The organism is Vibrio aerogenes (assembly GCF_024346755.1).
Classification (GTDB): Bacteria; Pseudomonadota; Gammaproteobacteria; order Enterobacterales; family Vibrionaceae; genus Vibrio; species Vibrio aerogenes.
In genome coordinates this window covers 1,153,430-1,268,772 of the sequence record NZ_AP024862.1, presented here as the reverse complement: position 1 = coordinate 1,268,772, position 115,343 = coordinate 1,153,430, and the positions used below count along the sequence as shown (strand labels likewise).

77 protein-coding genes (2 of these 77 running past the window's edge) are annotated in these 115,343 nt (G+C 46.6%); 45 read left to right on the top strand and 32 right to left on the bottom strand.

All coding sequences use genetic code 11. The features are described from left to right. Positions 1 to 26, bottom strand: partial view of a hypothetical protein gene (locus OCV29_RS22905; RefSeq protein WP_073602300.1) — the start only. The gene continues 361 nt to the left of window position 1, outside the view; 26 of the gene's 387 nt are visible here — the first part of the coding sequence; it begins with the start codon at positions 24 to 26; its stop codon lies off the left edge, out of view. 1,278 nt (positions 27 to 1,304) lie between these two features. On the opposite strand from OCV29_RS22905, the gene OCV29_RS22900 reads away from it, so the two are divergent. Next, the gene (locus tag OCV29_RS22900) at positions 1,305 to 1,991 is read left to right on the top strand and encodes a DUF1963 domain-containing protein (protein WP_073602297.1); all 687 of its coding nucleotides are present in this window, start codon (positions 1,305 to 1,307) and stop codon (positions 1,989 to 1,991) included. A 123-nt stretch (positions 1,992 to 2,114) separates the two neighbouring features. Here OCV29_RS22900 and OCV29_RS22895 read toward each other — a convergent pair whose 3' ends face one another. Both OCV29_RS22895 and OCV29_RS22890 read right to left on the bottom strand, forming a co-directional pair. After that, the gene (locus tag OCV29_RS22895; protein WP_073602296.1) at positions 2,115 to 3,503 is read right to left on the bottom strand and encodes a pectate lyase family protein; all 1,389 of its coding nucleotides are present in this window, start codon (positions 3,501 to 3,503) and stop codon (positions 2,115 to 2,117) included. 178 nt (positions 3,504 to 3,681) lie between these two features. Next, on the bottom strand, positions 3,682 to 5,052 hold the full coding sequence (locus tag OCV29_RS22890) for an MATE family efflux transporter (RefSeq protein WP_073602295.1): 1,371 nt from the start codon (positions 5,050 to 5,052) through the stop codon (positions 3,682 to 3,684). Between the two features lie 440 nt (positions 5,053 to 5,492). Here OCV29_RS22890 and OCV29_RS22885 point away from each other — a divergent pair, with 440 nt between their 5' ends. The 7 genes from OCV29_RS22885 to OCV29_RS22855 all read left to right on the top strand — a co-directional run bounded on the left by OCV29_RS22885 (position 5,493) and on the right by OCV29_RS22855 (position 14,956). Then, complete coding sequence (locus OCV29_RS22885; protein WP_073602294.1) at positions 5,493 to 6,395, top strand: isochorismatase family protein; 903 nt, start codon at positions 5,493 to 5,495, stop codon at positions 6,393 to 6,395. Positions 6,396 to 6,444: 49 nt separating this feature from the next. Then, positions 6,445 to 7,260, top strand: coding sequence for a siderophore-interacting protein (locus OCV29_RS22880; RefSeq protein ID WP_073602293.1), 816 nt, complete (start codon positions 6,445 to 6,447; stop codon positions 7,258 to 7,260). A 148-nt stretch (positions 7,261 to 7,408) separates the two neighbouring features. Continuing rightward, positions 7,409 to 11,983: an amino acid adenylation domain-containing protein gene (locus tag OCV29_RS22875; protein WP_084193208.1), complete on the top strand. Its 4,575-nt coding sequence runs from the start codon at positions 7,409 to 7,411 to the stop codon at positions 11,981 to 11,983. A 119-nt stretch (positions 11,984 to 12,102) separates the two neighbouring features. Beyond that, on the top strand, positions 12,103 to 12,825 hold the full coding sequence (locus OCV29_RS22870) for a hypothetical protein (protein ID WP_073602292.1): 723 nt from the start codon (positions 12,103 to 12,105) through the stop codon (positions 12,823 to 12,825). A 149-nt stretch (positions 12,826 to 12,974) separates the two neighbouring features. Continuing rightward, complete coding sequence (locus OCV29_RS22865) at positions 12,975 to 13,532, top strand: zf-TFIIB domain-containing protein (RefSeq protein WP_073602291.1); 558 nt, start codon at positions 12,975 to 12,977, stop codon at positions 13,530 to 13,532. 465 nt (positions 13,533 to 13,997) lie between these two features. Further along, entirely contained in the window at positions 13,998 to 14,426 is a 429-nt protein-coding gene (locus OCV29_RS22860; RefSeq protein ID WP_073602289.1) for a VOC family protein, read from the top strand. A 50-nt stretch (positions 14,427 to 14,476) separates the two neighbouring features. Next, positions 14,477 to 14,956, top strand: a complete 480-nt coding sequence (locus tag OCV29_RS22855; RefSeq protein ID WP_073602288.1) for a GNAT family N-acetyltransferase — start codon at positions 14,477 to 14,479, stop codon at positions 14,954 to 14,956. A gap of 197 nt (positions 14,957 to 15,153) precedes the next feature. Here the strand turns inward: OCV29_RS22855 and OCV29_RS22850 are convergent, their stop codons facing one another. After that, the gene (locus OCV29_RS22850) at positions 15,154 to 17,319 is read right to left on the bottom strand and encodes a methyl-accepting chemotaxis protein (RefSeq protein WP_073602287.1); all 2,166 of its coding nucleotides are present in this window, start codon (positions 17,317 to 17,319) and stop codon (positions 15,154 to 15,156) included. 681 nt (positions 17,320 to 18,000) lie between these two features. Here OCV29_RS22850 and OCV29_RS22845 point away from each other — a divergent pair. Beyond that, on the top strand, positions 18,001 to 18,279 hold the full coding sequence (locus OCV29_RS22845; protein WP_073602357.1) for an EF-hand domain-containing protein: 279 nt from the start codon (positions 18,001 to 18,003) through the stop codon (positions 18,277 to 18,279). 61 nt (positions 18,280 to 18,340) lie between these two features. On the opposite strand, the gene OCV29_RS22840 is transcribed toward OCV29_RS22845, so the two are convergent. Then, the gene (locus tag OCV29_RS22840) at positions 18,341 to 19,945 is read right to left on the bottom strand and encodes a HAMP domain-containing methyl-accepting chemotaxis protein (protein WP_073602286.1); all 1,605 of its coding nucleotides are present in this window, start codon (positions 19,943 to 19,945) and stop codon (positions 18,341 to 18,343) included. A gap of 628 nt (positions 19,946 to 20,573) precedes the next feature. Here OCV29_RS22840 and OCV29_RS22835 point away from each other — a divergent pair. The 10 genes from OCV29_RS22835 to OCV29_RS22790 are packed head-to-tail and all read left to right on the top strand — an operon-like array spanning position 20,574 to position 32,250. Continuing rightward, the gene (locus OCV29_RS22835) at positions 20,574 to 21,980 is read left to right on the top strand and encodes an undecaprenyl-phosphate glucose phosphotransferase (RefSeq protein WP_073602285.1); all 1,407 of its coding nucleotides are present in this window, start codon (positions 20,574 to 20,576) and stop codon (positions 21,978 to 21,980) included. Next, entirely contained in the window at positions 21,964 to 23,253 is a 1,290-nt protein-coding gene (locus tag OCV29_RS22830) for an outer membrane beta-barrel protein (protein ID WP_084193206.1), read from the top strand. The genes OCV29_RS22835 and OCV29_RS22830 overlap by 17 nt, the downstream gene beginning before the upstream one ends. Then, positions 23,254 to 23,817: a polysaccharide biosynthesis/export family protein gene (locus tag OCV29_RS22825; protein WP_073602283.1), complete on the top strand. Its 564-nt coding sequence runs from the start codon at positions 23,254 to 23,256 to the stop codon at positions 23,815 to 23,817. Position 23,818: 1 nt separating this feature from the next. Then, on the top strand, positions 23,819 to 25,945 hold the full coding sequence (locus OCV29_RS22820) for a GumC family protein (protein WP_073602282.1): 2,127 nt from the start codon (positions 23,819 to 23,821) through the stop codon (positions 25,943 to 25,945). Beyond that, positions 25,942 to 27,159 (top strand): lipopolysaccharide biosynthesis protein, encoded by a 1,218-nt coding sequence (locus OCV29_RS22815; protein ID WP_073602281.1) that lies wholly within the window; start codon positions 25,942 to 25,944, stop codon positions 27,157 to 27,159. The genes OCV29_RS22820 and OCV29_RS22815 overlap by 4 nt, the downstream gene beginning before the upstream one ends. Then, a complete protein-coding gene (locus tag OCV29_RS22810) occupies positions 27,159 to 28,568 on the top strand; it encodes a capsular biosynthesis protein (protein ID WP_073602280.1) in 1,410 nt (469 codons plus the stop codon). Before OCV29_RS22815 ends, OCV29_RS22810 begins: the two co-directional genes overlap by 1 nt. Next, a complete protein-coding gene (locus tag OCV29_RS22805; RefSeq protein WP_073602279.1) occupies positions 28,534 to 29,535 on the top strand; it encodes a glycosyltransferase in 1,002 nt (333 codons plus the stop codon). The genes OCV29_RS22810 and OCV29_RS22805 overlap by 35 nt, the downstream gene beginning before the upstream one ends. Beyond that, complete coding sequence (locus tag OCV29_RS22800; RefSeq protein ID WP_073602278.1) at positions 29,532 to 30,746, top strand: glycosyltransferase family 4 protein; 1,215 nt, start codon at positions 29,532 to 29,534, stop codon at positions 30,744 to 30,746. The genes OCV29_RS22805 and OCV29_RS22800 overlap by 4 nt, the downstream gene beginning before the upstream one ends. After that, the gene (locus OCV29_RS22795) at positions 30,740 to 31,843 is read left to right on the top strand and encodes a glycosyltransferase family 4 protein (RefSeq protein ID WP_073602277.1); all 1,104 of its coding nucleotides are present in this window, start codon (positions 30,740 to 30,742) and stop codon (positions 31,841 to 31,843) included. Before OCV29_RS22800 ends, OCV29_RS22795 begins: the two co-directional genes overlap by 7 nt. A 5-nt stretch (positions 31,844 to 31,848) precedes the next feature. Continuing rightward, positions 31,849 to 32,250 carry a hypothetical protein gene (locus tag OCV29_RS22790; protein ID WP_073602276.1) on the top strand — a complete coding sequence of 134 codons (402 nt, stop codon included), beginning with the start codon at positions 31,849 to 31,851 and terminating at the stop codon, positions 32,248 to 32,250. 321 nt (positions 32,251 to 32,571) lie between these two features. On the opposite strand, the gene OCV29_RS22785 is transcribed toward OCV29_RS22790, so the two are convergent. Then, positions 32,572 to 33,267 (bottom strand): helix-turn-helix domain-containing protein, encoded by a 696-nt coding sequence (locus OCV29_RS22785; protein ID WP_073602275.1) that lies wholly within the window; start codon positions 33,265 to 33,267, stop codon positions 32,572 to 32,574. 299 nt (positions 33,268 to 33,566) lie between these two features. Here OCV29_RS22785 and galE point away from each other — a divergent pair, with 299 nt between their 5' ends. Further along, a complete protein-coding gene (galE, locus tag OCV29_RS22780) occupies positions 33,567 to 34,583 on the top strand; it encodes a UDP-glucose 4-epimerase GalE (RefSeq protein WP_073602274.1) in 1,017 nt (338 codons plus the stop codon). Positions 34,584 to 34,691: 108 nt separating this feature from the next. Here the strand turns inward: galE and OCV29_RS22775 are convergent, their stop codons facing one another. From OCV29_RS22775 to OCV29_RS22755, 5 genes are all read right to left on the bottom strand, one after another. Then, the gene (locus OCV29_RS22775; RefSeq protein WP_073602273.1) at positions 34,692 to 35,321 is read right to left on the bottom strand and encodes a helix-turn-helix domain-containing protein; all 630 of its coding nucleotides are present in this window, start codon (positions 35,319 to 35,321) and stop codon (positions 34,692 to 34,694) included. Between the two features lie 303 nt (positions 35,322 to 35,624). Next, a complete protein-coding gene (locus tag OCV29_RS22770; protein ID WP_073602272.1) occupies positions 35,625 to 35,942 on the bottom strand; it encodes a PTS lactose/cellobiose transporter subunit IIA in 318 nt (105 codons plus the stop codon). A gap of 15 nt (positions 35,943 to 35,957) precedes the next feature. Then, complete coding sequence (locus OCV29_RS22765; RefSeq protein WP_281250447.1) at positions 35,958 to 37,352, bottom strand: glycoside hydrolase family 1 protein; 1,395 nt, start codon at positions 37,350 to 37,352, stop codon at positions 35,958 to 35,960. 30 nt (positions 37,353 to 37,382) lie between these two features. Further along, positions 37,383 to 38,708 (bottom strand): PTS sugar transporter subunit IIC, encoded by a 1,326-nt coding sequence (locus OCV29_RS22760; protein ID WP_217653284.1) that lies wholly within the window; start codon positions 38,706 to 38,708, stop codon positions 37,383 to 37,385. Positions 38,709 to 38,736: 28 nt separating this feature from the next. Further along, the gene (locus OCV29_RS22755; RefSeq protein WP_073583701.1) at positions 38,737 to 39,036 is read right to left on the bottom strand and encodes a PTS sugar transporter subunit IIB; all 300 of its coding nucleotides are present in this window, start codon (positions 39,034 to 39,036) and stop codon (positions 38,737 to 38,739) included. Between the two features lie 244 nt (positions 39,037 to 39,280). Here OCV29_RS22755 and OCV29_RS22750 point away from each other — a divergent pair, with 244 nt between their 5' ends. Further along, positions 39,281 to 40,588, top strand: a complete 1,308-nt coding sequence (locus OCV29_RS22750; protein WP_073602269.1) for a PTS sugar transporter subunit IIC — start codon at positions 39,281 to 39,283, stop codon at positions 40,586 to 40,588. A gap of 82 nt (positions 40,589 to 40,670) precedes the next feature. Continuing rightward, entirely contained in the window at positions 40,671 to 41,657 is a 987-nt protein-coding gene (locus OCV29_RS22745) for a LacI family DNA-binding transcriptional regulator (RefSeq protein ID WP_073602268.1), read from the top strand. 114 nt (positions 41,658 to 41,771) lie between these two features. Here the strand turns inward: OCV29_RS22745 and OCV29_RS22740 are convergent, their stop codons facing one another. Then, on the bottom strand, positions 41,772 to 42,452 hold the full coding sequence (locus tag OCV29_RS22740) for a helix-turn-helix domain-containing protein (RefSeq protein ID WP_073602267.1): 681 nt from the start codon (positions 42,450 to 42,452) through the stop codon (positions 41,772 to 41,774). A gap of 324 nt (positions 42,453 to 42,776) precedes the next feature. Here OCV29_RS22740 and OCV29_RS22735 point away from each other — a divergent pair, with 324 nt between their 5' ends. Further along, positions 42,777 to 43,553: a hypothetical protein gene (locus OCV29_RS22735; RefSeq protein WP_073602266.1), complete on the top strand. Its 777-nt coding sequence runs from the start codon at positions 42,777 to 42,779 to the stop codon at positions 43,551 to 43,553. A 135-nt stretch (positions 43,554 to 43,688) separates the two neighbouring features. On the opposite strand, the gene OCV29_RS22730 is transcribed toward OCV29_RS22735, so the two are convergent. The 3 genes from OCV29_RS22730 to OCV29_RS22720 form a co-directional block, all read right to left on the bottom strand. Beyond that, positions 43,689 to 44,219, bottom strand: a complete 531-nt coding sequence (locus OCV29_RS22730) for an MltR family transcriptional regulator (protein WP_073602356.1) — start codon at positions 44,217 to 44,219, stop codon at positions 43,689 to 43,691. Positions 44,220 to 44,366: 147 nt separating this feature from the next. Next, positions 44,367 to 45,518 (bottom strand): mannitol-1-phosphate 5-dehydrogenase, encoded by a 1,152-nt coding sequence (locus OCV29_RS22725; protein WP_073602265.1) that lies wholly within the window; start codon positions 45,516 to 45,518, stop codon positions 44,367 to 44,369. Between the two features lie 105 nt (positions 45,519 to 45,623). Continuing rightward, positions 45,624 to 47,573, bottom strand: a complete 1,950-nt coding sequence (locus OCV29_RS22720) for a PTS mannitol transporter subunit IICBA (RefSeq protein WP_073602264.1) — start codon at positions 47,571 to 47,573, stop codon at positions 45,624 to 45,626. Between the two features lie 657 nt (positions 47,574 to 48,230). Here OCV29_RS22720 and OCV29_RS22715 point away from each other — a divergent pair. Together OCV29_RS22715 and OCV29_RS22710 are read left to right on the top strand one after the other, a co-directional pair. Further along, positions 48,231 to 49,178 (top strand): M23 family metallopeptidase, encoded by a 948-nt coding sequence (locus tag OCV29_RS22715; protein ID WP_073602354.1) that lies wholly within the window; start codon positions 48,231 to 48,233, stop codon positions 49,176 to 49,178. Next, positions 49,082 to 49,528, top strand: coding sequence for a bactofilin family protein (locus tag OCV29_RS22710; protein ID WP_084193202.1), 447 nt, complete (start codon positions 49,082 to 49,084; stop codon positions 49,526 to 49,528). The genes OCV29_RS22715 and OCV29_RS22710 overlap by 97 nt, the downstream gene beginning before the upstream one ends. Positions 49,529 to 50,098: 570 nt before the next feature. On the opposite strand, the gene OCV29_RS22705 is transcribed toward OCV29_RS22710, so the two are convergent. Further along, on the bottom strand, positions 50,099 to 51,127 hold the full coding sequence (locus OCV29_RS22705; RefSeq protein WP_073606176.1) for an IS110 family RNA-guided transposase: 1,029 nt from the start codon (positions 51,125 to 51,127) through the stop codon (positions 50,099 to 50,101). Between the two features lie 507 nt (positions 51,128 to 51,634). Between OCV29_RS22705 and OCV29_RS22700 the strand changes: the two genes are divergently transcribed. Beyond that, positions 51,635 to 53,305 (top strand): Hsp70 family protein, encoded by a 1,671-nt coding sequence (locus tag OCV29_RS22700; RefSeq protein ID WP_073604944.1) that lies wholly within the window; start codon positions 51,635 to 51,637, stop codon positions 53,303 to 53,305. 47 nt (positions 53,306 to 53,352) lie between these two features. Here the strand turns inward: OCV29_RS22700 and OCV29_RS22695 are convergent, their stop codons facing one another. After that, the gene (locus OCV29_RS22695) at positions 53,353 to 56,136 is read right to left on the bottom strand and encodes a J domain-containing protein (RefSeq protein ID WP_261887415.1); all 2,784 of its coding nucleotides are present in this window, start codon (positions 56,134 to 56,136) and stop codon (positions 53,353 to 53,355) included. After that, the gene (locus OCV29_RS22690) at positions 56,133 to 56,909 is read right to left on the bottom strand and encodes a DUF1266 domain-containing protein (RefSeq protein ID WP_073604946.1); all 777 of its coding nucleotides are present in this window, start codon (positions 56,907 to 56,909) and stop codon (positions 56,133 to 56,135) included. The genes OCV29_RS22695 and OCV29_RS22690 overlap by 4 nt, the downstream gene beginning before the upstream one ends. Before the next feature lie 633 nt (positions 56,910 to 57,542). Here OCV29_RS22690 and OCV29_RS22685 point away from each other — a divergent pair. The 5 genes from OCV29_RS22685 to arfB all read left to right on the top strand — a co-directional run bounded on the left by OCV29_RS22685 (position 57,543) and on the right by arfB (position 61,688). Continuing rightward, positions 57,543 to 58,061 carry a GNAT family N-acetyltransferase gene (locus tag OCV29_RS22685; protein WP_073604947.1) on the top strand — a complete coding sequence of 173 codons (519 nt, stop codon included), beginning with the start codon at positions 57,543 to 57,545 and terminating at the stop codon, positions 58,059 to 58,061. 367 nt (positions 58,062 to 58,428) lie between these two features. Beyond that, positions 58,429 to 59,187 carry a phosphatase gene (locus tag OCV29_RS22680; protein ID WP_073604948.1) on the top strand — a complete coding sequence of 253 codons (759 nt, stop codon included), beginning with the start codon at positions 58,429 to 58,431 and terminating at the stop codon, positions 59,185 to 59,187. A 76-nt stretch (positions 59,188 to 59,263) separates the two neighbouring features. Next, entirely contained in the window at positions 59,264 to 59,797 is a 534-nt protein-coding gene (locus OCV29_RS22675) for a phosphatase PAP2 family protein (protein ID WP_370737216.1), read from the top strand. A 150-nt stretch (positions 59,798 to 59,947) separates the two neighbouring features. Beyond that, entirely contained in the window at positions 59,948 to 61,159 is a 1,212-nt protein-coding gene (locus OCV29_RS22670) for a glycosyltransferase (protein WP_073604949.1), read from the top strand. Between the two features lie 115 nt (positions 61,160 to 61,274). After that, complete coding sequence (arfB, locus tag OCV29_RS22665; protein WP_073604974.1) at positions 61,275 to 61,688, top strand: alternative ribosome rescue aminoacyl-tRNA hydrolase ArfB; 414 nt, start codon at positions 61,275 to 61,277, stop codon at positions 61,686 to 61,688. Positions 61,689 to 61,782: 94 nt separating this feature from the next. Here the strand turns inward: arfB and OCV29_RS22660 are convergent, their stop codons facing one another. Continuing rightward, the gene (locus OCV29_RS22660) at positions 61,783 to 62,436 is read right to left on the bottom strand and encodes an XRE family transcriptional regulator (RefSeq protein WP_073604950.1); all 654 of its coding nucleotides are present in this window, start codon (positions 62,434 to 62,436) and stop codon (positions 61,783 to 61,785) included. 381 nt (positions 62,437 to 62,817) lie between these two features. Between OCV29_RS22660 and rsgA the strand changes: the two genes are divergently transcribed. Next, positions 62,818 to 63,861 carry a ribosome small subunit-dependent GTPase A gene (rsgA, locus tag OCV29_RS22655; RefSeq protein WP_073604952.1) on the top strand — a complete coding sequence of 348 codons (1,044 nt, stop codon included), beginning with the start codon at positions 62,818 to 62,820 and terminating at the stop codon, positions 63,859 to 63,861. Between the two features lie 61 nt (positions 63,862 to 63,922). Here the strand turns inward: rsgA and ppsA are convergent, their stop codons facing one another. Then, positions 63,923 to 66,295, bottom strand: a complete 2,373-nt coding sequence (gene ppsA, locus OCV29_RS22650; RefSeq protein ID WP_073604953.1) for a phosphoenolpyruvate synthase — start codon at positions 66,293 to 66,295, stop codon at positions 63,923 to 63,925. Between the two features lie 209 nt (positions 66,296 to 66,504). Here ppsA and ppsR point away from each other — a divergent pair, with 209 nt between their 5' ends. Continuing rightward, positions 66,505 to 67,338: a posphoenolpyruvate synthetase regulatory kinase/phosphorylase PpsR gene (ppsR, locus tag OCV29_RS22645; RefSeq protein WP_073604954.1), complete on the top strand. Its 834-nt coding sequence runs from the start codon at positions 66,505 to 66,507 to the stop codon at positions 67,336 to 67,338. Positions 67,339 to 67,412: 74 nt separating this feature from the next. Then, entirely contained in the window at positions 67,413 to 68,249 is an 837-nt protein-coding gene (locus tag OCV29_RS22640; RefSeq protein WP_073604955.1) for a DUF2971 domain-containing protein, read from the top strand. A 78-nt stretch (positions 68,250 to 68,327) separates the two neighbouring features. Here the strand turns inward: OCV29_RS22640 and OCV29_RS22635 are convergent, their stop codons facing one another. The 3 genes from OCV29_RS22635 to OCV29_RS22625 form a co-directional block, all read right to left on the bottom strand. Further along, positions 68,328 to 69,998: a methyl-accepting chemotaxis protein gene (locus OCV29_RS22635; RefSeq protein WP_073604956.1), complete on the bottom strand. Its 1,671-nt coding sequence runs from the start codon at positions 69,996 to 69,998 to the stop codon at positions 68,328 to 68,330. Between the two features lie 428 nt (positions 69,999 to 70,426). Then, a complete protein-coding gene (locus OCV29_RS22630) occupies positions 70,427 to 70,720 on the bottom strand; it encodes a PQ-loop repeat-containing protein (RefSeq protein ID WP_084193433.1) in 294 nt (97 codons plus the stop codon). 359 nt (positions 70,721 to 71,079) lie between these two features. Next, positions 71,080 to 71,274: a TA system antitoxin ParD family protein gene (locus OCV29_RS22625; protein ID WP_073604957.1), complete on the bottom strand. Its 195-nt coding sequence runs from the start codon at positions 71,272 to 71,274 to the stop codon at positions 71,080 to 71,082. Positions 71,275 to 72,209: 935 nt separating this feature from the next. Here OCV29_RS22625 and OCV29_RS22620 point away from each other — a divergent pair. Further along, on the top strand, positions 72,210 to 72,767 hold the full coding sequence (locus OCV29_RS22620) for a histidine phosphatase family protein (RefSeq protein ID WP_073604958.1): 558 nt from the start codon (positions 72,210 to 72,212) through the stop codon (positions 72,765 to 72,767). Positions 72,768 to 72,796: 29 nt separating this feature from the next. Here the strand turns inward: OCV29_RS22620 and OCV29_RS22615 are convergent, their stop codons facing one another. The 3 genes from OCV29_RS22615 to OCV29_RS22605 all read right to left on the bottom strand — a co-directional run bounded on the left by OCV29_RS22615 (position 72,797) and on the right by OCV29_RS22605 (position 75,659). Continuing rightward, a complete protein-coding gene (locus OCV29_RS22615; RefSeq protein WP_073604959.1) occupies positions 72,797 to 73,384 on the bottom strand; it encodes a putative adenosine monophosphate-protein transferase Fic in 588 nt (195 codons plus the stop codon). Further along, positions 73,374 to 73,880, bottom strand: a complete 507-nt coding sequence (locus tag OCV29_RS22610; RefSeq protein WP_073604960.1) for a YhfG family protein — start codon at positions 73,878 to 73,880, stop codon at positions 73,374 to 73,376. Before OCV29_RS22610 ends, OCV29_RS22615 begins: the two co-directional genes overlap by 11 nt. A gap of 150 nt (positions 73,881 to 74,030) precedes the next feature. Beyond that, on the bottom strand, positions 74,031 to 75,659 hold the full coding sequence (locus tag OCV29_RS22605) for a methyl-accepting chemotaxis protein (protein WP_084193434.1): 1,629 nt from the start codon (positions 75,657 to 75,659) through the stop codon (positions 74,031 to 74,033). A 354-nt stretch (positions 75,660 to 76,013) separates the two neighbouring features. Between OCV29_RS22605 and OCV29_RS22600 the strand changes: the two genes are divergently transcribed. The 4 genes from OCV29_RS22600 to OCV29_RS22585 all read left to right on the top strand — a co-directional run bounded on the left by OCV29_RS22600 (position 76,014) and on the right by OCV29_RS22585 (position 79,412). Then, a complete protein-coding gene (locus OCV29_RS22600) occupies positions 76,014 to 76,691 on the top strand; it encodes a hypothetical protein (RefSeq protein WP_073604962.1) in 678 nt (225 codons plus the stop codon). 95 nt (positions 76,692 to 76,786) lie between these two features. Beyond that, a complete protein-coding gene (locus OCV29_RS22595) occupies positions 76,787 to 77,500 on the top strand; it encodes an AzlC family ABC transporter permease (RefSeq protein WP_073604963.1) in 714 nt (237 codons plus the stop codon). Next, positions 77,500 to 77,841, top strand: a complete 342-nt coding sequence (locus tag OCV29_RS22590; protein WP_073604964.1) for an AzlD domain-containing protein — start codon at positions 77,500 to 77,502, stop codon at positions 77,839 to 77,841. Before OCV29_RS22595 ends, OCV29_RS22590 begins: the two co-directional genes overlap by 1 nt. 269 nt (positions 77,842 to 78,110) lie before the next feature. Further along, positions 78,111 to 79,412, top strand: a complete 1,302-nt coding sequence (locus tag OCV29_RS22585; RefSeq protein WP_084193435.1) for a YbhB/YbcL family Raf kinase inhibitor-like protein — start codon at positions 78,111 to 78,113, stop codon at positions 79,410 to 79,412. Between the two features lie 80 nt (positions 79,413 to 79,492). Here OCV29_RS22585 and OCV29_RS22580 read toward each other — a convergent pair whose 3' ends face one another. The 3 genes from OCV29_RS22580 to OCV29_RS22570 form a co-directional block, all read right to left on the bottom strand. Then, positions 79,493 to 80,137, bottom strand: a complete 645-nt coding sequence (locus OCV29_RS22580; protein WP_073604966.1) for a fumarylacetoacetate hydrolase family protein — start codon at positions 80,135 to 80,137, stop codon at positions 79,493 to 79,495. Positions 80,138 to 80,281: 144 nt separating this feature from the next. After that, positions 80,282 to 81,715, bottom strand: a complete 1,434-nt coding sequence (gene nhaD, locus OCV29_RS22575) for a sodium:proton antiporter NhaD (RefSeq protein ID WP_073604976.1) — start codon at positions 81,713 to 81,715, stop codon at positions 80,282 to 80,284. 212 nt (positions 81,716 to 81,927) lie between these two features. Further along, complete coding sequence (locus OCV29_RS22570; protein ID WP_073604967.1) at positions 81,928 to 82,875, bottom strand: LysR family transcriptional regulator; 948 nt, start codon at positions 82,873 to 82,875, stop codon at positions 81,928 to 81,930. A gap of 115 nt (positions 82,876 to 82,990) precedes the next feature. On the opposite strand from OCV29_RS22570, the gene OCV29_RS22565 reads away from it, so the two are divergent. Continuing rightward, positions 82,991 to 83,974, top strand: a complete 984-nt coding sequence (locus tag OCV29_RS22565) for a DMT family transporter (RefSeq protein ID WP_073604968.1) — start codon at positions 82,991 to 82,993, stop codon at positions 83,972 to 83,974. A gap of 111 nt (positions 83,975 to 84,085) precedes the next feature. Here the strand turns inward: OCV29_RS22565 and OCV29_RS22560 are convergent, their stop codons facing one another. Together OCV29_RS22560 and OCV29_RS22555 are read right to left on the bottom strand one after the other, a co-directional pair. Beyond that, positions 84,086 to 84,382, bottom strand: coding sequence for a putative quinol monooxygenase (locus OCV29_RS22560; protein ID WP_073604969.1), 297 nt, complete (start codon positions 84,380 to 84,382; stop codon positions 84,086 to 84,088). Positions 84,383 to 84,568: 186 nt separating this feature from the next. Beyond that, entirely contained in the window at positions 84,569 to 86,050 is a 1,482-nt protein-coding gene (locus tag OCV29_RS22555) for an alkaline phosphatase (RefSeq protein WP_245796939.1), read from the bottom strand. Positions 86,051 to 86,263: 213 nt separating this feature from the next. On the opposite strand from OCV29_RS22555, the gene OCV29_RS22550 reads away from it, so the two are divergent. The 3 genes from OCV29_RS22550 to OCV29_RS22540 all read left to right on the top strand — a co-directional run bounded on the left by OCV29_RS22550 (position 86,264) and on the right by OCV29_RS22540 (position 88,327). Further along, complete coding sequence (locus tag OCV29_RS22550; RefSeq protein ID WP_073604970.1) at positions 86,264 to 86,794, top strand: DUF3299 domain-containing protein; 531 nt, start codon at positions 86,264 to 86,266, stop codon at positions 86,792 to 86,794. Positions 86,795 to 86,987: 193 nt separating this feature from the next. Then, positions 86,988 to 87,569, top strand: coding sequence for a class I SAM-dependent DNA methyltransferase (locus OCV29_RS22545; RefSeq protein WP_073604978.1), 582 nt, complete (start codon positions 86,988 to 86,990; stop codon positions 87,567 to 87,569). 257 nt (positions 87,570 to 87,826) lie between these two features. Next, a complete protein-coding gene (locus OCV29_RS22540) occupies positions 87,827 to 88,327 on the top strand; it encodes an RDD family protein (RefSeq protein WP_073604971.1) in 501 nt (166 codons plus the stop codon). 168 nt (positions 88,328 to 88,495) lie between these two features. Here OCV29_RS22540 and OCV29_RS22535 read toward each other — a convergent pair whose 3' ends face one another. Next, positions 88,496 to 90,361: a methyl-accepting chemotaxis protein gene (locus tag OCV29_RS22535; protein WP_073604972.1), complete on the bottom strand. Its 1,866-nt coding sequence runs from the start codon at positions 90,359 to 90,361 to the stop codon at positions 88,496 to 88,498. Positions 90,362 to 91,829: 1,468 nt separating this feature from the next. Between OCV29_RS22535 and OCV29_RS22530 the strand changes: the two genes are divergently transcribed. Both OCV29_RS22530 and OCV29_RS22525 read left to right on the top strand, forming a co-directional pair. Then, positions 91,830 to 104,720: a non-ribosomal peptide synthetase gene (locus OCV29_RS22530; RefSeq protein WP_261887414.1), complete on the top strand. Its 12,891-nt coding sequence runs from the start codon at positions 91,830 to 91,832 to the stop codon at positions 104,718 to 104,720. A 20-nt stretch (positions 104,721 to 104,740) separates the two neighbouring features. Further along, on the top strand, positions 104,741 to 115,343 hold the 5' portion of the coding sequence (locus tag OCV29_RS22525) for a non-ribosomal peptide synthetase (RefSeq protein ID WP_261887413.1). 2,366 nt of this gene lie beyond the right edge of the window; only the first 10,603 of its 12,969 coding nucleotides appear in the window; it begins with the start codon at positions 104,741 to 104,743; its stop codon lies beyond the right edge, outside the window.

Sequence of the window (115,343 nt, the reverse complement as noted above, 5' to 3'; positions counted from 1 at the left end):
GCAAGGACTATCGTTTTTAGTTTCATTTTTCACTCTGGTTGATGTGATGAGCTTTATTCTTGGAGCGCGAGATTAACATATCTATAGACATGCTGCCTTAAGAGAACGAATTATTCTGAACGGGATACAAACATATCATTAAGAACACTATTCGGTTAAATGTGTGATATTGGTCACAAGGATAGTTCTTTTTTGAATAACCATATATGAAAATCGTTTCATTGTTATATATCATAAAAACAAACCTGATTTTTTCTGTTTTCTGACATAAATCTGAACAATGAGATTGAAAAGTATACTATACGCAATAACAGTGATTGCGATGGCTTCTGTAAGTACGGAAGCGGGTCTGAATACAAGGCAAGATCATGCCATAAATTCAGTTGAGCCCATGTCAGTACTATGGACTGAGAATGACTTTTCCGGACGAACGGTTATATTAAAGAATTTTCTGGATATCAACTCGTTGAACCAATCTTACGAGTTAGATTCCAAAGCCTCTCTGATAAGGCTGGAAAATGGCGCAGAGATCATTTTTTACGATGACGAATATGGCTTAAATTAAAAATGATGCAAGTGCCAGAATGATCCCAAATGAATGACAACATCAGAAAGTCATTCATTTCTCTTCCTCTTATTTATACCGCCAGAGATGATACCCACAGAGATGAATTATGTTGTCTGACTGAATGGTTGTCGCTACATAAACAGTGCATCTTTGAGTCAGACCTAATTATTCATTCATGAATTATTTTGTTGTTTTATGAAACTAGTATTATTTATTTGGTAATTCCGGAATTATTTCATATCAATATTAATAATATATATATGCATCTTTGTTATTATTAGGTTCACTTATTCTGTGATATGACTCAATTTGCGACATCTGATTCTATTTTTTAGCGGTTAAATGTCATACGATGGGATTGCGGTTGGAAACCGCTTTCCTGTTATTGACATGATTAAGCAAATGATTATTGATCCTGGCATCGTTTGTACCGAAATACCAGGCAGTGCTGAATGATGTCATTTTTCCGGAATCTTTATCCAAACCTGATGGCTTAACAGGGGCAGATATCCCGGAAAATAATTCATATAAATCTCAGGGCAGCAGTCTCCGGACAGATCACAGGCTTACTTGTCCTTATATCAACCGCGAAACGTTTATCTGATTTTCTTTGTTGTACTGAAGAAGAAACCAAAAGACAAAAGAAGTGCTGATCGCATAATTAATCAATCATGATCAGTGGGCAGAGAAACGTCATAAAACAATGAATTAAGACGCTCAGTTGGGAGTATATAGAATGATAATTGAAGACATAAAACAGCATTTGGGAAAACCCATTACAAAATTATCACTCGGGGGCGTTCGCCCCACACACGAATTAACCGAAAGCTGGATTGGTAAGGTTTTTCTTTTTGGTCAGGGAGAAACGCTTCCCCGTGATGATCTGGGAAACGAGATGATTCCTCTGGCCCAGATTTGCCTGAAGAACCTGCCTTATGTTCCTGAAGCAGTGGCCGGAGTAGAACTCATCACTTTATTTGTGTCGACAGAATTTCCTCAGCCGTTTGACGAAATGGGCAGTAGTTGGCTGATTCGCGAATATAGTTCTGTGCAGGGACTTGAAAGAAAAGAGGTTGTTTGTCCGGATTTAGAACCTTTCCCACTTCATCCGGAAATGATAGAAAGAGATTGTCCACTCTGGGAAGACCAGATTCTCAGCAGTATGAAAAGTGATATGCCGGTGATGGAAAATAGTGGTGAGATCGAATGTTACTATGACACGATTGATCATTATTACGCTCATAAATTTGGTGGTTACCCTTCATATTGTCAGCCGGGGATTGATTTTGGTGAAGGATATGAATTTGTATTTCAAATTGCTTCTGATCCGAATGTCCGGCTAACCATTGGTGATGACGGCAGTTTTATGTTTGCCAGAAACAGATCGGATGGACGTTGGGTGATGTATTACGATGAGTACTAATTTTTTCTGTTTGCGAGAAGATTAATGATGATTGCCCGGTTATCTGAACCGGGCAATTTTTTATCCGGAAAATTTCCGGACAGATGAGACCTATCTGGTTAGAGCGTGTTTATCTTTCACGGCCTAACCTGCCAGACTATTCAGATATACTTCAAGATGAGTATACTGACTGCCGGAGCCATATTGGCTGCTGTCGGATGGATCTGAAGCATTGAGTCCGTGTGCTTGTTCCCATGCATCAGGCATTCCGTCTTGATCACTATCTTGTTTCGCATATCCTGAATTCAGATCAGGCAAACCACCCACTTCTGTCTGGCTGTCAATAATACTGCCGGAATTATTTTTTACCTGCTCAATAATACGCTGATCAATACTGTCGCGAACCAAAGATGCGCCAACTTGTTGGAGGACGATTTTGTAAGCCTGATCAGCAGAGACTGTCGGTACTTCAGGAAATGACCAGCGTTTCGTCAGTTTCTGATTTTTCTTGAATTTAGGGAAAAGATCCCAGCCGTTGTTTTTACCATCCAGCTTGCCATTCATATTATTATCCAGCTTATTATCATGCTGATACGTCAGAATGCCTTTGGTTTTTTTCTCATCCCACAGAGAAGCAGCATTTCGTGAATCCTGATTGGCTATTGCATAGTTACCGACATAGTTCAGGTGAACGTAACCCCCTTTTGTGCCATCAATGGCTTCACCGGAACGGTTCCCCCAGCCATAAATCACGTTATTGACAAAATCGAGTGAAAGCGTCTCGTATTTTTTGGAGGTCTGATTCGCACCGGCACCGGGATTCCGGCCATAGTTATGTGCATACAGATTGCGATAAAATGTATAACCGTCGCCGCTGGTCGCTGCCCTGATCAAAGAGCCATAACCGTGTTTTCCTTTTTTATGATGAGAGTTGTTCAATGCTTCTGAAATCATGGAATTCTGAACGGTCACATTATTCGAATTCGTGACAGATAAAACTTCATCCATACTCCAGGATGTGGACACATGATCGATCATGACATATTGACTATAACCCACATCCAGCGCACCGGCGGAACTGCCTTTCAGGTTACCTTTGCCTTTTGCGGGTTTACCATTCGCTGCGACTGCATTGTAATCACCACAACGGAATCGCATATACCGGATAATGACATGCTGTGCTTTACTAATCTCCACCGGATATTCTGCCACAGTAATACCGTCACCGGGTGCTGTCTGGCCAGCCAGTGTCAGGTATTTACTCTGAATTTTCAGGGGAGACTTCAGGTGAATCGTGCCACCGATGTCAAAAACAATTGTCCGGTGATCGGCGCTGACGGCATCGCGCAGAGAACCTTTTCCAGAGTCTTTCAGATTGGTCACATGGTAGACATCACCACCCCGGCCACCAATCGTCTCTGCACCAAAACCTGCCGCGCCCGGAAAGGCGGTGACTGCCATTGCCGCTTGGGCAAACAGGGGGGAAGTTATGGCAGAAACAAGTAATGATTTTTTTAATAATGATTTTTTCATAATATAACCTGTTGTTATAATTTACTTTTATGGTTAGCTGGTCATCTGTGTTATCCGGTGTGATATCAGATAAGACAGAGATTTTTACACCGGAATGACCAGTACAATTGAAAATTTTACGGTATTGTATTCAATCAATTGCTTAATAAATATTAACCAAATCAGTGCAGAAAAGAAATCATTCTGTTTTGAGCAACTCTTCGCTTTGCGGACTACTTGTCCGGGGATCTCTGAGTTTTTGACGAACCTGAACAACCAGAATAATGGCAGCTCCTGTCAGTCCGGCAATCAGCAGGGACCAGATGACCTGAATGCCCGGCGCATGCCACCACCATCCCTGCACACCCACAACGTAACTTAGTGGCAGTATGAATATCCAGTAAGCGGCAAAAGTCGCGATTAAAGGTTTGATGAACTCCTGCATGCCTCTGAGGATCCCGGAAGCGACGATCATAATCGCATCGGCAAACTGAAATAAAGCAATATAACCCAATAACGTTTTTAACAGACGCTGAACTTCCGGGTCATGGCTGAAGCCGGTAACGATTGGTGAAATAAACCAGTTGATCATCACTGCCATCAGAATGCCGTAGGCCATGGTGAGAAAGAATACAGCTGAACTGGTTTTGGCCGTATTATCCTGCTGCTGATGGCCTGAAAAGTGGGCAACACGGATGGTTGCTGCACTACTTAAGGCCAGTGGGATCATAAATACGACCAGTGCAATATTGATAGCAATCTGGTGTGCAGCGATGACTGCTGTTCCCATAGAGGACGCAAAAAATGCCAGCAGAGTTAAAGCCAGTACTTCGACCACGATAGAAATTCCGACGGGCAGCCCTTCAAAGAAGAGCGCTTTCGTTTCATGTGTATTGGTGGTGACAGGCGTGACAGGAAAAGCAAAAGGAATATGTCGTCTGGCGAGAACATGAATCATGACGGCACCGGTTGTAACAGAGATTGCCGTGGCCAGTCCGCAGCCGGCTCCACCCAGCCGGGGCAGAATCCCCCAGCCATTAACCAGACCGTAATTAAGCAGTAAATTAATCCCGGAGAGCACAACCGTTGTCAGGAATACAGGCTTCAGGCAGCTGTTCCCTTCACAGAAAAAGCGGTTCAGCACCATATAGATCAGTCCGGGCATACCAAAAGCGATGTAATGAAGATATTGCCGGGTGACGGTGGCGACCTGTTGATCATCAATCAGTAGCGGGCAAAGAAAAGCCAGTAACTGAATCAGAATAAACCCGACAGTACTGAGGATGACGGTTATCTTTTTACCGTGCTGAAATAACTGTTGCATTTGGGTATATCGCCCGGTACTGGCTGAAGCCGATATTTTCGGAACCAGTGCATAAAGAACACCTGTAATCAGTGTCAGTACCGGTGTCCACAGGCTGCTGCCAAGACCAATTCCAGCCAGATCGATAACATTGTAACGGCCCGCAACAAATGTATCTGCTAATCCTAAAGACGCCTGACATACCTGAATAAACATAATGGGAATGGCGAGTTTTAAAACCGGCGTAACAATTTTGTCTGTAGCCATGAACTGTCCTTATTTAAGCAAATTTGTGAATATACCCAAACAACCTGAAGATGCATGATTCAGCGTCAGCCGAAAGGTGCAGTTCAAGGAAGGTGAATGCAGGCATGTAAACACCTGTCAAATTCACCTGACGCAGAAATGTGCGTTTCGGCTGACGCCCTGCGGGTGAGATTTGTCCGGGCTTGACCCAGCGTTACTGATTCTCAACGTAGAATGACTATGTTCTCAAATCAGTGCCTTGTTTCAAACCCGGACAAATCTCACTGAACACCGCATCTTCAGGTCGCTTGGGTATATATTATAGAGAATATGAATGATAATTATTATTATTTACATGTAAAGGGTTTATTGCTAGTATCGAAAACCAATTGAAAATCAGACCCTCATTCGTCAGTTAAATGTCGGTGAATTATTGGCCAGAGATACGAAGGATAAACACCATGTCGATTCCCAAGATTGCTTCCTACGAGTTGCCTGACTCAGAGCATTTTCCACAAAATAAAGTGAACTGGCAGGTTGAGCCCCAAAATGCGGTACTGCTGATTCATGATATGCAATGCTATTTTATGAACTTCTTTGATACGGATGCTGCGCCTGTACCGAAACTCAAGCAAAATATACAGTCTCTTGCAAAAGCGGCCCGTGAAGCGGGAATTCCGGTCATTTATACCGCTCAGCCGGTGAATCAGGATCCGGAAGAACGGGCATTACTTACAGATTTCTGGGGGCAGGGTTTGACATGTGATGCTGAAATTATCTCTGAATTAACCCCGGAACAGAATGACATCTGCCTGACGAAGTGGCGCTACAGTGCTTTCCGGAAAAATGAGTTACATGAATATATGCGCAGTCATGGCCGCAATCAGATCATCATCTGCGGGGTTTATGGGCACATCGGCATTCTGTCTACGACACTGGAAGCATTTATGCTCGACATCAAGCCCTTTGTGGTTGGCGATGCGATTGCTGATTTTTCAGCTGAAGAGCATGAATGGACCATGAAATATGTCACAGGACGTGCCGGCGCAGTAAAATCATTACAAACTGTATTGGATGAAATCTCAGTCCGGCCAGACGCTATTGTACCTGCTGGTTTGACGCTTGACAGAATGAAGCACGATATTGCCCAGGTTCTGGAAATCAGTATTGATGAATTGGACGAAACGGAGAATCTGCTTTTTTATGGTCTTGATTCTGTCCGTGCAATGACGTTGCTGGAAAAATGGCAGCAGCAGGGCACAACCATTACTTTTGCTCAGCTGATGGAAAAAGTGACGTTGCAAGAGTGGTGGCAGCTGATTGAAGATCAGGCCGCGATGACACCGGCGGGTTGTGCTGCCTGAGATCAAACAGAATCAGAGATAAAGACATAAAGAGAAGGAAGAAAACCGGATGAGTCAAAACAGGCAGGCTGGCGGCCGTCAGCCGCGTTTCATAGAGTGTGTCAGAAAAACATATCTGACTCCTCATTTTGTGCGGGTGACATTCACCGGAGACGATCTGAAAGGATTTCCGTCCGATGAAAACGGTGCAGCAATCAAAGTCTTTTTTCCTAATCAACAGTCTGGCACGCTGGAGCTCCCCCACTGGGAAGGTGACCAGATTGTCTGGCCGGAAAATAAGCCTGCATCCCGCGCTTATACCATCCGGTATTACCGGCCAGAAACGAACGAACTGGATATAGATTTCGTTGTGCATGGTACAGAATCTCCCGGTTCCGGCTGGGCCATGCGTTGTCAGCCGGGCGACCAACTCGGGCTTGCCGGGCCGGGACAAAAACCAGCGTTACCAGTCGCTGACCGTTATATTCTGGCCGGAGATTTAACCGCTTTACCTGCGATGAGCGCTGTACTCGAAAGTCTACCTGAAGACGCAGTGGGGCATGCTTTGATTGAAATTGATCATCCGGAAGACCAGCATGCACTGACTCATCCTGCGGGGATCGATGTGCGTTGGCTGGTCAGGCATCCTGAGCATATGCCGTATCCGCTGATTGATGCGGTGCAGTCTGCCGGCGTTCCACAGGGAATGACGGTTTCTGCTTTTATCGCCGGTGAAAACCGTACAGTGATTGCCTGCCGTAAGTTTATGATCGAGACCTTTCAACTGACGAAAAAGAATATGTACGCGATTCCCTACTGGCGCCGGGGGAAAAGTGAAGAAAAATACCATGATGAGCGGCATGAAATCATGGATGAAACCTATTAAAGATTCATCGACGACAGGCTGTTCCCGAATTTCACTGAGCACAATGCTTTTGGTGGTTTAGGAAGCACTGAACAGCACCAAAAAGCCGGTTTCATATGGAATCGGTTTTTTTTCTGCGGAAAAGACAGACAGGTACAGGCAAATCAGCATGGATAAACATATGCAGCAGGAATTAACACCGATGCAGGCGGCATACTGGAGCGGCCGGCAGTTGGAACAGGACGGAGAAGGGGTTGCTTCTCATTTATATACTGAATTTGATGGACATCATATTGATGTCAGCAGGTTGCAACAGGCTGTCAGGCAGCTGTTTGAGCTTCACCCGATGCTTCGGGTCTGTATTTCCGGACAGGGCTATCAGATGATCATGCCATTGGGGACGCAACATATGCTGCGGGTGGTTGACTGGCGCGATCTCGGGCAGGAAGAACTGGCAAAAAGGCTGGTGGCTGTTCGTCTTGAAATGTCACATCAAATGCTTAATCTTAGTCAGGGACAGGCCGTTGACTTCAGATTAACACGCTTACCGGATGAGCGGTTCAGGTTTCATTTTGATATGGATATGATCGCGGCAGATGCGCTCAGCTTCCGGATTATTCTTGAGGACTTAGTGAAATTATACCACGGCTCTGACAGTCTGAACCCGGATCAGGAGGTTCGTTTTTTTCGCTATCTGGAGCATGCTCATCAGAGCAGGCAGCGAAAGTCATCACGGGATCAGAGTCGCCAGTGGTGGCAGAATAAACTGGCCTCAATCCCACCGGCACCACCATTTCCTTATCTTTCTCCTGAAAACCGGAATCAGGACCAGAAAAATCAAGGGACACATTGTCGTCTGTCTGCACAGCTCACTGCCGCAGAGCGTCAATCTTTGGAGACGCTGGCAAAACAGCATCATCTGACGATGACGAACCTCTGTCTGGCCGTATTTGCCCAATCTGTTGCCATGGCTTCCGGTGCCCGGCAGTTTCGTCTCAATGTTCCGGGATTTTACCGGGCCGGTTCAGGTATCGATGTCAGTCAGGTTGTCGGGGATTTTTCGAGACTGATGATTCTCGGCGTTGAGATTGATCACCAGGAAAATCTCCTTTCTCTGGCCCGGAAAATTTCACAGCAAATGCAGGAATTACTGACCTATGCCGATTATCCCGGAGTCAGCGTCATGCGTGATTTGTCACGTTATCATGGTGCTATGGAGGTCTCCCCGGTGGTGTTTACTTCCGGTTTCGGTTTGTCCGGAGGTTGCTTGTTGTCTTCGCAAGTTCATCAAACTCTGGGTCAAATGGTCTGGACAATCTCTCAGGGACCACAGGTGACGCTGGACGCACAGATTGCAGAATTTGCCGATGGGTTGCTGATCAACTGGGATGTCCGTCATGATGTTTTTCCCGATGGATATACAGAAACATTGTTTGAACATTTTACGGGACAGTTACAGGGGTTAGCCGCTTCTGCCGGTTTAATACATGCGGTATTTGTTGTAGATCAGGAGGCTGATGAGAAGACCGCTTCAGTAAAACATCCGCTGCAGCCCGGTGATATTCAGGTACTCAAACCGCTGACAGTGTTGCAACGTGCTTATCTCGCCGGAAGAAACGAGTTTCTGCCGTTAGGTGGTGTTGCGATGTATGATTTCCGGGAATTTCAAGGACAAGCGGATCCATCTGTTCTGGCAAAGCGGCTGGAACAGCTGGTCCGGGAATATCCGCTGCTGCGCACCGGTATTGATGAAGCGACACTGAACTGTTATGTCTCCGGCGACATCATCATGAATTTTGATGTATGTGACTTATCTTCCCTGAATTACGAAGAGTCGCTGGCAGAAGCCGATCTTATCCGGCAACGTTACCGGCAGCAGATTTTTGATCTGTCCGGGCCGTTGTGGGCGATGTGTCTGGTGATAATGCCTGATGATACCGGGCCATCAGATAAAGGTGATCATCATGAAGGGGAAGGCCGGAAACCATCTGCAAAACATCTGCTGTTTACCGGTTTTGATGCACTCATCGCGGATGGCAGAGCCATCTCAAAGATTTTATATGCACTGCTGGCGGATCAGTCTGACCTGTGTTTTTCTGCAGAGGTCAAACATCCGGGAGCATTCACATCTTCCCCCGAATTATCTGTTGAGCCGACAGATAAAGCCTTTTGGCAGGAAAAACTCAGCACAGTCGCGGGCATCCCTTCACTTCCGTGGAAGCAGCCTCTGGAGATAATTCGCCGTGCAACCTATCAGCGGCAAACTCTGATACTGAGTCAATCAATGCTGAAACAACTCACCCGGCAGGCAGCACATGCCCGGCTGTTACAGAATTCACTGCTCAGTGCCATATTACTCGAGGTATTGTCACACTGGTGTGATGAACCTGAGCTATGTATCGGTATTCCTGTCATGCGGCCCGGCGGGGAAGAGGTGTCGGGGAATCATTCATCATTTATTGCTGTTGTTTACCGGTACCGGCAGGGAACATTTGCAGAGAGAGTCCGGCAGTTGCAGCAGGATATTATGGCCGGGATGGAGCACTTAACCTATTCCGGGGTTGATTTGAACCGTTACCTGCTCAGCAAGAATGGTGGTTCTCTGGCACTCCCGGTCGTGTTAACCAATGCGCTGAGCTGGCCGGTTTTACCGGCAGACAATCTGATGCAGCCGGTTGGCGGCCAGACGCAGACCCCCCAGGTCGCCATTGATTTGCGCTTGACATATGATCCGCACAAGAACCTTCAGATTAGTGTCGATTATGCTACTCAAGCGATAGATCATGGCTTAATCAAAGCTTTCTTATCCGGTGTTCGGCTCACAGCAGAAGCGATTTGCCGGGAAGTTGCGCTGGATGATGTTCAGGGGAGTGTCATTGATGGGGCTCACTATCGCTGTAATGACCCCGATGAGATGTTTGTCCGCAGTGATTTTTTACAGAAAATTCATCACCATTTATATGGTTCTCAAAACCATACGACAGCCCTTATTTATCAGGATAAGCCCGTTAGTTATCATGAGCTGGGCAGTCTGGTCACACAAATCAGGCAGCATTTGTCTGCTGCCGGACTGAAACCCGGTGACGTTGTTGCGGTGTGTCTGCCGAGAAGCCCCGCACATATTGCCGTGTCGCTGGCATGTGCTCTGTCCGGAATTGTTCGTGTGCCGGTTGATGCCTCTTCTCCGGCGGACAGGCTGGCGTATCTGTTGCGTCATTGCCATCCTGATTTAGTGATTTATCAGGAAATGCCAGAGTTTGATGAGCCTGTACCTGTCTTATCCGTAAATGAGTTGATGCAGCCAGTGAGCCTTGATGATATCTCTGTGCCTGATATTGATTTGTGCGCACTGAGTCAGAGTGAGTCTCCTGCTTATTATTTATATACATCCGGTAGTACAGGTAAACCTAAATGTGTGGTGGTGAATAATAAAGCCACTTCAAATGTGATTGAGCAAACGCTCAAACGATGGCAGATCACCCGTGAAGATGTGAATATTTCGGTGACTCCGTTGCATCACGATATGTCAGTCTTTGATGTGTTCGGCACATTAACGGCTGGTGCAACGCTGGTTATTCCGCATCAGGAGGAAGAGAAAGATGCGATTCGCTGGAATCAACTGGTGAAGCAACACGGCGTCACTCTTTGGTGCTCAGTGCCTGCGATTCTGGAAATGTTACTTGCCTGCGGGATGACGGATTCACTCCTTTCGCTCCGGTTGGTGGCGCAGGGAGGTGATTATATTAAGCCGGATACAATTGCTTTATTGCGTCATCACTATCCGTCTCTGTGCTTATTTTCTCTGGGCGGGCCAACAGAAACAACAATATGGAGTATCTGGCATTTACTGACGGCAGAAGACACAAATGTCATTCCATATGGGCAACCACTACCGGCAACACAGTATTATATTGTGGATGAAAATCAAAGCACCGGCACAACCACCTGCCATTGCCCACCTTATAAAACCGGGCGGATTTTTACCTCGGGTGTGTGTCTTGCACTTGGATATTTGCAGGATGGACAATTGAACCAAAATGACTTTGTCACAATCACTGACCCCGGTGGTAAGTCTTGCCGTGCATACCGGACCGGCGATTTAGGATATTACCGGGAAGACGGTACCATCATTTTTGCCGGACGGGTCAATGGCTATATCAAAGTTCGCGGTGTCCGGGTATCGCTGCCGGATATTGAAACAGAGCTGAGGAAACATCCGCAGGTTTCTGAAGCGGTGATTGTGGATTATGCTGAGCAGGGACATGGCGATGTGGGTTTAGGTGCCGTCTTTTCATGCCCTGAAGGGATATCTTTATCTTCATCTGAGTTACGGGACTTTCTCCGCGACCGGCTGCCGGTTTCTCATCTGCCCGGTGTTTTTCATCAAATATCGCAATTTCCTTTATCCGCCAACGGTAAAATCGATCGCCGGCAGATCCGGCAGCAATTGATACAATTACTTGCTGCACCTGCTGAAACGTCGGTATCAGCCCGGACATCTTTATACCGGGAGTTGCCGGATTGTTCGCAAATCATACGGGTTTACAGTGTAAAACTGTCAGTTTCTCCAGAGACATTTACGCCTGAAACAGCCTTTATCCGTTATGGATTACGACCGGATCATCTGGCTGAGCTGGCAAAATCCCTGAACCAGCTTTTTGGCAGCCAGATTCAGCCACAGAGACTTGCCGGGTGTAAAAATGCAAAACAGGTCAGAGAGTTATTAAGTTCATGCTGCTGGTGATATTCAGCACAGATTCCGGCAGAGTGACCTGAAGTTTATAACATCATGGTCTTGAATTGGTCATATTCAAAGGTATAGTACGCGCTATCAATATTTTTATAAAAAGAGATGCATTCAATATGTTTGCTAAAACGATTGTTGGCGCGTTTGCTTATGCGAATTTTTACAAAGTTTCTTTATTTAAAGTGACTCTCATCCCAGTCCTGATGATGCTTGGACTTGAAGTATTGAGTGACTATGTGACTTCTTCTTCATCACTTTCTTTATTCAATCTGCTTGCAACCGGTATTTTGCAAACAGTGATGGCTTTAAATATATGTCGTGTTGTTCTTCTTGGCCCGGATGCTGTACCAACATGGGGACGATATTCCCTGGGCCGAAGTGAATTTAAAGTTATCAAAATGATGTTTCTGCTCGGGGCTTGTGCAGGATTAGGTGCCTTAATCTATAGTGTTTTGCTGCTGATACTTGAAACAACGACGGCGATCAGCCATCTCGTTATAGTCGTTATCAGTGCTCTTTTCTGGGCTCCAGCCGTTATTTTTGGTAGTCGCCTGCTATTGGTGATTCCGGCGATTTCGGTAGACCATATGATGACATTGACTGAAGCCTGGGAAAAAACGAAATCAAAAACGGCTTATATGTTTGGGATCATGATTATTTTTATGCTGATCACAATCCCTGTCGCTGTCATTTTGCCTCAAATCGGTTTTCCCTCACCGGCTATCTCTTTGATTTGTTATTATGTCGGTATTGTTTCAACGATTGCATTATGTCTGGCTTATCAGTTGATTATGAGGCATGAACAGTCAGAGGCTGAAGTACCGGCTTCTCAGGAATAATCGCCGATCAGTTACACGAATGACTATATCCCAATAATCTCAATCATGCATCTTGAGGTCACTTGGGTGTAGTAAAAACGTTATGGTTTGATACTTTGACAACCTGAAGCAATACTCTGGCAGGTTGTCCGGATACGAAAGGAAAGAAGATGAATTGTACGCACTGTAATAATGGAACGCTCCGTCCCAGTTTTATTGATGGCTTGTTCAGAGCGCATACATGCTCCGGCTGCGGGGGAAACTGGATACTGATTGAAGATTTCGTGACCTGGAAAGAAAAAAATGAAGCATATCATTTTCCGGCTGACTATCGTCTTTCTGAAGAAGTTGGTGAAGATACCAAGCGCGCATTAATTTGTCCTGTCTCGGGAGTGATTATGCGGAAATTTAAGATTTCCGCGAAAAATGATCACCGGATCGATTACAGTGTGCCTGTCGGTGGTATCTGGCTGGATAAAGGTGAATGGGAATTACTGAAAGCCGAAGGTCTGGCCGGAGCTCTGAATCAGGTTGTGACGGCACAATGGCAGAAAAAAATTCGTGAAGAAAATGCTGCAGATAACTTCTCTGCACTCTATGAAGCAAAATTTGGTCAGGCCGATTATGCTAAAATTCGTGATATTCGCGAGTGGCTGAATGCGCACCCTCAAAAAGCCGATCTGCGTTCTTATCTTCTTGCGGAAGATCCATATTCAGCAGAAAAATAATCCGGCTGTTTCAACTTTTCTTCGGCCTTGGTTCCCCTGAACTGAGGCCATCCATCCGGCTGTTCTGGCCACTTTTTCAGCGACTGCCTGCTCAATATCTGCCTGAGTAACCTGCAATCGGGAACCGGTATTCAGAGATATCACTGTAGTGAATTGATAGATATAAATACATTCTCACAACGCAATAAATTATGATTAAGTTGTTTTAAATCATGATCTTATATTATTCTTTATCTGTTATTTCTCAACCGTAAAAATAGCATGACTGATGCAAATATAAGCAGATGAATCCGAACTGATTTTTTATTTTCCGGATAGTGATTCTGCGTATTGATAAAGCTGAAAATTCATGAGATTGTTGAAAGCGGTTATCTGATACACCCGCCTGAAAGGAAAGCTCTGAGCTGTGATGTTGCCGTGTATCGATGATCAACTTTTTAACCATCAGGAAACGGAGAATCCGCATTGGAACCCAGAATCAGTATCATCACCTTAGGTGTTGCCAGCCTTGAACAGTCATATCATTTTTATAGTCACCTTGGCTTTCCCACATCCGGTAAACCGACAGATGGCATCATTTTTTTTAAAACCGGTGGTGTATGTCTGGGATTATATCCTTTGGAAGAGCTGGCAGCTGATGTATCCCCGGACTTGAGTGCGAAACGTGACGGTTTCTCCGGAATAACGCTGGCACACAATACAAGGACCAAAGAGGAAGTTGATCAAGTCCTGAGGCTGGCAGAAGAAGCGGGAGCCCGTATTGAGAAACCTGCTCATGAGACTTTCTGGGGTGGCTACAGTGGTTACTTTTCAGACCCGGATGGTTATTTGTGGGAAGTCGCATACGGGGATTGCTGGGACTTCAGTGAAGATGGTAGTCTGATCATCGAGTAACCGGAATATCCGCGGGTTCAGAGAGTAGCAAGCGTCGTAAAAGGAAAGATATGGAAATCAGGATTGATGATTTGCAGGGGGGAGAAGTGATTGCCCTGCTTGAAGAACATTTGGCAGATATGTATGCCACTTCACCGCCGGAAAGCGTCCATGCTCTGGATGTCGAAGCGCTCAAATCACCGGAAATTACTTTTTTCAGTTGCTGGAAAGATCAAACGTTGCTTGGTTGTGTGGCGATTAAAGAGCTGGATGCAAAACATGCCGAGCTGAAATCCATGCGGACTTCCGGTCATGCCAGACAATCTGGTGTCGCTTCAAAACTGTTGACGCATGTTCTGGCAATAGCTGAACAGCGCCAGTATGAGCGGATTAGCCTTGAAACGGGGGCGGAAAACTATTTCAGGCCTGCCAGAAATTTATATGAAAAATTTGGGTTTGAATACTGTACGCCATTTGCTGATTATTCCCCGGATCCCAACAGTAAGTTCATGACCCGCACGGTATCTGTATCACACCTGCCGGCCTCATGAAGCGATGAGTCATACCTGTGAGCGGATTCATTTTTCTTTCACCGGTTCCCGGATGATGCAAAAGCTGAGTCAGCCGGTACTGAATAAAAATTGAGACGTATTACCGGCTTTGAACATGACTGTGCCAGATTATTCCCTGTCCTGACTACTCAGGACAGGGACGATGTCGCCAATGGCTTATCGATTGTGTTGTTGTTCTATTTGAGTTGAAATTGTTGAATTAACTGGTTCAGGTGCCCTGATTGGCTGGTTAATTCTGAGGCTGCGTTCGCGCAGCTTTCTGAGTTATGACTGTTTTGATGTGTGACTTCATCAATCTGATTAATACCTTCCGATACCTGCTCAGCTCCCAGTGCCTGTTCGGCTGAAGCCTGAGCAATTTCTTTCATCAGAGCAGATACTTCACTAACATTCTCCACAATTGTGGCCAGCGAAGCGGTGGTCTGCTGAGACAAAGTCATCCCCCGCTGCGTCTTTTGTGCAGAGTCTTCAACCAGTGCTGCTGTCTGTTGTACGGCTTTCGCACTTTGAGCGGCCAGTTGGCGAACCTCATCGGCGACGACGGCAAACCCCCGGCCCTGTTCTCCGGCTCTTGCTGCTTCGATCGCAGCATTGAGTGCTAACAGGTTGGTTTGCTCGGCAATCCCTTCAATTGTGCTGATAATATTATTGATGTCATGACCGGAAGACTCGATTTCCTGCATCGCTTCCTGAAGTTCAGACATCAGGGAGTAACCCTGCTCCGCAGATTCATGGGTCTGCCGGGACAGTGTATTGGCTTTGCCCGCATTCTCTGAACTTTGCTTTATCTGAGCCGCAATTTGTGTGATGGTTGCACTGATTTCTGTGATTGATGAAGCTGACTGAGTGGCACCACTTGCCAGATCATGACTCAGGTCTGCGACTGAAGCCGCGTTATCTTCAATAATCTCAGAGCGCTGTTTGATTTGACTGACCAAACTGTTCAGATCGGTGACCATTTGCTGCAATGCACAGCCCAGTTGATCCTGGTCAGATGCGAGAATGACATCAAGATTCAGGTCTCCCCGGGATATTTTCTCAGCAATATTGACCTGTTTTTGCAGAGATGCCGCCATAGCATCCAGTGCATCAGCCAGTTGTCCGACTTCATCTTCTGCATGATAGTTCAGACGATCATCAAAGCGGCCACGGGCGATTGTTTTTGCCATGTTGACTGCGGATAAGATGGGCTGGGCCAGTTTTGTCGCCATCATAACCAGAATGCCGATTGCGGTGATTGTTATGAGTAAGCCGATCAGCAGTTGCCAGTTAATATCGCTTCTGCTGTTTGCCTCCAGCGTTTTACTGAGTGCCTCAACATTAGCCAGGACCAGCTGTTTGTCGACTTCAATCGTAATACCCCAGTGAATATCCGTATTACCAATTGTAATTGGAACCAATACCTTGACCTTCTGGGTTTGCTCATCATCTTTTGTATAGTTCTCTTTCTTCTTAATCAGGTTCAGCACCTTATCCGATAAGTTACCGTAAATATGATCAATGGACTGACCAATAAACTCAGGTTGCTTACTGTCTGCAATGACCAGACCGCCCTGAGTAATAATGGAGACTCTGCTCTGCCCTTGGTAGAGCTCCTGAGACACCTCTTCACTGAGTTTCTGGACGAAATCCAGATTATAGTCAGCACCCACGACGCCGGAAAATTTGCCATTCACAATGACAGGCACAGAAAATGTGGCCAGCCAGATGTCTTTTCCCTGTACAACATACGGCAGTGGGGCGGTGACCGTCTCATGCATGGTTTTTTGTGGCACCTGATACCAGGCGCCTTTGTGCACACCGTTTGGATGTGTTTGGGCGGAGTCATACTCAACCAAAGGCTGGACATTGATTGAACCTGAGATGTCTCTGGTCCAGTAGGGGGTAAACCTGCCTGTTTGCGGATTATTGCCATCCTGATGATTTCGGTTATCTGCATCCAGATGATCAAAAGCATCGGGCTCCCAGCAGCTATAAGTACCATTCAGATCAGGATTATTATTGAGTACTGCTTTGAGCATATTATTGAGGGTTGACCGGTTCAGTGTCTGAATATGGTTGTTATCATCCTCAGCTTTGATTGCGGAAACTGAGTTTGCAATAGCACGGGCTGAAGTCAGGCCATCTTCGATCCGCCGGCTGATCGATTGTGCATATCCGGAGGCTGTTGTTTCCAGTTTTTTGAGGGTGGTTTTTTTGACCAGTTTTGAAACTTGATTTGTTACCAGCTTTTGATTGGATGATGCAGAATAAATACTGAATCCAACCAGAACACCGGCGGTTGTAAATAAACAAATTCCGGCAGCGAGTGCGATTTTTGTTTTGATTGATTTTAATTTCATTGAATATTTTTCCTTCGCGAAATACCACATGTAAGGCTGAGCACCATGAGCCACTCAAGTGAAAACAATATGATGCGGTATGGTTGACTGAACGCAATTACGACCAACTTTGCTGCAGAACTCATTTTTCATCGATGTATTCAGAGGAACAGATTTATTATATGAATCTGAATAAACAGAGATTCTGTAAAGAAAAACTGCTGCGATATATTTATATAGTTATTTTAAGCCTATATTTTATCAGGATTAATAATTGGTTTGATTGATAAAGATAATGATATAAGAACATTAATATCAATAAATAAAAGTTGATTCAGATCAGTTAAATACTTGTTCTCTGACTAGAATTTATTAATTTTAGGGAACGATTCCAAAATGTGAGTTTTTTCTTGAATTAATACATATTGATTCTTTGTTTCTGCTTAACAAATAAATAACGAATCATGTTATTTTGTCTGATTTTAAAAAATGCCTGCTTTCTGAAATTTCCCCGGTATGTATACCCATATATGGGTATACATTCTGAAGTCCGTGGTGGATATGGCCTGAGTGTAAACTTGAGTAAATCAATGAATTTATCCGCGTTGATTCGTTCATACTGATATGCCTAAGTGACCTCAAGATGCATGTTCAGCGAGAGTTGACAGGCTTTATAGATGAATGAAACCAAACGAGGAAAAAATGAAAAGTAATATCCGTTTTACATTAACCATTTTTATGGCTTTGCTGATATTTCCGGCGCTTTCTTTTGCATCCGATTCATCCCGCAGAGAACCTCCCGGACCGCCGCCATCCTTTGCTGATTCAGATCTGAATCATGATGGTGTGCTGACTGAGGATGAGGTGAGGGGACCGCTGGCTGAGGATTTTGATCAGATAGATACGGATGGTGATTCACAACTGACGGAAGAAGAAATAGACGCATTCATGCAGTCACACAAGCCGCCAGAGCCACGTTAAGCTGTGCTACTGGATGGCATCGAATTATTCAAAACCGGGGCTGGCTGCCCCGGTTTGATATTCAAATTTTATATTCATTGACTACCTGATTCATTTCCTGAGCGAGTCCCTCAAGATTTGAAGCCGTAGTTGCGCTGCCTTTTACAAATTCGTGATTTTCTAAAGCCATTTTCGCAACCTGCTCAATATAAGAAGCAATACTTTGACTGGCTGTGTTTTGTTCTTTAATGGCTGTGGCAATTTCGTCTGCCATTTGCATGGATTGTGTGCTGGCCTCTGTAATCCGTACAATCGTACTGTTTGCCTGCTCTGCACATTCAACGCCATTGATAATGAGTTGCTCAGCTTCTGACATTTGGCGGACAGTATCAGCAGAGACTGATTGAATCGCCGAGATCATCGATGAAATTTCCTGTGTTGACTGAGCGGTGCGTTCTGCAAGACTTCTCACTTCATCAGCAACGACAGCAAAGCCCCGTCCTTTTTCCCCGGCCCTTGCTGCTTCAATTGCAGCATTCAGTGCCAGCAAATTCGTCTGCTCAGCAACATCATTAATGACGGTAACAATTGAGGAAATATTTCCGCCATGTGTTTCCAGTGCTTTTACGCCAGCAGACACCGCATTGACCGATTTTTCAATGGTATGAATATGTTCCGTTGTCTCCTGAATGACATGGATGCCTTGCCTGGCAAGTTCGCGGGTTTGGTCAGATAAATGGCGTGACTCATCTGCCCGTTCTGCCACACCTGAAATACTGACCGTCATTTCTTCAATGCTGGCTGCGATATCCGCCGATGCATCAGTTTGACGCGAAGAGGCTTCTGTCGCCTGAGATGCTGAATGATGCATTTCAGTTGATGATTGTTTGAGTTGTGCCGACTGTTTTAAAACCATTTTAAAACTGGTATTGAGGCGATCTAAGACCCGGTTAAATGAATTGGCAATGTATGCCATTTCATTATGACCGGAGACATGCGCCCGGACCGTCAAATCCAGATTCGTTTCAAATGTGTTCATGGCTTTCTGTATTTCCGTCATAGAACTGCGGATATTGTGTACAATCAAAAAGCTGAGCAGCAGAACAACCCCGATTGAAATCAGTGTGGCAATCACAGACGACCAGGTCCCGGAATTTGCTCTCTCTATCGCGTGTTGGGCTGACTGCCGTGCTTTGCCAATCGTATAGGTGAGATGTTGATCGAATACAGCGGCAAGTTCTGCCCGTTTTGCTCCCATCGGGCCAGCCATAGCGAGGGCATTTTCATGACGGCGTGATTTTTCAAAATACTGATTTAACATCGTCAGATATTCAGTGATCAGCTGTTGCTCAGTTTGATAGATCTGCTTTTCTTTTTCACCGGTCACAAATAATGCATATTGATGGGCACCAGATTTTAGCTGGCTGGCAAGCTGGTTCACTGAATTTTCAATCTTATGCTGGCCTGCCGGTGTTTTAGCCAATGTATGACGAAAAAGGTCGATGGCAATTTTTTGTTGATCTGAGCGCAGGGAGTGAAGTAAATTCAGCCCGGGAATCGCTTTCTCGTTAATTAATTCGAGTGAGTCAGTACTATTCTGGGAAACCCAAAAACCGACACCGGAAACAATGATTAATATTAAAGTGAACGTGCAGGATAATAGCAGTAGTTTTTTTGTGATAGTCATATTCAATCCATTGTGTTTAGGCTTATTTTTTTGTATGTATGCCTGAGGATCTGTTGATTTATACTGTGTTTAAGTGTTCAGCAAATCTCTGGTTGATGGGAATAGATTTTGTTATCCCGGATGCATATTATAACAATTAACCCTTCAATTGATATGACTTAATTCTGTGTTTCAGTCATCAAAGAAATATTGTGCTGAAAGAGTGACTTATATTCAGGATTTATTCAGAAAGCGCTTATCAAAGTATTGTCAATTTTGATCACCGCCCACATTATGAAGCATATTTTATATGTTAATGTCATTTCCAGGGCACAATGTTTCATCAGAATGATAGGTTGAACTCAATTCATATCTAAATAAATTGAATTCAGCAAAAAATCTATGGCACAGATCAAAATTATTGCATGATATCTTATTTGCAATAAATTTAATATGTGATGTTTGTCAGTTTATGGATGTTTTTCTGTGAAATTATTCAAAATATTGGCATTGTCACAGAAAAAGAAATATTCACTAACTTTCCAAAATGCCATCAGTACAATAAGCGCCCGTTTTGTGACAGATTGCATACCTGTATTCCGGTTATGCGTCTGGTTGTGTTTATACGTCAGTCTTGTGTGAGGGACTTATGATATTCAGACAAACACTTCGATTAGTCGATGATGATTATTCATCAGTGACTAAAGTTTTTGATGTGCTGGTCATTAACTTATTATTATCAGGCTTAATCCACAGTACAGGTGCCAGTGAAACCATCGCTGATATATCTGCCGGAATCTTCTTGAGTGCGTTATTTATTCTGATTGGGGAGATGACCCGGCTATATTCGCAACGTTTCACCAAACAACTAAAAAAATCTTGCTGGTGTTTTTTGCTGACGGCTTCGATCTCTTATGCCGTCATTGCCTTGGTGGTCAATATTTCAGATGATTTTGGTAAGTTGTCTGAGAGCCATTTGCACCATTTGAATTTTCTGACGTTTCATCTGTGGTTTTTCTTTGCCATTGTGTTGATGCTTGGCGCCCGTCTGGGGAGCCTGTTTCTCGGGCGTGTTTTTAAAGTGAAAAAGCGGGTTGCAATTATTGGTTTAACGAAAGCCGGGATTGCAACGAAGAACGCGCTGTTAGAAGAATTTGGTTCGCGGGGTATTGATCTCAAATTTTATGATGAGCGGGATTCTCTGATGGGCTTACGCAGCAGTCTTTATGGTGGCTCGCTGGATGAGTTGGTGGCAAAAGCGAAAAAAGAACAGATTGACCACGTTTATATTGCGTTGCCGATGGTGGCCCGTGACAGAATTAAGCATTGTCTTGATCAGCTGTCAGATACCATGGTAGACACATTTATGGTGCCGGATCTGGATAGTTATCATCTGGCCGTGTCCCGTGTGAATACAGTCCGTAATGTGCAAATTTTCAGTGTCTTCTCTTCACCTTTTAATGGCTTCAGAGCTTTTGTTAAACGTTTGGAAGACATCTTTATTGCCAGTTTTATTATGCTGATGATTTTACCGGTACTGATTGTCATTGCGATCGGTGTCAAACTGAGCTCTCCCGGACCGGTTTTATTTAAGCAGGATCGTTATGGTCTTGGTGGTAAGAAAATTAAAGTATGGAAATTTCGTTCAATGCGGGTGATGGAGAATGAAAGCCATGTCCGGCAGGCAACCAAGCATGATCCACGGGTTACAAAATTTGGCGCTTTTATCCGGCGGACGTCTTTGGATGAATTGCCTCAGTTTATTAATGTGCTTCAGGGATCCATGTCGATTGTTGGTCCAAGACCTCACGCAGTTGCACATAATGAGCAATACCGGGCCATTATTTCCAACTACATGATTCGTCATAAAGTGAAACCCGGCATCACAGGATGGGCGCAGATCAATGGTTACCGTGGTGAAACTGAAACGATCGATAAAATGGAAAAACGTGTTCAGTACGACATTCAGTACATGCAAAACTGGTCGTTGTGGTTTGACTTAAAAATCATATTTAAAACAGTTTTTGTAGGGTTTGTCAGTGAAGCGGCTTACTGACCTGATTGGGCTGGCCTTGATGATTTCCTGCTCTGCCTCTGCTGCTTTGACGCCAAAATCACATCAGCTGATTGCCGGAATAAAGTTCAGGAGTCAGGTCGAAACACAATTTGGTGACAATTCGAATGTGACTTATCAGAACGGGCGCTCTGCTGCCAGAGCCGCTGTCCGTTCTGATTTTATGTTTATTCGTCCTGAAATCGAAGTTTCCGGTCAACCTGGTCAGGGAATTTTCCGTTTGATGTATACCGGCCAGTACCGACAGTTCCGGCAGAGCCCGGCAGATGATTACTCGGACCATATGTATGCTTTCTCGGGCCAATGGTTGCCGGAAAAACGACACACTTTCAGGTGGGATATCCGCCGGATATCTGGTCATGAATCCCGCGGACAAGGTGTGACGGAAGGACTGAGTGATATTCAGCTAAGGCGGTATGGGGTTAACCGACCGATACAAACGTCAATGCTTGATGCTGAACTGGCGTATGATTTTGGTTTACCCGAGGGAAGCCCGAAGCTGACGACTTCTCTGCGCGGGAAAACATTTTCATTTTCTGATACCGGAAATATTGATGATAATTTCCGATCTTATATTCGCGATCAGGCATGGGATGAACGCTCATATACTGTCGCATTGAGCCAATGGCTTTCGTCAGACAGCCAGCTCCGGTATAGCCTGATGGCGACACAGCGGGCGTTTCAAACCAATAAAATCAAGGATTCAGAAAAATACTTCCTCCGGTTAGGTTTTCAGACCCGGTATTCAGGGATGACCCGCTTGGCCGGGAATGTTTCCTGGTTACATCAGGAGTTTCCGCACAACGAGCGGGCCCTGAATTTTGAGGGCCTGAACTGGAATCTGAGTGCGCAATGGCAACCAGTGAAGCATTCTTTATGGTCCCTGAATGGCTGGCAGCAAGTGGAAGATCCGACGGAGAACGGTGGATATATTCTTAACTCCGGTGCCGCCATTTCCTGGTTACATCACTGGGGAAATGATAGGCTTTCAACCCGGCTCGGGTGGTCATATCAAAGCGGAAACTATCATATGTCCGATAGTCAGAGGCAAGATGTCATACGAACATCTGAGGTCGTCATTGGCTATGATTTCCGCCCCTCAGTCCGTTTTGAGCTGAGTTATCAGCAACATAAAAAAACTTCAAATCAGCCCGGTGATATTTTCTTTATTGGTCCTGACAGGGATGAAGCAGTGATGCGCATGCCCGGTTATGACCAACATCAGTTCCGGCTGTCAATAAAGGTACAAATTTAAATGAGAGTGTTCGTGTTTTCTATCCTGAGTGTTTGTCTGCTTGTGTCCTCTTTGGGTGCTGGCTGTGCTGAGCGTGCAGAGAACAGTGGTCAGACTGGCAGAACAGATATTTTACCTTACCGGCTGGCGGCCGGTGATCAGATCCGGATTATGGTCTACAACGAGCCCGGTATGTCAATGACGTTGATGGTGAGTCAGGGTGGTTCAGTCAGTTTTCCGTTTATCGGAAAAGTCAGGCTGGCTGGCAGAACCCTGACTCAAATTGAGGAGAATATCGAACAACGTCTCAAAGGGGACTACCTGCGTGATCCGATGGTGAGTGTCACAATAGAGCATTATCGTCAGTTTTATATTACGGGAGAAGTTGAATCACCCAATGGCTATGAGTACCAGCCTGATTTAACCATAGAACAAGCTATTGCGCTGGCAGGCGGTTTGACGGATCGGGCTGATGAGGATGATATTCAGATTCGTCATCCGGGCCGTCAATTGCTGAAAGATATTCCTGCTACCTATCCGGTTTATCCGGGAGACACGATTATTATCGGGAAGAGTTTTTTCTGAGATGACCATTTCTTTGATTGCACAGAGTGCGAATGTTGAAAGCCGTACTGATTTTGCACCATTTTTCAGGGCATTCAGAAAGCATGTGCTGAAAATTGCTTTGATTACAATGGTATTGACAGTCGTTCCGGTGCCGTTTATTGCCAAAATGACGGCCAAATATCTTGCCACAGCCACTGTACTGATTAAGGCTCAGGCCGATAATGCCACGCCTATCGATCCCGTGGATCATTATGATTCGACCCGTCCGCCGTATTATGAAACACAATATAATTTGATGCAGTCCCGTGTGGTACTTGAGCGGGCAGTGAGAGATATGCATCTCGATAAAAACCCCCGGTTTAACGGCGTTGATCCGGATAAAGCTGAAATACAAAAACCATCTGACCAGGAACGGATCAATCATGCGCTACAGGTTTTAAGCCGGGGTCTGACATTTACGATAGTGCGTCAGACACAATTGATTTATATCTCGTATAAATCAGAATCCGCAGTTGAATCCGCGCAGATTGCGAATGGGGTTGCCCGGGCGTTTATTCAATATTCTGTTGATCAGAAAGTGAAAAAGACCGCACAGGCGCAGGCATGGAATACACAGCAGGTTCAGAAGCTGAAAAAACAACTCACAGATAAAAAACAGCAGCTGAAGCAGTTTCTCGATGATAAAGGTCTTTTGATGTTCCATGGGATCGATGGTCTTGAAAATGAAAAAATGGGACTGATAACGAACAAATTATCTGATGCGAAAGAGCGCAGGCTGGCAGCTCAGGCTGCTTATGAAACCATGCTGAATACGGACAGTTCATCTGTGAGTACCTTCGCTTCACTGCCGGAGATCGCTGATCATGCCCAGTTGCAGGATTTAAGGGCGGCGCTGACTCAGGCAAAACGCAAGCTTTATGAGTTGCAGCGGCTTTATGGCCCGAAACATCAAAAGGTACTTGCTGCCAGTGCTGAAATTCAGGCGATTGAATCTCAGTCCCGGGCACTTTTTGCTGAATTGAAAGAAAGGATTACTAAAAAGTATCAGGAAGCAAAGATTAAAGAGCAACGTTATCAGGCTTTATTGCGTGAACAGACTCAGCAATTCAGAGCGCTTGTAGAGAAACGGAATCAGTACAATGATCTGATGACAGAAATTGACAAGACAGAGGAACTGTACAAAACCTTATTAAAACGCAGTAAGGAACAGGGATTAGCGGCGCAGTACCGCGAACCTGACGCGATTCTTTATGATCCTGCTGCAGTACCGGTAAAACCCCAGAAACAGAATAAAAAGCTGTTAATTGTGATGGCATTTGTGTTGTCGCTGGTGCTGAGTGTGCTGGTGATTGTCGTGATGACTGCGATGGATCGCCGCATTGCCGGGATGAATCAGTTAAGAACCCGTCTGGGGCTTATACCTGTTGGCGATGTTCCACTGTTTGATAAGCATAGTGACTGGGTCAATGTCGTCAGTCGCCATCCACATGCTGCCGAAATTATTCATGGTATCCAGACGGCGATAGATTTTTGTAAGCGTGATATCAAAGTCTTGGGTATTGCCTCCTGTTTCCCGCATGAAGGGGCTTCCTCGATTGCCCGTTTGATTGCCCGTTCTGTCGCCAGAAAGAAAAGCACTTTGATTTTAGATCTGGATTACCGGCATAGCACGCCACTTAATGAACCGGGAACAAAGGCTGAGAATCCCGGAGGATTTGCTGCGTTTGTTTCTGGTGCTTCTTTAAGTACAGTGGTTTCTCCTGTGGAAAAAAACCTTGACTTACTAACCCGTGGAGAATTGACAGATTCTCCACTGATATTTTTTGATACCCAGGCTTTTACCAGCGCTCTGGACTCTCTGGCGCAAAGTTATGAGCAATTGATCATTAATATGCCTGTGATTGAACAGAGTAAGGATAGTCAGCTACTGATGCGGGTATTGGACTCACTGGTTGTTGTCGTGAAAGCGAATCAGTATTCCGCTCCGAATTTGCAAAAAGTGATAGCGAAATTACCGATCAGAGAGAATCAGGCGGTTGTCGGTGTGGTAAATCAGGTCAAAGACGATGATTTACTGAGTGAAGAAAGTCGTCAGTTTATGGCCAAAAGCAATATTGCTGATTTAGAGAGGATGGCGCAAAGATGAGCCTGATTAAAAGTATTCTGACTATTGCCAGTTCATCACTGATGTCTCAGATTATCGGTGCGCTGTCTATCTGGCTTATTTCTCACCGGTATGGGATGGCAGATGTTGGTATTTATGCGCTGACATACAGTATTGTTATCATTGGTGCGCAGCTGTGTACGTTTGCTTCTCATTTATTGATACCCGGGCAAAAAACATCTCAGCTTGGGCAGAATATTGTGTTCTGTCTGCTACAGACGGGCCTGTTATCCCTGATCTATGCCATTGTGACTTCGGTTATTTTTGAGCGATCATTCTGGCTGATTTATCTGCTCAATATCGCACACGCCTGGATACTTATCTCGGAAAACCTGTTAATCAGGGCAGAGAAAATGCGTCATCTTGCCTTTCAGCGATTGTCTGTCTCGGTGCTGGTTTTTGCCTCTGTTTTAATCACTGGCTCTGCAAACAATATTTATCCTGTCTGGGCCGGCGGATTAATGATTCTGATAATGATTTGGCTGAGTTTTTCTGTGGCACGGTCCGATCTGAAACGGGCTGAGTGGGGATGGAAAGCAAACTGGCGTTTTGCCTGTGAAAATAAGGCACACCTCAGCCATGTGGGGGTGGCCGAAGTTCTGGCGATTGCGAATACGAATTTACCGACTATTTTGATTAACTTTTGGTTTTCTGCGGTTACTGCGGGTTATTTTGCAGTTGTCAGTCGCTTTTGTCTGTCACCGGTGGTGATTGCCGGAAATGCAGTCCGCAACTCTGTCTTTTCACGCTGGTCTGCTGATTCCCGTCGTCAGTTTTTTAATTTTGATGAATTTGTAAAAGTTCGCCGGTTGCTGCTGGCTATGGCCATCATTGCAACAGCAGGAATCTTTATTTTCTATCCGTTACTGGTTCAGCTGGAATGGTTTCATCAATGGGCTGACTCCGTGCCGACTTCCCGTTATATATTGCCTTATATATTCCCTTCGCTGGCGGTGTGTCCCTTAACCATTCTGGAACTTGTATTTGGTTCAAAGCGGTATTTCATGAGAATTCAGGTGGAACAGATGCTGGTTGTCCTGATGGCATTTCTTGTTTTGCCGGCCTTTTATCAGAGTTATGCCGTGTCCGTTTTTATGTACGCGTTACTTTCGGCACTTAGGTATACCTTTATTTATGTTCGGGTGAGTCAGCGTGCTGTCAGTCTCAGGCAAAAAATCAGTGGGGCGGTTGCGTGATGGCGCTTAATCATGGGCTGTTTTTTCAGCTATATAGCCTGGCAACATTGGCCTTTTGCGGGATAATTCAGTATTTTACCGGCATCGGTGCTGTGTTGTGGTTGCCTTTTATGCTGGCATTTGTCATGGCCGGACTGCTACTGATGCAGACCCGCTATGCTGATTTCTCCCTCGATACGGAAGAAGTGATTGTCCTGATTCTGTTTGTCGGTTTTTTTTCAGTGGCTGTGCTGTCTACGTTTTTGCAAAATGGTGTCACGATTACTATTGTCGGGCTGAAGAATGAACTTGCGCTGAGTCTGGTGATGGCTTGTCTTCTGCTTGGTTTTTGTGGCAGTTCACAGCTTTACCGGATCGTCCGTTTGTTGCACTGGATTTTTTACGTGCAGTTTCCGGTGGTTTTATTCCAGGTCCTTGTTATTGTTCCCAAGCGTGTCGCGGTGAAAGGTGAATTTGAAAAGTGGGATTCCGTTGTTGGTACATTTGGTGGTGATCCCATGGGCGGGGGAAATACCGCGGCGATGGGGTTATTCTGCCTGCTGATAATGCTAATCAAGTTCTCTGAGTATAAACATGGTGTTGCTTCCAGACTGCAAACCGGGCTACACATCGGTGGTGCCTTTATTTTATGTGTTTTGGGCGAAATTAAGTTTGTTATTCTGTTGTCTCCGCTGCTGATGACATTTATCTGGTTTTCTCCGAGTTACATGACCGGGATGAAACGTTATGACTGGAAAATCATTCTGATTATTCTGGGAGGCATGATCGGTTTATTGACGCTGGCCGTGTTTGTGCTCGGTGCGTCTTATGCTTCAGCATTTGGTGCTGACCCTGGTAAGAGTGCATTTGACCTGTTTGTCAGCTCTCTCGATTATGTGTTTGACCCGGATTACATTATGCCTTCCGGGGAGCTTGGACGTATGACCACAGTTTTTTTCTGGGCCGGACACAGCGATTTATACGGCTGGCCCAGCCAGTGGTTTGGATATGGTTTAAATGCCACTAATCATGGCAGTGCTGTTGCGCCGGGTTTTTTAAATATCATTTTTAATGTCCTGCTGGATTCAACATCCCTGAGCATGATGTTGTGGGAACTCGGGCTGGCAGGCACATTGTTTTTCATCCTTCTGGTGTTCTACACCATCAGGGTTGCCACACCCCGGCCGGTTTTTGAACCCGGACAGCTTTCGTTGCAGGACCGGCGTTTACTTTCGTGGCAACCGGCATTGATTGCGTTTGCATTGGCCGGGCTGCTGAGTCTGCCATACAGCCAGATCCTGATGTTGACGCCAATGCTGCAGTTTCTTTTCTATTTTGCCCTTGGGGCAACTTTTATCATTCGTAAGTCTGTTTTAACCGTGAGTGCATCTTGCTATGAATCAAAAGCCTTTTATCAGTGTCATCATTAAAACATATAACGAACAGTCAGGCATTGCCGGCACGATAAACAGTATCCGGGAGCAACTGGATTTTCTGCATATGCAATATGAAGTGATTGTTGCCGATAGTTTGTCCGATGACAAAACCAGAGAGATAGCAATGCGTCATCAGGCAAAAGTGGTGACCTTAAAAGAGGGGAAGGACCGATGTTGTGGTGTTGGGCATCAACTTGGTTATTTATATGCACGGGGCGAATTTTTATTGCTGATGGATGGCGATATGGCACTCCAACCGGGATTTATTGAACGGGGTGTCCGCTTTTTACTCCGGAATCCCGATTATGCGGGGGTTGCAGGGACAGTCACGATGGATGAAGCTGTGAGCTACGAATTTCAGTCCCGGCAGCAGCGGTTACATAAAATCTATCCACTTGGCGATTGTAGTCATCTGGGGGGCGGGGGACTCTATCGCCGCTCTGCGATTGAACAGATTGGTTATCTGACTCACTCAGGGCTTCATGCTTATGAAGAAGCTGAACTTGGGATGCGTTTAAAACATGCGGGTTATCGTTTACGCCGGCTCAATACACCTTATTTTTTTCACCAGTCTTATGATATGCCGACATTTGCTCTGTTACGTCATCGCTGGCGTGGCGGATATGCATTTGCATCTGGTGAGTTGCTCAAAAGTGCGTGGAAAAAACCATATTTTACGGATGCTGTACTGGCTGTAAAAAATGAAGCGGTTTTCAGTTTATATTTGTCCGGATTGTGCTTATTACTTTTGAGCGGAAACCTGCGATTCATCGGATATGGATTGTTACCCGTGATTGCATTTTTTCTGTTGAAGGCAATGAAAAACCGTTCTGCGAAAGCCGCTGCCCTGAGTGTGATTAATCTGACGGTTTTCTCTGCAGGTTTAATCCGCGGGTTGCTTTCACCATTAAAAGCACCTGATGTCACCCCTGTGCATGAAGTATTGGAGGTTTCAGAATGAAAATCCTGATGGTGAATAAATTTTTCTTTTTGAAAGGTGGGGCTGAAACTGTATTTTTTCAGGAAAGAGAGATGGCTGCTGAAGCAGGATTTCAGGTGATCGATTTTTCGATGCAGCATGAACGAAACCTTGAATCTCCATTCAATGATTTCTTTGTCCGGAATATTGATTATTACGATCATCATGGACTGATATCGAAAGTAAAAACCGCGATTCGCTTTATCCATAATCAGGAAGCCTGTCAAAAACTTGCAGCACTGATCAGGCAGGAGCGACCGGATATTGTGCACTTTCACAATATTTATCATCAGCTGACACCTTCGGTAATTAAAGTCGCGAAAGCAAATGGCTGCAAAACCGTGTTAACAGTTCATGATACAAAAATAGCCTGTCCTGCGTATACCATGTACCGTGATGGCCATACCTGTGAAGAGTGCCTGCAGAAAAGTGTCTGGCATGCGACCAAAAACAGGTGTCAGAATGGTTCATTATTCAAGAGTTTGCTGCTGTCACTTGAAGCCCGGTTTCAGGAAATTTCAGGTAACTACCGGGCGCTGGATATGATGATTGCTCCAAGTGAGTTTTTGGCCGGGATTATCCGCTGGAAACTGCCGGATAACCGGATTGAAGTGATCGTTAATGGTATTGATGAATCGATTGGTGTTAGTCAATCTCAAAATGGTGGCTATTTTCTGTATTTAGGACGTCTTAGCCGGGAAAAAGGGGTTGAAACACTGGCAAAAGCTTATCAGTTATCCCGGCGTCAGTTGCCATTAAAAATTGTTGGAGACGGTCCGTTAACCGCAGGACTGTCCCGACAGTATTCCGATATTGAATTGTTAGGGTTCAAAAAAGGAGATGAACTCGAATCTTTGATCCGCAATGCGACTGCTGTGATTGTACCATCCGAATGTTATGAAAATTGTTCTATGTCTGTTCTTGAAGCGATGGCTTATGGAAAACCTGTGATTGGGGCCCGGATTGGGGGAATTCCTGAGCAGGTCAGGGATGGTGTGGAAGGTCGTCTGTTTCCTGCCGGAGATGGTGTTGCGCTGGCGCAACTGATGGATGAGTTTGCGACAGCGCCGGAATTAGTTGATGAATACGGGCGAAACGCCCGTCTCAGACTGGAAGAAAAGTATTCATTAACCCGCCATAAGCAGGCATTGCTTGATTTATATCAGTCTTTGACGGGAGAATTGAAATGTTAAAAGTGACTGTGCTTGGAACCCGGGGGATACCCGGCGTGCTGGGAGGTGTCGAAACCCACTGTCAGAACCTGTACCCTGAAATTGTCCGGCAATCCGGTTCGGAAGTCACCGTGATTGCACGCTCTCCTTATGTGGGCTACAAAACCGCTGAGTATCAGGGGGTACAGTTGCGTACAGTGACTGCGCCAAAGAAAAAATCGCTGGAGGCAATCATACACTCTGTATTTGCCGCGATGACAACGTTGACCGATGGCTCTGACATTGTACATGTGCATGCAATTGGTCCGGGACTGGTTGTTCCTTTGTTGCGTCTGGCCGGAAAGAAAGTGGTTTTTACCCATCATGGTCCGGATTATGACCGGCAGAAGTGGGGCCGGATGGCAAAAATGGTCCTGAAACTGGGTGAGAAGCTGGCTGTGAAATTCGCCAGTGAAGTCATCGTGATTTCTGAGGTGATTAATCAGCTCATTAAGGGAAAATATGGCAGAGAGAATGCGCACCTGATCCATAATGGGGTGAATTTGCCAAAAGCATTAGACCAGGCGACCAGTGATGCGGTACTTGCGCAGTATGACCTGACACCCAAAGGTTATCTTGTTGCCGTAGGCCGGTTTGTTGAGGAAAAAGGGTTTCATGATTTGATTCAGGCGTATCAGCAGTCTGGCATATCAAAGCCTCTGGTTCTGGTTGGTGATGCTGACCACCCGACGCCTTACAGTGAATCCCTGAAGCAGAAAGCCAGGGAAACAGAAGGGGTGATACTGACCGGATTTTTGAAAGGCGATGCGTTACAGGCTGTTTTTTCACAGGCCGGGTTATATGTGATGCCGTCTTATCATGAGGGACTGCCAATTGCTTTGCTGGAGGCGATGTCATTTTCATTACCCGCTATCGTCAGTGATATTCCGGCAAATCTTGAAGTTGCGCTGGAAAGAGAGGTTTATTTTCCGGTCTCAGATGTGGCGGCTCTGACTGATAAACTCATTCTGAAGCAGCATGAAACGTATTGTGACTACCGTTCACATCTGAAAAAGTATGACTGGGCGATGATTGCCGGCCAAACGCAGGCCGTTTATAACAAAATCACAGGGAATTGAAGAGATTGACAGAGAATAAAAGTAAGGTAGCTGACAGGTTTTGGCACATTGTGAATCCTGAAGTTGCTGCCAGTTTTGATGAAGAGCAGCGTGCAGAGATTGAACGTACCGTGAATATCATATGTTTACTGAGCCGGCATGCGATTGATGTCCGTAAAACCATTCCATGGATTGGTAAACGTTATTATTTTGTTTGCCTTGTGGGAAGGGACCGCCGACAACATGCACGCGGAGATAAATTAAAGTGCATCGATATTTTGCTGGCGATCTTGATTGCTATCGTCATTTTGGCAACGGTCGTATTGGCTTTGCTGGCTTTATACCTGATCAAATCGGCTTTGGGTATCGATGTATTCAAAAACTTTTCTTTTGGCATTTGGGACTGGTTTCAGAGTTTGTACCATTAATTGCAAAATGAAAATTTATTTTTATTTTGCAATTTTATTATGAACAACTACGCAATGAGATAATAGACGCTTAAAATAAAAATATAAATATCAATATCTTATATTTTTTACAAAAGTTGGCACATTAAATGCTTAATATATAATGACCCTTTTAAGCCGAGGGTCACCTAGCCAACTGACGTTGTTAGTGAATTTATTTATTCACATTTTTCAGCCAGTCACTGTTTTGTGACTGGCTTTTTTTTTGCCTGAGATTTGATTACAGCATAGTAGAAATTAATTGGTGTGATATCAGTTATACCAATATAGAAAATAAACGACTCATGATGATGACTTTCTTATGATAGCGACGACATAGCCCAGAATCTTAATTGTATTTGATAAATGGATATTCAAACTCTGTTGAGCATATGTTGAATATGGTCTTCCGGACATGCTGCGGAGGTTTTGAATATGAATTTTTCCATTGATATCAAGCAGGAAATGTCCGGAATCTACATGATGGATTTCACTATTGATAAGATAAACGCTGTCTTTTGTCTCGATTTCAGCAGCATGCTCAATCAATGAAGCGTGATGTTCTTCACTACCTTGCTTCCGGATGGATTGTCTGATGTGATCTGACGATCTGATCGGATAGGCCATAGGGTAGCAGTAGATAACCGTTGTTCGTTGTGTGTGCTGTTGATCTGAGAGTGCAATTTCATAATTATTTTCTGTGTCCCGAACCGCGGGGAGCATGGGGCGTTTATACTGTAGTGAGGTGTGGACCTCTGTGGCCTGGATATGTTGGGGTAGTGCAAGATCTTTAACCGGAATATCCATTGCAAGATGAACTCTGGCAATCACTTCATAAGGTGTTCTTTGATTCCGGTTCCAGGAACTGAGGGTTGCTCCCGGGATATCAAGCAGGGAAGAAAGCTCCCTGAAATTTTTACTTCGGGTCAGTTTTTTCAAGTTTTCTGTAAAATCAGTACCTTTGAGATAGTCGTAGGTTTTAATTTTTTCATGTTGCATACAAAATAGTCCTTGCTGGTATGAGATGGTAAAAATCCTGTCCGGGAGAAAAGAGTTCATCTCATGGCAACTTATCATGATGCAGGTATGAGAATTGTTGGGTTTTATGTCAGATTCGTCGCAAAATATTCCAAAATATGGATTGAGCTGATGTACAATACCTTGTTTTATCAATGATTTTTATGACAGTTGGCTTTGTTCATTCTGAATTTATTTTGACAGGATAGACTGGATATCAGCCATTGTTTCAGAAATGCTTTCAGCGAAAAGCCGTATCGTTACGTGAGGTGAGAACCAAGATGGAAATACTTGTTACGGGTGGATTAGGGTATATCGGAAGTCATACATGTGTGCAGCTTATTGAAGCCGGCATGACGCCAGTGGTTGTCGATAATCTGTGCAATTCTGATCCTGAGGTATTAAATCGTATTGAACATTTAACCGGCGCTAAAGTGGCATTCTGTCAGGGTGATATTCGCGATGAAGCGTTCCTTGACTCTGTGTTCAGCAATCATAACATTCAGTCGGTCATTCATTTTGCCGGGTTAAAGGCTGTTGGAGAATCCGTTGAACAACCATTGGCGTATTATGATAACAATGTGAATGGCTCACTGGTTTTAGCCCGAAGTATGCATAAGGCTGGTGTCAAAAGTTTAATTTTCAGCTCATCAGCAACGGTTTATGGTGACCCTGAAACTGTTCCTTTAACAGAGGATGCTCCAACGGGTGCGACAACCAATCCTTACGGTCGAAGTAAGTATATGGTTGAACAGTGTTTGACTGATTTATTCAAGGCTGCTCCGGACTGGAGTATCACTTTGCTTCGCTATTTCAATCCTGTCGGCGCACATCCCTCCGGGACCATGGGAGAAGATCCGCAGGGGATACCCAATAATCTCATGCCATTTATTGCTCAGGTTGCTGTGGGCCGCCGTGATAAATTATCGGTATTTGGTGATGATTACCCCACACCAGACGGAACCGGGGTGCGGGATTATATTCACGTGATGGATCTTGCTGACGGGCATATTGCCGCTTTGAAAACCGTTGGGGAGCAAGCCGGATTGCATATTTATAACCTCGGCACCGGGCAAGGGTCGAGCGTTCTGGATATGGTGAAGGCGTTTAGTCTGGCGTGTGGCCATTCTGTCGCTTATGAAATTTGTCCTCGTCGTTCAGGGGATATTGCAGCGTGTTGGGCCAGTACAGAGAAAGCTGAGAAAGAATTGGGCTGGAAAGCCAGCCGGTCAGTTGAAGAGATGACGTCCGATACCTGGCGCTGGCAGTCCGGGAATCCAAACGGTTATCAGTCTTAATTGGTTTCAGGTCACCTGTATAAACCAGAATAAAGACAAACTTGCTTTTCTGGCGGGTTTGTCTTTGGGTTAATCTGGTTTATCGTGGACAGGTTAAATGAGACGGCCTTAATCACCTTTCGCAATGGTTAACATCACTTTCCCGTTAATTTGAACATCATCTTCATTGACGGTCAGCAGGGATTCGTTAAATGCTATTGCGAGCTGTTTACCCGGAAGTCGCTGAATCTGACAAAATGACTGCAGTCCATCAAGCTCAATCAGATACGTACCATTGGTTGCATTTGTCGCTTCCTGATCGATAATGAAAGTTTTTTCACCTTCACGTACAGCAATGACGTTTGAAATATTCAGCTCATCCAGAAATAGCTGATCAAGTGTCAGTGTATGATAAGGATGGACCTTGCCATTTTTCAGCAGAAATAAATCGATATTTGCCAGTGGCTTCACCTTGGGCTGCTCTGGCTGATGCTGGTATGGTGTCATATTTGGATAAGGATCACCCTCATCAAGCAGTAACCATTTGATGGACACACCTTTACTCAAATGAGTCCGGATAACGATTTCGTAAGGGCATACCTTTCTTTGATGCCAGGTGGCAATTGTTGATGCAGGTACGTTGAGCAATTCAGCTAATGCTTTCGTATTTTTCAGATTAAACAGGGTTCGTAGTTTTTCTGTAACTTGTTTACCAGCCAGATACTCAAAATTTGGTAATGAAACTTGTTTTTTATTCATATGCGATCAATAATATTCGTGATTGGGATGTAATCAGGGGCGGCAACTCATCATTACATCTAAATAAACAATAACTTAGTAGAATACCATTATGCGCATGATTTAAGTAGGATTAAATAATAATTTTACCTGAAACTGATATTGAAAGCAGTGTGTGAAAATCTGGTGAACTGACAGATGCAGAGATTTTCTCGTGACACCTTGTTGATTGCTGAAGCTGTTTACTTTGCAAAGAAAAACAACAAAGGGGTGATATTACCCCTTTGTTGTTGTCTGTATTGATGAATCGTTGTATCCGGTGAATTAAGCTTCTGCCGGAAGGCGTTTATAGACGCTGATGAGCTCAGTAATGAGTTCTTTCGCTAAAATCGAAGTCATCAGGTGATCCTGAGCATGTACCATGACCAGTGTCATTTGTGTTTTACCCGTTCCTTCATCTTCTTCGATGAGTTTGGTTTGCACAAGGTGAGCCTCTTTCGCGAATTCATTTGCCTGTTCAAGCAATGTTTCTGCCTGAGCAAAGTTTCCTGCCTTCGCGCAACTCAGTGCTTCAAAACACAAGCTACGGGATTGTCCAGCGTTTACAATGATTCCCATTACGGCTTCTTCTAGATCTAACATACCCTTTACCTCTGTTTAAAATCCGTTATTTTTCGAAACTTCTGCATACCATTCACCACTTTTCTTAATCGTTCGGGTTTGCGTTTCTATATCAAGTTGCACAAAACCATAACGGTTTTTGTATGCATTACTCCAGGACCAGTTATCAATGAATGTCCACATGTGATAACCAAGGCAATTTGCACCTTCACTAATTCCTTTATGTAACCAGCGAAGATGTTCCTGAACGAATTCTATGCGGTATTGGTCATTGATCTGTCCGTCTTCCAGGAAGCGGTTTTCACCCTCGACACCCATACCATTTTCTGAAATATAACAAGGCAAGTTGCCATAGTTTGTTTTCAGGTTCATCAAAATGTCATAAATGCCTTTTTCATAAATCTCCCACCCTCTGTGAGGATTCATTTTACGGCCGGGCATTTCATAAGGATCAAAGAACCATTCTGGCATAAATGGTGATTCAGGATTCACTGCATTTTCACGGGCTTTGACCCTGCGTGGCATATAATAGTTGACACCCAGAATATCAACTTTTCCACCTTGAAGCAGGACAGCATCCTCAGGTTCGCAGTCAGGTAATTGATCGTGTTGACGGAGCAGGTCAACCAACGCTTGGGGGTATTCACCTTTGACTGCCGGATCGAGGAAACTACGGTTGAAAAGTAAGTCCGCAATATTGGCTGCTTTTAAATCAGCCGGATTTTGAGAACGTGGATATGAGGGTGTCAGATTAAGCACAATACCAATCTGGCCATCCAGATTCAGATCACGATAGAGTTTGACTGCTTTAGCATGTGCCAACATTGTGTGGTAAGCCACAGTTGCAGCACGACGGAAATCAACGACATTCGGGTAATGAAAATCGTATAGATATCCACCTTCTACCGGAACAATGGGTTCGTTGAATGTAAACCAGTATTTAACTTTGTGACCAAATAATTTAAAGCAGGTTTCGGCATATTGGCCATATGCATCAATCACTTCCCGATTTTCCCATCCACCTTTTTCCTGCATGCACAATGGCATGTCAAAATGAAAAAGGGTAATGAAAGGTTCAATGCCATTTTCAATAAGTTCATCTAAGAGAGCATTATAAAAATCGACTGCTGCCGGATTAACTTCACCACAACCATCAGGGATAAGGCGCGCCCAGGAAATAGACGTTCTGAAACTGTTATGGCCGATTTTTTTCATTAACTGGATGTCGTCGCGAAAAGAATCATAAAATGTTGATGTATCTTGAGGGCCAACCTGATTAAAGAATCGGTTTGGCTGCTCTTTGAACCAATGATCCCAGTTCGTTGGAGCTTTCCCATCCCGAAGGGCAGCGCCTTCGGTCTGGGCAGCTGATGAGGCACTGCCCCACCAGAAATTATCAGGAAATCTGTACTGCATGATTTGATTACTCATTTTCAGTTCATACTTATTAATTCAGTTAGATTATGCAGGAGTTGCTTCGCTTGCTTTAGCTTCCTCTTCTGCCTGTTGTTCACTTTCCTGTTTCAACAATGTTCTTTCATACGCTTTCAGGAATGGGAAGTACATGAGTCCGGCTACAACCATACAAAGGATACACATGATGACTGGCGTGACTGCCCAGTTTGCAGCCCAGGAAGCGCCGACAGGTCCGGGAGTTGTCCATGGTGTCAGGGAGACGACTCTTGGCAACAGGTCCATACTTGTCGCTGCATAGGCAAGCACAGCGTTCACCATAGGTACAAGAATGAATGGGAAGAAGAATACCGGGTTCATCACAATAGGTGCACCGAACAGTATGGGTTCGTTGATGTTGAATAAACCAGGAATCACGCCCATTTTACCAATTGTCCGTAAGTGGACCGCCCGGCTTCGAAGTAACAGAATAGCCAGTGGTAGTGTTGAACCAACCCCACCAATAAGCAGATAGTGATCCCAAAAGCCTTGAAGATAAATATGTGGAAGCGCATCACCTGCTGCAAGAGCTGCCTGGTTTTCTGCAAGGTTTGTCATCCAGAATGGGTTCATGATACCTGTGACGATCAATGAGCCATGGATACCAGCAAACCAAAGAAGTTGACAAATAAAGACAGAAAGTAAAACCGCAGGTAAAGAGTCTGAAGCCGATACTAAAGGTTGCAGTAAAGACATGATGGCTTTAGGCAGGATCATACCGGTTTCTGCTTCGATAAACAGGTTCAGTGGATGTAGAGTCAGAATAATAGCCATGACAGGGATCAAAATTTCAAATGATCGGGCAACCCCTGATGGAACTTGTTCCGGTAAACGAATCGTTATGTTTTTCCGCTTCAGAAATGCATACACTTCGGTTGAATAAATCGCACAGATCAGCGCTGTGAAAATACCCTGTCCAGAGAAATATTGCATTGAAATATTGCCATCTTTCACTGGTGCAGCAACAAGTAAGAATGACATCAGAGACAACAAACCTGTGGTAATACGATCCAAGTCATAATGTTTACCCAGACTGGCTGCAACACCAACCGAAATAAACAACGTCATCACACCCATACTTAACTGAAATGGAAGTAACAGCTCTGTTTGATAAGTTTTAGAAAAATCCAGCCATGCTCTGGCGAATCCCCATGACGTTTCCGGATCAAACGGAGGGAAAATGAAAACCAGCATGAAACTACCAACGATCATAAACGGTAAAGCAGCAATAAATCCGTCACGAATAGAGGTAATATATCTTTGTTGTCCAAGTTTCCCGGCTATTGGTGTGATGGTATCTTCGATCACAGATACCATCTTGTTATAAAGACTCATAATTCATCCTTTTTATTATTCTTTAAATTTATTGAATAAGGGACAATGCGAAATCCAGCACTTTGTCTCCACGTTGCATGCCGTAATCTGAAATATTGATAGGTTCAACAGGAATCCCATTCGCCCGTTTTTTCAAATCCGGTAACATGTATTTGACCTGGGGACCAAGTAAAACGACTTCGTAATTTTTAACCTGCTCATCAAAATCTGATGTTCCGAATGCTTTAATATCAACAGGAAGCTCACGTTTTTCAGCTTCAACAAGCATTTTTTTCACCAGAATACTTGTTGACATACCAGCTGAGCAGCACAACATAATTTTTTTCATTTTTTGTTCCTCAGTAACCGTTTTCATTGTCAATATAGCTTTTAGGAAACGACATGGAAACCGGTTTCCGAATAACGGCTGTTAACTATGTGCACCTGATCACCAAAGCAGTATCAATTATCCTTAAGAATGTGATCTGACTAGTATCCTAATCAATGTAAGCGGTTACCTGATATGTCCGGGATTGCTTTCGTTAAATAAGGCGGTATGCTGCGTGCGTTGTTGCTGAATTATGAGGAAATCAATGAGTGTTTACTGGATGCAGGTGCTGGTTGAGTGGATACAATGCTGGATGTTGCCTTTATCCCGTTATCTCACAAAAAACCGGTATTTGATGGCTCTGCGGGATGGCTTTCAGCTGGCTATGCCCTTTGTCATTGTTGGTAGTATCTGTGTTCCGTTTCTTTACCCTCCTTTCGTCCTTGATGAACAGAATTCCTTTACTCAGGCATGGCATTTTATTTCTGTACATTACCGGACATTATGGCTGGCTCCCTACCAAATTACCCTGGGTCTGGTTTCTTTGCTTGTTGCTTTTGGTATGGCTGCCAGCCTGGCGAAACATTATGGTCTGCCGGAACGATTATGTGGGTTAACAGGATGTGTTAGTTTTTTACTTTTATCCGGCTTTAATCAGGATAGTGGCATTGAATTTCATTATTTAGGTGGTATGGGAATATTCACTGCAATTCTTGCATCTGTTTACGCGATTGAAGTGATCCGTTTTTTTTACCAGCGAAACTGGACGATCCGTGTCCCGGAAGAAGTTCCCAGAATTACGGCGAGTGGTTTTTTGTTGATCGTTCCGCTGTTCGTCATTCTGTTTAGCATGACAGTCCTGAACATTGTCCTGAATGAGCATTTTGGAGCTGCTTTCCCGGTATTGATTGAAAAGTTATTTCGTCCGATGATTGTGGCTTCAGACACATTGGTTGCGGTCTGGTTGTCGGTATTAATCTGTAACTTACTTTGGTTTTTTGGGATTCATGGCTCTCTGCTTTTGACCGGAATTATGTATCCATTCTGGATGAGTAATATTCTCGATAATCAGGCAGCGCTTGCAGCGGGTGAGCCATTACCTCATATTTATCTGTATGCATTCTGGGATTTTTATTTACTTGTTGGCGGTGTCGGGGCGACTTTGCCACTGGTTTTTATGGCGTTAAGAAGCCGTTCCCAACAACTGAAAGGAGCGGGGAAGGTTGGTATTGTTCCTGCACTATTTAATATCAATGAACCGATTTTATTTGGTTTCCCGATTATTATGAATCCGGTTTTTTTGATACCATTTATTCTTGCGCCACTGGTGAATGCAACAATAGCGTGGTATTTAACAGAATGGGGCCTGTTGGATCGCTTTATTGCTATTCTGCCCTGGTCTATGCCTTCTCCTGTCGGTGCGGCTTTGTCAGCAAACGGGAGCTGGCGTGCCGCCTTAATGAGTATTTTTGCAATTGTGAATGCCTGGATTATCTATTATCCGTTCTTTAAAGTTCATGAGCGTCTTCTGCTGGAAGGTGAGCAACAACGGCAAAATAGAATTCAGAAGTAATATTTGTTATAATTTGGTACTCAAGTGGAAAGCGGTTTCCATATCTTGGCTTCTGTTGTAAGAGTGTGATGAAGGCGGGCAGATGACGACAATTTCAGATGTATGCAAACTGGCTAATGTTTCTAAAGCGACAGTCTCAAGGGTTCTGAGCGGTAATCGCAGAGTAAAGGACGATACACGCGAAGCTGTCATGCGTGCGGTGGAACAACTCAATTACAGGCCAAATCAGCTTGCTCAGACTTTAGCGACCAAAGTCAGTTTTACTGTTGGTGTGTTGACGCATGGTTTGAATGACCTTCAGCTCGGACGGACTGTCAGGCAACTTGAAAGAGAGCTGACCCGGCAGGGGCGATGCTTTATTATGGCAAATCACGTTCAGAATCGTGAAATGCTTGAAGAGAAATTAAGCTTTTTTGCCACAAAGCATTGTGATGCGGTGTTATTAGTTGGACGTCAGTTTGACTCAGACTGGTTCGAAGGCTTGAACCTTGATCAGTATCCACCACTTCTGACAATGAATCTTGCAATTCCCGATATTCAGGGGTTGAATTATGATCAGGCGACAACAACTGAAATGGCGTGTAATTATCTTTATTCACACGGCCATACTCAAATTGCGATGTTGTCTGAGGCCGGAATTTCAGGCATGCATATGCAGGAAGGTTATCGGCGCGCTTTAGAAAACAGAAGTCTGCCTTATAACAAACAACTGTTGGTCCGGCATGGAGACAGTGCTGGCGCCATTGGCATGTTGATTAACCGGTATATTCCTTTCACTGCTGTTTTGGTGGCTGATGATCATCAGGCGATTGAAGTGATTCGGACACTTGAGCAATATAATATTAAAGTGCCTCAGGAAGTTTCAGTATTAAGTCTGAATACCGATAACGAAGGGGCTTTTTACTCACCATCTGTGACTGGCTTTGAAATTCCTGAAGAAGAAATGTTGGTATCTCTGGCTTCATTGTTGGATGATAAAATGAGCCAAAATCAACTGAACGAAACCGGACATCAGGAATTTTTTGGCAAGCTGATCATTCGTGAGTCTGTCCGAACGATATCTGCTTAAGCAAAGATAAGACAACTGTCTCCGAAGGATGATAAGAAACACCGCGATTAGGGCGGTGTTTTTTATCCACGGAATCATCTCAGATCGACTTCTCCAGGGGATGTTGATCAATGATCACTCACCGGAAAGCGTGTCAGGTTCACGGATAAAATGATTTGAAGAGGCGTTTAATAATCTTGTGGTTAAAAAGGCCACCTGACCGGTCACATTCAGTTCTGTTTCATTCACTGTGAGAGTTGTATCCTGAAAGCGGATTGCCAGCTTTTTTCCGGGGAGGCGCTGAATCGCATTCAGAGAAAAGAAACCATCAAATTCAATAAGGTAGATTCCATTGACCGCATTAGTTGACTCCTGATCAACAATGTAAGTATTTTCCGCATCCCTTATCGCAATAACATTTGTGATGCCCAGTTCATCGAGTAAGCTCTGGTCAAATGTCATAATTCCCTGTTCGGCTAACTGACCATTTTTAATAGTAAATAAGTCAATATCAATCAGGTGTCTGGTTTCTTCTTTATCTGGTTGATAAGTATGTGGGCTCGCATTTGGATAAGGGTCGCCTTCAGCCAATAAGAGCCATTTAAGGGAAACACCTTTTCGTAAATGCGTGCGAATAGCGACTTCATAGGGGCAAATATCGCGTTGATGCCATGTTGCAATGGTTGAAGGAGAAATCTCAAGCATTTGAGACAAAGCCCTCATATTTTTCGCATTAAATAATTCACAGAGTCTTTCTGTGACTTGCTTCCCGGTCAGATAGTCATAGGAAGGTAATGAAACTTGTTTTTTACTCATAAACGATCAATAATATTCGCGATTGAGATGTAATGTCGGGCGGCTACTCTTCATTACATGAAGAACATATATGAAAAACAAGGATACCATTATGCGATTAGTACAAGTAGATCTTATTTAATCTTTTATGAAGTGAACTGCATTGTTTCATTTAGTTCAGAGAATAGGGGTGAGCTCTGATGAAGAATATCCCGGGAACTTGATGACTCTGCTTATTGTTATTTATCTCCTTAGCATACCTTAAACGACAATTGTCAAAGCTATTTGCCGTTGCTTTGCCCCCGGTTACGGGGGCTCTTTTCTGTACTGATCGGGCTTAGTTGTATGACAAAGATGTTATTGGCAGAAGAGTTGTTCTGCACAGAAACGGAAGAGTTAGTCCTTATTTATGATTGTTCGATGACATTACAGACAACCCCTGTATTTTGGCCTGTTACATTGCCGGACAAAGCAGAGAAGCGAATCTCTGATCTAAGCGCGGGGTCGCCTGAGTGTTTGACTATTCTGACCCGGTGTGAGTGGGCGACTATTTTTTCATCATGGGGAAAGTTTTATCAGCAACAAAATGTCTTACTGGAAAGTCCGGGACTCATCATTGAGATGTTAGAAGATTGTGGGATGAAAGCTTGTATCAAGATATACAAAGATGAAGATTATCTGGTTATTTTCGGGGTTCCGGAAATCTTGCAATATTTTGTAAAGGATTCTCCGGAGCAAGTTATTCCTCAGCAGAGGTTAAGAATTGGGGTGGCTGGACTGAGTACAGATTGGGGAATCACAACATCGGTTCATATATTAGCATCAGTTGATGTTATTGCCGGAGCGGCGATTCCGGATATTCAATATCTGTTAAATGATGAGCATCTTCTTATTTTGGGGGGAATAAAACAGGCAATCTTGATCGCAAATGCGATCACTGTTGTCAGTACCTTACTTCTGTCTGATGAATCGTTTCCGGTTTCAAAAGTTGTCGACCTTGGACTGATGTTGGTGAGTGTGGTTTTACCTGTCAATATCTCTGACAAGATTAAAGAGTACTTTACCGTTCAGGTTACAACTTTTGCATCCGGTGTGATGAACTTTAGAGATTGCCTGACTTAATATCAGTCCATTGAAATTGTATTGATGATTCGGAGAGGAATTGATATCTGAAATTAATGTATCGTTTTGATTATCCGGTTGAATGCCAGCCTTGCTTTATGTACGGATTGAAAATGAGGGATAAAAACATATTGATTAAAATGGACTCTCTTTATTCAATGCATTACAGACCTCGACAATAGACAATGACAGACCTGATTTGATGACTTGCTGCTGACGATGCAGCTGAAGTTGATAAAATTCTAAATCGATATCATCATCCGGTTCCTTGATATCCAGCTGTATCATTCCGATTTGCTGTACGATATTGAGCTCTTTTACCGGCTCAAGTATTTTGGGTGACGTAAATGAGTACTCAGTTCCATCATCATTTAACTGATTTTTGAGTTGAATGATGGCTTCTATATCATGATAAAGTTGATCCGGAAGAACGCCCAGTCCATACAATAGTTTCAGCCGTACTGTAATATCTCCCAGAGGACCTGAATCATGCAGTAATGGTCCTACAACGGATTGCACTGCAAAATTATCTTTCATAAAAATTCTCTTCATCAGTAAATCAACAGCAGTTTCAATAATGCTAACGGTCGTAATAAAAAAACCTCTGACTGAAGTTGTTTGATTGAGTTGTTCTATTATTTCATTTTCGTTTAGTTTTTCTGCCATATACTGTGTTGTCATAAGTTGTTGTCATTGGTTTATATCATTTCCGTTTGAACACCACGTTGATTCTGACCCGATGAAATACAATCTTCTGTATTCCATCGGGCTTTTAGCCGGAAGCACTTAAAATGTGTTGATTGCCCTCTCATTTTAATCCGGTTGATTGAAAATATATTCAATTTGTCTGACTTCAGCACTGTCTGGATCTAATCCAGAATATTGCTGCAGTGTGTGACTGACACCGTGATTTGTAAGTGATGTCTGTAATTCAACAGCTTGTGGGTCATTACGATTGGTATATTTCAAAGCAGCAGCAATTCCCCGCAGAAGCGCTTGATTTTCAATGTGATACTCCATTGTACCCAATAATGGCTTAATGAGTCGATCATCCGGTCCTAATTTTCGTATTGGCTGGCGTCCGACCCGGTTGACTTCATCAACCAGATAAGGGTTGGCAAATCGGTTGAGAATTTTTTCTATGTATGCTGCGTGAAATTCAGGTTCAAAACCATAACGGCGGATTAATACTTCACCACTTTCAGACATTGCCTGTTTGACCTGTGTGTGTATTTCTGGGTCAGCAATCGCTTCACGAATCGTTTTATACCCTTTCTGATTTCCCAGATATGCGGTAATACAATGTCCTGTATTCAGGGTAAATAACTTCCTTTCAATGAATGCCATCAGATTATCAGTCTGTTCCATCCCGTTGATGTCAGGCACTTCACCTTTGAACTGGCTTTTATCGACAATCCATTCACTAAAACTTTCCACTGTAACTTCCAGAGGATCGTCATTTGCTGCTTCGGCTGGCGGCACAATACGATCAACGGCTGAGTCCACAAAGCCAACAAGGCAATCAGCTCGTTCATGGTATGAAGTATCAAGATATCGGTAGACTTCTTTTTTCAGATGTGTAGTACCGCGAATCATGTTTTCGCAGGCAATAATATTGAGTGGTTTAAAGTGACCCAGTGCAAAACGTTTTTCAAGACCCGCAGCAATTGTTTTTGCTATTTTGTCCAGAATGTCAGGACCAACTGCGGTTGTAATCAGATCGGTGTGAGTAATACGATCAATGATTTCATCACCATCAGACCGTACCGCTGTCACATGTGTGACTACATCCGTTTTACACTCAGTGTCAACGACTTTGACCTTGTATTCCTGTTTGTGGCTCAGTTGATCAACCAAAGGGGCATTAATGTCGGCAAAGGTTACTTCTATGCTGGCATCTGCTAAAAGTTTACCTATGAATCCACGACCAATATTACCAGCACCAAAATGAACAGCATTTTTCATCATATTTTCCTGTTTAACTGTGTTTGACGTATGAAATTTCGGGTAGAGGCCAGCTAAACGGGGGTCAGGCATGGCCTCTGTTTTGCTTCAGGAGCAACTGTCAGGCTAAGCTGCCTGGTGACGTGCCAGAATCTTCAGCACATCTTCAACGTCATTGGTACTGGTTAATTGTTGGAGTGCATCCGGGTCATCGAGTGCATTCGTTATCGAACTGATGACCTGAATGTGTTCATCGTTTCTGGCGGCAATACCAATGACCAGTTTTGCCAGGTCATCCTGATCTTCGCCAAACTGGACACCCTGTGGGTATTGACATATGACGATGCCGGTTTTCAGTATTTGTTCTTTTGCTTCAACAGTACCGTGGGGAACCGCAATTGATTCACCCAGGTAGGTTGAAACAAGCTTCTCTCTCTCAAGCATCGCGGGAACATATTCTGGCAGTGCATAGCCAAGTTCGACCAGTTTATTTCCAGCATAGAGAATGGCTTCTTCCTTCGTTGCGGCTTTCAGCCCCAGACAGATATTCTGATGCTTAACCTGAAAAACCGGATGAGATGACTGCACGAAATGATCATCATTTGCAGCCTTGACTGGCATAGTCATCATTTCATCGTCATTAGCTGCCTTAAACTGTGATGCTGATAATTGTGTGACTAACTGGCTGTATGCCTCATTATCTAAAAAATTTGTCAGGGAAATGTGATAAGCATTTGGTGCATGCTGACGGGCCCGTGCGGTCAGATCCTTATGGGTCACGACAATATCTGCGTTTTCCGGCAGGTTGTTAATCGCAAGGTTTGTCACTTCAATTTTAAGTCCGGTATCCTGAATTTTTTTCTTCAGCATCCCTGCACCCATAGCGCTGGAGCCCATACCCGCATCACAAGCGACAATAATATGTTTGACGTGAGCCATATCAATATGGTTTTCACGATGACTGTCCGGGCGGGAACCTTTTGCTTCGGATTTCATCTCATTGATTTTTTCTGCGGCTTTTGCGAGTGCGTTTTCATCGCCTTCATCTTCTTCCGTAGAGCGCTGTGATTTAAGTAACAGGGATGCCACTGAAAATGAAACAAGTGCAGCGGCAGAGATGGAACAGAGCACGCCGATCATTGAGTCTTTTGGAGTCATGAGTAATACAGCGAAAATAGAACCCGGAGAAGCCGGAGAAACAATACCTGCATCAAAAGCGGTGAGTGTAAAGACACCGGTCATACCACCTGCAATCGCAGCGAGAATCAGGCGGGGATTCATCAAAATATACGGGAAGTATATTTCATGAATACCACCAAAGAAGTGAATGACAGATGCACCACCGGCAGTTTGTTTTGCCGTACCTTTGCCGAAGGCGATGTAGGCCAGCAGAATTCCCAGTCCTGGCCCCGGGTTCGCTTCAATCAGAAAGAAGATCGATTTTCCTGTTTCAGAGGCTTGTTGAATGCCCAGAGGAGAGAATATACCGTGATTAATTGCATTATTGAGGAAGAGGATTTTAGCGGGTTCAACAAATACAGAAGTCAACGGAAGTAAATGGGCATGGACTAAAAAGTGAACACCTGCCGCCAGTGAACTGGAAAGAATTTTGACAAAAGGACCAATAAAGTAGAAGGCTAACATGGCGCAGATCATTCCGATAATGCCTGCAGAGAAGTTGTTGACCAACATCTCAAAGCCACTTTTGATTTTTCCTTCAACTTTCTTGTCGAATGTTTGAATGGCCAGACCACCGAGTGGCCCAACAATCATCGCTCCCATGAACATTGGAATGTCCGTCCCGACAATGACGCCCATTGTGGTGATTGCCCCCACCACGGCGCCCCGGTCGCCTCCGACGAGTTTGCCGCCAGTATAACCAATCAGTAATGGTAAAAGATATGTAATCATTGGCCCAACCATAGTGGCCAGTGTTTCATTTGGTAGCCATCCGGTTGGGATAAATAAAGCGGTGATAAAGCCCCAGGCTATAAATGCGCCGATGTTCGGCATAACCATATTAGACAGGAAACGGCCAAAATTTTGTATCCTGATCTTTGCATCTGGTGATATCATAAGAATTCCCCGTTCGATGTTCTAAAGAATATTGTAGTGGTAACGGTTCGCCAAAACCGTTGATTGTCTAGTACCACATCAATCTACCACACAATTTTCATTTAGAACTGACAACGGGTTTTTTGTGATATGGATAGCATTTATTTTCATCTACAAATGTTTTTTTGGTGATCTGAGTCATGTGTTGGTGATGAAAATTTGTTACATTTTTGGTTTTTTTAAATTGTCAATTACTTTAAGTGGATTATTGTCACAATAATGACACGATTGGTATTTATGTTTTTGGTGATTTTGATCACATAAGTGAAATATCGGATGGGTTTTAAACTAATCTGAGTGATCTGAATCACAATTAATCGCTTCGTTGATGAATCAAATTAAAGAAATAAAAGCCGGCCGCCGCATTCTTGTAATTAAGATACAGTGCTTGGTATGCTGCACAGAGCATAACAATTACGTGGAGGAAATTTGTCGGTCGACTGCAAGGATAATCCACTGTGATTTTTGTGATGCTTAGCGTTAAATAATTGTGATTTCTAATCCAAACAAGGTAATAAGCTCATGTAACAGAATGATCCTTTTGGGTCTTGTATTCAGGATGTCCCTTTTTCTTGTTAGAATACCGACGAAGTTATATTCATGCTGCAGTTAAATCCTATGAAAGAAAGAGTTACCATTTCTGTCTCATCAATACATGGCACGAAACATTTCTATATCGGGAAATGGTTTCGTCATATGCTGAAGGGATTTGGCTCCCTTATCCTTGCTGGCTTGGCAATTACAGCCGGAGTGATTTACTACCTGGTGGATGAAGTTGACTTTGCTAAACTAAAACAAAGTGAGCTGGAAACCAAATCTATGTCTCTGTCTGAGGAAGTGACTTCACTCAAAGAGCTAAAAAATAATTTAGAAAATGATTTACTGGCACGTGAAGAGCGGATGTCTCTGGTTTCTGATCGTCTTGGTGACCTGGAAAAATTACTTGGTGTCGGAGACACTCAGGGTGAGCTTGAGTCCCGCCTGGATGCGGCGGCAATTACATCCTCAGTCAGAATGGTGATGTTAAACCAAATACCAAACGGTGCGCCGGTTCGTAATGCCAGAATTTCATCAGGTTATGGTAAGCGGGTTCATCCCGTGACAGGCAAGATTAAGTTTCATCGTGGTCAGGATTTTGCCGTCAATATCGGTACACCGGTTTATGCCCCTGCTGATGGTGTCGTTGAGGTTATCAGACCTGGTAACAGGGGGTCCGGTAATTTTATCCGGTTACAACATGCATACGGTTTTTCGAGTTCTTATTCTCATTTACAAAAATTTCATGTAAAAACCGGAGATTTTGTACAGAAAGGTGATTTAATCGCTTATTCAGGGAATAGTGGATTGTCCTCGGGGCCTCATCTTCATTATGAAGTGAGATTTGTTGGACGACCATTAAACCCCCGCCCCTTTGTCGATTGGAATGTTGACAATTTTGAAGCAATTTTTAGTAATGTTAGAGGTATACGATGGGAATCTTTGGTGGACAAAATAGAGCTCAGGGTCAGCGCTCAACTACAACTGTCATCGCAAAAGGGTGCACTCTTAACGGACAAATCAAGTTAGAAAGTGACATCCATGTTGATGGTACCGTTGAAGGGCAGATCGATGTTGTTAAGACGCTGGTTATTAGTGAAACAGGGTTTATCAAAGGCGAAGTTCATGCAGATCGTGTGATCATTAACGGTGAGTTCGAAGGGACGTGTTACGCGGATAATATTGAGATTTTAAGCTGTGGTCGTGTGAGTGGTACTATTTACAGCGATAATCTGAGTATTGAGCGTGGTGGTAAATTTAATGGTGTGACTCATGCAGCTCAAACTCATAAAAATGAGCAGCAGGTTGTTGATTTATCCGATGCTAAAATTGCTGCTGATGCAAAAAAGACCGAGACGAAGAAGGTAGCTAAAGGTTAATCTTTAGCTATTTTTTTCAGGCGTGCAGCCATTGTATGGTGACTGCTTTTGTTTTTCTTATGAAAAAAGAACTCTCAGAAGTTGTATCCAATGATTCTGAGAAACTGCATGAGTTGGTGAAAGTATTCGTTGACACAAAATGTGACGGTCGGCTGTTTTTGTCTTTTCCTGGATAGTTATTTGTTGATGCTGATCCGATTATTTATCTTGTTTGATTTTTCCCGTTTTCTGGTTTGGGGCCGCTCATGATTGACCCACCTCCTGATTCATTGAGATCTATCTCTTTCCACTCCTTTTTATGTATGTATCCTAGAGCGTGTATATGGTCTCCTCCATCATTGCAAGGATAATTAGTCATTTTGACAGTAAATAGGTTTGCGTTCGTATATCCGGCTTCTATTTGAAGTATTCATACTTCGAGCCTCGATGAACTTCGCACATATCGTCCTTATCGTTGACACGGATTTTAATCCAAACGCCCTATCAGGTTTTCGATATGCAGGTTTTACCTCTCTGTCATCACTTCTACTTATCCAGCAATCCTCGGAAGAGAACGACAATTTATTTTTACTAAGCTGCTACTAAATACTCTTCGTCGTAACAGCTGCCATTCTTAAGTATGGCCCAGCTCACTCGTGCAAGTTTATTAGCCAAAGCTACTGCAGCTTTATTTCTTCCCCGAGTGAGTATCAGGCGTTCAATCCATTTTGCCAGCGGAGTGTCTTTCCCTGCACTCACTCTAATCACAGCTCTTGCTCCGTGAATAAGCAAAGTCCTTAAATAGCCATCGCCACGCTTACTGATACCTAATAGATTATGTTTTCCTCCAGAACTATGTTGTCTGGGGACTAAACCTATTGAAGCTGAAACAGCTCTACCATTCTTAAAGCCGCTACCGTCACCAATATACTCATAAACAGCGCTTGCCACTATCGGGCCGATTCCCGGAACACTCTGTAGCCGCTGGCATTCTTCACACTGGCTAAGCTGTTTAATTTTTTGTGTATAAAAATCTAAATGATTTTTAAGCTCGACTAACTTCTGATAGTGATGCTTCAGTAACTCTTTGAACAGTTTACTTAAACCATTGTCTATTTGACTATCAAATAACTCAGGTAACCGCTTGTAAACATGACTAACCCCCAGAGGTATGACAATCCCCTGCTCAGCCAGAATCCCGCGAATACCATTGCAATTAGCTGTTCTGTCACGTTCACATTTTTTACGAAGAACATGCAGCGCTTTGATATCTAACTGCTCTTGGCTTTTAGTTCGTACAAAGCGCATTTCTGGCCGCACAACGGCTTCAGCGATAGCCAGAGCATCATTGTAATCATTCTTATTGCCACGAACATATGGCTTCACATGTTGTGGGGCTATCTGTTTAACATCATGCCCACACTTCTGAATTTCTCTTGCCCAATAGTGTGCTGTCGCACAAGCTTCTACACCAACTAAACACTTAGGTAATTTTGTGAAAAAGGTCAGTATTTCTGAACGGCGGAGCATTCTTTTCCTGACTATTTTTCCAGCTTGGTTACAACACACGACATGGCTTACATTTTTTGCCAAATCCAGTCCAACAGTTGTAATATTCATATAGGTCTCCTCGCCTTGTTAACTTGAATCCTCAAATCCAAGTTTGGCACATTGCGATGCCGTTAAAGGGAGGAGACCATCTCATCGTTTATCTGTCATCGCCGTTCCTGCTGGAGGCTATTTTTTACTCTGGCAAGGCGGCAAATTTAGATAATAGCAATCTATATTTAACATTTGCCAACACGGTCAGAGTAAAAAATGGCCCCAGCCCTTCGGGTAGTGCCTGAAAATTGCTCACTCTGTGTTGCTCAAAGTTCATTTAGAATCACTAAACGACACTTTTCGCGCCTTGACTGAGCAATTTTCAGGCGACTACAGGTTAGGCTATGAAAGATATACACGCTCTAGTTTATATTGTTCTCAACAAATTTCATTGAAATCTTATGATAATCCTTGTGAATAATATCCGTTTATGAATAAAATTTATATCGCCTGAATTTCAGCCAGATAACTGATTGACTGATCATCCTGGTGTGTTTTTGTTATGAATGAATAAGTGTATAAATCATGGATAAAAATCTTGCGATTGGAATCGATTTGGGTACAACAAACAGCGCGATTGCTGTTTGGCTGGATGGGAAAGCCACATTGATTCCCAATTCTTTGGGGCAATTTTTAACACCGTCAGTCGTGAGTATCGATGAGCATCATCACATTCTGGTTGGTGAGGCCGCCTATTCCCGGCTGATAACCAAACCATTACAAACGGCTTCTGCATTTAAACGTTTTCTTGGAACCGAAAAAACTTACCCTTTGGGAGAAACAACATATACACCCACAGAACTGTGCGCAATGATTCTGAAGTCTCTCAAAAGTGACGCTGAAGAATATTTAAAACAGCCAGTTCGGGATGTTGTCATCTCCGTTCCTGCATATTTTAATGACCAACAGCGGAAAGAGGTACGTCAGGCTGCTGAACTTGCTGGTCTCGACGCTGTGCGTCTGATTAATGAGCCTACAGCGGCTTGTCTGGCTTATAGCTTACACGAAACGCATGATCGTCGTTTTCTGGTCTTTGATCTGGGAGGCGGAACATTTGACGTTACCGTTGTGGAATATCAGGATAGTTTCATCGAGGTCAGGGCTTCAACCGGGGATAACCGGTTAGGAGGAGAAGATTTTACTGCTGCGTTGGTTGATGCTGTTATGGCTAAACTGAATATTTCCGCTGATAGTTTAGCGCCGGCTGAACTGTCCAAAATTGTTCAGGCCTGTGAAACAGCCAAAAAGAGAACATCAGCCGAAGTGTCGGTGGCATTGCCGGAACCATGGGCTCAGTCTGTGTGTTTTACAACGCAGGAGTTACTTGATATTTGGCAAGAAACGCTGAATCGTTTGTCTTTTCCAATCCGTCAGGCTTTGAACGATGCCCGCATCAGTCCTGATGAGATAGAAGAATTAATCTTCGTTGGTGGAGCGACACGTTTAAAAGAAGTCCAGCAAATGGCGACCCGGTTAATCGGGCGTTTTGGCCAAATTTCGCTGGATCCTGATCTTGTGGTGGCTTTGGGTGCAGCAACACAGGCTGCGTGTCGTTTAAGAGATGAGGCTGTCGAAGAAATTGTGTTAACGGACGTTTGTCCTTTCAGTCTGGGTATTGCTTCAAACCGCGAAGGGCAGCATGGTGTATTCAGTCCCATTATTGAGCGCAATACGGTGATACCCGCATCGCGGGTTGAGCGCTTTTATACCATACATGATGAGCAGGATGTTGTACGTATTGCTGTTTATCAGGGAGAGCGGGTATGGGTTGCTGAAAATGTTTTGATTGACGAGTTTGAAGTGGATGTTAACCCGGCTGCCGCAGGGAGTGAATCTCTTGATGTTCGGTTCAGCTATGATATTAATGGCCTGCTTGAAGTGGATGTAACGGTTGTATCAACCGGAAAAACGATTCAGAAAGTCATTGACCGGACACCCGCAGGTATGAGTGATGCGGATAAATTGTCCAGTCGTCATCGTTTGGAAAAACTGAAATTTCATCCAAGAGATGCGTTACCTAATATCACTTTAATGGAGAAGCTGAATCGTCTTTATGAAGAAAAACTGGCTGAAGAGCGGCACTGGATAGAACAGATGATTTTACACTTCTCCCGGATGCTGGAAACTCAGGATGATCATAAGATTAAAACTCTGAGAGACCAAATAGAATCAGACCTGAAAGCTTCAGGCCTGTAGTGTTTTATCAGATGGCGGTTACGCCATCTGTTGATGATTTGGAGAGGTCAGAAAGCACTGAAAATGCTTTTTAAATCTATTTTTCTTTGCCGGATGATTCTTTTCTCCCAAAATCCATTGGCTCTGAGTGGTGATAAACTGTAGATGAAAAAGAAATGAATCGACAGGTTCATCACAATAAATATTTTCATATTGAATATACCGGCAGCCATTAAGGTCATAAACACAAAGCAAAGGTAGTAAACCTGACTACTTCGCATAAACAGATATTGTGTGACCCGCCAGGTGATAAAGCACTCATATGCCAGCAGCACACCAGAAAATATCGGGTTATACCCATAAGCGCTGGTATGTCCAACCGGCGCTGTATATAAAGTAGTTAAGATGTTAAATAACCAGCAGATGACCATCAGCAGAAAATAATACTTAAGGCGACTTTTACTGTAAGACTTGATTTTCTGATTATCCAGTTCCAGCTCCAGATGTTGTTGACAGAGAAATTCAAACTCTCCTAACGCTAAATTTGAAACCTTTTGCCTGCATACTTCAAATTCACCCTGGTGCCTGATTAATGGTTTCAAAGGCGAGATATCATATCCGTCCTGAGAGATACCATGTTGTAGTTGGGTGATGATATAAAACATCGGATAGTGAAATATTCTGGCTTCTTTGTCGGGGATAATACCGGCGATTTCTTCGGGCGGGTCAAAATGTTCGGTTTCTTTTAACAGCATCCAGTACAAAATTTCTGGTTTTGCAAATTCATAGTAATCCTGTTCCAGTTCCCTTGTTCTCCGGATCGTTTGTAATGCCTGCTGCTGCCAGTCAATGACTGCGTTGTATTGTGCTTTTTCTTTGGCCGCAATCACCAAAAGATTCCAGCAAATGATTGCTTCTTCAAAGTGTTCCTGTTGCCATTTGATAGACAGCGCTGCATATGCAGGAGCCTCTCCCTGCCGGGCCAGCGAAATCAGGGTATCGGTAGAACAAGTATGCGTTAATAACTGTATCTGATTGTTGGTGATATATCTCAGGACAAACTGTTCGGGATGTTCGCTGAATGCTTCAATGGCTTCATTATGGTATTGCTCCGGAGCATCGATAAATGGTATGAATTTGCACAATGCACTTTCACTCAGACTGGCGGGAAGCGGGGGTAAGTATTGCGCTAATCCTGAATTATCCGGTGTAAAAGACGTGACAAGCTGTCCATAGTATATCGTCGCCCAGTTGAAACACCCTGCAAAAGATTGATTTTCCCAGGGTGAAGTTAAGCGGAAACGGGAGTTCACGCACCGGTAAAAACACAGCGTGTCAACATAATAGGGATATAAAGGTGATTCATCGAGTATGTCTGTATTGATCAAGTCTTCATCCATTAAGCGGATAAACCATTGATCAGGAATGAGTGGATGACGGCATAAAAGCTCCCGCCAATCGGCAGGAGAAAGAGAATGAAGCTCCTCATCCGTTAATTCTGACTGTTCAAAGAAGTGATCCTGTCCGTAAGAATCCAGTTTAGTGAGTAGCGAATGGGTCCCTGCTCTGGCAGACAGCAGGTGTTTCAACCAATACTCTGTGAGTTGATACAATGTTTTCCATTCATCTGACTCTTCTGACTGATCACTGAGTCTTTCCAGTTGCTCTGATATACATGCCCAGCTGCCGTATAAACCAGCCCAGAAGCAGTGAAGCAGTAAGCCATATTGACCCGACTGATCGCGTAAATCCAGCTGGTGGTTAAAGCGATTGTCCGGCTGACTAATCAACTGATTATAAATCCAGCTATACAAAGGGAAAGCCTGTTTGTCCTGTATGATTTTGTATAATGGTCTCTCTGCCCGCCAGTAAATCGCCGGTAGCTGTGTCCATTGTTGATGAAGAAAGGCAAAACAAGGTGCCATTGCGGAATGCGACTGAATAGCCAGTTGATATTGAATTTCAGCTGCTTCTTTTTGTGCTTCCAACAGGTATAGCCGTGAGCAAATTTTATCTGCCTGTTCCTGGTGTCCTAATCTGAGATAAGTTTGTGCGATAAGCTGTAACTGTTCTGCTGAGAAACCAGATAGATTTACATCCCCGGTGAGGCCTGACAGAAAATATTGAACAATATTTCCGGAGATTGCCGGACAGTGCCTGGCTGCGCGTAAAACTGAAAATGCTAACTGAGGTGAGTGATGTAAAACCCATGGCATTGGTTGGGTAAATAAATAATTGATGGCATTGGGCCAGTGATCTTCCAGAGCATTCTGAAGGGGCCGCAAATAGCTGAGAATCCCCCGTTGCTGCGCAGATGACATCCCGGTTAGCTCAGATAAGGCAATGAGTGATTGCTGATGACGCCATTGATCAAGAAATTCACAAACTTCTGTTTCCTGGCTTGTTCCTTTCAACAGGATTTCCCATCCCAAGCCACGCCATATCCAGTTAATCACTTCTCCCGGTAACCAGCGATTAGACAAAACTAATTTTAAAGTGGCATCAGAAATCAGCTCTTGTTCTTTGATTGGAGCTTGTAATACCTGCTGAAACCACTGCTGCCAGTGACGGGAAGAAAATCGCTGATTTGAATTGCCGAGCATTGTATATAATGCCTGAGTCAGGACATGTGAATGCGTTTGACTTTGCTCGGGTTCCTGCCGTTGAGGGCTCTGTATGATTTTGCCGATATCCTTGGTATGAATCATTGCCGCTTCATAAGCTTCGCGAACCTGTTTAAAGCCTTCAGGATCTTCTTCCGGGTGATATTGACGCAGTTTGGTCCGGTAAGCTTTTTTTATAATATTTTTATCCGATGTTGGTTCTAACTCGAGTATTTCCCAGAAGTTCATTGGTGTTGATCCCTTTCGCTTTCTTCTTTTAGTAATCGATGCAAAGTCTCCGGTACATCCAGCTCAGGCAAGGTAACATTCCATGGTAATTCAGGGATCGGGCAGTCAGGATCATCTTCGATTTGTTCAAAAAAACGGGAGACACCTAAATGAAACCCGTCATTTAACAGGTAAGGTAAATTATCTTCATCGGGATCTTCATCAACAAGATATTGCCAGTAACTTCTGCCAAAAATAAAGCTTTGTAAGTATTGTTGCCAGTTATTGAAATAACGTTGAATCTGGGTGCTGATATAATTTAATAAGAAGGAAAACTCTTCTTCTGTTACCCAACCTGTATAGAGTCCAAATCTGGTTAAATAAGAACCCCTGCAATAGTCCCATCCACGAAAACCGCTCATTCCCACATGTCGGTACAGAGCATCTAAAAACTGCATTTCACCCCGGTGAATCATGCTCTTTTGATTAACATGCGCTGCCCATTCACGATCAGAACAGCAAGCCCTGAGTGACAGTTCATTTTGCCAGATACTGCCATGTGTTTGTGCGGTAACCAGCGAATAAATTGTCTGGTGCAATCCTTTTCTGTCTGATATTCCCCACGAATCATCAATATTGTTGAGCCACTCTTGTTTGTCCAGCGATTCACTCATTGCCGGCAGATGGTATTGAAGCAAAGGCCGGTTATAACTGATTTGCGGAGAGGTCGTGGCCAGCCACCACTGACAATGAAGCAAATCAGGATCAAAATAATAAGGTGACGCTTTCATCATGAAGTGATACGTAATGAATATAAATTGAAGTATGCTTATTGTGACGATTTATATACCTGATTTGAAGTCATAGTTTTTATTTGATGCAAAAAACTCAACGATTCGCAGAAAAATAAACATCCGTTATGAGCTTTCTGTGATGCTTATATAGATGTTGCATTTTTTTTATGATTTATTTGTAGGTTTTTGCGGGTAGTCAGTCTATTTTCAGAGGCTGAAAATGAGACATTCCTCGTATTTGTGTTCTTTATCAGAAGATTAAGAAATCATCATGTTACTATGAATGAGTTTTATGTTAGTTATATATGTATTGAAATTGTTACGATAATGTAAGGCTTATTTGGATGTTTGTGCTTCACGGTCAGAATTTTTTAATGATGATTATCGATTGATTTCTGACGGTTTTGATGATTAAGAAAGTGAACAAGGAATAATTTGTTGACAATTTAATCAGTAGTGTTGCACCATTTGTGGCTGGCTGTATCAGTGGTGTCGGGGCAATGCTGTTTCACAACAGGATTGAACATACACACCAGGTGGCTTATTAGCTGAATCCCGGAACCGCTTGGTGTCCCGGAGATACAAGTCAGATTTTTCCGGTTATGGTATGAATGCAAAACAGAGAAAACAGCGATGAGTAGTAAAATAATTCTACGTCCTCTTAGTCTGGATGAGTTGGAGGTATTGGTTTGCAAGGATGTAGTCACGAGTCGTCAGATTGATTTTTCTAAGTTGGTTATCAGTGAAGTTCAACGGTCTGCCATGCAGATTAAAATTGAAAAAATGAAACAGATAAAAAAGGAATTTCACCACTGGTTTACATACTGGCTTATGATTAGTAAACAATCCTCCAAGGCGATGGGGCTGGTTGGGTTCAAGGGCATTGGTGAAAACGGTGTCTGCGAAATTGGCTACGGTATCTCTAAACAATTCGAGCGAAATCAATATACATCTGAGGCGGTGAAGCTTTTAGTTCACTGGGCTTTTCAGCATAATTATTGTAAGCAGATTGTTGCCCATGGTGTGCAGCCTGATAATTATGGCTCACAACGTGTTCTAGTGAGAAACGGCTTTGAAAAAGTCAGTGAATCAGCAGAAGGGTTTTCTTACCGCTTGAGTCGTCAGCACCTGAAAAAACCCGTATATAAATAATGGTTCTTTATCCGGGGTCTGGTGACCTTTCGTGAACATTTTTTCCGTAATTTGTTCGTGCTTTAAATAAGGCAGAATACGCATTGTATTGCTATGTCAATCAGATATTCAGCGGGCGATACACCGCAGAAAGTGCGGGCAAATACGGTTTTTTGGGGTTCTGAAAGCCTCTCGTGCTGTGTGATTTGCTAATTGCACAGAACAACTTACTTCTCATACGTTTTGAATGCCTTTCACTTTATCGGCACCTGACCCGTCTTCTCATGCTTGTTTTTCCGGCAGTTTGGTTTGGCATCTTAAATTCTTCACTGGATGTTTCGTCGTTCAATTGTAAAAATGAAGAAAGTTAACAAGCGTTGGAAGTTCGATGAAATATACAATAGAAACCGATATACATATGCACACCGTGGCGAGTGATCATGCATTTAGTACGGTGCATGATTATGTGGCACAAGCCCCTAAAAACGGGATTAAGCTGGTTGCAATCACCGACCATGGGCCCGAGATGGAAGATGCTCCACATAAATGGCACTTCATCAACAGCGCGGTTTTTCCCCGTGTCGTGAACGGTGTTGCGTTGTTACGCGGTATTGAAGCAAATATTAAAAATACCGATGGAGACATTGACTGCTATCCTGACATGGAACAGCAGCTGGATATCATTCTGGCTGGTTTTCATCGTCAGGTTTTTGCACCACAGGACAGAGAAACGAATACGCTGGCGATGGTGAATACCATCAAATCAGGCAAAGTTCATGTCATTACGCATCCCGGAAACCGGAGTTTCCCGGTGGATATTGAAGCGGTGGTTAAAGTTGCGGCAGAGTGTCAGGTTGCTCTGGAAATCAACAACAGTTCATTTATCCATTCCCGTAAAGGCAGTGAAGAAAACTGTGCGAATTTTGTTCGTTTGGCCAAACAGTATGATGCGCTTCTCAGTGTCGGCTCCGATTCCCATATTGCATACAACGTCGGGTGTTTCGATCATGCTTTGGCCCTGCTTTCTGAGTATGACTTTCCTCAGGAACGCATTATTAATCACTCCGTTGATTCTCTGTTCGCTTATCTGAAATCCAAAGGTAAAGATATTGCACATGAGTTTGGTGATTCAGGATCAGATGGATAGGTGTTAAACCGCAATCGATGCCGATATAAAACTTATATCCTATAATCAATCCATCAGGTATTGATGGACAAGGTCAGTGAGTATTCTGAAATATATATTTTATACTGGTTTATTATTTATCCCTTTGATGTCTCAGGCAGAAATCACGCCAGCAGAATGGCGTGATTTCAGTGACATCGGTGCAGATACCTTGGTCGGTTCTGCACTTGTTTTACCGGTACTGGAAGGGGACTGGACTGGTTTTCAGCATGCCGGGCTGAGTATCCTCACTGCGACAGCTATTGTCGGGACGACGAAAGCGTTGGTGAAGGCCGAGAGGCCTGATAAAAGCGATCATAACAGCTTCCCTTCTAATCATACGGCAAATGCTTTTGCAGCCGCGACTAATTTGCATATACGTTACGGATGGCAGGTTGGTGTCCCCGCTTATACTATTGCTGCTTTAGTGGGTAACGGGCGGGTTGAAGGGAATAAACATCACTGGGAAGATGTTGCTGTCGGTGCCGCGATTGGCATATGGTCGGGATGGTATTTTACCAGTAAAAATATCTATTTATTCTCCTGGGCCGATAGGGATGAATTTGGCGTAATGGCTTCTCTGAACTGGTAATTTTACTTTCTCTGGCTCAGGTTTTTGTATGCATGATAATGTGTATTCAATTTTTTAATTCATGATCATCAAATGAAACGAATTGTATTAATCTATTAATTTCATATAAATGGGCTTTTTATTCAACACTATGTTGCCCGGAAGAAAATCATGAAATTATTATTTATCGGAGAGGCAGTCACGCTGGCTCATGTCGCCAGACCCTGGACTCTGGCTTGTTTTATGGCTGAAAGAGGTTATGACGTCCATTTTGCCAGTGAAGACAGGTTTAACTTCTTATTTGATAACGATACCCCGGTTACCCGGCATCACTTGCCATGCCGGAGCCATGAGAGTTTTTTAGAAGCGGTTGAGAATTGTCGCCCTTTATTTGAATCAGAGACTTTGATTCGCTACGTGGAACAGGAGACTGAACTACTGAAGCGGGTGAAGCCCGATGTTGTGATTGGTGATTTCAGACATAGCCTGAGTGTGAGTTGCAGGGTTTTGTCTGTTCCATATGTGGGGTTAAATAATGCTTACTGGAGCCCCTATGTGGTCAATTCTGTGCTGCCTGTGCCTGAACATAAAACTATTCCATTCAGCAAAGTTGGCTTTTTAAACCGGTTGATGCCTGCGATCACCCCGATTGTGTTTAAGCTGATGTTGTCGAATCTGAATAAAATGCGTCGCCATTATAGTTTTTCTCCCTATAAAACATTTCGTGAAGCGCTGACTGATAGTGATCTCACTTTATATTACGAACCACAGGGGTTTATTGATATGACACCCTTGCCCGAACATCACCGCTTTATTGGTTCTGTCAGTTGGGCTCCCAAATTGCCTTTGCCTGATTTTTTCAGTCAGCTCAATCCAGACAAGCCTTTGGTGTATGTCTCTTTGGGATCATCCGGTGTTCATGAGATTGAAGAGGAAATTGTCCATGATTTGAAAGCATGTGGTGTGAATATTGTTGTGAATAGCCGGTCTTCTTATCCGGATGTATATCATGCTTCTTTAATTCCGGGAGATTTGGCGGCTGAAAAAGCGGATTTAGTGATCTGTAATGGCGGTAGTCCGATGGCTTATCTTGCTTTAAGTCAGGGGACGCCTGTGCTGGGTATCCCGGCTAATAATGATCAGCTCTTAGTGATGAAATATGTAGAAGCGAAACAGTTAGGGCAGGTTGTCCGGTGGCGGGAAGTGAAAGAAGGACTGCTGAAGTCGGTTGTTCCTGACATGCTCAATAATACCCGGATGAAAAATACAGTGAAAATAATGGCTGGAAAGTTGAATCCGGAATTGGCACCGTATCATTTTGAGCAGGAAATGATTCGTCTGATGGCGCAATGTTCAATCGATCACCACCAGAATGCTGTCTGAATATCCTGAATTTTCTGCCGGGTATTTTTTCCGGCAGTATTTTTGCAGTTGCATTGAAGGAATCAATACCGGTAGAGTAGGCCAATCTTTTGCAATCGACCCCGTAAATGAACCGATGTTGAAAATTTCAAATACAGTCTCCCTGGCCGGATGGGAAATCGAAATGAATGCGATTCGGGCGATGGGAAGCGGCGGACAAAATGTCAATAAAGTGTCATCGGCGATTCACCTGCGATTTCATATTCAGCGTTCTTCACTACCTGCGGTATATAAGGAGCGGTTACTGGCACTGAATGACAGCCGGATTTCCGGGGAAGGCGTCATTATTATCAAAGCCCAGTCTTTCCGCACACAGGAACAAAATAGAGAAGATGCTTTGCAAAGGCTTGCTGAATTGATCCGTTCAGTGATGGTTGTACATAAAAAACGCCGGGCAACAAAGCCAACCAGGGCGTCTCAGGTCCGTCGGGTCGATGGTAAAAAAAAGAAAGGTCAGACAAAATCGCTGCGGGGAAAAGTGAACTATTAAGTGATGGTTTCCCAGCCACCGGGCTTCAGACAGGGTGTTGGATTCATTGCTCACGCTACACCCTGAAGCCCGTGCCGCCAGACACAATAAATGCTTAAATACCGCGGGCACACCAGACAACTTTGCCGGCAATCCGGCTTGGCTGTGCATCAGATGGTGTGATTTGCCAGCTGGGATATTCCGGATTATCACTAATCACCTGAATTCCATTTTTATTGGTTTTCAGGCGTTTGGTATGCAGGCCATCTTCGGTTTGCAGCAAATAAATGCCTTCACGGACCAGCTGGTGCTGTGATAAATCAACCAGGATCATATCTCCGTCTTCCAGAGTCGGATTCATACTATCACCTTTGACTGTGACAAAAGCGACTTGTTCTGAATGGACGCCAAGCTGAGAAGTGAGCCAGTTTTTATTGAAAGCAAAACTTTCACTGACTTCTTCACTGAAAGTCACACAGCCACTTCCCGCACTGGCTTCGACATCAAACTGGGGGGCAAATACCAGTTCTTTGTGACCGTGAGTTGTTTCCTGACCGGTACTGTGTTCTCCGGTCAATAACCAGTTCAGATCGATACGGAATGCTTCATAAAGTTGTTCCAGATAAGCGGTTGAAGGGCGGCTGGCACCACGACATATCCGGTAGATTGTGGAAGGTGATTTTCCGGTCAGTTGGGCAAAATGTTTTTTACTCCCGTTAGCCATATGGTCAACAAGGCTTTGAAACCGGCGGGCGAAGGCTGTTGTCATAGATAAAATCCTGTATATATAAACAGGTGTTTGATTGTAGCGGGATCGGGTGAGTTTGTGAAGTTCTGTTGGCCGGTAATTTTTAATGATCAGATAACCAGAGTTATTTTATGGGCTTTCACTGCAGTTTGTTCATGTGCTAAAATCGACGGTGTTATTCACTCGATTGATAAGGAGATTTTGATGATTGTTGTACGTATCCACCCGGCAAAGACTGCGAAGCTGAGTGCATTTTAATCTGTCTGAATCCTGAATTCAGATTCAATACTTTCCTTCCTTTCTGTTGCCCGGTGCTTTTTGACCGGGGTCTTATTGTTCATTGGACCCTGACTATTCCTTGTTTGAATAAATCGCAGAGAGTCGTCTGTGTGGGGAAAAACAATGAATTCAACATGGTCTTTAAGTCAGCTTGGCTGGCAGCCTGTTTTTCAGCAACAGCTGACATTAGATGATTACGATCATTACACCATCGCCCGAATTTCGGAACATCACAGAAGCCAATATATTTTGTTGTCCGAAACGGGGAAAAGTACACTTCAAATCCATCATTCTTATCCGGCGATGACCGTCGGTGACTGGGTATTGATTGACAGCGAACAACGGTTTGTCCGCTTACTGGATCGCGCTTCACTCTTCAGCCGCAAAGCGGCGGGCAGTAAAGTCAGTGAGCAGTATATTGCTGCAAATGTGGACACTTTATTTATTGTTTGCGCACTCAATCAGGACTTTAACCTTAGCCGGATTGAACGCTATCTGGCACTGGCACAGGAAGCGAGAGTTGAGCCGGTTGTGATACTGACCAAGCGGGATCTGTGTCAGGACGGCGCAGAGAAGCGAGCTGCAGTACAGGCGCTTGATCCAATGTTAATGATTGAAATGGTCAATGCGCTGGATATCGCTGACAGCCCGGTTCTGAATCGCTGGTGTAAACCAGGAAAAACGGTTGCATTTATGGGGTCATCCGGTGTCGGTAAATCAACGCTAATCAATATGCTGATGGGACAGACGGAGCAACTAACCGGAGGGATTCGCGAAGATGACGGCAAAGGCCGCCATACCACGACTTCCCGATCACTGCATTTTACGCCTGACGGTGGTGTGGTGATTGATACTCCCGGAATGCGGGAATTGCAGCTGGCAGACTGTGCGACGGGTGTTCAGGCAGCATTTGCCGATATCGACATCCTGAGCCAGCAATGTCGCTTTAGTGATTGTCAGCATCATGAGGAGCCCGGATGCGCTGTCCGGCAGGCGCTTAATGCAGGCACACTTGATCAGCGCCGGTTAAGTAACTATTTCAAATTACGGACTGAACAACAGAGGAATGCTGCATCTTTGAAAGAGAAGCGGGATAAAGCCAAACAGTTTACGAGGATGTGCCGGAATTATCAGAATCACTCCCGCAAAGAAAAGAAGGGGTATTAATCTGTATAAAAAAGCGCCGTTACGGCGCTTTTTTTTGATGAATCCCGGATGAAGTCCGGGATTAATTCTGACTGACTTCACCTAATTTCAGCCAGGTATCAATCACGGTATCCGGATTGAGGGAAACGGAACTGATTCCCTGTTCCATCAGCCAGGCTGCCAGATCATCATGATCTGAAGGGCCCTGACCACAGATCCCCACATATTTTCCTGCTTTTGTGGCTGCATCAATCGCCATTTTAAGCATGGCTTTCACTGCTGGGTTACGTTCATCAAATAAGTGGGCAACATCGCCGGAATCCCGATCCAGACCTAATGTCAGCTGCGTCATGTCGTTGGAGCCAATTGAGAAACCATCGAAGTATTTGAGGAACTCTTCAGCCAATACAGCGTTTGAAGGCAGTTCACACATCATAATGACTTTCAGGCCTTGTTCGCCACGGCGAAGTCCGAACTTAGACAGCAAATCAATCACCGAAGCAGCTTCACTCACGGTCCGGACAAACGGAATCATGACTTCCACATTCTTCAGGCCCATGTCATGACGAACCCGCTTCAATGCCTGAGTTTCCAGTTCAAAACAATCTTCAAAGACCGGTGAAATATAACGTGATGCCCCACGGAAGCCCAGCATTGGGTTCTCTTCATGGGGTTCGAAGCCCTGACCACCAATCAGATTACCATATTCATTTGATTTGAAATCTGACATCCGGACAATCACACGTTTTGGCCAGAATGCAACCGCAATTGTGGCAATCCCTTCGGTCAGCTTGCTGACATAAAAATCGATAGGATCTTTATATCCCCGGATTCGTTCACGAATCTGTGCTTTCAGCGCATCACTCTGAGCATCGAAATTCAGCAGGGCTTTCGGGTGAATACCAATCATTTTATTGATGATAAATTCGAGGCGTGCCAAACCAACCCCTTCATTCGGCAATTGAGCAAAGTCGAAGGCACGATCCGGATTACCAACATTCATCATCACTTTGGTTGGCAGCTGAGGCAGCTCATCAACCGAAGAGCGCCGGACTTCGAAATCCAACAGTCCCTGATAGACATAACCGGTTTCTCCTTCAGCACAGGAGGCCGTCACCATTTCACCATCGGTTAATGCTTCAGTCGCGTGACCACAGCCCACGATGGCCGGAATTCCCAGTTCACGGGCGATGATCGCCGCATGGCAGGTGCGTCCGCCCCGGTTAGTGATAATCGCTGACGCTTTTTTCATCACAGGTTCCCAATCGGGATCGGTCATATCTGTGACCAGAACGTCTCCGGGCTGAACCAAAGACATTTGATCGAGTGAGCTGACTAACCGGACAGGTCCGCTGCCGATGCGTTGCCCGATAGCCCGGCCTTCAATTCTGATCTCCGCTTTATGTTGCAGTTGAAAACGTTCAATCACATTCTGATTGTTTTGTGAACAAACCGTTTCAGGACGTGCCTGGACAATATATAACTGGCCGTCAATGCCATCTTTAGCCCATTCAATATCCATTGGCCGCTGATAGTGTTTTTCGATAATCATCGCTTGTTGTGCCAGCGATTTGATTTCGTCATCGGTCAGAGAGAACTGGTTTCTTTCAGCGTCAGAAGTATCAACAATCTCAACCTGCTTACCAATTTCCTGATTATCGGAATAAATCATTTTAATCAGCTTGGAGCCGAATGTTTTTTTCACTATAGGGGCCTGACCCGCTTCAAGGAGTGGTTTATGAACATAAAATTCATCCGGGTTGACTGCGCCCTGTACCACCATTTCTCCAAGTCCCCAGGCCGAAGTAATAAATACGACCTGATCAAAGCCTGACTCTGTATCCAGCGTAAACATGACACCCGAAGCTGCCTTATCAGACCGCACCATGCGCTGAATACCGGCTGAAAGGGCAATTCCCCGGTGGTCGAAACCCTGATGGACCCGGTAAGAAATTGCGCGATCGTTAAACAAAGAAGCATAAACATGTTTGGTTGCTTCCAGGACGGCATCAATCCCTTTCACATTCAGAAAGGTTTCCTGCTGGCCGGCAAATGATGCATCTGGTAAGTCTTCAGCTGTTGCAGAAGAGCGAACCGCGACTGAAACTTCATCATTACCTTCGGTAAGTTCGATATAATTATTCCGGATGTCCTGTTCCAGATCCGCCGGGAAAGGTGCTTCTAAAATCCACTGACGAATCGTACTGCCCGTTCGGTTCAATGCGTCAATATCATCGACGTCTAACTCATCGAGTAATTGATGAATTCGCTCATCCAGCCCCTGATAGTCAAGAAACTGGTTAAAAGCCTGAGATGTTGTTGCAAATCCGTTTGGGACTGAAACGCCTGCATTGGTCAGGTGAGAGACCATCTCACCCAGTGAAGCGTTTTTACCACCAACCAGATTGACATCATTCATCGACAGGTGATTGAACCAGAGCGTGTTTTGTTGCATATCCTTCTCCAAGATATATTGTTTTTGTAGGGAGCAATCGATTGCATTCTGGCGATGTAAAAATCAATGATGAATTTTTAAAGTTGCCGGGAATGTCCTTGAATGCCGGGTTTTGTTATCGGTATTATTCTTAAATGCTTCGCGGTTGTTAAATCTCACAACTGCTGTATGGTAGCTTACTCAAATTTATTTTAAATTTTAAACAAAATATGCAAAATAATCATCAAAGTCGTGATGTATTCTATGTTTCCGACGGAACAGCGATTACATGTGAGACATTAGGTCATGTTGTTCTGGGTCAGTTTGCACTTGTTGCACATGAAAAAACTTTCCCATTTATTGAAACTGAAGAGAAGCTGAGTGAACTGCTTCGTACCATCGATTTATCTTATCAAAAAAATGGTATACCACCGCTGGTATTTTTTTCAATTGTTATCCCTGAAATAAGAACACAACTTTTACATTCGCCAGCACTATGCTACGACGTGCTTGAAAGTCTGGTGCAGCGTGTGAAGGATGATTTACAACTGGAACCGAAGCCCAAATTACACCGCTCCAGGAGTGTCAGCAAAGATGTTGATACTTATTACGACCGGATTGCTGCGGTTGAATATACACTGGCACACGATGACGGCATTACCCTGAAAGGGATTGAGCAGGCCGATATTATCCTGCTGGGTGTGTCCCGTAGCGGAAAGACGCCGACCAGTTTATATATGGCGATGCAATTTGGCCTGAGAGTGGTGAACTATCCGTTTATTGATGATGATCTGAAACGGTTAAAGCTTTTGCCTGAATTTGAAATCCACCGGCATAAATTATTTGGTCTGACGATCGATGCGTCGCGGTTAGCCGAAATTCGTCAGAGCCGGCTTGCTGGCAGTGATTATGCAAGCTTGCGTCAGTGCGAAGATGAGCTGGCTGAAGTCGAAGCATTATTCCGCAGAGAAGCCGTGCCTTATATCAATACCTCATCCTTATCAGTGGAAGAAATTTCAACCCGGATTTTGGAAAAAGCAGGTTTAAAACGCCGGTTGTTTTAATCTTGTTTATTTTAATGACATGCGACCGGCGTATAATTTGTGGCTGGTTTTGATGAAATAAGCAGCAGGTCACTATGTTAAGTCATCTTGTACAGCAGCTCTTCAGTGATACTCCGCGCTCGACCTTGTATCACTACACGACGCTTGGTGGTTTGTTAGGTATTGTTCAGTCAAAAGTACTGTGGGCCAGCGATGTTCGCTACATGAATGATGCCGCTGAGCTGCATCACACGCTGGGGTTACTGAAGCAGACGATTCAGGAAAGAATTCAACGGGGAGATGAACAGGCCGGTTTGCTGAAGCATTTTTCCCACTGGATTAATCAACGTCTGAATAAAGGGCATATGTTGTTTGCTGCCTCTTTCCGGGCGAACGGTAATTTGCTGAGTCAGTGGCGTGGGTACAGTACTGTAGGGAAAGGGGTCAGCCTTGGCTTTCATCCGGAACATATTATTCACTGGGCCAGGGAGCAGCAATTTCAGGCCGGGCGGTGCATCTACGACCCTTACCGGCAAAAGCAGCTGGTTGAACAGGCTGTCGATGCAGTCTGCAGAATGAACCTGCCGGAAGAGGCGTTGTTTGCGGCGGTAGAAACTGATTTGCTTCGTCTGGCTGTTTTACTGAAGCATCCGTCTTTCCGGGAAGAAGATGAATGGCGGGTGATTCTGCCGGTTGTCCATCATGAGCTGGATGTCAGGGTGAAATTCAGGGAAGGGAATGCGATGCTCAAACCCTATACCGAATTTGCGCTGTACAGTGCTGAGCAGCCAATGGCACTGGAGCACGTTTATCTGGGACCAGGGCCCGATCCGACACTCTCGGTCAATTCTTTGCATCTGTTTTTCCACCAGCATCAGTTAATGCCCTGCCGGGGGATTGCGGACAGCAACATTCCATACCGGGCGTGTTAATTCCCTGTTCCCGGCCTGAAGGCATCGCTGGCCGGGGCTGGTTTGTGAAATGAATGACTCATCAAAATGAGCAGAGCATCAAACCTCGAACTGATTGACTAACCCGATCAGTTCACCTGCCTGAGTGTTCAAAGTGTGACTGATTTGGCGGTTATCGTTGGCGATATCTGCCGAATGATGACTTTGATCTGAAATCGTGGTGACGCGCTCGGAAATGTCTTGTCCAACCTGGCTCTGTTCTTCTGTCGCAGTGGCAATTAATGCATTCATATCCATGATAGTGCCAATGGCATGAACGATATCCTCCAGCGCCTGACTTGCGGCATTTGCCTGATTTACACTGGTATCACTTTGACTGACACTCATCTGCATGGCCTGCACTGCTTCTTCTGTCGCTGATCTTAACCTGAGCAGTACATCGTTAATACTGCCGGTACTTTGTTGTGTTTTTCCTGCCAGTTTTCTGACTTCATCAGCAACAACCGCGAATCCACGCCCCTGCGCGCCTGCGCGGGCAGCTTCAATGGCAGCATTCAATGCCAGTAAATTCGTTTGTTCGGCAATATCCTGAATCACATCCAGTGAAGAGGCAATCAGGTGAACATTGCTTTCCAGGCGGGTAATAACCTGACTGGCCTGTTCGAGCTGTGACGCCAGTATTTGAACGGAATTAACGGCAGCGTCAACTGTTCCCAAGGCGTCTTTTGCCCGGTCATCTGCGGTCTGCGCTGATTCTGCAGCATTCATGGCATTTTGAGATATTTCATGCGCGGTCGTGGTCATCTCGGTAATCGCTGTTGCGACTTGCTCAGTTTCTTCCCGCTGTGCGACTGCCAGAGTATCAGCCTCGTTTGCTCTGGATGTCATCTGTTTTGTTTCATCTGAGATTGTCTGGCTGACGTGTGTGACATTTTTTACAATGGACTGAAGGTTGGTCACAAAGATATTAAAGTTTTGACTGAGGTTGCTGAATTCAGGGATATGGAAGGATTCCATTCTGGCTGTTAAATCGGCATGCCCGCCGGCAAAAGAAGCAATTGATGTATCGAATTTTTTCAGTGGCGCCAAAATACTGCGGCTGATGAAAAAAGCAATCAAGGCAACCAGAATAACCACAAAGGCACAAGTTGTGACAATCGCAATCAAGCCCTCTTTTGTGGCCTGTTCAGAGCGCTTGTCCATGCTTTGGATGGTTTGTTCAACATCATCAATATAAAATCCGGTGCCAATTACCATGTCCCACTGAGACTCGTAGACATTGTAGCTGAGTTTTTCCGTCGGCTCGGTTGCACCAGGTTTGGGGAAGTAATATCGGGCAAAGCCACCCCCAGGCTTCTTCCCATTATTCACTATATCCCGGATAAAAAAGTTGTTTCTTGCATCTTTTGCATCCCAGAAATTTTGTCCGGTTCCCTTGTTGCTGCTTCCCAGAAAAAGCCGGGTGCCCTGGCTGTCATAGCCAAACATATAGCCATTTTTGCCAAATTTGATCGCAGAAAGCTCTTGTATTGCTTCTTCTCTGGTGGCATGACGGGCTTTGAGCTGTGTCAACGCTGAGTCAGCCAGCTCAACATAGGATTTCAGTTCACTCTCTTTAGCCTTGACCATTTGGGTGCGGACAGCTTGCATTTGGGTGGTATTCAATTCTGATATTTTCATCCCGGTAATTATCATCATGCTGACAACAGTCAGAATCAAAGGAATAAATGACAATATATAAAGACGATATTTTATTGAAATGTTAAACATATAATAAATCCTTGTTACACCATAAAGATGCCCACCGGGAATATAATCCGGATAATATGGAACCGTGTTCATTTGGGGTGGAACTATCAGAAGATAATAAATATGAGGGAATTTATTTACCCGTACAAATAATTTGTTCTGTTAATTTAAAATATGGAATGAGTCCCTCAAATTAAGTCCGGCTACTTATTGATGCAATAATGTAGGTACAATAAAAATAAATTATTTTTCTCTTATTGTGATTATTTATTCACTGGTATTTAGTCATCAACAGATTATTTAATCTCTCGGATCATGTTATATGATACATTTATCTTATTTTTAATAAACACTGACAGGTATTTTTTATAAAGATAACGCTGTGTTTTGAAAAAATAAATGTGAATGGCTATCTGATTCATAGCCATTGGTATACAGACAAGCACTGTTCAATCAGATTTTTTCTCTGACACCCGGACTGGTTTGGGCCTCCGGTATTTGAGTATCAATACGACAATGGCAATCTGCAAAATTGCGGTTAACAGTAATCCGGCAATTGTTTGTAACTCATTATATTTCTCGGTGTAAATATAGAGCGAAACATTACCTGTTGCGAAGGCAATCCATGTGATCAGAGAGACGCCATCGGCAGATTTTGTTTTAAGCAGATGAAAAAGCTGGGAAAGGGTTGCTACCGGAAAAATGATCGCCGGGATATAGCCAATAATGTCGATAATAGTCACTCAGACTCCTTTTCATAAATATACCCGTTCCCCCAACTGGTGCCTATTCAGAAACAGCTATTGCAGGTATTTTGGATATTTGCCACATAAATGACAGATTTTGGTTTGGGAAACAGAACAATATACCAGAATGAGATAAAGGATTCACGCTTTGGTTTTCATCTGATGAATCATTTTTATTTGAAAAGGACGCGGCATTGAGCTGCGGTGGTACTTGCCGATGACACGCCGGGTGAGCAACATGCTTTGGCTGAGGAATGTTTGGAAATCCATGTTTAATTACATGGCTTGACGGTGTCTCTCTGGGTTCAGGAACAAAACAAAATTGTCAGTGACAAAAAGGTATGAAATGACCCGAATTACTCGGTATCCGGTTGATGAATTTCTTTATCTGTCTGCCTGATCAATGTCTTAAGTAAGTTCGGATTCTCTTCCATCATACGGCCGATATATACCCAGTGCTCAATTTGTTTCGCCGCAGATCTGGACTGTGACTGACCTATTGCTCTGGCATTTTCTACCAGATTATTATCTAACCAAATACTTGTTGCCATATCGTGTCCCTCCGTGACAGCGTTTTGTCGTGGTTGACCTGATTTTTATTATTTTGTTTATTTCTTCATAAATCATACGGTTCATTATTTGTATGATCAGCAAGTGACATCATGTCATAAACGATGGTCAAATAGTAACTTAAATGCTGCAAAGAAGTCTTGCATATTTGTGCCAGGATCCAGAAGCTGATCACTGTTTATCATGAATCCTGTAATTATTTACAGTATGATATGTTTTAATAAAGAACCAGAGAAGACAAAGTTCACTTCGTTGTGGTGCATTTGTTTTCCTGTGCAACAAGTTCAGATTCGTTACCTATACTATATTTGTGACTTGATGAGTCATATTCCCAAAAAATTTGCCGCTATACCCAAGTGACCTCAAGATGCATATTCAGCGAGCATTGATTGGTTTCTGAGCAAGGCACACCTCCTTTATAAGAAAAGGGGGCAAACATAGTCATTCTACGTTGAAAATCAGTAACGCAGGACAGGAGCCAATCAATCTCGCCCTTCGGGAGCTCATCAACAGGTTCATTTCTGCGTCAAACAACCTTGAAAGGCGTCATCATTCCTTCGGTTATTTTCCTTGAACTGAACCTGTTGATGAAGCTCTGAATCCTGCATCTTGAGGTCACTTGGGTATATATGCTCAACGGATCCGGGATAACTCTCTACCGACTAAGTACGGGAAAGAAAATGAAACGACTGAATTTTATTCCTGTAATCGCATTGTTTATTACTATGGTTTTTGGCGATTATTTATATAACCGGACGCAATCAGGCCGTACACAGTTATGTCAATACCGTCAAACCATTGTATCCGGAAGAATCACTGGCGGAGATATCAGGAGAATCCTGAGCTTTGCGTTGACTTTATTCTTTTATTCAGTAAGTTACAGGCATATCAGTGTAATAAATATGATGGCATATCGATGGAAATTGTTTTTGTCCGGCATGGAACACCGGATTATACGCTGGCAGACCAGCGGCAGATGACTCAGCTCGAAAAGGATTATGCGCCACTTACCCGCGATTGTATCCCATTCATTTGCTCTCAGTCACAGAAGGCGGTATTTGCCGGTGCTGATCTCATGATTTCATCCCCTTATACCCGGGCACTTCAAACTGCTGAAATTCTCAACAGACCTCTGGGGCTGCCATTGTTTGTTGAACATGATCTCAGGGAATGGCGGGCAGATCTGGCTGGTGGATATATTGATTTAAGCGAAAGAGACCGTCGCTGGCAGGAATACCGGTCAGGGATAAAGTCTGGTGGCACTCAGCCGGATGCGTTATACGAATCCGCAGTGGATTTGAGAAGCCGGGCTCTGAAGGTTTTACAGCGATACAAGGATTGTAAAAAAGTGATTGTGGTTGCTCACTTTAATGTACTGGAAAGTGTGCTTGGTTATCAGAAAGATGGGATTGGATGTGGTGAGTTCAAAGTTTTCTCCCTTCAGGCTGTTGTCTCAGTTCAGGATACGGTATAAACCCGCTCTGGGGGGGAAGGGAGATTTATTCAGTACGAAATGCAAATATTCAGGATTGACTTCATTTTGGAGTAATCACAGTCGACACCGCGAATATTGGCTTCTATCCACTCCCCGGCATTGACTGTCTCAAAAGAAATTTTAAAGCCCGCATTGATTGTCAGATGTTCAAACAAAACCCGTTGTGCTCTGCCGTTTCCTTCACGAAAGGGATGAATCATGTTGAGTTCACAATAATAAAAAGCCAGCCTGTCAATAAAGCGGTCATAGCTCAGATCAGCCAGATAGTGCTCTTTTGCCAATGCAGAAAACAGCTGATTTGCCTGCTTTTCAACAAATGACATGTTACAGAACCGGGTGGTGCCTTTGGTGATATCAACCCGTCTCAGTTCACCAGCCCAGTCGTACAGGTCCTCAAATAAACGGGTGTGTATTTCACACAGATAACTTAAATCATAAGGCGGTTCAGCAAAGTCAATGGATGCGGCTGCCACACAACTCAGATCCCGCTCAGCCTCTTCAAGCAGGCTGGCCTGCTGAATTGAGAGTTTATTTTTCAGCACCCGTGTTCCGGGATAGCAATAAGGGTCATCCCCGGCACCATATTTATCCGACATGACGTAATTGCTCCTGAGCTTTTGTCGTGTAGAGTTTGATCAGCGCTTCTCTTTTTCTTTTGAGTTGTTGTTTATCCTGCTCCGGACTGAAAGATGCGGGATGTATGCCTTCCAGCCGCATACTTTCCTGATAATTCTGCACTTTGACAGCATCTGAATACGCTTTTTTTTCCGGGAATGAACCGAGTGCAGTTTTGCGTTTTTTCATGGTTTCGAGCCGGGCTGATTTTGCTTTGACAAGATCGAGTGAGATGAGCTGTTTTTTCAGCGCATTGCCTGACTCGAAAATACCCCATGATCGGACGTGCAGATAGCTGATTGGATCGTCAGCCGCTTTTTCTGTGACTTTCTCAATCCCCAGACCCAGCTCCGTTGTTAAAGTATGAATGACAGATTGTACCTTCCTTTCTGAAATGCCGGTTGCATTGGCGATGAGTTTTATATTTGGATATTTATACTGGATAAGTGCCGCCAATATTTCAAATTCATACTTCACAGGTCTCTCCGGTACGGCTATGTATAGAATTAAATGTATATCATATTTCGCAACACGCAAAAACATATGACCACTGTTCTTTGGTATATACCGGATAAAATCAGGCCACGATAAAACGTGGCCTGACCGGAAAAAACACTGATAAGATAGTTAAACTTTAAATTTCCCCATACTGTTTGCCAGCTGTCGGGCAATGTCCGACACATGATGGCTGGAGGCTGACACCGTTTCAGAAATCGTATTGGCTTCATCCGTTTTCGCTTTCAGGTCATGCATTCTGCCATTCACATCTTCGATGACAGAGCTTTGCTCTTCTGTTGCGGCGGCAATTTGAATATTCATGTCCTGAACGACGGAGATCAGTTGTTCAATTTCTTTAAATGCATTATGCATGGTATCTGCCATTTGCACCGATTCCCCCATCAGGCCGCTGCCGGCTTGCATAGCCTGCTGGGTTTCCTGAACGCCCTGAATCAGACGTGAGATCATTGACTGTATATCTTCAGTTGAATCCTGAGTTCTTTTTGCCAGTGTGCGCACCTCATCGGCAACCACTGCAAACCCACGTCCCTGTTCACCGGCACGGGCCGCTTCAATGGCAGCGTTAAGCGCCAGCAGATTCGTTTGATCGGCGATCCCGCGAATCACATCCAGAACCGATGTGATTTGCTCAGTATCTTCTGCCAGTGACTCAATTTTATCTCTGGCACTCTGGAAATGCTGAGCCAGCTCAGAATTCATTCCCTGATTTTGATCAACCAGTGACATACCGGATGCGGCTGCATTTTTTGCATCTTCGCTTTGAGAAGAGGTATTCTGCGCATTGGTTGAGATTTCCCTGACAGCCTGATTAATCTGTTCAAATGATTCAAATAACACCTCCAGATGATGTACCTGACTATGTGAAATGCCGCCGGTTTTCTGAATCAGCTGGTTTAAACCGGTATTTTCACGATTGAGTTCAGACACATTCTGGACCGCATTTTTGATCAGAAGCTGCAGTTGTTCGAGCAACATATTAACACTGCGTTCGAGCATGGAGAGCTCATTATCACCTTCGGCCGGCAACCGGGTCACCAAATCACCTTCTCCCTGAGAAATATCTTTAATTTTTTCCTGAATGGCATGCAGTGAATCTGAAATAAATTTGGGAATCAGATAAACAAAAACAGCACCAATAACCACGGAAAGAACACCAAATATGATATTCCACTCCTCCCGTTCAACAGCCAGTGATATGGCATGCGCTTTCTTTTCTCCGGCAATTTTGCCGACTAATTCACCCGCATTGTCTAATTGATCCCTGATAACAGAGAAATCTTTTTTCAGCGCCAGATATTCCTGAATTGCTTCCTCTTTTTTACCAGACTGGACCAGAGTAAATAAACGTGATGCTCTGTTTCTCCATTGATTAAACTGACGGTCAAAGTCAGAGAATTCAGAGCGAATTTCGGGGAACATTGCCGTTTTGTCGAGATATTGATGCATTCGATCAAAGACTTGCTGTGCATTCTCATCGAAGCGTGTTTTGGCATCCTGAAGAACTTTCTCTCCTGAAATCAGGATATCCTGCTGTGCTTCCAAAGCCTGATATAAATCCCGGTCTGCATTTAAAACGCTGCTTTGGGCTGGCATTAAAGAGGATGAGAAAAGTTTGATATTATCCTCTAAGTCTTTTATTCCTAATAGATTAAATGTACTGACACCAATTAATATTAATGTCATCAGGAGTAATGGTATCCCAATTTGATATCTGAATTTCAGACTTTTCCACATCATGTGTTTCCTCTGGAAATTTTAAGCCGGAAATTGTTTATATAATTATTAATATTAATGTAAAAGTAATGAACAGAATGAAACCAGTCAAATAACAAATGCTGGAAATGGGGGCAAAAAAATGTTTTTTACGACAATAATCTCTTTCATCAAAGACGATTCAAATTAAATTGTAACATGATGAAATTTGTTCCTGAATTTGAGACAAACCACCGGGTATATTCATTGGTAATCAATAGATACCGGGATAATTTATCTGTCATTGAGGGTCACACAAAGCAATTGCCACTTGATGAGTATGGCCATTCCTCCTTATAATGCTTATCGAACTATGTTTTTTATCCTGGAATATGATTGATGAAATATTATATCTGCTGGCTGGCGTCACTTTTACTGTTGAGTGGCTGTACGGTTAACCCGGCTGATTCTGAAGCCGAATATTTGAAAAACACACCACGTTATACGATGGAAGGACGTCAGGGTTACATGCCGGGGCGTGATATTCGCTTTGGTCAGTATCATGGCTCCGTAGAAAAAGACTGGGTCAATGCCCACGGCATCCGGATATTGGGCGACATGTTGTCCGATGATTCTCTGCAAAAGGTTTCGCTAAAGGTTCGGGATTCTGCACATCATTCTGCTTCAATCGGGTATCGACAGGCCTGTGGCTGGGATCTGCTGTCTTTTTTGAATGATGGCATGATAAAGCTATTTGACTTTAAAGGAAAAATCCATATGGGAAACAAAGTATGGACCTTTGACGACCCAACCCGAATCCGCTTCGGAACCCAGTGGTTCGGGCTGGATAAAGATGAACTCAGCAACACCTCCGGCGAGGTATATACCGTCACACTGGATGATAATGTTGTGGCTGAATTGCATTTATCGGTCTATTTAGGCGGGTTATCGCAGGCAGATTATGTCTGGATGGATGAAAGTCAATCTGCCGATGTGCAGTTGATGACTGCTTTACTGGTGACTTATGCGGCAACTTATGCGCCACCTCAGTGTCATGAATCTGAAAACAGAATTTGATGTTTCAGTGTTGTCATGGCAATTTTGTACAATTATTTTTGTTGGATTGAAGTAGTCTGGGGATATGAATGATATAACCCGGAAATGGAGTCATCATGGACATGACAACAGAGAGTATTCAACCCCGTTCCGCCTGGAATCTGTTTATCAAAGGAGCGATTGCAATGATGCCATTGAGCATTGCGGTGCTTCCCTGGGGGATTTTAGCAGGTTCTTATGCGCTGGATTCAGGCTTGTCCCCATTGCAGGGACAGGCACTGTCGGCCATTATGTTTGCTGGTTCTGCCCAGTTGGTTTCAATTGGGATGTTCAGTGCCGGAGCCGGATTACTGTCGCTGCTGATTACGATTGTATTTATTACTTCCCGTCACCTTTTGTATAGTATGTCGATGCGTGACCGCATCAGCCCGCTACCGCTTCGCTGGCGGGTTGTTCTGGGTTTTTTACTGACAGATGAGTTGTTTGCTGTCATGAATCAACGGGAGCAGAAAGCGTTTAATCGCTGGTATGCCCTCGGCGCCGGGCTGAGTTTTTATCTTATCTGGAATCTTGCCACGCTTGCGGGGCTGATTGCCGGTCATATGATACCAGACCTGAATTCACTGGGGCTTGACTTCGCTATTGCGGCGACCTTTATTGCGATTGTGATTCCCCAGGTGACGTCGTTACCTGTATTTGTCACCGTGTTTGTTGCATTGCTCATGTCCATTGTGCTGAATGCATTTCAGGTGGAAGGGAGTCTGGTGATCGCCAGTTTGTGTGCCATGGTCGCAGGTTATACGACAGACAGATGCCGTGGAGGTTGCTAATGGTCATGGCAGAAATTATTATTCTGGCTTGTGTTGTTTTTCTCAGCAGGTATTTGTTTCTTGCGCCGGGTATTCCCCTCAAGCCCGGGGCTGGATTGCAGCGTTTTTTAAGTTATTCCGGTCCTGCTGTTTTAAGTGTGATCTGGGCTCCGATCGTTTTTATGCCGGCCCAGAAGTTATGGATAAACTGGCACAATCCGTATCTGTGGGGAGCGCTTCTGGCTGGTATGATTGCGTGGAAAACAAAAAATGTACTGTTTACCACGGTCAGCAGTATGGCTGTGTTTTTAGTATTGCATTTATGGGTGTTACCTGACGTTAATTTTCATCTGCCCGGATGATTAAAATATGGTTTCAGGTTATTCTGACCGTTCGGGAGTGAACTCAGGCGGCCTCCGGATGCCGGTATTGTTGCTTTTGAGGAAAAGTACTGATCACGTGAGGAAAAGTACTGATCACGGATATCGTTATTTTGTATCTGAAATCAGTCCGTAAGCCAGAAATGATTCTGGCTTTTTTTGTCATATTTTGTTGATTTGTTTTATTTTTTGCCAGATTTTGGCCGTTTTTACAAAAAATTTGCTATCGCGGATTTTTGAAAGGTTTGATTATGAAATTCAGGTTGTTTAGCGCCTTTTGTCTATTGTTATTTTTCGTCCTGCCTTGCCGGGTGGGGGCTGTTGAACAGAATGTCTGGTATCTGGCCCACGCTGCAGACAAGTTTCGTCAGGGGTTCATCCGGGTGACCAATTTGTCTCAGACGCCCGGCAGCATTTGGTTGTACGGTATGGATCATAAAGGTAAAAAGACGCACACAGTCACACTGACAATTAAACCACAGCAAACCATTACGCTGAATTCTGAAGATATTGAAGAAGGGAATAAAGCCAAAGGACTGGAAAAAGGTATTGGCCCGGGAACAGAAAACTGGCGTCTGGTTTTAAACAGTGATCTGAATTTCAGGGTGAACAGCTACGAGCGTACCGGAGATGGTTTGGTGATCAGCCTGCATGATATTGTTAAAAGTAAAGACGGGCAGTTTGACGTGCCGTTTTTTAATCCGGGTTCTAACAAAAATCAAATCAGTGTTCTGCGTGTTTATAATGTCGATAACAAAAGAGCAACGGTAAAAATTACCGGCAAAGATGACAAAGGCCGGTCATTCGGGCCGGTGATCTTGTCGGTTACTGCCCAACACATCGCTGAAATTACTGCCGAAGAGCTGGAAAAAGGCAGTAATATTGATTTATCTTCCGGGCTTGGTAATGGTTCCGGCAAATGGCGGTTATCGGTGTCATCGAAAGAAAACATCCGGTTGATGAGTTTATTGAAAGATCCCAAAGGGCACGTGTCCAACTTATCCTCTGATGCTGCCGATGATTCTCACTTGTCGTTGTACTCGCGGAATTTTGAAAATGGCGGTGTGATTCCGTCCCGTTTCTCCTGTACGGATGTCGGCGGATATAACCAGCCTCCTGCATTTGTCTGGAGCAATGCCCCGGTTAATACAGAAAAATTTGCCCTGATTATGGATGATGAAATTGCGCCGTGTGGCATCCATTCTGATTCATGCCCACACTGGAGTGTGGTGAATATTCCCGGTGGTGTGCGGATGTTAAATGAGAACGCCGTTGTCAGCAGTTTGGGGGCGACAGAAAATCTCGATGGTTACTTTGGGCCATGTTCAAAAACTAATCATGCCTATAGTTTTACGCTTTATGCTCTCGGCTATGGAATGCCTGACATTTCAGCCAATATTTTGGGACAAAACGGGATTACCCGCAGCATGTTTGAATCAGCGTATCAGGCCTATATTCTGGATAAAACGACCCTGATGGGTGTCTTTCGTGTCGCACCTGAGCAAGATAAAGCCCCGTCGAAAAAGAAAGGCAAGACCAAAGTGAAGCCATAATGATGGTGGTTTAAATAGTGAGTATACGATGTTGATGACGGATGAAATCGTCATCAACACTTCGATTGTGATTTACATCCTTATAAAAGGCTGAATTGTGCATTGGGCGGGCTGGCAACCCATTCGGTTTCAATTAGTGTTTTTTCTCCGCTTTTCAAACGGGCCAGAAATATATCCCCATCCTGAATCATGCCCACGCCCTTGGGCGTTCCGGTCATGACGATATCGCCATCACATAATGTTGTATATGTTTTCAGTTCATCAAGAATAGTTTCCGGAGCGTAAATCATTTGCCGGACAGTGCCATACTGGACCCGGACACAGTTAATAAATAATTCGAAACTCAATGAAGTGATATCCATGCCTTTGAGCGGGATAAACCGGCTGAAAACAGCGGAATCGTCAAATGCTTTCGCCCGTTCCCAGGGGAGCCCCTTTTTCTTCAGGTATGATTGCAGTGTCCGTTTCGTCAAATCCAGTCCCAGCCCGACGGCATGGAACTGCTGATCTTTGATCAAAAAAGAGATTTCGGCTTCGTAGTGCAATGGTTCCTGATGATGAAAAGAAACAAGCTGGTCTGTGATGCTGCTGTTGGGCTTATGAAATACCACCATTTCTTCCGGAACGGCATTGTTTAACTCCTGAATATGCTCCAGATAATTGCGCCCGACGCAGAGCACTTTACCGGGTGTCCATTTTCGGTTTCCCAGACGAACCGTATTCATGTCGTCATCCTTGATTGTGTCGAGTGGTGCGATTAGTTTAACTGATTCGGGGAGATAACCAAGACTTTGTCTGACCAGAGTGGCCAGTCAAAGTCGGTTTTTGAAGCAGAAACGGATTTATCGTATGTGATCCATCAGCCTGATTCAGAAAAGGTCGTAGTTCAGCCACATGTGTACTGCGATACTGGCGATGTAACCCAGTAAAATCACGGGTGTCCATTTCAGGTGACTCAGGAATGTATAACGGCCACGCGCTGCGCCCATCAGAGCGACACCGGCAGCTGAACCAATTGATAGCAGGCTTCCCCCGACACCCGCAGTGAGCGTGACCAGCAGCCAGTGACCTGTTGGCATGACAGGATCCATGGTCAGCACAGCATACATCACCGGAATGTTGTCGACGATTGCAGAAAGAATACCGATGAATGAGTTTGCCCATAGTGGATCCCACTGGGTATAAAGGCAGTGAGACACCAGCTCAAGATAACCAAGCAGGCTCAGGCCACCGACACACATGACGACACCATAAAAGAACAGCAGGGTATCCCATTCGGCATGGGAGATACGCTGGAAGACATCGAACGGGACGACAGAACCCAGTCTTTTCAGTGTCGCTTCATCATTATTTGCTTTCGCCTGGGCTGTTTTCTTCTCGACATAACCATTGAATGTTTTACGCAGGAAGAAGCCGAACATCTGAAGATATCCAAGCCCCATCATCATACCGACAACCGGCGGGAATCCGAATGCAGTGTGGAAGCTGACCGCAGTGCAAATCGTCAGTAAGAACAGGGCAATGATTCTTTTTGCGCCTCTTTTGGCTGAAACATGCTCCGCAGTCGACTCCGGTACACCTTTGGGCAGGAAGAAGAACATGATGATCGCAGGGACGAAGTAGTTGACCGCGGACGGCAGGAACAGGTCGAAGAACTGGAAGAATGATGTTTTTTCAGCCTGCCAGACCATCAGGGTGGTGATATCCCCAAATGGGCTGAATGCGCCACCGGCATTGGCAGCAATGACAATATTAATACAGCAGAGATTAATAAATTTTCGGTTGTCTTCGCCCACTTTCATGATGATGGCGCACATCAGCAGTGCCGTTGTCAGGTTATCTGCAACAGGAGAAATAAAGAAAGCCAGCAGCCCGGTTATCCAGTAGAGCGGCCGGTAACCAAAGCCTTTACTGACCATCCAGGATCTCATTGAATCAAACAGGCGACGCTCTTCCATGGCATTGATGTAGGTCATCGCGACGAGCAGGAACAACAAGAGTTCTGAGTATTCCAGTAAGTTATGTTCGAAAGCCTGTTTAGCGACTTCCATTTCTCCGTATTGTTGATAAACGTAGCCGATAATCGCCCAGATAAGTCCCGCCGCCAGAAGAACGGGTTTGGACTTTCTGAGTTTGACCAGCTCTTCCAACATGACAATTGCATATGCAACAATAAATAAAATCAGGCACGAATAACCAATCGGAGAAGAAGTTAACTGGGGAACACCAGATTCTGTTGACGCAAAGACAGAAGACGGGAAAAAAAAGAAAAACATCAAAAAACAAGACAGAAATTTGAACATCATGGCAACATCCATATAGAAAGAGTGATCTCAGTCTAATAGTCCCATCTGAATAGCAATGTGAGTTAAATCAAGAAATTTATCGTTTTTTATGAAACAAAAGGCATCAATATTGACATATAAAAAAACAGAACTAGCAGAATCAATAGAACAATAAATTTGATGAATCATTCACTTGATTTATATTTTTATGCATGTAAACCTTATTTTCCTCACTCAGTTTTATCGTCAGATGACGGATAGGGTATGTTATTCCGGACAACATCACCACACAAGTGACGGAACCAGCGTCCGCCGGGATCTTCGGCCATGGCTTTTGGCCAGCAGATGTAATAGCGTGGGTCGGGAAATTCAAAGGGCAGATCATGGATGACCAGATTAAATTGTTCCTGAAACCGCTCTGCAAGTAACCGGCTGGAACTCAGCAGCAGGTCCGTTCTTCCGACCGTTGCCAGTGCTGCCAGAAAATAAGGGGTCCGGAAAGTAAAATGACGCTCCCGGACCCGCTCGGCAAGGGCATCATTCATGTAAATCCGCGAGCTGCCGCCGATATTGACCAGAATATGGTGATAATTCAGATAGTCATCCAGTGTAATCGAAGATTGTTGTGCCAGCGGGTGGGTGGCCGACATAATACAGCCAAACTTTTCATGCCCCAGTAACTGGCGTTCATAAGAGCCCGGTAACTGAATATATTCACTGCATAACACCACATCGGCATGATTATCTGTGGTGTGCAGCAGGCTGGTTTCTGTCACTGTACTGGTTTCAAGTGACGCATGTCTCGCATGCTGATAAAACTGAGATGCGATAAAAGGGACGTAAGCCTGTGCCTGGTAGTGTGTGGTTTGCAGACGAAAAGTCCGGTCTGTGTTTTCCGGAGAAAAACGCTGAGGTGAGGTCAGACCGGCCATATTTTCGATCATCACCCGGATGGGACGTTCCAGAGCTGTTGCTTTGGCGGTCGGGATCATGCCTTTTGATGTCCGGATAAATAGCGGATCATGAAATGCGTCACGGAGTCGCTGCAGTAACCGGCTCATGGCGGACTGGCTGAGAAACAGCCGGTTTGCTGCCCGCCCGACGTTTCTTTCTTCCAGCAGATAGAGCAGCCCCATCAATGATTTCATATCTAAGTGTTGTAACTCCGCTGATAACATGACTAAATCCCGGTTAATGCATAATAGTTAGGAATATTATGCATTGGATAATCAAAAAAGAGAACTGCATGATAGAGGTATCAGTTAGAGCGTATCAGGAAATCAGGAGCCGGTTGTGAATGCATCTCGCGGATTTATTTATGGTTTATTTTTCAGTTGTACCACTGCGTTATTTTGGGGAATGTTGGCGATTGCATTAAAACTGACGGCTGATTTTACTGACCCGGTGACGTTAACCTGGTTTCGTTTTATGGTCGCAGGTGTCATTGTGCTTCTGTTGCAACAGCGTAAGAACAAGCTGATTCAGTTTCAGGGGTTATCAAAAAAAGAGTGGCTGAGGCTGGCGCTGGCTGCAACTTTCTTGATTATCAACTACACCTGTTATGCCTGGAGCCTGGTATACCTGACCCCCGAAGCCAGCCAGTTATGCATGCAGGTTTCTCCGCTGTTTTTATCTTTGGGCGGGCTGATTGTCTTTAAAGAATATATTTCCCGGATGCAGTGGTTTTGTTTCGCCTGTCTGTTTGCCGGACTGGTGATCTTTTTCCATCCGGTGGTTGAAGGGGGCGCTGAGCAGGAAACAGCCACATTAATCACAGGCATGCTGATCATTCTGGTTTCTTCACTGTCGTGGTGCTGTTATGCGTTAGTCCAGAAGTCTTTATTCAGCCGGCTGGACTCATCCAATATCCTGTTGTTTATCTATCTGTTTGCGATGGTTGTCATGTTACCTTTTACTTCACCGGCGGGGTTAACCCGGTTATCCGCAGAAGATATGATGATTGTGCTTTTCTGCTGTCTGAACACAATCATCGCTTATGGTGCTTTTGCTCAGGCACTGCGCTACTGGGAAACTGTTCAGGTCAGTTCAGTGATTGCGATGACTCCCGTGGTTACATTTTTGATGATTGGCCTTTGTGTTTTCATGAACTGGTGGCCGGATGTGATTCATGCAGCATCTGCAGACTGGCTGAGCCTTGCAGGAATGGCAATGGTGGTTTTGTCTGCAATCAGTATTCAGGTGCTGAGTAAGGTCAACGCGAAGCGAAAAGCAATTGCACAAGAGACTGACAATATGGCCGGGGCGTCCGCAGCGTAGAGCAAAGTAAAAGCCTGCCTGCGGCAGGCTTATATCGGAAGGCTTTTACCAAAGTGCCTTATACCAATCACATCAAATACCTGATGAGAAAATCAGTGGAATTGGTATTCATCAGACGACCAGCGTTAATGGTCTGGCAACCAGAGAGGCCATTAAATTTTCTTTTTCAGCAACAGCGACAAAGTTTTGGAAGTGTGCGGTTTGCTGATGTTGCTCCAGTACCTGCTCCGATGCCCAAATTTCCCGCATAATGAACAAATCCGCTTTCGTTTCATCCCGGTATAATTCGTAAGCGACACATCCTTCTTCTTTTCTTGATGCTTCAACAAGTATTTTCAGCTGGGCTTCAATGGCTTCGGCTTTACCTTGATGTGCCTGAATTTCAGCAATTAAACAGAATTGAGACATGGTGATTCTTTTCCTTCTATGATTTGAGATAGATATTCAACTGATTACTGATCTGAGTCATGCACTCTAACGCTAAGAGAAACAGGGAGCAAGTTTCATCCCCTGGGATATTCAGATAAATAAAACAAAAAACCGCCCGGTATGATGCGGGCGGTCTGATATGATGTGAGCTGGTATTTCGGACAGTTACTTCGTCAGTCCGAGTGCTTCATTCATGACATGGAAAATGTAATTCTGCTCAACAGCGCCCTGGAACAGGTAAGCTTCTGGTCCGCGGGCAAAGATAGCGACATCTTCACCTGAGTGTGTTTCAGAATCCAGTTTGATCAGCGACTGTTGCTTGTAATCCAGCTTCAGGACTTCTTCCTGAGTCGGATTATGGCGTGAACCCGCGGCTTTTTTCACTGCACCCGGACCATTACCGTAAGCCAGAGTTGTATAATGTTTGCCATATTTATCTTTGCTGTATTTACCGTTTTTCTTCGATAAACCAAGAATCGGATTACCACGGTCCGCATAACCATTTGAAATCAACGTATGCGCATGGTCAGCAGTTACGATAATCAGCGTATCTTTCGCATTTGTTTTATCCAGCGCAGCTTTAATCGCATCATCATAAGCGACGGTATCTGCCAGAGCACGGGCTGCATTGCCGGCATGGTGCGCGTGGTCAATCCGGCCAGCTTCAACCATCAGGATATATCCGTCTTTATTTTGTGACAGCACATCAATTGCTTTTGAGGTCATTTCTGCCAGAGAAGGTTCACCATCACGGCGGTCGGCTTCATATTTCATATGGCTGCTTTCAAACAGACCAAAGACTTTTTTCGTGTTTGGCGCAATGGCATCGAAACCGGCTTTGTCATAAACATAAGCACCGTCCGGATGCATGGCCTGCCACTCTTCAATCAGATTACGGCCATCTTTCCGTTTCCCTTTCTTGCCTTCAGGGTCGATGGTTGTTTTGGGAATGAATTCACGGCGGCCGCCACCAAGCACAACATCCAAACCTTTGCCATCGTTAAATGAAATCAGCTGGCTTGCAATATCCACACAACCCTGATTTTTAGCAATGTTTGGAAGCTTCGCATCATCTTCCCAGTTCCGGTCTGCACTGTGTGCATAAGCGGTTGCCGGTGTTGCGTGCGTGATACGGGCCGTTGAAACGACGCCCACTGACAGGCCTTTCTCAGCCGCCATTTCCCAGGCAGTTTTAGCTTCATTTCCCTTTTGGGTATTGCAGAATCCGCGCTGGACATTGTCATTAATACTGATCACGCCTTGCTTGGTTTTGACTCCGGTCACCATGGCAGAGGCTGTACCTGCTGAATCAGGTGTTTGCGCATCTGTATTATATGTTTTGGATAAAGCCACATAAGGCATTTGTTCAAAGGCGAGTTTATACTCTTCTCCCATCATGCCCCGGCGTTGTCCTTCAAAAATCCGGGCGGCTGTGATTGTGCCGATACTCATGCCGTCACCGACAAACAAAATAACGTTTTTTGCTGGTTTATCAATGGGCTTATTCGCTTTTGCTTTGGCGATTTGTTGTTGCGCTTCCACAAACCACGCATCATTTTTTTGTGGGGCATCAACATAAGAATGGTTGGCTGTACAACCAGCAAGAGACGCTAAAATACCACTCGCTAACAGGATATTACGTTTCACAGAAATTCTCCGTTTTATTGTCTTTTGATTTCCGCTATCAATGCTTGGAAATCTGTAAATAATTCTCACTTATTAACTGTTATTTATATGAATTATTTATGAAAAAATGATGAAGCTTTCATGTTTGTAACAATTTTTTATTATTATTTTCAGCATGTTATAACATAACAATTAATGAAAAATGGCCAAAGTCATACGTCTTGGAGTGTCTGAATGAAGCAATTTAAAAAAGTACAATGGGTATGTTTGCTGGTCTGTCTGATCAGTAGTTTATACAACGCAGGATGGGCGATCGCAGCCAAAGAAACACAGTCCGAAGTCATGGCGCTGAACTGGGAAGATTTGATCCCTGAAAAAGAGCGTATGCAGGTGCCGGTGGTCGATGATACACCGGTTGATCATGATGACGATACGCCGCCTCAGATGAAAATTGGCAGTGTACGTCATGAGCTGAATAACCGGCTGATTAAAATTCCCGGATTTGTGATTCCGCTGGAAGGCGATGATAAATCCGTGACAGAATTTTTGCTGGTGCCATTTCTCGGTGCCTGTATCCACGTGCCGCCGCCGCCACCCAATCAGATTATTTATGTGAAATTTAAAGATGGCGCTCCCATCAAAAAGTTGTGGGATATTGTGAATGTGGTGGGATACCTGAAAACGGAAACCGTCAACCTTGATTTGGGAGAGGCGGCGTATGTACTGTATGGGAATCAACTGGAAGATTACCAGTCTGAGTTGTAATTCTGCTCTGCTCATCAAGGGCTTGATTGACCAGAATTGCCTGTTTGCTGAGCGATTGCAGGCTTTTCCGTGAATTTGTTGCGATATGTGAAGCAATTCTTGATACAGGTATCAGGTAACTCTATGAAGGAAAGGTTGTTTTGGTTTATTCTTGATGGCATACCCGAATGAATGAAGTTGGATGGAGGTCAGAATGGCAGAGGGTTGGGATCAACTCGCAATCACATGGGAAAAAGACGAATCGAACATTGAGTTTGCAGAAAAAGCCTTTGCTGAATTGATGAAGAAAGTGTCTCCGGAAGGCTGCCATGTGCTGGATTTTGGCTGTGGTACCGGATTATTGAGCCAGTTCATTTCTCCTCATGCAAAGTCAATTGTTGCCTTGGATGCTTCTGAGTCCATGATTGAAGAACTGGATAAAAAAGAGCTGGTGAATGTTGAACCTGTGGTTGACTCGTTAACCCGCGGACTGGTGGCACAACATCCGGCATTCCGGAAACAGTTTGACCTGATTGTTGCGTGTTCTGTATGTGGCTGGCTGCCACATTTGGCGGAGTCTTTGACGGTGGCTTATTCGCTGTTAGATCAAGGCGGACAGTTTGTTCACTGGGATTTTATTTCTGATGATGAAGACCGGGCATCCGGTGTCGGTATGGTAGAAATGCAGGATGAACTGATTCAGGCTGGTTTTGCGGATGTGCATGTATCAAGGGTTTTTAAAATCACTTGCGGGCATAAACAAATCTCGGTGATGATGGGAATCGCAACCAAATAATCAGGCTGGCAGTGCCGGCGTGTACGGCTTCATTATTCCGCTTTTTTGATGATTTTTCATGCTGAAAAATCATCCCTTGTCAAAATACCCGGTTTGCCGGGTATTTTTCTTTCCACGCAGGAGCATCCGGACTCTGGCCATTCATTCGCTCCTGCCGGGCAACTATTTCCCTGTCTCTGTTGTCTAACCGCCATTCAGTCTTTCAGGCGACTCGTTGCAGCGGATTCCTGAAGGCAGGCTTCAGGTAAGGAATGGTAATGAAAGAAAAAACCTTAGAATATGCCGGTTTCTGGGTACGGTTTGGCGCGACATGTATTGATACATTTCTGTTTTTATTAATCAGTGCGCCTTTGTTGCGCTGGGCTTATAGCGGTTTCTCTTTCAGTAGCGGGGTTCCTTTTTTCAGTGTCTGGAATATTTTACTGAACTGGATTTTCCCGCTGGCGGCAACGGTGGCATTCTGGGTTTACCGCTCTGCGACCCCCGGTAAAATGGCATTAAAATTACAGGTTCTGGATGCAAAAACCGGAGAACCCTTATCGGTTCCCCGGTCTGTTTTGCGTTATTTTGCCTACTACATCAGCGCCTTTCCTCTTTGCCTTGGTTTTATTTGGGTTGCATTTAACAGCAAAAAGCAGGGCTGGCATGATCTGATAGCAAGAACAGTCGTGGTCCGGCCGGCTGACCGGGGTGTTGAGGCGGTTCAGTTCCATGAGGTCACAGAGAAAACACCAGAGGAAAAGGTCAACGCTCAATAACTTCCCCGTTACTCTGGTGACACGATTCAGACCGGAATCCCGTTCTGTAGTCAGTCGAATTACCGGCTCCGTCGCCAGACTGAGCCGGGTTGATTTGACTATTGTTTCAATATTCTTTCACTATTTTTTCAATATCCTTCCACTCACTGTTCAATAGGATGTTTTGGCTTATCCCTGCTTCATCCGGAAGAATGACAACTCATTTGCCAGTTGTTGTGTCAGCTGTGAGATATCATTATTAAACTGAGATGTTTTAGTCGTATCTTCCTGATTGATATGAACAATATGGCTGATATCTTCGATTTGTTTTGAAATGTCCTGTGTCACTGAGCTTTGTTCTTCGGATGCCGTCGCGACCAGCGTATTGATTTCGGAGACTGTTGCGATTTTCTCAGCAATGCTCTGGAAGGCCGCTGATAATTCATCAGAGATGGCATTGGCTTCTTCCATCAACCCGGAGTTTTGTTGCATCGACTCATCCGCTTTTCTGGATTGCGCCTGTAACTGCTGGATAATGTTCTGAATATCGACCGTGGACTGTTGTGTTTTTGCCGCAAGTGCTCTGACCTCATCGGCGACTACCGCAAAGCCACGTCCATAGCTTCCCGCACGGGCTGCTTCAATGGCTGCATTCAGGGCCAGCAGGTTGGTTTGCTCAGAAATTGAATTAATCACTTCAATCACCTGGCTGATTTTCTCTGAATGAATCCGTAATTCGTTCACCGTACCGGTTGACTCAAGCATGGAGGTCCGGACCTGCTGTGTAATATCTTCAGAGCGTTTAAGCGTCTCTGAACTGGCGGTAATCACATCCATGGCACCGGATGTCGCTTCTTCGGCATGCGAAGCATTCATTGCCACATCTGCCGCTGTCGAAGACAATTCCGTAGCCGCTGTCGCCACCTGTTCAACAGCAGAGAGTTCCTGATCACAATGCTGCAGGTTGCGCTGCACAATCTCTGTAATATTACGCTGATTCTGCGCCAGTTCATCCATACTCTGTTCAGAAACCCGGACAATCTTGGATATCTCGTTTTGCAGGGTATCCACCGCTTCGTTGATGATGTCCAGCTCGTTAGCGGAAGAAGGGATAGCTTTGGCTGAAAAATCCCCCTGAGACATATCATGAATCACGGAAACTGTTTGAGGCATATGCCTGAGCTCTCTTCTCAGGGCGATAAAGAGAACGATTGCATTCGCTGACATATAAAAAACGGAGATCAGTAAAATACTGTAAAGGATGGCGTCAGATAAATGCACTGCTTCTTCCTGATTCGTCAGGTTCCAGAAAATATTACCGTTTTCCAAAGTATTTTTCGTGACACTGAACCACTCACCGTCAGGGCTCTGATGCATAAATGGCTTATCGCCGACACTGATCTGTTTAAAATCAGGCTTAATTTCAAAGATGTTTTTGCCAATCCACGCTTTCACTGCACCATCTGCCAGATATACATCACCATTAGGCTGGCTCATCACAAACGTATTCCCCGTTTCCGGCATCAGGGAAAGGGGATCAATGATGATCACTAACAGTGCTGAAATCTTGTTGCTTTTCTGAACCGCAGCAACAATCCCGACAGAAGTGCCGCCACTGGCGTTTTTATAGGGTTGGGTGACAAATCCGCTTTCTGCATGCCCAAACCCTCTGACATAATATTCCCGCTGCGATTTTTTGGCATTAAAGCCATGAATGTAACCATCACTTTTCAGCACCCGGCCATCCGGGAAAGCAAAGAACGCATAAGAGAACATCGGGTTGGCTTTTTCTATCAGCCTGATTTTGTATTTCAGGGTTTCATCAGAAAATGAGTCAAACCCATCCGCCATTTGAGAAGCGACTTCTTCAGCCTGATGAGTGGCCTGTGATTCTGCATAGTCCAGCAGCGTAAGTAACATCTGTTTTGACTGAGTATCGTTGTTCACGGTTCGCTGGTTCTTCCATCCTTCAAGATAAAAATAACCAAGAGCAATGACTAACGCCATGAGTACAAAGGAAACGGCAATTGTAAAAATATTCAACTTCTTAATCATAGTGTACGTCCTTCTGTGTCTACTGATTTGTCAATAATTATTCTTATTGTTATTCTATTTTGTGAATAATACTGGGTAAATATATATGTTTATCATATGGTTGCGCGGGGTTTTGTGCAATTGTAGTTTTTGATAAAAACAATGGTAACAAGAAGTAGTTCACAGAATGGTTTTTCCGCAATGCTGCTTGATGTGGTCTGAACATCCAGTTTCAGGTGACATGCATTTTCAGATAGCTTGGGTATATATTTGATCTCAGCAAGTCGTATATTATTAATATTATAATTAGAGTTATTTATCTAAATTAATATTTTGATCGCATCCGATAATTTTGTAATTAATATTAAAGTTTTTTGTCTGTTTGATGATAAAAATAAATGCGCCATCGACTGGTAGATATAACTTTTTTTTCATTGTGAATTAACAAGAAGAACCATTCAATGTTATTAGTATTGAATTCAGTGTATGTGGCTTTATATATTTAAGCCTGGTTCGATTGGATCAATTATATCGGCATAATATACAGATAGTCAGGAATTCATTCAGGATAATATTTTGCATACATCAGTGTGTTCCTGCTTTTTATCCTGTATTGACATTTACCTGTGACACCATTTTTTAATTATATTGAAAGCTTACCGATCTGGCTCCAGACAAGTGGATACAATTTTTTAACTCATGACAGGGTTCACAACAGCCATAGTTAACGGCCTGATTCTGTTCACATCCGAATCATTGAGAATAATTTCTATTCAATATATGACTGATAGTGCATATTATCATGTCAGGATTGTGTTAGTAGTGATATTAATATCAATTTTATGGGTTATAAATAAAGCGTAAGTCATATTATGAGCAATAAATTTTAGTAATTTAATCATTTTTCATGATCCCATATTTTTCAGGGAAATGGATTGGATTTTCATTAAACTCTGTTTTTTTTTAAGACACATTATTTATTATCATTTTGATTTTTAAGGATAAAAAATCAAAACCCTGTCTTTTGAACAATGTGTTTTTCTTCAAAAATAGCTCCCAAATTATTATATATTAATATCAATAACGGTTTGTTTTTTAGAGTATTTGCTCCATGGTTTTATGTATTAATAATAGTTTTGTGATTATAGTTGTATGATATTTAAGATTTAAATAAATTGATTATTTTATAAATAATAGCTTTATTCATTTAACCTAATTGTTACTTGATTCTCATACTTTTGTTGATGTATTTTGAAACCGGGTTTTATTAAAAATCTAATGAGTTAGGTGTGAATTTAATACTTTTATTTGAGGGTCGCATTTAGATTCTTATTATATTTATGAACATTTAGTAGATTATAAATCATCGTTGTCATGATTATATTTCATCATCTGTGACTGAGTCCGGATGTATGCGGTATTTTGACACTTAAAAAACGTGGTAATAACGCGGTAATAAAACTAAAACTAATATTAAGTTGGTGTCGCTATGTATAAAGAAAGTCAAAGTTTCTGTAAAAATCAGGAAACTCCCCCGTCGATTGTGTTTCCATTATCAACACCTCAACAAGGCATCTGGTTCGCTCATCATGTGATGCCCGATGCTGCCGGCAAAGTGCTGAAAGTTGCAGGTTTTGCCAGTATTCAGGGATATGTTCAGCCAGAACTGATGGAAGCTGCCGCGAGACAGGCCATTCATGAGTCTGAAACACTCAGAGTCAGTGCATTCTATGAGGCAGGTCATTTATATCAGCGTGTTGAACCGTTTACGGACTGGCACTTTTCTCTGGTGGATTTCACCGGAGAACCCGAACCTGATGAAGCCGCCAGGCGATGGCTGAAATCACGCACTGACTTCCCGCTTCCCCTTGATCAGAAACAACCTTTATTCGATATCGCGCTTCTGAAATCCGGCCCCTCCCGGTTTTATTTATATTGCAGTACCCACCATATTGCCGCCGACGGATACGGCTTTATGCTGTTTAACACCCGGCTGGCTGAAATTTATTCAGCACTGGTTGCCGGTGTACCGGTCCCACCCAGCGACATTCTTGGCGTTTCAGCACTGGTCGAAGCGGAGCAGACTTACCGGGCATCATCGGCTTTTCCGCGGGATCAGGCATTCTGGCTCGATCAGATGAGCCAGAATTATCACGCCGTCAGTATGGCTTCTGTGCCGGTGACAGCCTGTACGGATGTATTATCTGAGCAGCTGAAAATTGAGCCGGAGATATATCACCGGCTTCAGACACTGGCTAAAAGCTATGACAGCCAGTTGTCGACACTGGTGATTGCGTTAACTGCTGTCTATCTGCATCTGATGACGGGTGAAACCTCACTGATGACCGGGTTTATCCACAGTGGCCGGATGAGCCGTTCCCTGAGGCGGACGACCGGGTTGCTGGCAAATGTACTGCCGCTGGGGATTCATGTCAGTCCTGAGATGCCGTTAGAGGAACTGCTTGAACAAGTCAAACTTCAGGTCAATGCGACATCCCGCCGTTCACGTTTTCCGGCAGAAGATTTACGTCAGCTTGCGGGGCAACAAGGCACGGAAGACCGCTGGTTTTCGACCATTATTAACTATATTCCCTCCGGTTACCGTCTGAATTATGGTGATGTCTCATCAGCGATTACCTATACGGCGATTGGTCCGGTGGATGACTTCTCATTCAATATCTACGACTGGGGCGCTGAGCTGGGATTCAATCTGATTTTCAATGCCAATGCAGCTTTGTATCAACAGACCGACTTACAACGCCATATCCACCGTTTTCACCACTTCCTAACTCAGATTGCATACTCAGACAATCCGTTTCCCTGCCGGACGGACATTCTGTCTGAAGAAGAACGCGCTCAAATCATGACGCAGTTTCAGGGGGCGGCGATGGCGTACCCGAAAACAGCGTGTATTCAGCAATTATTTGAACGGCAGGCGATGCTTCGCCCTGAAGCGACCGCGGTTATCTGCCATGGCAGCACCTTGTCGTATGGTGAACTCAATGCCAGAGCCAATCAGCTGGCACATGCACTGATCGAAAAGGGTGCCTGTCCCGGACGTTATGTGGCGATTGCCGTGGAGAGAAGTTGTGACATGGTTGTTGCCATGCTGGCAACCCTCAAATCCGGTGCGGCTTACGTCCCGCTGGATCCTGTTTTTCCTGCACAGCGTCTGCAATATATGATGGCTGACAGCCAGCCTGTGGTCCTGATTTCTGATAGTTCGATGGTGCTTGAAAGTGTCATCGGCACTCAGCTTTCTGAGCCGGATGTCATCGATCTGAAAAAAGATTTGCCATGGTTCAGTCTGCTGCCTGACACGAATCCGGACGTTCCTGCGCCGGATGCAGAACAGCTGGCTTATGTGATTTATACTTCAGGTTCAACCGGGAATCCGAAAGGGGTGATGGTGCCTCACCGGTCCGTCATGAACTTCCTTCTCAGCCAGCAACAGCAGAATCATGTCACTCAGGACACCCGCCTGCTGGCCGTGACCACCATTTCATTTGATATCCATGTGCTGGAAATTTATCTGCCGCTAATCTGCGGCGGTGAGCTGCATCTTGCCGGAAAAAATCTGAGCCGGGACGGCGATGCGCTGGGACAATATCTGACCACGCATGATATTACGCTGTTTCAGGCCACCCCCGCGACGTGGAAATTACTACTCGCTTCGTCATGGCAGGGATCGCCTCAGCTGATTGGGCTGATCGGCGGTGAATCGTTCCCTAAATCACTGGCGGATTCAATTCTCAGCCGGGTTGGCCGTCTTCGTAACATGTATGGACCTACCGAAACCACGGTTTGGTCTGCGACATGGGATATGCGTGAAACCGACCCTTGTGTATGGATTGGCCAGCCAATTGCCAATACCCGGATTTACCTGCTGGATGCACAGCACAGGCAGGTTCCGGTTGGGGCGATCGGTGAAATCTGCATCGCGGGTGACGGCGTGACTCATGGTTATCTGAACCGTCCGGATTTAACGGCAGCAGCGTTTGTGGAGGACCCGTTTTCTGACCAGCCCGGCGCGCTCATGTACCGGACCGGCGATTTAGGCCGCTGGCATCCTAATGGTGCAATTGAGTGCTTGGGCCGTTGTGACTTTCAGGTCAAAATCCGCGGATACCGGATTGAGCTGGGTGAGATTGAATCCGTGTTACTGGCATATGACGGGATTGAAGATGCGGTGGTCAGTGCTGCTGATATCCGCGGTGGCGAGCCGGTGTTGGTTGCCTACTACACCACGTCAGCAGAAATTGACACCAGTGAACTGAAAACGCAGCTGCGGGCGCGGTTACCCGATTATATGGTGCCGGTCGGCTATGTGGCGCTGGAAGCTTTTCCGCTGACCCCGAATGGCAAAGTCGATCGTAAAGGGCTGCCGGTGCCGGAGATGAATGTGCTGGTCAGCCGCAGCTATGAAGCGCCGCAGAGCGGTACGGAATCGCGTCTGGCTGAAATCTGGCAGCAACTGTTTGAGATGGAACAGATTGGCCGGAATGATCATTTCTTTGAACTGGGCGGCCATTCACTCCTTGCGATGCAACTGATTGCCAGAGTCCGGGATGAATTCGGCCAGGAACTGGCGCTGGCGACCATTTTTGCACAGCCGGTGTTATGTGATATGGCGGATGCCGTGAGAGCCGCAACCTCAATCCATGGCATGCCGGCAATTCAGCCCCGTCAGTCAGCGACGCCGCCACCTCTGTCTATGGCACAACAGCGCCTGTGGTTGCTGTCCCGTTTCCACCCGGAAGCCACCGCCGCGTATAATATGGTTGGCAGCATGGTGCTTGACGGGCAGCTGAATATTCCGGCACTCCGGCAGGCACTCGACCACATCGTCAAGCGTCATGAAGTGTTGCGCAGTTATATTGAAGTCCGCGATGGTGTGCCGGTTCAGCAAACCGGCCCTGAAAATCAGGGGATGATGCTGTCGGTGATTGACGGAGATTCCGACACTGCTTCTGTTTTCCCGCCTGTCTTTGATTTATCAACCGGGCCGCTGATTCAGGCACAATTGATCCGGCTGGATGAACAGACTCACCGGCTGCGTCTTGCAATGCATCACATGATTTCCGATGGCTGGTCCGTCGGCATTTTAATCCGCGAAGTCAGCCAGCTGTATGCCGCATATGTTCAGGAGCAGCCGGATCCACTCCCGGCACTGCCCGTTCAATATGGTGACTATGCGTTATGGCAGCGCGACTATCTCCGGGGGGAAACGCTACAGGATCAGCAACAGTACTGGACCCGTCAGCTTCAGGGGATTCCGGATTGCCTGACGCTGCCTGCAGATCGCCCCCGGCCTAAAACGCAGCAGTTTTCCGGCGCCAATATCACCCGGACTCTGGATGCTTCACTGACCACTGCCCTGCATGACCTGAGTCAGCAGAATCGCTGTACGCTGTTTATGACCTTATTGTCCGGCTGGGCCGCCTTGATGGGACGGCTGGCGAATCAGGATGATGTGGTGATTGGCACGCCGGTCGCCGGGCGGACACATACCGAACTGGAATCGCTGATCGGGATGTTTGTCAATACACAGGCGATCCGGATAGGTCTGGAAAACTCACTGACGACAGCTGGTTTACTGGCACAGGTGAAAGAGACGGTACTGACCGCACAGGAATATCAGGATCTGCCGTTTGAACAGGTGGTTGAAGCGGTTTCTCCGACCCGCAGTCTGTCTCACTCGCCGGTCTTTCAGGTGATGTTCGGACTACAGAATCTGCCGGAAGCGGACATTAACGTACCGGGGCTGGTGTGCTCAGACGTTGAAACGGAAGTGACGACAGCCCAGTTTGACCTGAACCTGCAAATTTTTGAGTCGGGAAATACCCTGGTTGCGACGCTCAATTATTCAACGGCACTCTTTGATGAGCCAACCGTTCAGCGTTATCTGAATTACTGGCAACAGCTGCTGACCGCCATGACCGCCATGCCGGAATCGCCGCTCTGTCAGCTCCCCATGCTTGATGAGGCTGAGTATGCGCTGGTGATTGACGGATTCAATCAGACTCAAACGTCATTCCCTGACACGCAGCTCCCGGAACCGGACGCTCAGCTGCTTGATAACACGTGTGTACACCAGCTGTTCGAACAGACGGTATGTCGTCAGCCGGATGCCACAGCCGTCGTGTGTGAGCAGCAGACACTGACTTACCGGGAACTGAACCAGCAGGCCAATCAGCTCGCACGCTGGCTGGTGGCGCAGGGTGTCTGTCCCGATAGCCGTGTCGCGGTGTCGCTGGAGCGGAGCTGCGACTTGGTGGTGGCACTGATGGCGACGCTGAAAGCGGGCGGCGCTTATGTACCGCTGGATCCGGGATACCCGCAGGAACGGCTGGCGTATATGCTGGCCGACAGTCAGCCGGTCGTCGTGCTGACCACCGCAGACCTGCAAACCCGTCTGGGTGACATTCCTGAGCAAACCGTTGTGGTTGATATGACCGCAGCCCGTCCGTGGCTTGATGAAGCGCCGGAAAATCTTAATCTGCCTGAGCTGAATAACCGTCATCTGGCTTACATGATATATACCTCCGGGTCGACCGGTCATCCGAAAGGCGTGATGAACGAGCACCGGGGCGTGGTCAACCGGCTGAGCTGGATGAAAGATGATTACGGCTTCAGCACCGATGATGTGGTGTTGCAGAAGACGCCGTTCAGTTTTGATGTGTCAGTGTGGGAATTCTTCTGTCCGTTGTGGGCGGGTGCCACGCTGCTGATGGCGAAGCCCGAAGGACACAAAGATCCACTGTATCTGAAAGCACTGATTGAACAGCAGCAGGTGACAATTTTGCACTTTGTGCCGCCGATGCTGCAAACTTTCCTTGAAGTCATTTCTCCGGCGGACTGTCAGAGTCTCCGCCTGGTCTTCTGTAGCGGGGAAGCACTGCCCGCAGCCGTGGTTCGCAAAGCGGCGCAGCGTATGCCACAGGCTGAAGTGCATAATTTATATGGTCCGACGGAAGCCGCGGTCGATGTTACGGCATGGGCCTGTCCGAAAGATCTGGCAGGAGACCGGATGTCGATTGGTGCGCCGGTAGCCAATACCCGGATGTATGTGCTGGATGCACAGGCACAACCGGTGCCGGTGGGCGTTGCCGGTGAACTTTATATTGGTGGGGTTCAGGTCGCCAGAGGCTACTTCAACCGGCCTGAACTGACCGCAGAGAAATTCCTGCCGGATCCATTCTCAGCTCAGCCGCAGGCCCGGATGTACCGGACCGGCGATGTCGGTCGCTGGCTGGCAGATGGCACTATTGAATATCAGGGCCGTAATGACGATCAGGTCAAAATCCGCGGCTTCCGGGTTGAGCTGGGTGAAATTGGCTCAGCACTGCAAGGCTGTCCGGGAGTGCATGAAGCGGTTGTGATCGCCAGTGGTCAGGGCGCAGAAAAACGTCTGGTGGGTTATTACACCCTGCGTGACCGGGCACAATCACTGACACCGGAAACCATTAAAGCTTCACTGGCAGAGCGTCTGCCGGATTACATGGTGCCCGCGGCCTATGTGCTGCTGGATGCGCTGCCGCTGACACCGAACGGAAAAGTCAACCGCAGAGCCTTACCCGAGCCAGATGATTCTGCGTTGATTCATCATGACTATGAAGCGCCGCAAACCGAAGCAGAGCAATGTCTTGCTTCGATCTGGCAATCGTTGTTGCATGTTGAACAGGTGGGTCGTCATGACAATTTCTTTGCTCTGGGCGGTCACTCCCTGATGGCGGTGCTGCTGATTGAGCGCCTGCGTCAGCAGGGCTGGCATCTGGCCATCCGGGAATTGTTTGAACAAAACAGCCTGGCCGGACTGGCGTCTGTCCTGACAACGTTGCCATCTTCACCGGCGGTGGATGTGCCGCCAAACCTGATTCCCGCGGACTGCCGGCGCATCACGCCGGAGATGTTACCGCTGGTTGAGCTGACACCGGCCGAGATAGATTCGGTTTGCAAGACCGTGGCTGGCGGCGCTGCCAATATTCAGGATATTTACCCGCTGGCACCACTGCAGGAAGGGATTCTGTTCCATCATCTGATGCAGCCTCAAGGTGACCCGTATGTGACCCGCTTCATTCAGGCCTTTGAAGATGAATCCAGTGTGGATGCGTTTGTCGCGGCACTGCAACATGTCGTTTCGCGGCATGATATTTTGCGTACCGCCGTTGTCTGGGAAGGGCTGGAAACACCGGTTCAGGTGGTCTGGCGCGAAGCACCGGTGCGTTTATCGCGTCTGGATTTTGCGCCGGGTGACGATATCCTCAGTGCATTACAGACCCATTTCGACCCGGCGCATACCCGGATGGATGTCCGGCAGGCGCCAATGATTGAAGCGTACAAAGTCGCTGATCCGCAACAGGACCGCTGGCTGCTGTGCTTCTTACTGCATCACCTGTGTAACGACCACACCACGATCGAGCTGCTGGCAGAAGAAGTGATGCTGCACCTGTCAGGCCGGACCGATGAACTGACGACACCGCTGCCGTTCCGCAACTTCATTGCACAGACGACGTCAGACGCGGATCGTGAAAGTCATCAGGCTTATTTCCGGCAGCTTTTATCGGACCGGGATGAAGCGTGTGTTCCGTTTGGAATCGCTGAGCGGCAAGCAGATCAGCCGATCCTGACCACGCATCTGAATCTGGACGATCAGCTGGCCCGGCAGCTGCGTGAGCTGGCGCGGCAGCGCAAAATGAGTCCCGCTGTGATTTTCCATCTCGCCTGGGCGATGGTGGCGCGTGTTGCCACCGGACAGGATGACGTAGTTTTCGGCACCGTATTGTTTGGCCGGATGGCGGGTGGAGAAGGTGCCGACCGGACTTTAGGTATGTTCCTCAATACGCTGCCGCTGCGTCTGTCTCCCGGAGAGTTAACCGCGGATCAGGCACTGCTTCAGACCCGGCAGCGACTGGCGGAACTGCTTGATCATGAACATGCGTCACTGGCCCTTGCACAGCAGTGCAGTGGCGTCAGCCGTCAGGCAACCTTATTTAACTCGATGATGAATTACCGTTATCAGGGCGGTCATTCACAACAGACCACTGAATCGGGCGCAGAAGCACTTCGCAGTGCGGTGGTCTTTGTGGAAGAGAACACCAACTATCCGCTGACTCTGACGATTAACGATGTTGCCGACGGCAGTTTCTCTGCTGAAGTTCAGGCGGATGTGCGGATTGGTTCAGCGCGCGTAGCAGCGATGTTCAGTCAGGCACTGAATGAACTGGCCGCAGTGTTGATACAGACCACCGAAGCACCGCTGCGTCAGCTGAATCTCCTGCCGGAAAGCGAGCGCTTTCAGGTGCTGGCAGGCTTTAACCAGACGCAGACACCATTCCCTGAGCAGCAGTGTATTCACCAGCTGTTCGAACAAACTGTGGCCGCGCAGCCGCACGCGACAGCCGTGGTCTGTGAGCAGCAATCACTGACGTATCACCAGCTCAATCAGCAGGCTAACCAGCTTGCCCGCTGGCTGGTCGCGCAGGGTGTCTGTCCCGACAGTCGTGTTGCCGTCTCGCTGGAGCGCAGCTGCGATCTGGTCATCGCCCTGATGGCGACGCTCAAAGCCGGAGGCGCGTATGTGCCGCTGGATCCGGGTTATCCGCAGGAGCGGCTGGCGTATATGCTGGCCGACAGTCAGCCGGTGGTCGTGCTGACCACGGCTGAATTGCAGCCGCGGCTGGGCGACATCCCTTCAGCGACCACGGTGGTTGATATCACGGCAGAGCGTCCGTGGCTGACCGAAGAGACACATAACCTGAACCGGACCGGCCTGACGCCGCGCCATCTGGCGTACATCATTTACACCTCCGGCTCGACCGGCAACCCGAAAGGTGTGATGAACGAGCACCGGGGCGTGGTCAACCGCCTGAGCTGGATGAAAGAGGATTACGGCTTCGGCCCGGCCGATGTGGTATTGCAGAAAACGCCGTTCAGCTTTGATGTGTCGGTGTGGGAGTTCTTCGCCACACTCTGGTCGGGAGCGACGCTGGTGATGGCCAAACCGGAAGGGCATAAAGATCCGCACTATCTGAAAGCACTGATTGAGCAGCGTCAGGTGACGATTCTGCACTTTGTGCCGCCGATGCTGCAAACCTTCCTTGAAGTGACAGAGGCTGGTGACTGCGGCAGCCTGCGGCTGGTGTTCTGTAGTGGCGAAGCGTTGCCTGCGGCGGCGGTGAGAAAAACCACGCAACAACTGCCGGATGTGGCGCTGCATAATTTATACGGCCCGACGGAAGCGGCGGTCGATGTGACGGCCTGGGCGTGTCCGCGGGACCTTGAAGGAGACCGGATGTCGATTGGTGCGCCGGTGGCGAACACCCGGATGTACGTGCTGGATGCACAGGGTCAGCCGGTGCCGGTCGGTGTTGCGGGTGAGCTGTACATCGGTGGCGTGCAGGTGGCGCGGGGCTATCTCAACCGCCCGGAACTGACGGCAGAGAAATTTATGGCCGACCCGTTTGCCGAAGATGCGGATGCGATGATGTACCGCACCGGCGATGTGGGTTGCTGGCTGGCGGATGGGACGATTGACTATCAGGGCCGCAATGATGATCAGGTCAAAATCCGCGGATTCCGGGTCGAGCTGGGTGAAATCAGCTCGGCGTTGCAGGATTGCAGCGGGGTACAGGAAGCGGTGGTGATGGCGCGTGGCACTGGTGCGGCGAAGCAGCTGGTGGGTTATTACACCAGTGATGAGGCCGTTGGTGCGGAAGCCGTGAAAGCGGAACTGTCAGCGCGTTTACCCGCGTATATGGTGCCGTCGGCCTACGTGGCGCTGGAGAGCCTGCCGCTGACGCCGAATGGTAAAGTGAACCGTAAAGCACTGCCCGAACCGGATGACAGTGCGTTAATCCGTCATGAATACGAAGCGCCGCAGGGTGACACGGAACAGACACTGGCGGCGATCTGGCAGCAGTTGCTGGGTGTGGCGCAGGTGAGTCGTCACGATCACTTCTTCGAACTGGGCGGGCATTCGCTGCTGGCCGTACAGCTGGCATCCCGGATTCGTTCAGCGCTTGGCGCAGAACTGCCGCTGACAACACTGTTTGCCCGGCCGGTTCTGTCTGAGCTGGCAAACGCGCTGTCACACGGACAGGAAAGCGGTGAACCGGCCGCGATATTACCGGAGATTGTGCCGCTGGCGGATGGCACCATGCCGCCATTGTCACTGGCTCAACAGCGTCTGTGGTTTTTGTCAAAAATGGAACCGTCGGCTACGGTTACTTATGTCATTCAGGGCGGCGTCCGGCTGACCGGCGCACTGGATATTGATGCGCTGCAACGGGCACTGAACCAGATCGTGACCCGCCATGCACCGCTGCGGACGCATTTCATCGACCGGGATGGGGTGCCGGTGCAGATTGTCGCCGATGTGCATCAGGGATTCCCGCTGACCTGGCTGGAAGGTGAATCTGTTTCCGATGAACTGGCGCCATTCTGCCCTGAATTCAATCTGGCCAGCGGACCACTGGTGAAAGGTCAGCTGATTCATGTCCGTGATACTGAACACTGGCTGCGGCTGGCGATGCATCACATCATTACCGATGGCTGGTCGATGGGCATCTTTACCCGCGAACTGTCTGAACTGTATGCCGCCTTCAGTCAGGGGCAGGCCGATCCGCTGCCACCGCTGACCATTCAGTATGGTGACTATGCGGCATGGCAGCAGACACACATGCAGGGCGACGTGTTACAACGCCAGCAGCAATACTGGACGGAACAGCTCAAAGACACACCGGCATGCCTGACATTGCCGACAGACCGGCCCCGCCCTGCCGCTCAGGATTATCGCGGAGCCAGCATTGATGTCACACTGGATGCGGCACTGACTTCCCGGCTGAAAACTTTCAGTCAGCGTCACGGCTGTACCCTGTATATGACCCTGCTGACAGGTTGGGCCACATTGATGCACCGTCTGTCCGGTCAGGATGAGGTGGTGATCGGCTCTCCGGTCGCCGGACGGACCCGTGCGGAACTGGAAGGGCTGATTGGCATGTTTGTCAATACGCAGGCCATCCGGGTGAACCTGTCTCAGCAGCCGGATCCGGCAGCGTTGATTGAGCAGGTCAAAGCGACGGCATTGCAGGCGCAGTCGCATCAGGATCTGCCGTTTGAACAGGTGGTTGAAGCAGTCGCACCGGTTCGCAGCATGAGTTACAGCCCGATTTTTCAGGTGATGTTCAGCCTGCAAAATATGCCGCAGGAAACCCGCCAGCTGAACGGGGTGACGTTATCCGCGCTGCCGGAACAAATGACCACCGCTCAGTTTGACCTTAGTCTGATTCTGCGTGAATCCGGTCAACACATGCCTTCCGGGCAGATCAGCGGTGGACAGATCACCGGGTTCCTCAATTATGCGACCGCACTGTTTGATGAAGCGACCGTGCAGCGCTATCTCGGTTACTGGGTTGCGATCTTAGAAGGTATGGTCTCTGAACCGGCTTTACCGGTCGGACAACTGCCGATGCTGTCTGAAACCGAGCATCATATGCTGACCGAATCCGTGAACCAGACACAAAGTGATTATCCGCGTCATCTGTGTGTACATCAGCGCTTTGAACAGCAGGCCGCGGCACATCCACAGGCCATTGCCGTGATTGATGGTGAACACCAGTATGACTACGACACGCTGAACCGGATGGCAAACCGGCTTGCCGGTCACCTGCGTGCCAAAGGCGTACAGGCCGGGCAGTTTGTCGCGATTTGTCTGGAACGCTCCGCAGAACTGATGATTGCTGAACTGGCGATTCTCAAGTGTGGTGCAGTTTATGTGCCTCTGGATACGCACGTACCGGCTGAACGGCTGCACTATATTCTGGAAGACTGTGCCGCGAAGCTGATTCTGGTTCACGAAGATGCAGCGACACAGCATGCGCCATTACTTCAGTCATTGCATCAGACCGGGGCAGAGATGCTCGCGGTCACGCAGGCTGTGCTGCATGCCGGTGACGGAGAAAACATACCGGCTACGGTTGACAGCGAATCTGCGGCTTATGTCATGTATACCTCCGGCTCCACCGGACAGCCGAAAGGTGTGGTGGTACCGCATCAGGCGATTCACCGGCTGGTGACTGATTGTGGTTATGCGGATTTCCGGCCAACGGACCGGATTGCTCTGGCAGCGAACCCGGCCTTTGATGCCACGACGATGGAAATCTGGGCACCGTTACTCAACGGCGGTGCTGTGGTGGTGATCGACCAGACGACACTGCTTGATCCGACACTGTTTGCCGCTGCGCTGAAACAGCATGAAGTGAGTATTTTGTGGATGACTGTCGGCTTGTTTAACCAGTATGCCGCTCTGCTGGGCGATACGCTGAAACAGCTGCGCTACCTGATGACCGGCGGTGACGTGCTGGATCCGGAGGTGATCCGGCAGGTGCTGAATCATCACGCACCTCAGCATCTGCTCAACTGCTACGGCCCGACAGAAAGTACCACCTTTGCCCTGACGCATCAGATTGATGCGCTGGATGATGACGCCATCAGTGTGCCGATCGGGCGGCCAATCGGGAATACCCGTGTGTATATCCTTGACCCGTACGGACAACCCGTACCGGCCGGGGTGACCGGAGAACTGTTTATCGCCGGTGACGGACTGGCGCTGGGCTATCTCAATCAGCCGGAGCAAACACAGGCTCGTTTCATTCCTGATCCCTTTGTGGCAGATCCGCAGGCGCGGATGTATCAGACCGGTGACCTGGGTTACCGGCGGGCCGATGGGGTGATTGAGTTTGTCGGACGGAATGACTTTCAGGTCAAAATCCGCGGTTTCCGGATTGAGCTGGGTGAAATTGAAGCCTGTATCCGGGAAGTTGAAGGGATTGAGCTGGTGGTGGTTCAGGCACCGAAAATGGCCGACGGCTCGCGGTTGCTCGCGGCTTACTATGTTTCCACAAACGGTACGAGCGCCACAGAGGCGGGTTCCGGCAGCGTCGGGGCTGAACAGCTGCGGGCTCATGTGGCCGGGCGACTGCCGGACTGGATGGTGCCTTCAGCATGGATACCGCTGGCATCGCTGCCGCTGAACCCGAACGGCAAAGTAGACCGTAAAGCGTTACCGGAGCCGGATGAAGCGGCGGTCATTCGTCAGGTATATGAAGCACCCCAGGGTGAACTGGAAGAGGTGATTGCAGAGATTTGGCAGGAACTACTGGGTGTGGAACAGGTTGGACGTCACGACAGTTTCTTTGAACTGGGCGGGCATTCGCTGCTGGCGGCACAGCTGGGTTCTCAGATTCGTGATGAACTGGAACTTGAAGTGCCTCTGACAGAACTGTTCTCCCACCCGACATTAGCAGAATTCAGTAAGCGCGTGGCTTATATCGGACTTGCTGAGTTTGACGTCAGTGATTTGATGGATTTGGCAGAATAAAATAAAAAAGGCAGTACACGATGGACCAAAATAAAAAGAGCAATCCGGTCAGCGAACTACCGGAAGATGAAGTCGTCAGACTCTTTCAGCTGGCAAAAGCAAAAGGATTAAAACGGAAAAAGAAAGCCGCCAACCGGACGATTGAGCCGGTGGCGCGTTCTGAAGAAGGCGAACCCCTTGGTCTGGCACAACGCCGGATCTGGTTTTTGTCCGAAATGGAGCAGGAGACCTCCGAAGCCTATATTATTAACGGCGCATATCGTCTGGAAGGACAACTTGATATTGACGCATTGCAAACCACGCTTGATCGCCTGGCGGCCCGTCATGAATCACTGAGAACCTGTTTCTCCCGGCATGACGGTCAGCCGGTGCAAAAAATTCTGCCGGCGGAGACCGGGTTTCGTTTCACTCATGCTGATGCGTCAAATACTGATCTGTCAGCACCTTATCTGCCTCAGTTTGATTTAACCACCGGACCACTGGCTTGTGCAGAACTGGTCCGGGTTTCAGACCAGCAACACATTCTGCGGGTCGCCTTGCATCATGCGATCGCCGATGGCTGGTCAATGAGCGTGCTGATTGGTGAAGTCGGCCGCCTTTATGCAGCGCTGACACAAAACCAGCCTGATCCACTGCCTTTGTTGCCGGTACAGTTTGCAGATTATGCCCACTGGCAGCAGGCACTGCCTGCTGAGACCATGCAAACTCAGAAAGATTACTGGCTTAAGCAATTGGGAGATGCGCCGGAATATCTTGATTTAATCACGGACTTCCCCCGTCCGGTGGTACAGGAACACCGGGGCAACAGCCTGAAATTCAGCCTTGATCCGGCGCTGAGCGCCGCACTGAAAAATCTGAGTCAGCGTTTTGATACCACCTTATTTATGACTTTATTTGCCAGCTGGGGTGCGCTGATGGGGCGTCTTGCCAATCAGGACGATGTCGTGATTGGGATTCCGGTCGCAGGCCGAAACCGTGCAGAGCTGGAAGGGCTGATCGGCATGTTTGTCAATACGCAGGCATTGCGGGTCGACCTCTCTGACAATCCGGACACTGCGGCCTTGCTGGGGCAGGTGAAGGCGACGTCACTGGCGGCACAGTCTCATCAGGACATCCCGTTTGAGCAGGTGGTGGAAGCCATTGCACCGACGCGCGATCCTTCCCGTTCCCCGGTGTTTCAGGTGTTGTTCGCATTACAGAACCTGCCGGATGCGACGCTCACACTACCCGGATTAACCCTGTCAGCGGTTGATGAACCCATGTCAACCGCGAAATTTGAACTGAGTCTGCTGATCGATGAATGTGGTGATCAGCTTTGTGGCTATCTGAATTATGCGACGGCGCTGTTTAGCGAAGCGACCATCACCCGCTATCTGAATTACTGGATCCGCCTGCTGGAAGGCATGGTGGCTGAGCCGGAAACGGCGGTCAAAGCGCTGCCTTTACTGGATGAGCCGGAATATCAGCAGGTGATCCATCAGTTTAACGACACCCGCTATGACTACCCATCAGACATTGGCGTTCACAGCCTGTTTTCCCGTCAGGCACAAAAGACGCCGGACGCACTGGCAGTTGTGTATGAAAACGGCATGCCGGATGGCGGGCACATGGATTATGCCACACTCGAAAACCGTGCCAATCAGCTGGCACACCGGTTGATTGAAGCCGGTGTATCCCGCGGTCAGTTTGTGGTGATTTCACTGCCGCGTTCGCTGCAACTGGTGGTGGCAGAGCTGGCGATTCTCAAATGTGGTGCAGCTTATGTGCCGATGGACCCGAATGCCCCGCAGGATCGTCTGGATTTTGTGCTGGCAGACTGCGGTGCAACGGTGATCGTGGCCGCCGGTGAACCGGTGGTTGTCGATGCTGACGTGCAGATCATCAACATTGATGCTGTCTCAGAGGAAGCCATCTTACAGGGACAGGCACTACAGGGACAGGCAGCGGTCGATGTGCCGGTGCGCGGTCATGACCCGGCTTATGTGATGTATACGTCCGGTTCAACCGGCAAACCCAAAGGGGTGATGATCCCGCATCAGGGCATCGCCCGGCTGGTGATAAATAACGGCTATATGGAGATTGACCCGGCAGACCGGGTCGCGTTTGCCGTCAACCCGGTGTTTGATGTGTCGACGATGGAACTCTGGGGCCCACTGCTCAACGGGGCATCCGTGGTGGTCATCAGTCAGGAAACCCTGCTCGATGCCGATGCTTTTTCAGCAGCGCTGAGCCGCCATCAGGTCAGCATTTTGTGGCTGACCGTCGGTTTGTTTAACCAGTATGCGACGCGGATCGGTCCGGTCTTTGCCGGACTTAAATATCTGCTGGTGGGCGGTGATGCGCTGGATCCGAAAACCATTCGTCAGGTCTTGCTCAATCATCCGCCGCAAAAATTGCTCAACGGCTATGGCCCGACCGAAGCCACCACATTTGCACTGACCCATGACATTCAGTCGGTGGGAGAGCAGGATGCCAGTATCCCGCTGGGGCGGCCAATCGGGAACACGCAAATTTATGTGCTCAATGACAACCGCCAGCCGGTGCCGTGTGGTGTGGCTGGTGAAATTTATATTGCCGGTGACGGCGTCGCGCTGGAATACCTCGGACGCCCGGAGCTGACAGCAGCCAGCTTTCTGCCCGATCCCTTCTCGGATCAACCCGGTGCCCGGATGTACAAAAGTGGTGACTTAGGCTACTGGCGGCAGGATGGGATTCTCGAATTTCTGGGCCGGAATGATTTTCAGGTCAAGATTCGCGGCTTCCGGATTGAGCTGGGAGAAATTGAAGCAGCGCTGCGCGATTGTGCCGGTGTGCAACAGGCGCTGGTGATTGCACCCACGCTGCCATCCGGCGAGAAACGGCTGGTTGCTTATGTCAGCGGCCAGGATCTTTGCGCAGAAACGCTGAAAGAGAAACTGGGCGGACGCTTACCGGCCTATATGGTGCCTGCTGCCTTCATGGTGCTGGAACAGATGCCACTGAACGCCAATGGCAAAGTGGACCGCAAAGCCCTGCCTGCACCCGATGAATCTGCCTTTGCCCGTGCGGAATACGAGCCGCCGCAGGGCGAGACGGAACAGTTGCTGGCCGGTATCTGGCAATCCCTGCTGTCGATTGCGCAGGTCAGCCGTCATGATAATTTCTTTGAACTGGGCGGCCACTCGCTGCTCGCGGTGCAGATGATCGAACAGCTCCGTCAGCATCAGATGCATCTGGCTGTCCGGGATCTGTTCAGCCATCCGACGGTCGCGGGTCTGGCTCCGGTACTTGCCGGTCAGTCCGCAGCACAAACGGCTGTACCGCCCAATCTGATTCCACCGTCATGTCAGGCGATCACACCACAGATGTTGCCACTGGCTGAACTGACTCAGGCAGAAATTGATACCGTTGCGGCCCGCGTTGATGGTGGCATGGTAAATATTCAGGATATTTATCCGCTCGCGCCATTGCAGGAAGGGATTCTGTTCCATCACCTGCTACAGCAGGACGGTGACCCGTATGTGACCCGCTTTATTCAGGCATTGCGTGATGAGTCTGAAGTGGATGCATTTCTTGCGGCGCTTGAGCCGGTCATTCAGCGCCATGATATTCTGCGCACCGCTGTGGTCTGGGAAGGACTCGAATCACCGGTTCAGGTGGTCTGGCGTCAGGCGCCGGTCCGGGTACAAACGCTGGACCTGACTCACAGCGAGGATGTGGCAACCGCCCTGCAACAGCATGTTGATCCGGCGCATACCCGGATGGATGTGCAGCGTGCGCCGATGATTGAAGCGTACAAAGTGGCCGACCCGGCTCACAACCGCTGGCTGCTGTGTTTCCTCTGCCATCATTTATGTAATGACCACACCACGCTGGAACTGGTGGTCGAAGAGGTCATGGCACATCTGGCAGGACAGGCAGACCAACTGCCGCAGCCGCTGCCATTCCGTAATTTTGTTGCCCGCTCGCGTTCGGTCAGTGATGCTGAGCATCAGGCCTATTTTACCCGGCAACTGGCAGAGATTGATGAACCCTGTGCGCCATTCGGCCTGCTGAATGTCCGGCACAACGGTGAGCAGAATGAAAATCTGAATGTGGCGCTGGATGCGTCACTGGCACAACGCCTGCGGAGACTGGCCCGCCAGCGCGGGATGAGTCCGGCGACGTTGTTCCATCTGGCATGGGGGATGGTGACCCGTGCGGCCACCGGTCAAAACGATGTTGTCTTCGGCACGGTCTTGTTTGGCCGGATGGATGGCGGTGAAGGGGCTGACCGCGTGATGGGCATGTTCCTGAACACACTGCCACTGCGCCTTTCACTGGCGGATCTGACAGCGGAACAAGCCTTGCAGCACACCCGCGATCAACTGGCCGGATTACTGGCCCATGAACATGCGTCGCTGGTGCAGGCACAGCAGTGCAGTGGTGTGGATGCCGGTACACCATTATTCAGCGCATTGCTTAATTACCGTTATCAGGGGGGCAGCCAGCAACTGGAAACCCCCGCACCGCTGAAGATGTCGGTGGTTTTTGCAGAAGAAAGTACCAACTACCCGCTGAATCTGTCGGTGAATGATATCGACGGGGCGGATTTCTCACTCGATGTGATGGTTACCCGTCAGATTGGCGCGGAACGGATTGCCGGCATGATGACAACCGCACTGGCCGGGCTGGCGGATGCACTGGAACAGCGCTCCGCCACTGACATTATCCGGCTGAATGTGTTGCCCGAAGCGCAACTGAATCAGGTCTTACATGGCTTCAATCAGACCCGCAAGACATTCAGGCACAATGTCTGTATTTATCAGTTATTTGAGCGTTTTGACTGGGAAACGCCGGACGCGGTTGCACTGGTCAGTGATCATGAATCGCTGACTTATGAACAGCTGAACAGCCGGGCGAACCGGCTGGCACACTGGCTGATAGCGCAGGGGATTCAGCCGGATGACCGGGTCGGCGTTGCGGTGCCCCGTCATGTCGATCTGATTGTGGCGATGCTGGCGACCTTCAAGGCCGGTGGTGTGTACGTACCGATGGACCCGAATTATCCGGACAGCCGTCTGCTGCATATCCTGACCGATAGTGCGCCGAAAGTTTTGATCACAACAGCAGATGTTGCGCCCCGTTTTGCCCAAACTCAGGGGGGATGGAAGAAGATTGATATTCAGCGGCATCAGTCGCGCTGGGCAAAACAGCCGGACCACAATCCACAGGTGGAAGGTCTGACGCCTCATCATCTGGCTTATCTGATATATACATCCGGCTCTACCGGGCTGCCGAAAGGCGTCATGGTGCCACATCACGGCCTGTGTAATGTCGCTTCGGCGCAGCGTCGTCTGTTCAATGTGGGGGCCGACAGCCGGGTGTTGCAGTTCAGCTCGATTAGTTTTGATGCCAGTGTCTTTGACATGGTGATGGGGCTTTGCACCGGTGCAGCACTGCATCTGGCCGGTCCGTCACAGCTGCTGGGAGACGCCTTGTCTGATGTGCTGGAAGCCCGGCAGATTACCCATGTCACACTGCCACCGGCGGCGCTGTCCAGCCTTGACCCCGCCCGTGCGCTGCCGGATCTGAAAGTGCTGATTACGGCCGGTGAAGCACTAACCCGAGCGGTGATTGAGCCCTGGCTGGATGGACGGAAAGTGTTCAACGCTTACGGCCCGACAGAAACAACCATCTGGGCAACAACGGCTGCATTGCATCAGCCGTTTACCGGCCAGCCTTCCATTGGCCAGCCGGTGGAAAATACCCGGATTTACATTCTTGATGCTCAGGGTGTGCCGGTGCCGGTGGGTGTCTGCGGAGAAATTTATATCGGCGGTGTCGGCATTGCACGCGGCTATTTGAACCGGGACGATCTGACGCAGGAACGCTTCCTGATCGATCCGTTCTCAGATCAACCGGACGCCCGGATGTACCGCACCGGCGATCTCGCCAGCTGGCGGCCCGACGGCACGATTGACTACCTTGGCCGGAGCGATCAGCAGGTTAAAATCCGTGGTCACCGGATAGAGCCGGGTGAGATTGAAACCGCGCTTCAGCAGTGTCAAGGTGTGGGCAGTGCCGTCGTCGTGGCGGCGAAAGACCCGTCGGGTTATCTCAGCCTGACCGGTTATTACACGCTTTCATCCAAAGCAGGTTCATCAGAAATGCCGGAAACTCACGTTACCCCGGCAGCACTGAAAGCCCGTTTAAGTGAGTGCTTACCTGAATACATGGTGCCTGCCGCCTATGTGATGCTGGATGCACTGCCGCTGACTCCGAATGGCAAGGTCGATCTGAAAGCGCTGCCGGCGCCTGATGACAGTGCCCGCGTGACCCGGCAATATCATGCGCCGCAGGGGGAAACAGAAACGGCACTGGCCGGTATCTGGCAGCAACTGCTGGGTGTGGCGCAGGTCGGCCGGGATGACCACTTCTTCGAACTGGGTGGACATTCACTGCTCGCTGTCCAGCTGATCTCCCGGATTCGTTCTGTTCTTGGATGTGAGCTATCGCTGACAACCTTGTTTGCGGCGCCGGTGTTACACGCACTGGCCGGTGAAATCTCCGGACAACAGACGTCACCGGACGCTCTGCCTGAAATCACACCATTGGCTCAGGGCGTCAGGCCACCGCTGTCTCTGGCACAACAACGGCTGTGGTTCCTGTCACAAATGGCTCCGTCGGCAACAGCGGCGTATACCATTACCCGTGCGGTCCGGCTGAATGGCGCACTGAATGTCGGTGCGTTGCAGCAGGCGCTGGATGAAATTGTGGCCCGGCATGCACCGCTGCGGACCTGTTTTGCAGATGAGGATGGTGTGCCGGTACAGGTGATTGGTGAAGCGACACAGGGCTTCCCGCTCACTTGTCTGGATGCAGCAAACGACGCGTCTGAGCCATGTTTCCCTGAGTGCTTCCCTGAGTTTGACCTGTCTGCCGGTCCGCTGGCTTTGGGGCAACTGATCCGCATATCAGATGACGAACACTGGCTGCATCTGGCGATGCATCACATCATTACCGATGGCTGGTCGATGGGGATCTTTACCCGTGAATTGTCCGCTTTATATCGTGCGTTTAACCGCGGAGAAGACAGCCCGTTAGCGCCGCTGACGATTCAATATGGCGATTATGCCGCGTGGCAGCAAACGCATCTGGCCGGTGAACGGTTACAACAGCAGCAGGCTTACTGGAGCACCCAGCTGAAAGGGATTCCGGAATGCCTGAGCCTGCCGGCCAGCCGGCCACGGCCTGAATATCAGGACTACAGTGGCGCGACCGTGTCCCTGAATCTTGATGCCACGCTGACAAATGCGCTGAAAACACTCAGCCGAAGCCATGATTGTACTTTGTATATGACGCTGCTGTCCGGCTGGGCCGCACTGATGAGCCGCCTGTCCGGTCAGGATGATGTGGTGATTGGCTCGCCGGTGGCTGGCCGTACCCGGACTGAAGCAGAAGGGTTGATCGGCATGTTTGTTAACAGTCTGGCTATCCGGGTCGGCTTCGAAGACCATCCGGATACCGCCGGTCTGCTGGCGCAGGTAAAAGCCACCGCCTTACAGGGACAGTCGCATCAGGATTTGCCGTTTGAGCAGGTGGTGGAAGCCGTGGCACCGCAGCGGAATCTGACCCATAGTCCGGTGTTCCAGGTGATGTTTGCCTTGCAGAATATGCCGGAAGAATCACTGGAAGCGGATGGATTAATCCTGTCTTCACCGGCCGCAGAAATGACGACGGCGCAGGTTGACCTCAGTCTTCAGGTACATGAAGCCGGAGACTCGCTGGTGGCGACGCTCAATTATGCCACCGCACTGTTTGATGAACCGACGGCCCGGCGCTATTTGCACTACTGGCGCAATCTGCTGTCAGCGATGATGATGGCACCCGCACAGCCGCTCAGTGAATTGCCGCTGATGGATGAAGCGGAATATCAACAGATCATTCATGGTTTCAACGCAGATCAGACACAATTTGCTTCTGAGGCGCTGATTCATCAGCAGTTCGAACGGCAGGCTCATGCAACGCCGGATGCCGTTGCCGTTGTCTTTGAAGAGCAATCGCTGACTTACGGCGAGCTGAACCACAAAGCGAATCAGCTGGCGCACTGGCTGCGTGAGCAGGGTGTCCGGCCGGACAGCCGGGTGGCGATCGCGCTGCCACGTTGTCTTGAACTGCCGGTGGCGATTCTGGCGACACTCAAAGCGGGCGGAGCTTATGTACCACTGGATCCGGATTATCCGGCCGACCGGATTGCGTATACCCTGCATGACAGCAAGCCAGAGGTCTTAATCACCACCTTGTCGGTGATGTCACAGCCAGACGGGTTCACGACCGAAAGCCTTGACCCGGCCATGTCACTGGTGCTGCTTGATCAGCAAACACAGCCATGGGCTTCCTGTCCGGCAGAGAATATTCCGCTGCAACAATCGGGCGTGAATTGCCATCATCTGGCTTACATTATTTACACTTCCGGTTCGACCGGAAAACCCAAAGGCGTGATGATTGAACACCGCAATGTCATCAGGCTGATGGCGGCGACTCAAACTGATTATCAGTTTGGCGCGCACGATGTCTGGACCTTGTTCCACTCTTATGCCTTTGACTTTTCTGTGTGGGAAATCTGGGGTGCGCTGCTGTTTGGCGGACGTCTGGTGATTGTGCCGCAGCTGACATCCCGTTCTCCGCAGGACTTTTACCTGCTGCTGTGTGAACAGGGTGTCACGGTACTGAACCAGACCCCAAGTGCATTCCGCCAGCTGATCAGCGCTCAGGGTGAAACTCCGGCAGCGCATCAGCTGCGCTATGTGATTTTTGGCGGTGAGGCGCTCGATCTGGCGGCACTGACGCCCTGGTATCAGCGCCCGGTGAATGCTGCGACTCAGCTGGTGAATATGTACGGGATTACGGAAACCACAGTCCACACGACGTATTACCCGGTGATGGCAGAAGATGCCGGACGTGCCGGACCGAGCCCGATCGGACGGCAACTGGCTGATTTACGTCTGTATATCCTCGACCCGCATCAGCAGCCGGTGCCTGTGGGTGTGGCCGGTGAATTGTATGTCGGCGGTGACGGTGTGGCCCGTGGCTATTTCAACCGGCCGGAACTCACGGCAGAGCGCTTCCCTGAAGACCCGTTTGTTACCACACCGGGAGCCCGGATGTACAAGTCCGGTGATATGGGACGCTGGCTGGCCGATGGTTCCGTAGAATATCTGGGACGTAATGACGATCAGGTCAAAATCCGGGGCTTCCGGATAGAGCTGGGTGAAATCAGCTCGGTGCTGCAATTGTGTGATGGTGTGCAGGATGCATTTGTGATTGCCAAAGGTGACGGGGCTGAAAAACGGCTGGTTGCGTATTATTTGCCTGCTGCTGTATCCGGCACGGCAGTGACCCCGGATGAACTGAAAACCCGCCTTGGTACTGCCTTACCGGATTACATGATCCCGGCCGCGTATGTTGTGCTGGATGAGATTCCGCTGACACCGAACGGAAAAATTGACTACAGAGCGCTGCCGGAGCCGGATGAAGCCGCCCTGATCCGCCACGAATATGAAGCGCCTCAGAGTGAGACGGAACAAAAGCTTGCAGCGATCTGGCAACAGTTGCTGGGGATTGAGCAAGTGGGCCGGCATGATGATTTCTTCGCGCTGGGCGGTCACTCTCTGATGGCGGTACAGCTGGTTTCACGGCTGCGGACAGCGCTGGATACGGAACTGCCACTGACTACGCTGTTTGCAACGCCTGTCTTACATGAACTGGCACGGGCGCTGGATACCATGGCGGGGGCGTCTGCGGCGTTACCTGAGATTGTGCCGCTGGGCAGTCATGAAAATCCGCCGTTATCTCTGGCGCAGCAACGGTTATGGTTCCTGTCACAGATGGAACCGGCCGCCTCTGCCGCTTATGTGGTTTACAGTGGGGTGCGTCTGACCGGAGCGCTGGATGTGGACGCATTACAGCGGGCACTGAATCAGATTGTGACCCGTCATGCGCCGCTGAGAACCCGGTTTGCCGATGCGGGTGGCGTGCCGGTACAAATCATCAATGATGTGCAGCAAGGCTTCCCGCTGACCTGGCTGGAAGGGGAAGCGTTGCAGCATGATATCGCACCGTTCTGTCCTGAATTTAATCTGACCACCGGCCCGCTGGTGCAGGGACAGCTGATTCACATCAGTGATGAGGAGCACTGGCTGCGTCTGGCGATGCATCACATCATCACCGATGGCTGGTCGATGGGGATTCTGACCCGTGAACTGTCTGCACTGTATGCGGCATACAGTCAGGGTCAGGCTGATCCACTGCCGCCACTGAGTATTCAGTATGGTGATTATGCCGCATGGCAGCAGACGCATTTGCAGGGAGAGGTGCTGCAACAGCAGCAAGCTTACTGGAAGGAACAACTGAGTGGCATTCCTGAATGTCTGACGCTGCCGTCAGACCGGCCAAGACCCGCTCATATGGATTATCGTGGTGCAGCGGTGCCGGTTTGTCTGGATTCAGCGCTGACTGACGGGCTGAAAGCGCTCAGTCAGCGTCATGGCTGTACGTTATACATGACATTGCTGTCGGCATGGGCTGCTTTGATGAACCGTCTGTCCGGAGAAGACGACGTGGTGATTGGTTCCCCGGTCGCAGGACGGACCCGCGCAGAGC

Excerpts from the sequence above, each read along its gene's own strand:
- OCV29_RS22900 (WP_073602297.1), top strand. The coding sequence starts at position 1,305 with ATGATAATTGAAGACATAAAACAGCATTTGGGAAAACCCATTACAAAA.
- OCV29_RS22895 (WP_073602296.1), bottom strand. The coding sequence starts at position 3,503 with ATGAAAAAATCATTATTAAAAAAATCATTACTTGTTTCTGCCATAACT.
- OCV29_RS22890 (WP_073602295.1), bottom strand. The coding sequence starts at position 5,052 with ATGGCTACAGACAAAATTGTTACGCCGGTTTTAAAACTCGCCATTCCC.
- OCV29_RS22885 (WP_073602294.1), top strand. The coding sequence starts at position 5,493 with ATGTCGATTCCCAAGATTGCTTCCTACGAGTTGCCTGACTCAGAGCAT.
- OCV29_RS22880 (WP_073602293.1), top strand. The coding sequence starts at position 6,445 with ATGAGTCAAAACAGGCAGGCTGGCGGCCGTCAGCCGCGTTTCATAGAG.
- OCV29_RS22875 (WP_084193208.1), top strand. The coding sequence starts at position 7,409 with ATGGATAAACATATGCAGCAGGAATTAACACCGATGCAGGCGGCATAC.
- OCV29_RS22870 (WP_073602292.1), top strand. The coding sequence starts at position 12,103 with ATGTTTGCTAAAACGATTGTTGGCGCGTTTGCTTATGCGAATTTTTAC.
- OCV29_RS22865 (WP_073602291.1), top strand. The coding sequence starts at position 12,975 with ATGAATTGTACGCACTGTAATAATGGAACGCTCCGTCCCAGTTTTATT.
- OCV29_RS22855 (WP_073602288.1), top strand. The coding sequence starts at position 14,477 with ATGGAAATCAGGATTGATGATTTGCAGGGGGGAGAAGTGATTGCCCTG.
- OCV29_RS22850 (WP_073602287.1), bottom strand. The coding sequence starts at position 17,319 with ATGAAATTAAAATCAATCAAAACAAAAATCGCACTCGCTGCCGGAATT.
- OCV29_RS22845 (WP_073602357.1), top strand. The coding sequence starts at position 18,001 with ATGAAAAGTAATATCCGTTTTACATTAACCATTTTTATGGCTTTGCTG.
- OCV29_RS22840 (WP_073602286.1), bottom strand. The coding sequence starts at position 19,945 with ATGACTATCACAAAAAAACTACTGCTATTATCCTGCACGTTCACTTTA.
- OCV29_RS22835 (WP_073602285.1), top strand. The coding sequence starts at position 20,574 with ATGATATTCAGACAAACACTTCGATTAGTCGATGATGATTATTCATCA.
- OCV29_RS22825 (WP_073602283.1), top strand. The coding sequence starts at position 23,254 with ATGAGAGTGTTCGTGTTTTCTATCCTGAGTGTTTGTCTGCTTGTGTCC.
- OCV29_RS22820 (WP_073602282.1), top strand. The coding sequence starts at position 23,819 with ATGACCATTTCTTTGATTGCACAGAGTGCGAATGTTGAAAGCCGTACT.
- OCV29_RS22815 (WP_073602281.1), top strand. The coding sequence starts at position 25,942 with ATGAGCCTGATTAAAAGTATTCTGACTATTGCCAGTTCATCACTGATG.
- OCV29_RS22810 (WP_073602280.1), top strand. The coding sequence starts at position 27,159 with ATGGCGCTTAATCATGGGCTGTTTTTTCAGCTATATAGCCTGGCAACA.
- OCV29_RS22805 (WP_073602279.1), top strand. The coding sequence starts at position 28,534 with ATGAATCAAAAGCCTTTTATCAGTGTCATCATTAAAACATATAACGAA.
- OCV29_RS22800 (WP_073602278.1), top strand. The coding sequence starts at position 29,532 with ATGAAAATCCTGATGGTGAATAAATTTTTCTTTTTGAAAGGTGGGGCT.
- OCV29_RS22795 (WP_073602277.1), top strand. The coding sequence starts at position 30,740 with ATGTTAAAAGTGACTGTGCTTGGAACCCGGGGGATACCCGGCGTGCTG.
- OCV29_RS22785 (WP_073602275.1), bottom strand. The coding sequence starts at position 33,267 with ATGCAACATGAAAAAATTAAAACCTACGACTATCTCAAAGGTACTGAT.
- galE (WP_073602274.1), top strand. The coding sequence starts at position 33,567 with ATGGAAATACTTGTTACGGGTGGATTAGGGTATATCGGAAGTCATACA.
- OCV29_RS22775 (WP_073602273.1), bottom strand. The coding sequence starts at position 35,321 with ATGAATAAAAAACAAGTTTCATTACCAAATTTTGAGTATCTGGCTGGT.
- OCV29_RS22770 (WP_073602272.1), bottom strand. The coding sequence starts at position 35,942 with ATGTTAGATCTAGAAGAAGCCGTAATGGGAATCATTGTAAACGCTGGA.
- OCV29_RS22765 (WP_281250447.1), bottom strand. The coding sequence starts at position 37,352 with ATGAGTAATCAAATCATGCAGTACAGATTTCCTGATAATTTCTGGTGG.
- OCV29_RS22760 (WP_217653284.1), bottom strand. The coding sequence starts at position 38,708 with ATGAGTCTTTATAACAAGATGGTATCTGTGATCGAAGATACCATCACA.
- OCV29_RS22755 (WP_073583701.1), bottom strand. The coding sequence starts at position 39,036 with ATGAAAAAAATTATGTTGTGCTGCTCAGCTGGTATGTCAACAAGTATT.
- OCV29_RS22750 (WP_073602269.1), top strand. The coding sequence starts at position 39,281 with ATGAGTGTTTACTGGATGCAGGTGCTGGTTGAGTGGATACAATGCTGG.
- OCV29_RS22745 (WP_073602268.1), top strand. The coding sequence starts at position 40,671 with ATGACGACAATTTCAGATGTATGCAAACTGGCTAATGTTTCTAAAGCG.
- OCV29_RS22740 (WP_073602267.1), bottom strand. The coding sequence starts at position 42,452 with ATGAGTAAAAAACAAGTTTCATTACCTTCCTATGACTATCTGACCGGG.
- OCV29_RS22735 (WP_073602266.1), top strand. The coding sequence starts at position 42,777 with ATGACAAAGATGTTATTGGCAGAAGAGTTGTTCTGCACAGAAACGGAA.
- OCV29_RS22730 (WP_073602356.1), bottom strand. The coding sequence starts at position 44,219 with ATGGCAGAAAAACTAAACGAAAATGAAATAATAGAACAACTCAATCAA.
- OCV29_RS22725 (WP_073602265.1), bottom strand. The coding sequence starts at position 45,518 with ATGAAAAATGCTGTTCATTTTGGTGCTGGTAATATTGGTCGTGGATTC.
- OCV29_RS22720 (WP_073602264.1), bottom strand. The coding sequence starts at position 47,573 with ATGATATCACCAGATGCAAAGATCAGGATACAAAATTTTGGCCGTTTC.
- OCV29_RS22715 (WP_073602354.1), top strand. The coding sequence starts at position 48,231 with ATGAAAGAAAGAGTTACCATTTCTGTCTCATCAATACATGGCACGAAA.
- OCV29_RS22710 (WP_084193202.1), top strand. The coding sequence starts at position 49,082 with ATGGGAATCTTTGGTGGACAAAATAGAGCTCAGGGTCAGCGCTCAACT.
- OCV29_RS22705 (WP_073606176.1), bottom strand. The coding sequence starts at position 51,127 with ATGAATATTACAACTGTTGGACTGGATTTGGCAAAAAATGTAAGCCAT.
- OCV29_RS22700 (WP_073604944.1), top strand. The coding sequence starts at position 51,635 with ATGGATAAAAATCTTGCGATTGGAATCGATTTGGGTACAACAAACAGC.
- OCV29_RS22695 (WP_261887415.1), bottom strand. The coding sequence starts at position 56,136 with ATGAACTTCTGGGAAATACTCGAGTTAGAACCAACATCGGATAAAAAT.
- OCV29_RS22690 (WP_073604946.1), bottom strand. The coding sequence starts at position 56,909 with ATGATGAAAGCGTCACCTTATTATTTTGATCCTGATTTGCTTCATTGT.
- OCV29_RS22685 (WP_073604947.1), top strand. The coding sequence starts at position 57,543 with ATGAGTAGTAAAATAATTCTACGTCCTCTTAGTCTGGATGAGTTGGAG.
- OCV29_RS22680 (WP_073604948.1), top strand. The coding sequence starts at position 58,429 with ATGAAATATACAATAGAAACCGATATACATATGCACACCGTGGCGAGT.
- OCV29_RS22670 (WP_073604949.1), top strand. The coding sequence starts at position 59,948 with ATGAAATTATTATTTATCGGAGAGGCAGTCACGCTGGCTCATGTCGCC.
- arfB (WP_073604974.1), top strand. The coding sequence starts at position 61,275 with ATGTTGAAAATTTCAAATACAGTCTCCCTGGCCGGATGGGAAATCGAA.
- OCV29_RS22660 (WP_073604950.1), bottom strand. The coding sequence starts at position 62,436 with ATGACAACAGCCTTCGCCCGCCGGTTTCAAAGCCTTGTTGACCATATG.
- rsgA (WP_073604952.1), top strand. The coding sequence starts at position 62,818 with ATGAATTCAACATGGTCTTTAAGTCAGCTTGGCTGGCAGCCTGTTTTT.
- ppsA (WP_073604953.1), bottom strand. The coding sequence starts at position 66,295 with ATGCAACAAAACACGCTCTGGTTCAATCACCTGTCGATGAATGATGTC.
- ppsR (WP_073604954.1), top strand. The coding sequence starts at position 66,505 with ATGCAAAATAATCATCAAAGTCGTGATGTATTCTATGTTTCCGACGGA.
- OCV29_RS22640 (WP_073604955.1), top strand. The coding sequence starts at position 67,413 with ATGTTAAGTCATCTTGTACAGCAGCTCTTCAGTGATACTCCGCGCTCG.
- OCV29_RS22635 (WP_073604956.1), bottom strand. The coding sequence starts at position 69,998 with ATGTTTAACATTTCAATAAAATATCGTCTTTATATATTGTCATTTATT.
- OCV29_RS22625 (WP_073604957.1), bottom strand. The coding sequence starts at position 71,274 with ATGGCAACAAGTATTTGGTTAGATAATAATCTGGTAGAAAATGCCAGA.
- OCV29_RS22620 (WP_073604958.1), top strand. The coding sequence starts at position 72,210 with ATGGAAATTGTTTTTGTCCGGCATGGAACACCGGATTATACGCTGGCA.
- OCV29_RS22615 (WP_073604959.1), bottom strand. The coding sequence starts at position 73,384 with ATGTCGGATAAATATGGTGCCGGGGATGACCCTTATTGCTATCCCGGA.
- OCV29_RS22605 (WP_084193434.1), bottom strand. The coding sequence starts at position 75,659 with ATGATGTGGAAAAGTCTGAAATTCAGATATCAAATTGGGATACCATTA.
- OCV29_RS22600 (WP_073604962.1), top strand. The coding sequence starts at position 76,014 with ATGAAATATTATATCTGCTGGCTGGCGTCACTTTTACTGTTGAGTGGC.
- OCV29_RS22595 (WP_073604963.1), top strand. The coding sequence starts at position 76,787 with ATGGACATGACAACAGAGAGTATTCAACCCCGTTCCGCCTGGAATCTG.
- OCV29_RS22590 (WP_073604964.1), top strand. The coding sequence starts at position 77,500 with ATGGTCATGGCAGAAATTATTATTCTGGCTTGTGTTGTTTTTCTCAGC.
- OCV29_RS22585 (WP_084193435.1), top strand. The coding sequence starts at position 78,111 with ATGAAATTCAGGTTGTTTAGCGCCTTTTGTCTATTGTTATTTTTCGTC.
- OCV29_RS22580 (WP_073604966.1), bottom strand. The coding sequence starts at position 80,137 with ATGAATACGGTTCGTCTGGGAAACCGAAAATGGACACCCGGTAAAGTG.
- nhaD (WP_073604976.1), bottom strand. The coding sequence starts at position 81,715 with ATGTTCAAATTTCTGTCTTGTTTTTTGATGTTTTTCTTTTTTTTCCCG.
- OCV29_RS22570 (WP_073604967.1), bottom strand. The coding sequence starts at position 82,875 with ATGTTATCAGCGGAGTTACAACACTTAGATATGAAATCATTGATGGGG.
- OCV29_RS22560 (WP_073604969.1), bottom strand. The coding sequence starts at position 84,382 with ATGTCTCAATTCTGTTTAATTGCTGAAATTCAGGCACATCAAGGTAAA.
- OCV29_RS22550 (WP_073604970.1), top strand. The coding sequence starts at position 86,264 with ATGAAGCAATTTAAAAAAGTACAATGGGTATGTTTGCTGGTCTGTCTG.
- OCV29_RS22545 (WP_073604978.1), top strand. The coding sequence starts at position 86,988 with ATGGCAGAGGGTTGGGATCAACTCGCAATCACATGGGAAAAAGACGAA.
- OCV29_RS22540 (WP_073604971.1), top strand. The coding sequence starts at position 87,827 with ATGAAAGAAAAAACCTTAGAATATGCCGGTTTCTGGGTACGGTTTGGC.
- OCV29_RS22535 (WP_073604972.1), bottom strand. The coding sequence starts at position 90,361 with ATGATTAAGAAGTTGAATATTTTTACAATTGCCGTTTCCTTTGTACTC.
- OCV29_RS22530 (WP_261887414.1), top strand. The coding sequence starts at position 91,830 with ATGTATAAAGAAAGTCAAAGTTTCTGTAAAAATCAGGAAACTCCCCCG.